The sequence below is a fragment of the Paraburkholderia pallida genome (assembly GCF_004524855.1).
GTDB classification, from domain to species: domain Bacteria; phylum Pseudomonadota; class Gammaproteobacteria; order Burkholderiales; family Burkholderiaceae; genus Paraburkholderia; species Paraburkholderia oxyphila.
This window is the reverse complement of record NZ_CP038149.1, coordinates 1,382,914-1,498,256: the sequence shown is the minus strand read 5'-3', so window position 1 is coordinate 1,498,256 and position 115,343 is coordinate 1,382,914. Positions and strand designations below refer to the sequence as shown.

Below are 115,343 nucleotides of genomic sequence, written 5' to 3'. Positions count from 1 at the left end.
CCTGTGTCCCGCTCCTGGAGCGGCCGGGCCGGTTTTTCTGCGCCTGCGACTTTTGATAATCCGCGACGCTTAGGTGTTTTCACTGAATTGCAGTCCTTTCTTTATTTTCGGCGAAGTGACGCTATATAATGACCATATATAAATCAACGTTTCATGTATGGAACAAATGCGCGGCATCGCAGAGAATCGAGGAGCTGCCTGTCACATCGAGCCGAAGCGGGAGAAGGAGCGCAGCATGACCGGAAGTCCGACGTGGTGTGCTTCGTGACCGGACAACTGCTGCCGGTGAACGGCGGCTTTGTGATGAATTGACTTCGTCAAACAGACAATCCATTCGCAATTATTCAAGGAGAAAACGATGGCCGATGCCGATATCGAGTGCAAGTCGTGGGACCGTCCCGCCGACGCGAGCTTTGACGACTGGATGACGAGCCGCGTGGCGCGCTATGAAACGCGCCGCTACGACTGGGACGCGCTGAAGTTCCAGGCCGACTACGACCCGAAATACCGTCGCGCGCAGATGCGCTACGTGGGCACGGGCGGCACCGGCGTCGCGAAGGACACGAACACTGTGCCCGCGGGCGGCTTCACGTTCTCGACCATGGTGATTCCGGCCGGCAACATCGGCCCGAGCCACATCCATATGGACGTCGAAGAAATCTTCTTCGTGCTGCGCGGCAAGATGAAGGTGATCTGCGAGAAGGACGGCGAGACGTGGGAAGCGGTGCTCGGCGAGCGCGACCTGATCTCGGTGCCGCCCGGCGTGTACCGCACGGAAATCAACGTCGGCGAGGAAGACGCGCTGATGTGCGTGATGCTTGGCTCGCCCAAGCCAGTCACGCCGACATACCCGCCGGATTCGCCGCTCGCGAAGATCAAGCGCGAAGCGAAGTAAAGCAACGTAGTCCCACCCACGACGCTGCAATGGAATTGAAGTCATGAACGAAGCGATTGACACCGCCGCCTCATCAGCCGCCGCGCTCGAAACGCGTCTCGCGCGCTTTGCGCTGCGCGAGGCCCGGGCCGGCGAGGCGTGCGTGAGCTATCGCGAGGCAGCCGGCGAGAGCGGTAAAGAGGCACGGCCGCTCGTGCTGCTGCATGGCATTGGCTCTGGCGCGGCTTCGTGGGTGCAGCAGTTCGAAGCGCTCGGCGAGGCGTTGGAAAAATCGCGCCGCGTGCTCGCGTGGGACGCGCCCGGTTACGGCGCTTCCACGCCGGTCGCGAGCGCGTCGCCCGTTGCCGCCGACTATGCGCGCGTGCTGGCCGGCTGGCTCGACGCGCTCGGCATCGAGCGCTGCGTGCTGGTGGGCCATTCGCTTGGCGCGATCATCGCGGGTGCGTTCGCTGCCGCCTATCCGGCGCGCGTGAGCGGCTTGCTGCTGATTTCGCCCGCCGGAGGCTACGGCGCCGCCGACGCCGCCGTGCGCGAAGAAAAGCGCAACGCGCGCCTCGCGATGCTGGCCGAACTCGGCCCGCAGGGCCTGGCGGAAAAGCGCAGCGCGAACATGCTCTCGCCGTATGCGGACGCCGATTCGCGCGCCTGGGTGCGCTGGAACATGTCGCGCGTCGTGCCGCACGGCTATGCACAGGCCACGCATCTGCTCGCGAACGCCGACCTCGCCGCCGACCTCGCGCGCTGCGCTGGCAAGGTGCCGATGGCTATCGCGGTGGGCGCAGAAGACACGATCACGACGCCTGCGGCATGCGAGCGGCTTGCGCACATCGCGCAGGCGCCGTTTCAGACCGTGCCGCGCGCGGGGCACGCAGGCTACATCGAACAGCCCGACGCATACAACGCGCTGATCGATGCTTTCTGTTCTGCATATTAAGTACTACGGAACTTAAGGAATGACACCCGACATCGCTAGCGCGTCTCCAGACGTCGATGCAGGCCGCAACTCAGGCCGCAACTCCGGCCGCAAACGGCTGCCCACGCAGCCGGCAAGAAATCGCCTTACATGAAGGCATTGGGGATCAAATGATTGAACTCGACTTGAGCGGCCAGGTTGCGGTGGTGACGGGCGGATCGTCCGGCATCGGCCTCGCCAGCGCCGAACTCTTCTTGCGCGCGGGCGCCTCGGTCGCGATCTGCGGCCGCGACAACGACCGCCTCGCACGCGCGGAGCGCGAATTGCGCGAGCGCCATCCGCAGGCGCAACTGCTTGCCGCGCGCTGCGACGTGCTCGACGCCAGCGACGTGGCCGCCTTCGCGGGCGCAGTCGAACAGCGCTTCGGCCGCGCCGACATGCTCGTGAACAACGCGGGCCAGGGCCGCGTCTCGACCTTCGCCAATACCACCGACGAAGCCTGGCGCGAGGAACTGGATCTCAAGTATTTCAGCATCATCCGTCCGACACGCGCGTTCCTGCCGATGCTGCGCCACGCGGCACAGCAGGGCAACGGCACCGGCAATGCCGCGATCGTCTGCGTGAACTCGCTGCTCGCGCTGCAGCCCGAGCCGCACATGGTGGCGACCTCGTCGGCGCGCGCGGGTGTGCTCAGCCTCATCAAGTCGCTCGCGGTGGAGCTCGCGCCCGAGCACATTCGCGTGAACTCGATCCTGATCGGCATCGTGGAGTCGGGCCAATGGCGCCGCCGCTACGAGAACGACGGCGAGGCGCAGGCCGCCGGCCAGAGCTGGGAAAACTGGACGCGCGAGCTCGCCCGCAAGAAACACATTCCGCTCGGCCGCTTCGGCCGCCCCGAAGAAGCCGCACAGGCACTGTTTTATCTGGCCACGTCCCTGTCGTCCTATACGACGGGCAGTCATATCGATGTATCTGGAGGCGTTGCACGTCATGTCTAATCAAACCACCGTCGGCGAACTGATCGCCGCCTTCCTCGAACAATGCGGAGTCCAAACCGCTTTCGGCGTGATCTCGATTCATAACATGCCGATCCTCGACGCCATCGGCCGGCGCGGCAACATCCGCTATGTGGGCGCGCGCGGCGAAGCGGGCGCGGTCAACATGGCGGACGGCCTCGCACGCGTCTCGGGCGGTCTCGGCGTGGCGTTCACGAGCACGGGCACGGCGGCGGGCAACGCAGCGGGCGCGATGGTCGAAGCCCTCACGGCCGGCACGGCGCTCCTGCACATCACCGGCCAGATCGAAACCGAATACCTCGATCAGGACCTCGCCTATATTCACGAGGCGCCCGATCAGCTGTCGATGCTCCAGTCGATCTCGAAGGCCGCATTCCGCGTGCGCTCGGTCGAGACGGCGCTGCCGACGATCCGCGAAGCGGTGCGCGTGGCGCAAACCGCGCCGAGCGGCCCGGTGAGCGTGGAGATTCCCATCGACATTCAGGCCGCGCTGACCGACTGGCCCGCCGACCTGAGCGCGCCGCATCTGACGACCCTCACGCACGACGAAGCGCGCGTGGAGCAGCTCGCGAACGAACTCGCGAAAGCCAAGCGCCCGCTGCTGTGGCTCGGCGGCGGCACGCGCCACGCGCGCGCTGCCGTGGAGCGCCTCGTCGCGCTCGGCTTTGGCGTGGTGACGAGCGTGCAGGGCCGTGGCGTGCTGCCGGAAGATCATCCGGCCACGCTGGGCGCGTTCAACGTGAGCCCCTCGGTCGAGCGTTTCTACAAGACCTGCGACGCGATGCTCGTGGTGGGCTCGCGCCTGCGCGGCAATGAAACGCTCAAGTACAAGCTGGGTCTGCCGCAGCCGCTCTATCGCGTCGATGCCGACGCGCTCGCCGACAACCGCGGCTACCGCAACGCGCTGTTCGTGCATGGTGATTCGGCGCGCGTGCTCGACGCACTCGCCACGCGCCTCGAAAGCCGCATCAAGGTCGATCCGCAATTCGCCGCCGATCTGGCCGAGGCGCGCGAGATCGCCGTGTCGGAAACGGCGAAGGGGCTCGGCCCGTACCGCCGCCTCGTGGAAGCGCTGCAACATGCGGTGGGCCGCGATTACAACTGGGTGCGCGACGTCACGATCTCGAACAGCACGTGGGGCAACCGCCTGCTGAAGATCTTCTCGCCGCGCGCGGGCGTGCATGCGCTCGGCGGCGGCATCGGCCAGGGCATGCAGATGGCGATTGGCGCGGCGCTCGCGAACGCCGCCGCGAAGACCGTGTGCCTCGTGGGCGACGGCGGCCTGATGGTCAACGTGGGCGAGCTCGCGACGGCCGTGCAGGAGAAGGCCAACGTCATGATCGTGCTGATGAACGACCAGTGCTACGGCGTGATCCGCAACATTCAGGACGCGCAGTACGGCGGCCGCCGCATGTTCGTGGATCTGCATCAGCCGGAGTTCTCGCAGTTCTGCGCGAGTCTCGGCCTCAAGCACTACCGCCTCTCGTCGCTCGACGACGCGGACGCCGTGATCGGCGAGGGCATCGCGTTCGACGGCCCGGTGCTGCTCGAAGTGGACATGAAGTCCGTGGGCAGCTTCGAGACCGCGTTCGCGGGCCCGCCGGTGCGCAAAGAGGAACCCCAACATGCCTAACCCCCAGGCTCACCACCAGGCGAACGCCATGCCCCACGCACCTATCGACATCGCCATGATCGGCTTCGGCGCGATCGGGCAGACCGTGTATCGCGCGGTCGCGGCGGACCCGCTCGTGCACGTCTCGCACGTGATCGTGCCCGAGCAGCACGCCGCTGCCGTGCGTGGGCAGGTGGACGGCGCGGTGGAGGTGGTCTCGTCGGTGCACGCGCTTTCAACGAAGCCGCAATTCGCGCTCGAATGCGCGGGCCACGCGGCGCTCATCGATCACGTCGTGCCGCTGCTGCAACGCGGCACCGATTGCGCGGTGGCCTCGATCGGCGCGCTCTCCGACGTCGATCTGCTCGAGCGCCTCTCGCTCGCCGCCGACGCAGGCGACGCCACGGTCACGCTGCTCTCCGGCGCGATTGGCGGGATCGACGCGCTTTCGGCGGCGAAGCTCGGCGGCCTCGACGAAGTGCTGTACACGGGCCGCAAGCCGCCGCTCGGCTGGCTCGATACGCCGGCGGAAAAGGTCTGCGATCTGCGCACGCTCACGAAGGAGCAGGTGATCTTCGAAGGCAGCGCGCGCGAAGCGGCGCGGCTCTTTCCGAAGAACGCGAACGTGGCGGCCACCATCGCGCTGGCGGGCCTCGGCCTCGACCAGACGAAGGTGCGCCTGATTGCCGATCCGGCCGTCGAGCGCAACGTGCACCGCATCGTGGCGCGCGGCGCGTTCGGCGAGATGTCGCTGGAGATGTGCGGCAAGCCGCTGCCCGACAACCCGAAGACCTCGGCGCTCACCGCGTACAGCGCGATTCGCGCGCTGCGCAACCGGGCCGCGCGCTGCGTGATCTGACGAAGCGATTTTGAAGCGATCACCGGCGACGCGCGTGCATATACACCGCATCGCCGGCACTGAAACAAAGAGACCTCTGAAATGACTCCATTCGATACCAGCCTCATTCCGAACGGCGATATTCTGATCGGCGGGGAATGGCGCCAGGGACGCGCCGCGCCCTTCGCGAGCATCTATCCCGCCGACCAGTCGGTGAACATGGAGGTCTCGACGGCGAGCGCCGAAGACGCCAGCGAGGCGGTCGAGAAGGCGCACGCCGCGTGGAAGCACGGTGAGTGGGCCGGCATGAAGCCGCATCTGCGCGCGCTCGTGCTGTACCGCATTGCCGAGCTCATCATGCAGCGCCACGAAGCGCTCGCCCAGCTGCAGCGGCGCGACAACGGCAAGCCCATCGGCGAGACGCGCGTGCTGGTGGCGAGCGCCGCCAACACGTTCCGCTACTTCGCGGCCTGCCTCGAAACGCTCGATGACGAACTCACGCCCTCGCGCGGCGACTACCTGACGATGAGCGTGCATGAGCCGATTGGTGTGATCGCGGCCATTACGCCGTGGAATTCGCCGATCGCCTCGGACGCGCAGAAGCTCGCACCCGCGCTCGCGGGCGGCAATGCGGTCGTGCTCAAGCCCGCCGAAGTCACGCCGCTCGTCTCGCTCGCGCTTGCGCGCATCTGCGAGGAAGCGGGCGTGCCCAAGGGCATCCTGAGCGTGTTGCCGGGCAAGGGCTCGGTGATTGGCGACGTGCTGGTGCGCCACCCGCTCGTGAAGAAGGTCTCGTTCACGGGCGGCACCGAAGTGGGCCGCGGCATTGCCCGCATCGCGGCGGAAAAACTCATGCCCGTGTCGCTCGAACTGGGCGGCAAGTCGCCGACCATCGTGTTCGAGGACGCGGATCTCGATCACGCCGTGAACGGCGTGCTGTACGGCATCTTCAGCTCGTCGGGCGAGGCCTGCATCGCCGGGTCGCGGTTGTTCGTGCAGCGCTCGATCTACGACGCGTTCATGAAACGCCTCGTGGAAGGCGCACGCAAGCTGCGCGTGGGCGACCCGTCGCGGCCCGAGACGCAGATGGGGCCGCTCATCACGGCGAAGCATCGCGAGTCGGTGGAGCGCTACGTGGCGATCGGTCTGGAAGAGGGCGGGCGCCTCTTGTGCGGCGGCGAGCGTCCCGTGGGCGACGATCGCGAAAACGGCTTCTTCTATCAGCCGACCATTCTGGAAGGACTCCAGAACAGTGCGCGCATCTGCCAGGAAGAGATCTTCGGTCCGGTGCTGGTGGCCATGCCCTTCGACGACGAAGCCGCGCTCATCGAGGAAGCCAACGACAGCGTGTTCGGCCTTGCGGCCGGCATCTGGACACGCGACTACAAGCGCGCGTGGCGCGTGGCCCGCAAGCTCGAAGCGGGCACGGTCTGGATCAATACGTACAAGCTGTTCTCGATCTCCACGCCGTTCTCGGGCTGGAAGGAGAGCGGCATGGGCCGCGAGAAAGGGCGGCTTGGCATTCGCGAATACATGCAGCAGAAGAGCCTCTACTGGGGCTTGAACGACGCGCCGCTGCCCTGGGCCAACGCCTGAGCGCGCGCAACGGAGCAATGAACATGACGATTCTTGGCATCGAACAGATTACCTACGGCGTGACCGACCTCGAAACCTGCCGGCGTTTCTTCGACGACTGGGGTTTGACGGAGACGTCGCACGACGAAACGCGTGCGCGTTTCGAAACGCTCAACGGCTGCACCGTGCTCGTGGCCGATGCGAACGACGCCACGCTGCCCGCCGCCTTCGAAGCAGGCCCGACGCTGCGCGAAGTGACGTGGGGCGTAGCCACGCGCGAAGAACTCGACGCATTGCGCGAGCGCCTGAAGGGCCAGCCGGGCTATTACAGCGAGCCGGAAGCGGTGGGTTGCTTCGACCCCGCAGGCATGGCGATTCGCGTGGAAGTCACGCGCCGGCGCGAGATCGACGTGAAGGGCTCGCCGTCGAACGTATGGGGCCAGACGCTGCGTGTGGATACGCCGTCGCCGATCTATGAGCGCGCGCGACCGGTGGAAGTGGGTCACGTGGTGTTCTTCACGAACTGCCTCGCGGAGCAGGAGCAGTTCTATCACGAGCTGCTCGGCTTCGAGACATCGGACCGCTATCCGGACCGCGGCGCCTTCATGCGCTGCGCGCCGCACGGCGGCCACCACGACCTGTTCCTGCTCGCGCTGCCCGACGGCAAGAAGGGCCTCAATCACGTGGCATTCACGGTGCGCGACATCCACGAGGTGTTCGGCGGCGGCCTGCATATCAGCCGTTGCGGCTGGACCACGCAGCTGGGCCCTGGCCGGCATCCGGTTTCGTCGGCGTACTTCTGGTACTTCAAGAACCCGGCGGGCGCGCTGATCGAGTATTACGCCGACGAAGACGTGCTCACGCCGGAATGGCAGCCGCGTGATTTCGAGCCGGGCCCGACCGTGTTTGCGGAGTGGGCGGTTGATGGCGGCCTCGACGGCAACACGCGCCGCCAGAAGAATGCGGAAGCGCCGCAGGGCAAGTTCATGACGGAGCGAGCAAAGCGGTGAGCCCTTGAATAGCGCTTTGAACAGGTCGACACTCCTTTGCCAATGATCGTCCGACCGGTCGGTTCAGGCGCGTGCGTACGCGCCTCGCAACGAATTGCATTGCAGAACTGAAATTCCAATTCCACACTTGAAACGGATTGCGACGATTCAGCGCTCAAGTCCACCGGAATCCGGCGCTGAATGGACATCATTTGCTGTGGCTTGTTTTTTGCTTCAGTCGAAGACCGTCCTTGGCAACCTGCTTTCCGGCACGCAGACCTTGAGAATGAACGGGCTTGCCACCTTGCCCGAAGGACGAAACGCTCCTTTTCAAACGTAAGGTAAGGCAATGACTGGTTACAGCAAACGCAACGAAGCCCGGCGCGACGACGAACAGCATGTCGCGCGCAAAAGAGCCACGGTAGACGTCGATCCATTAGCCAAGCGCCCCGGCTCGAACGGCGCGCAGCGCAACGGCGCGAATTGGGCATGGGCGAGAAGCGGCGCGCATTACGACTGGATGGATCACGCGTCGCCGTTCGTGAGCCGCGATTGACGCTGTTCCGGATCGATGGCGTGTGCGTGTTGCCCCCAGTTGACGATCGCCTCGCGCGTTGCACACTCACGTCATCGCCTGGTCGGCTGAGCACCGCTCGTCGTCGCAATGTCGATGGCGACGGTCCGGCCACATGACGACAATGCTGTTAGCGGCAAGCGGCCCCATGCAATTGCGAACCACCGATGCGAGTGATCGTGCGCTGTCCAGCGACGCGATCCGGGAGCGGATCGATCGCGTTGGCGGACTCTATTCAACCATTACCGATTCATAGCCGACGTGACTCCTATCCCCATCCAGTCCATCCTGGTCGCGAATCGCTCGGAAATCTCGATTCGCGTGATGCGCGCCGCCGCGGAGCTGAACATCCGCACCGTGGCGATCTATTCGAAAGAAGACCGCCTCGCACTGCATCGCTTCAAGGCCGATGAGAGCTACCTGATTGGCGAAGGCAAGAAGCCGCTCGCCGCGTATCTCGACATCGACGACATTCTGCGCGTCGCACGGCAGGCGAAGGTCGACGCGATCCATCCCGGTTACGGATTCCTCTCCGAGAATCCCGATTTCGCGCAGGCCGTCATCGATGCCGGGATCCGCTGGATCGGCCCCACGCCCGAGGTGATGCGTACGCTCGGCAACAAGGTGGCCGCGCGCAACGCCGCGATCGCCGCGGGCGTGCCGGTGATGCCCGCGACCGCGCCGTTGCCCGACGATCTCGACGCGTGCCGGCGCCTCGCGGCGGAGGTCGGCTATCCGCTGATGCTCAAGGCGAGCTGGGGGGGCGGCGGACGCGGGATGCGCGTGCTCGAGAGCGAGCGCGACCTCGAGGCGTCGCTCGCCGCGGCGCGGCGCGAGGCGCTGGCCGCGTTCGGCAACGACGAGGTGTATGTCGAGAAACTCGTGCGCAACGCGCGGCACGTCGAGGTGCAGGTGCTCGGCGATCTGCATGGCACGGTCGTGCATCTGTACGAGCGCGACTGCACGGTGCAGCGTCGCAATCAGAAGGTGGTCGAACGCGCGCCCGCGCCGTACCTCGATCACGACGGCCGCCAGGCGCTGTGCGAATCGGCGCTGCGCCTGATGCGCGCGGTCGGTTATACGCATGCGGGCACCGTCGAATTCCTGATGGATGCCGACACCGGAAAGTTCTATTTCATTGAGGTGAACCCGCGCATCCAGGTCGAGCACACGGTGACCGAGATGATCACCGGCATCGACATCGTGAAGGCGCAGATCCGTATCACCGAAGGCGGCCAGATCGGCCTCGCAGATGACGTGAACGACGCCAGCGGCGCGCTCGCGCAGCGTGCCGCTGGCGTGCCGTCGCAGCAGGCGATCCCGCTGAACGGTCATGCGCTGCAATGCCGGATCACGACGGAGGATCCGGAGAACGATTTCCTGCCCGATTACGGACGGCTCAGCGCGTACCGCAGCGCGGCGGGCTTCGGGGTGCGGCTCGATGCGGGCACCGCCTATGGCGGTGCGGTCATCACGCCGTACTACGACTCCCTGCTGGTCAAGGTGACGACGTGGGCGCCGACGGCAGCCGAGTCGATCCACCGGATGGATCGCGCACTGCGCGAGTTCCGGATTCGCGGCGTGGCGTCGAACCTGCAGTTTCTCGGCAACGTGATCAACCATCCGGCGTTTATCGCGGGCGAGGTCACGACCCGCTTCATCGACCGCACGCCCGAACTGCTCGCCATCGCGAAGCGCGGCGATCGCGCGACGAAGCTGCTGCGCTATCTCGGCGAGCTGAACGTGAACGGCAACGGCGAGATGAGCGGACGCACGCTGCCGGCGCTGCCCTTGCCGAAACCGGTGTTGCCGAAGATCGATACGTCGAAGGCCATTCCGGCCGGCACGCGCGATCGTCTGCGCGAGCTCGGGCCGCAGCAGTTCTCGCGCTGGATGCTCGAACAGAAGCAGGTGCTGTTGACCGACACGACGATGCGTGACGCGCACCAGTCGCTGTTCGCGACGCGCATGCGCACGGCCGACATGCTGCCGATCGCGCCGTTTTACGCCCGCGAGCTGTCGCAACTGTTCTCGCTCGAATGCTGGGGCGGCGCGACCTTCGACGTCGCGCTGCGCTTCCTGAAGGAAGATCCCTGGGAGCGGCTCGCCTTGCTGCGCGAACGCGTGCCGAACATCCTGTTCCAGATGTTGTTGCGCGGGTCGAATGCCGTGGGTTATACGAACTACGCGGACAATGTCGTGCGCTTTTTCGTGCAGCAGGCCGCGAGCGCAGGCGTCGACGTGTTCCGCGTATTCGATTCGCTGAACTGGGTTCGCAACATGCGGGTGGCGATCGATGCGGTCGGCGAGAGCGGCATGCTGTGCGAAGGCGCGATCTGCTACACCGGCGACCTGTTCGATGCATCGCGCCCGAAGTACGACCTCAAGTATTACGTCGCCATCGCGCGCGAGCTGCAGCAGGCCGGCGTGCACGTGCTCGGCATCAAGGACATGGCCGGCATCTGCCGGCCGCAGGCGGTTGCAACGCTCGTGAAGGCGCTTAAGGAGGAGACGGGCCTGCCCGTGCATTTCCACACGCACGACACGAGCGGCATTGCCGCGGCTTCGGTGCTCGCCGCGATCGACGCCGGATGCGACGCGGTCGATGGCGCGCTCGACGCGATGAGCGGCCTCACGTCCCAGCCGAACCTGTCGAGCGTCGCGGCGTCGCTGGCCGGCAGCGAGCGCGATCCGGGGCTCGATCCGGATCGCTTGCACGAAGCGTCGATGTACTGGGAGGGCGTGCGCCGCTACTACGCACCGTTCGAATCGGAGATCCGCGCCGGCACGGCCGACGTCTACCGTCACGAGATGCCCGGCGGCCAGTACACGAACTTGCGCGAGCAGGCCCGCTCGCTCGGCATCGATCATCGCTGGACCGAGGTGTCGCGCGCCTATGCGGACGTGAACCGGCTGTTTGGCGATATCGTCAAGGTGACGCCCACTTCGAAGGTGGTGGGCGACATGGCGCTGATGATGGTCGCGAACGATCTCAGCGTGGACGACGTGCGCAACCCGGCGAGAGACATTGCATTTCCGGAGTCGGTCGTGTCGCTGTTCAAGGGCGAGCTCGGTTTCCCGCCGGACGGCTTTCCTGCAGACCTGTCGCGCAAGGTGCTCAAGAGCGAGCCGCCGGCGCCGTATCGTCCCGGCGACCAGTTGCCCGCTGTCGATCTCGATGCCGCGCGCACGCAGGCCGAAGCCGAGTGCGAGCGGCCGCTCGACGACCGGCAACTGGCGTCGTACCTGATGTATCCGAAGCAGACCGTCGACTATTACGCGCACGTGCGCGCGTACAGCGATACGTCCGTCGTGCCGACGTCCGCGTTCCTGTACGGCCTGCAGCCCCAGGAGGAGGTGGCGATCGACATCTCGCCGGGCAAGACGCTGCTCATCTCGCTGCAGGGGCAGCATGCCGATGCGCAGGACGGCATGGTGAAAGTGCAATTCGAGCTGAACGGCCAGTCGCGCACGGCGCTCGTCGAGCCGAAGACGATCGTGCACGCGGGCAAGGAGCGCCACGGCCTGCAGCGTGCCGATCCGGCCAATCCCTTGCATGTTGCCGCGCCGATGCCGGGTTCCGTGGTGACGGTGGCGGTGCAGCCTGGTCAACGGGTGACGGCCGGCACGACGCTGATCGCACTCGAGGCGATGAAGATGGAAACGCACATTGCGGCGGAACGAGATTGCGAAATCGCCGCCGTGCATGTGAAGCCCGGTGACCGGGTGGCGGCCAAGGACCTGCTGATCGAGCTGAGGGGGGACGTGTAGGCAAGACGGGGGCCGATGGTTCACGTGCATCGGCGCGCCTCGTTATCCGCGTTTGGATAACGGCGCGCCCGATGCGTTACACGCATACACCCCATTCACCGCGTAAACGTATCCCCCAGCACCACGCCTTCACGCCGCGGATCCGTGCCGCCCTGCAGCACGTTCGCGCCGCTCACCGTCACCCGCATCACGGTATTCACGCCACTGACCTGCGCCGACGTCGACACCGCGTGCCCGAGCGCCTTCAGCCCGGTGATCAGTGGATCGTTCGCACCGTTGTTGCTGGTGTCGACGTTCGGATGCTCGCCGCCGACGGTCGTGACCGGGCCGTTGCTCGCGCCGAAATCGACGAGCCCGGCGGACTGCTGCGCATCGAGTCCCCAGTCGAGCGTGCCGACCAGCGTCTTCACGACGTACTGCGGAATCGTGCCGCCGCCGGGAGAGCCGGTGGCCATGACGAAGTCGCCCTTCGAGCCGTCCGCGGCGACCTTGAACACGAGCGTCGGCGCCATCGAGCTGCGCGGCCGCTTGCCCGGCTGCAAGCGGTTCGCGACGAGCGCGCCGGTGCTGTCGGTCGGGTTCGCGGAGAAGTCGGTCAGCTGGTTGTTCAGCAGGAAGCCGTGTGTCATGTGGAACGAACCCATGCTCGATTCGACGGTGGTCGTCGCGCTGACGACGTTGCCGCTGCCGTCGACGATCGTGAACTGGTTGGTGCCGTGCTCGATCAGCGTCTTGTCGACGCCGAGCGGCACCGCGCCGAGATCGCCGGGCTGCGCCGTGCCCATGCTCTTCGTGGTACTGATCAATGCCGCGCGCTGCTTCAGATATGGCTTGTTCAGCAGCGTGTCCCAGGTGCCGCCGGGAAGCGGGATGAAGTCCGTATCGGCCACGTACTTGTCGCGATCCGCGTAGGCGAGCCGTTCGGCCTCGCTGATCAGATGCACGCCGGCGACGGTCGGCTTGCCGCCTTCGAGATCGATCGCGGTTGGCCCGAGCGACTTCAGGTCGAAGTTCTCGAGGATGCCGAGCGCGGCTGCGACCGCGATGCCGCCCGACGACGGCGGCGGCATCCCGCACACCCAGTACGCGCCGCGATAGGTCGTGCACACGGGATCGCGCCGCTTCGCCTCGTAGCCGGCGAGGTCGGCGAGCGTCGTCTTGCCGGGCGTGATCGGCGAGCCGTCGGCGGCGGCGCTCGTCGCGATCTTCGCGACGATGTCCTGCGCGAGGGTGCCGGAGTACAGCGCGTTGGCGCCTTCGCTGGCCATCCGTGTGAGCGCGTCGGCGTAGGCGGGGTTCTTCAGCACGGTGCCGAGCGCCTTCGGCGTGCCGTCGGCGTTCAGGAAATACGCGGCGGCTTCGGCGTCGCGCTTCAGGCTGCTCGCATTCGATGAGATTGCGGCGGCGAGCCGGCCGCCGATCGGGAAGCCGTCGGTCGCGAGCGAGATCGCGTCGCCGAACAGGCCGCTCCACGGCAGCTTGCCGTGATCATGCTGCAGCGCCTCGATGAGCCGCGGGACGCCGATCGTGCCGATCGAGCGGCCACTCGCGCGTGCGCTCGGCACCGGCGCGGTCTGGTCGTTCGCGTCGTCGACATAGCGCAGGTAGTTTTCGGTTGCGGCGGCGGGCGCCGTCTCCCGGCCGTCATAGGCCTGCACGGTCTTGCTGGCCGCGTCGTAGTACAGCAGCACGCCGCCGGAGCCGAGGCCGGTTGCCTCCGGCACGGTCAGCCCGAGCACGGCCTGCACGGCGACGGCGGCATCGGCGGCGGTCCCGCCTTGCTTGAGCACCGCACAGCCGGCCTTGCTCGCATACGCGTTCGACGTTGCAACCATGTAGGTCTTCGCGTAGATCGGCTTCAGTCCGGTCCGGTAGCCGGATGCCGCCTCGGGCAGCGAAGGGTCGCCGGGCTGGTTCGAGCCCACGACGACAGTGGCGCCGCTGCTGTCGATCGCGAGGCAGGCCGAATCCTGCGACGCGCTGGGCGTGGAGGGGGCGGGGCTTTCGCTGTTGCCGCCGCATGCGGCCATCAGCGCGGCGGCGAGCAACGCCGACGCGTACGGCAGGATCGTCTTGTTGTTCATGGGTTCGGGACCGGATGTTGTTGTTCGAGGCCAGCGCGCATGTCGAGGCCTGTGAGACGCCGGTAAATACTTCCAGAAATGTTTTCAACAAGCAATCGGAAATATTTCTGATTCGTGACGATGCGATATGAATCAGAAGATATTCGTAAGAATGTGGCGCGCGAAAAGGATGCGCGCGCCATCGTGCGATATCAGGTGGGTCGCTGGAGGATGCATTGGCCCCGGAGCAGGCCGGAGCGCATGCCGAAATCGTGCGGGGCACCGAGGCGGGTTCGGGTGAACCTTCGGCGCTCGTGAGGGAGCGCACTTTCGCCGCGAGTGTGATCGAGCGGAGGGTAGCCGAGGCGCGGGAGGCGCGGCGACGCATGTGTGCGGATGGGGCGGGGGATCGAACCGCTACCTCAGTTAATCAGCATGCCTGATGAAATTCGGGCGATCCCCCGCGCGCGGATGACGCTTACTTCAGGCGCCCCGAGAGGAACTGCTGCAGCCGTTCGCTGCGCGGTGCATTGAGCACTTCCTTGGGGTCGCCTTGCTCTTCGATCTTGCCTTTGTGCAGGAAGACGACGTGATTCGACACGTTGCGCGCGAAGCCCATCTCGTGCGTGACGACGATCATCGTGCGGCCTTCTTCCGCGAGTGCCTGCATCACGCGCAGCACCTCGCCCACGAGCTCGGGGTCGAGCGCGGAGGTGGGCTCGTCGAACAGCATGACTTCGGGTTCCATGGCCAGCGCGCGGGCGATGGCCACGCGCTGCTGCTGGCCGCCGGACAGATGCGACGGGTACTTGTGCTCGACGCCGGTCGCGAGGCCCACCTTGGCCAGGTACTTGAGTGCGCGCTCTTCCGCTTCGCTGCGGCTCAACCCCAGCACGCTCACCGGCGCCTCGATGATGTTCTCGAGCACGGTCATGTGCGCCCACAGGTTGAAATGCTGGAACACCATCGAAAGGCGTGTGCGCATGGCCCGCAGCTGCTTCGGATCGCTCACGCGCAGCGAACCGCTGCGGTCGGGGCTCGTGCGAATCTCTTCGCCGTTGAGCGTGATGCGGCCCGAGCACGGCGATTCGAGGAAGTTAATGCAACGCAGGAACGTGCTCTTGCCCGAACCGCTGGACCCGATCAGGCTGATCACGTCACCGGCTTTCGCCTTGAGCGAGACGCCCTTCAAAACCTCGTTCTCGCCGAACTTCTTGTGCAAGTCGTCAACAATCAGCTTGTACATTCTCAATACACTCCATCAGCGCTAAACGGGTTTAGTGCCCTTGCGGTTTCAGGTAAGCCAGCATACGGGTTTCCATGCGGCGGAAGCCCCAGATCAGGGCAAAGACGATCGTCGCGTAGAGCGCGGCCGCAATGCCGTATGCCTGGAAAGTCATATAGGTGGCGGAGTTCGCGTCGCGCGCCACTTTCAGGATGTCGGGCACGGTCGCGGTGAACGCGAGCGTCGTCGCGTGCAGCATCAGGATGACCTCGTTGCTGTACGAGGGCAGCGCGCGGCGCAAGGCCGAGGGCAGGATGATGCGCGTGTAGAGCTTGTACTTCGACATGCCGTAGGCGAGGGCCGCTTCGATCTCGCCGTAGGCGGTCTCCTTGATGGCGCCCGCGAAGATCTCGGTGGCGTAGGCGCATTCGTTGAGCGTGAACGCGAGCAGCGTGCAATTCATCGCGCTACGGAAGAACTCGCCGAGCAGCGCGTGCGTATGCACATATTGCAGGCTGTAGATGCCGGTGTAGCAGAGCAGCAGCTGCACATAGAGCGGCGTGCCGCGAAACACGTAGGTGTAGAGCCAGACCGGGCGCGAAATCCACGGATTGCGCGAAGCGCGCGCAATCGCGAGCGGCACGGCAAGCCCGAAGCCCAGCACGATCGAGACCACCAGCAGCCAGAGCGTGATGACGAGGCCGCTATAGTTGAAGCCGTCGCTGTACAGGTAGTTTGGCCAGTATTGCTGAATGAGTTCGATCACAGCGCGGCCCTCCGCACACCGGTCGAATAACGCTTTTCGAGGCGGTGCAATGCCAGGTTGGAAACGGTGGTGATGGCGAGATAGATCGCGCCGGTCACGAGCGTGAAGAAAAAGAATGCCTGGGTGGCCTTGCCCGCGTCCTGCGCGGCCTTCACCACATCGGCGAGCCCGATGATCGAGACGAGCGCGGTCGCCTTCACGAGCACCTGCCAGTTATTGCCGATGCCCGGCAGCGCGAAACGCATCATCTGCGGGAACAGGATGCGCGTGAACACGCGCGTGGAGCTCATGCCATAGGCAAAGCCGGCCTCGATCTGGCCGCGCGGCACGGCGAGAAACGCGCCGCGGAAAGTCTCGGTGAAATACGCACCGTAGATGAACCCGAGCGTGATGACGCCGGCCACGAACGGATCGATGTCGATCTGGTCCATGCCGATCGCGTCGGTGAGGTGGTTCAGCCAGATCTGGATGCTGTAGAAGAGCAGCAGCATCAGCACGAGATCGGGGACCGCGCGGATCAGCGTCGTGTACAGCGTGCCGATGCGCGACACCACGCGGTTGGGCGAGAGCTTCGCGGCGGCGCCGGCGAGACCCAGCAGGAACGCCGCGGCGAGCGACAGCAGCGCGAGCTTGATGGTTTCCCATGTGCCGGCGAGGAGGAGAGGGCCGAAGCCTTGGAAGAGCATGGATGGACGTCCTTCAATGACGGGGCGCGTGCCGGGCAGCGGCGCGGCATGCGCACCCGTGTTGATGCAGATGAGGCGTGAGGGCCTAGCCGCCGTATACGTCGAAGTCGAAGTACTTCGACTCGATCTTCTTGTAGGTGCCGTCCTTGATCATGTCGGCGATCGTCTTGTCGATCTTCGCCTTGAGGTCGGCGTCGTCCTTGCGCAGGCCGATGGCGGCCGCGCCCGTGGGCAGCTCCGGACCGGCGAACGCGAAGCCGGCGCCGCGCGGCGTCTTCAGGAAGCCGAGGTCGGCTTGCACTTCGTCTTGCAGCGCGGCGTCCAGGCGGCCCGATTTCAGGTCCAGATAAACCTGGTCCTGGTTCTGGTAGGTGATGACGTTGACGCCCTTGGTCGCCCAGTTTTCCTTGGCGAAGGTTTCCTGGGTCGAGCCCTGCTCGACGCCCACCGACTTGCCCTTGAGCGACTCGACGGTCGGCTGCAGGGGCGAGCCCTTCTTCGCGACGAGGCGCGTGGGGGTGTTGTAGAGCTTCGCGGTGAAGGCGATCTGCTGCTCGCGTTGCGGCGTGACCGTGAGCGCGGAGAGCGCGCCGTCGAACTTCTTGGCCTTCAGGCCCGGGATCATGCCGTCGAAGTCCTGCTCGACCCACACGCACTTCGCGTTCAGGCGCTTGCAGATCTCGTTGCCGAGATCGATATCGAAACCGACGAGCTTGCCATCGGGTGCCTTCGACTCGAACGGCGCGTAGCTGGCGTCCGTGCCGAAACGGATCGTGGTCCAGTCTTTCGCGTAAGCGCCGCCGGCTGCAAGAGCGAGTGCGACACACAGGGCAAGTTTCTTCATGACGTCTCCGGAAGGGATTTTCTGCGTAGCAGTGAGTTGTCTATACAAATTACCGATTGCACGGGGTAGCCGGCAATCGGTGTTATTACCTGGGGTGGCGTGGCTGTTCCGTAGCCGAAAGGCCCCGTAATCTGGGCGTTAGGGAGCGATGGCGAGGGTATACACGGAGAATTTTTAACTTGTATAGACAACTCGTTTTGTGTAATCTGCCGCTACCTTGTCCAGACAACTTATTTCACTGCGATGATTACCCTGACTCCCGGCCATCTGACCCTCACACAACTGCGCCAGATCGCGCGTGCCAAGGACAGCAGCAGCATCCAGCTCCAGCTCGATCCGGCCAGCTTCGCGGCGATCGACGCGAGCGCGCGCACCGTGGCCGAGATCACGGCCAAGGGTGAGCCGGCCTACGGCATCAACACGGGCTTCGGGCGTCTCGCCAGCACGCATATTCCGATCGACCAGCTCGAGCTGCTGCAGCGCAACCTGGTGCTCTCGCACGCCGTGGGCGTGGGCGAGCCGATGTCGCGCCCGGTCGTGCGCCTCATGATGGCGCTGAAGCTCTCGAGCCTTGGCCGCGGCCACTCGGGGATCCGCCGCGAAGTGATGCAGACGCTCATCACGCTCTTCAATGCAGACGTTCTGCCCGTGATCCCGGTGAAGGGCTCGGTGGGCGCGTCGGGCGACCTCGCGCCGCTCTCGCACATGTCGGCGGTGCTGCTGGGCGTGGGCGACGTGTTCGCGAAGGGCGAGCGCATGAGCGCGGAAGAGGGCCTGCGTCTGGCCGGCCTCAAGCCGATCGCGCTGCAGGCGAAGGAAGGCCTGGCGCTCCTGAACGGCACGCAGGCTTCCGCGGCACTCGCGATCTATAACCTGTTCGCCATCGAAGACCTGTACCGCACGGCGCTCGTCTCCGGCGCGCTGTGCGTGGACGCGGCTGCCGGCTCGGTCAAGCCGTTCGACGCGCGCATCCATGAACTGCGCGGCCATCGCGGCCAGATCGAAGCGGCCTCGGCCTATCGCGATCTGCTCGAAGGCTCGTCGATCAACCTCTCGCACCGCGACTGCGGCAAGGTCCAGGACCCGTACTCGCTGCGCTGCCAGCCGCAGGTGATGGGCGCGTGCCTCGACCAGATGCGCCACGCCGCGCAAGTGCTGCTGATCGAAGCCAACGCGGTCTCGGACAACCCGCTGATCTTCCCGGACACGAAGGAAGTCATCTCGGGCGGCAACTTCCACGCGGAGCCGGTGGCGTTCGCGGCCGACAATCTCGCGCTGGCCGCCGCCGAAATCGGCGCGCTCGCCGAACGCCGCATCGCACTCCTGATCGACGCGACGCTCTCGGGCCTGCCGCCTTTCCTCGTGAAGGACGGCGGCGTGAACTCGGGCTTCATGATCGCGCATGTGACGGCAGCGGCGCTGGCCTCGGAGAACAAGACACTCGCGCATCCGGCTTCGGTCGACTCGCTGCCGACTTCGGCGAACCAGGAAGACCACGTGTCGATGGCGACCTTCGCCGCGCGCAAGCTCGGCGACATCGCCGAGAACACGGCCAACATCCTCGCGATCGAGCTGCTCGCCGCCGCCCAGGGCGTGGACCTGCGCGCACCGCACGCGACTAGCCCGGCGCTGCAAAAAGTGATGGAGTCGGTGCGCGGCGAAGTCCCGCACTACGATCTGGACCGCTACTTCGCCCCCGATATCGCAGCCATGACGCAGCTCGTGCAGAACGGCGCAATCGCGGCACACAGCCCGTTCGCGTTCGAATCCGAGCAATAACCCAAACAACCCGTCCGAGACCGTTATGAACCATCCCAACTTCACTGATCCCCGCCTCGACCCGTCCCGCACGATCCGCGCGCCGCGCGGCAGCGAGAAGGTGTGCAAGACCTGGCTGGCCGAAGCCGCCTACCGCATGATCCAGAATAATCTGGACCCGGAAGTGGCCGAGCATCCGCACGCGCTCGTCGTGTACGGCGGCATTGGCCGTGCCGCGCGCAACTGGGAGTGCTACGACCAGATCCTCGCCTCGCTGAAGGACCTGAACGAAGACGAAACGCTGCTGATCCAGTCGGGCAAGCCGGTGGGCGTGTTCCGCACCCACGCCGACGCGCCGCGCGTGCTGCTCGCGAACTCCAACCTCGTGCCGCACTGGGCCACGTGGGAGCACTTCCACGAGCTCGACCGCAAGGGCCTCATGATGTACGGCCAGATGACGGCGGGCAGCTGGATCTACATCGGCTCGCAGGGCATCGTGCAGGGCACCTACGAAACGTTCTTCTCGGTGGCGAACCAGCACTTCAAGGGCGACCCGAGCGGCCGCTGGATCCTCACGGGCGGTCTCGGCGGCATGGGCGGCGCACAGCCGCTGGCTGCGACGATGGCGGGCTTCTCGATGATCGCGGTGGAATGCGACGAGACGCGCATCGACTTCCGCCTGAAGACGCGCTACGTGGACCGCAAGGCCAAGACGCTGGACGAGGCGCTGGCCATCGTCGAGGAAGCGAAGAAGACCGGCAAGCCGGTTTCGGTGGGCCTGCTGGGCAACGCGGCGGACGTGTTCGCCGAATGCGTGGCGCGTGGCATCACGCCGGACTGCGTGACGGACCAGACGAGCGCGCACGACCCGATCAACGGCTACCTGCCGCAGGGCTGGACGGTCGAGCAGTGGCGCGAGGCGCAGAAGGTGGCGCCGGAAAGCATCGTGAAGGCGGCGAAGCAGTCGATGGCGCACCAGGTGCGCGCGATGCTCGCGCTGCAGGAACGCGGCGCGGCGACGCTCGACTACGGCAACAACATCCGCCAGATGGCGCTGGAAATGGGCGTGGAAAACGCGTTCGACTTCCCGGGCTTCGTGCCGGCGTACATCCGCCCGCTGTTCTGCGAGGGCAAGGGTCCGTTCCGCTGGGTGGCGCTCTCGGGCGATCCTGAGGACATCTACAAGACGGATGCGAAGGTCAAGGAGCTGATCCCCGACGATCCGCACCTGCACAACTGGCTCGATATGGCGCGCGAGCGCATTGCGTTCCAGGGTCTGCCGGCGCGGATCTGCTGGGTGGGCGTGAAGGATCGCTATCGTCTGGGCCAGGCGTTCAACGAGATGGTCAAGAACGGCGAGCTGAAGGCGCCGGTCGTGATCGGCCGCGACCACCTGGACACGGGTTCGGTGGCGAGCCCGAACCGCGAGACCGAATCGATGAAGGACGGCTCGGACGCCGTGAGCGACTGGCCGTTGCTCAACGCGCTGCTGAACACGGCAGGCGGGGCATCGTGGGTGTCGCTGCACCACGGCGGCGGCGTGGGCATGGGCTTCAGCCAGCACTCGGGCGTGGTGATCGTGGCCGACGGCACGCAGGCGGCGCATGAGCGTCTGGGCCGGGTGCTGCTGAACGATCCGGCGACGGGTGTGATGCGTCACGCGGATGCCGGCTACGAGCTCGCACAGCAGACGGCGCGTGAGGCTGGGCTGAAGCTGCCGATGCTGGGCAAGTAAGGGGTTTGCACGCGCCGCTGGCGGGGCGGTGCGTGCGGCACACGAGAAGGCGCCGTGCGGCTTGAGTGGCCGTGCGGCGCTTTTTTTGTTGGGTAGACAGCGTGGACTTCACGTTGTGCTTACATCATCTGACAGCCCTTGCCGAACCATGCGTTTTCCGCATGCTCCCCTCGACAATTAATCGTTTGTGATGCCTTCACCACCTCGGGATACTGCCTCCATCCCCAGACGTGGCGACAAATCGGCATCACACCATGCGATCAGATTACAACTTCATTAACGGGCAGTTTCTTGAAGCGGACGCGCAGCGCATCGCCGTCTACAACCCGGCGAACGCCGAGCTGATCGGCCACGTGAGCGCAGCAAGCGCCGACGACGCCATCCGCGCCGTCGAGGTCGCGAAAGACGCCCAGCGCGCCTGGCGCCGTCTGCCCGCCGCCGAGCGCGGCGCGATCCTGACCCGTTTCGCCGACGCCATCGACGCGCGCTCCCCGGTCATCGGCGCGGTCCTCGCCGCGGAGTCCGGCAAGAGCGTCGCCGACGCCACCTCCGAAGCCCACTACGCCGCCGAGATCCTGCGCTACCACGCGCAATGGGCGCGCCGTATCGAGGGCGAGGTGATCCCGAGCGACAGCGCCAACGAAAACCTGATTCTGATGCGCGAGCCCATCGGCGTGGCCGCGTGCCTGATTCCGTTCAATTTCCCGATCTACACGCTGCTGCGCAAGATTGCGCCGGCGCTCATTACGGGCAACACCGTCGTGGCGCGCCCGAGCAACAACACGCCCTGCTCGGCGTTCGAAGTGGCGCGCGCCGCCCAGGATGCCGACCTGCCGCCGGGCATCTTCAACGTGCTGGCGATGGACCATGACACGGCCGCTGTGCTGTGCACGCATCCGGCCGTGGGCATGATCACGCTCACGGGCAGCGTGGCGGCGGGCCGCAAGGTGCTCGACTACTGCAAGGAAAACATCGCGAAGCCTTCGCTCGAGTTGGGCGGCAAGACCCCGGCGATCATCGAGGCCGATGCCGATCTCGAAGCCGCGGCCACGGCGATCGTGCGCTCCAAGACGACCCATTGCGGCCAGCTCTGCACGGCCATCGAGCGCGTCTATGTGCAGGAGTCCGTGCATGCGCGCTTCGTTGCGCTGCTGCGCGAGAAGATGAGCGCCGTGACCTTCGGCGACCGCTCGGTCGACCCCGCTCGTATGGGGCCGCTCGTCAACGCGCAGGCACGCGCCGCGGTCCACGCGATGGTCGAGCGTGCCGTGGCCGAAGGCGCCGTGATCGAGACGGGTGGCTATCTGCCGGAAGGCGCGGGCCACTTCTATCCGCCCACGCTGCTGAGCCACTGCCGCCAGGACATGGAGATCGTGCAGGAAGAGATCTTCGGGCCGGTGCTGCCGGTGCTCGCCTACGACACGCTCGACGACGCCCTTCGCATGGCCAACGATCACCAGTTCGGGCTTTCCTCGGTGCTCTATACGGAGCGCTATCGCTCGGCCATGCTGGTCGCGAACGAGATCGAGGCGGGTGAACTTTACGTGAACCGCACGCCCGCCGACCCGTACCAGGGCTTTCACGCCGGCTGGAAGCGCTCGGGTCTCGGCGGCGACGACGGCAAGCACGGCATGCTCGAATTCACGCAGACGCGCCTCGTCGTCATGCCGTTTTGATGATTCGCCATACTGATTGAATGTGTTGTGAAGGGCGTTTGCTGCAACGAACGCCCGCCTGAATAAACGCAGACCGCCAACCAGGGCCCCGTACCGGGTGCCCAGGCCAGCGAGCCCGCGAAATGGAGACCGTCTTGCAGAAGTCCATCGCCAAGCCCACCGCGCCAGCAGGCTCGCCGCGCGCCGATATCTCATCGTTCGCACCCGCAACAGCGGGCTCGCCGCAGCGCTACGTTCAGTTGCTGCTGCTCGTGCTGGCTGCCGGCGGAATCTATCCGCTGCTCTATCTGCGTCAGGTCTATCAGACGACGATGCTCGATGTCCTGCACATCGACAACACGCAACTGGGCTACCTCTATTCGGTGCTCGGCATCGTCTTCTTCGTCTCCTATCTGCCGAGCGGCTGGCTCGCCGACCGCGTCGCGCCGCGCCTCCTGATCTGCTTCTCGCTGATCGGCACCGGCGCGCTGGGCCTCTGGTATTCGACGGCACCTTCGTTCCATGTGCTGCTCGTGATCTTCTGCTGCTGGGGCCTCACAACGGGCCTCACGTTCTGGGCTTCGGTGCTCAAGCGCGTGCGCATGATCGCGGCGCCGAACGAGCAGGGCCGTTTTTTCGGTTTGCTCGACGGAGGGCGCGGGCTCGTCGAGGCGCTGCTCGCGACCGCGGCGCTCGCGCTCTTCGCCGCCGCCACGAGTTCGGGGCGCGGCGAGGCGGTTGGACTGCGCCACGTGATTTATCTGTATTCCTTCACGTGTATCGCGCTTGGCGCGGTGATGACCTTCTTCAAGGACCCGAGGCCCACACGCGCCGCCGCCGGCCAGTCAGCCGATGCGACCGATGCCGCCGCTGCGGACGGCTCGCTCCGGCGCGATCTCAGGACGCTCGCTTCGATTCCGCAACTCTGGCTCATGGCGGCCGTCGTGTTTTGCGGCTATCAAATCTTCTGGGCCACCTACAGCTTCTCCGCGTATCTCCAGCAAGGCGAGCTGCATATGAGCGTGGTGGCGGCCGGCATGGTGACCACGGCGAAGCTCTGGATGCGGCCGATCGGCGGCATCGGCGGCGGCTTTCTCGGCGACCGCTTCTCGAACCTGCGCGTGCTGATCTGGGCGATGTTCCTTGCCGTCGCGGGGCTGGTGGGCCTGATCGTGCTGCCGGCGCTGCGCAACATGGCGCTGCTCGGCGCCGTCGTGCTGTTCATCGGCCTCATGACTTACGCGATTCGCGGCCTCTACTGGACGCTGCTCGATTACTGCGCGATCCCCATGCGTATCACGGGCCTCGCGATCGGCCTCGTGTCGCTGGTCGGCTATTCGTCGGACATTTTCCTGCCGCTCGTGAACGGCTACTTCACGGAGCACTACGCGGGCCTGCCCGGTTACCAGTTCTACTTCGCCTACATCGCGGCTATCGGTGCGCTCGGCGGCATTGCCGCGCTCGTGCTCAAGCGCATGTCTCATTCCCACACTGTCTGAATCTGCCCGAACCATGAAAGTCGTCGCCATGCAAACGCATGTCGTCGCGGTGCCTCCTCCGCACCTCGGCGGCATGTACTGGATCTTCGTCACGCTGCAGACCGATTGCGGCATCGAGGGTGTCGGTGAAATCTATGCCGCCACCTTCCATCCCGACGTGATGGTGCCCGCCATCGAGGACGTGTTCACGCGCTATCTGCTCGATCACGATCCGCACCACGTCGAGCGGCTGTTCCGCGAGACCTATTCGAGCGGCTTCACGCAGCGCCCCGACCTCACGATGATGGGCATCGTGAGCGGCCTCGAAATGGCATGCTGGGACATCGTCGGCAAGGCGGCGGGCAAGCCGGTGTACGAGCTGCTCGGCGGCATGGTGAACGAGCGTCTTCGTTCGTACACCTATCTCTATCCGAAGAACGCGAAGGGCGAATACGATTACGACGACCCCGATCTCGCCGCCGAATGCGCCGCGCAAAACGTGAAGCGGGGCTTCACTGCGGTCAAGTTCGATCCGGCGGGTCCGTACACGGCCTACTCGGGGCATCAACTCTCGCTCGAAGTGCTCGACCGTTGCGAAACGTTCTGCCGCAAGGTGCGCGAAGCCGTGGGCAACAAGGCCGACCTGCTGTTCGGCACGCACGGGCAAATGGTGCCTTCGTCGGCCATCCGGCTGGCGAAGCGCCTCGAAAAGTACGACCCGCTCTGGTTCGAGGAGCCGGTGCCGCCGGGCCAGGAAGAGGCCATCGCCAATGTCGCGCAGCACACGTCGATTCCGATTGCGACCGGCGAGCGCCTCACCACCAAGTACGAATTCCACAAGCTGCTGCAAGCGGGCGGGGCGTCGATCCTGCAAATGAACGTCGCGCGCGTGGGTGGCCTGCTCGAAGCCAAGAAGATCGCCACGCTTGCCGAAGTGCATTACGCCCAGATCGCGCCGCATCTCTACAACGGGCCCATTGGCGCGGCGGCGAGCATCCAGATCGCGGCCTGCACGCCGAACTTCCTGATTCAGGAAAGCATCGGCACGTGGGACGGCTTCCATGCGCAGATCCTCAAGAAGCCGATCCAGTGGGAAGACGGCTACATCATTCCGTCGAAGGCGCCGGGTCTGGGCGTCGAACTCGACATGGACGTCGTGCGCGCGCACTCGCCATACACCGGCGAGCGCCTGCATCTGCAGATGGCGAGCCAGCCGGCCGACGTGCGCGACACCTCGCCCGCACGCGGCTGAACCGTGGGAGCACAGAGATGAACTACGACTACATCATCGTCGGCGCCGGATCGGCGGGCTGCATTCTTGCCGAGCGGCTCTCGGCTTCGGGGCGCCATTCGGTGCTGCTGCTCGAGGCGGGCGGTTCCGACGATTCGTTCTGGTTCAAGATTCCCATCGGCTTCGCCAAGCTGTATTACAACGATAAGCACAACTGGATGTATTACAGCGAGCCGGAAGCCGAGCTGGCCGGACGCCAGATCTACGCGCCGCGCGGCAAGGTGCAGGGTGGCTCGGGCTCGATCAACGCGATGATCTATGTGCGCGGCGCGCAGCGCGATTTCGACGATTGGGCCGCGGCGGGCAATCCGGGCTGGTCTTACCAGGACGTGCTGCCGTATTTCCGCAAGCTCGAATCGCATCCGCTCGGCGACACGCGGTGGCACGGCGCAAACGGCCCGGTGCGCATCACGCCGATGAAGGACGGTGCGCATCCGATTTGCCAGACCTTCATCGAAGGCTGCACGCAGCTCGGCTACGAGCGCAACGATGACTTCAACGGCGAGCGCCTCGAAGGCGTGGGCATCTACGATGTCAACGCGCGCGACGGCCAGCGTGCGTCGAGCAGCTTCGCGTATCTGCATCGCGCGGGGCATCGCCCGAATCTCAAGATCGAGCTTCATGCGCGTACGTCGCGCGTGTTGTTCGATGTCGATGCGGAAACCGGTAACCGGCGCGCAACGGGCGTGGAGATCGTTCAGCAGGGTGCGAAGCGCACGTTTCATGCGAACCGCGAAGTGATCGTCGCCGCGGGCGCGGTCGATTCGCCCAAGCTGCTTCAGCTCTCAGGCGTGGGGCCGCGCGCGCTGCTCGCGAAGCATGGCATCGACGTGGTGCACGAGCTGCCGGCCGTGGGGCAGAACTTGCAGGACCACCTGTGCGTGAGCTTCTACTATCGCTCGCGCATGAAGACGCTCAACGACGCGTTCAGCAGTTGGACGAGCAAGCTCAAGTTCGGCCTGCAATACCTCGTCAAGCGCACGGGGCCGTTCTCGATGAGCGTGAATCAGTCGGGAGGCTTTTTCCGCACCAGTGCGAACGAAGCGCATCCGAACATGCAGGTGTATTTCAATCCGCTTTCGTATCGGATTCCTAAATCGAATCGCGCGCAGCTCACCCCGGAGCCGTATTCGGGTTTTCTCGTCTGCTTCAATCCGTGCCGGCCCACGAGCCGCGGCTCGATCGAGATTGCCTCGGCGAATCTGGAAGACGCGCCGAAGATCCGCGGCAACTATCTCTCGACGCAGAAAGACCGCGACGAGGCCATCGCGGGCAGCCGTCTCGTGCGCAAGCTGATGACGGCGCGGGCGCTGCAGGAAGTGACGGTGGAAGAGGTCACGCCGGCCGGCGACGTGACCGACGACGCCAGCATGCTCAAGTTTTTCCGCGAGCAGAGCGGTTCGATCTATCACCTGTGCGGCAGTTGCGCGATGGGACCCGATCCGCGCACGGCCGTGGTCGACGCACGTTTGCGCGTGCACGGCATCGAGGCGCTGCGCGTGGTGGATGCGTCCATTTTCCCGAACATCACGTCCGGCAATACGAACGCGGCCGCCATGATGGTCGCGGAAAAGGGCGCGGAGATGATCATCGAAGATGCGGAGCACGACATTGCCGCACGCAGCCTCGCGGCCAACGTTCAGCGCGCCGCGGCAATCTCATCCTGAAGCCACTGCCGGAACAGCTGGAGCGGCCTGGAGCCTTGCTGTTCGGGCCGCACCACGAACCAGTACGACTGGCGCCCGTCCACATGGACGTCGCGCACCGGCGCGAGCCGCCCTTCAGCCAGCTCACGCCCGATCATGTTGCGGTCGGCCATGGTCACGCCGAGCCCCTCTATCGCCGCGCGGATCGCATGGTCGAGCAGATCGAATTCATAGCCGCCCGACGTGTCCACATCTTCGATACGCGCGGCATCCAGCCAGTGCCGCCACGTGAGATAGCGCTGATTTTCGCCGGCTAGCACGTGCAGCAGCGTCTGCTTCGCGAGGTCGAGCGGGCCGTTCGCAAGCAGCGCGGGCGAGCAGACCGCAATGTGCGATTCGTGCATCAGCAGTGAGCTTTCGAGTCCCGCCCATTCGCCGTCGCCGAAGCGGATCGCGCAATCGAGCGCGGTGGAATCGGCGAGGCTGTCCTGCAAGTGGGTCGTGAGGCTCAATTCGAGCGTGGGATGGCGCGCGTGCAGCTTTGTCAGGCGCGGCACGAGCCAGCGGCTCGCAAAGGTGGGCGGCGCGTTCACGCGCAGTCGGTTCAGGTCGCTCTTCTGCTGGATCGTGCGCACGGTCAGCTCGATACGGTCGAACGATTGCTGCAAGGTGCGCAGGAGCGTGCGGCCGGCGTCGGTCAGTTCGAGCCGGTGGTGGTGGCGTTCGAGCAGGGTTTCGCCAAGCTGCTCCTCGAGCTGGCGCACCTGGCGGCTCACGGCGCTCTGTGTCACGTTCAGCTGCTCGGCGGCGCGGGTGAAGCTGCCGCTCGTGCCTGCCGCCTCGAATGCCTTCAGCGCGTTCAGCGCCGGCATTTTTCGCTTCAAGGTCGTCTCCTCGCGGGCCCGCGCCATCTCGAAATGACGGGGCGCCAAAACGACGGAGTATACCGGCGCGCGAGGCGCAGCGGCGCAACGGCGCAACGGCGGCTCGCTACTCAGCGCCGCGAGCGTGAGAGCGCCGCAAGGCCGAGCGTGACGGCAAGGGCGAAGACGTAGAGGCCACCGGGGCCGATGAACCGCATGAAGACCGACGCGATAGTCGGCCCGGCCGCGCCGCCCAGCGAGAAGACGAGCAGCAGCGTGGCGCTCGTCTGCACGCGGCGGGCTTGATCGACGTGGTCGTTCACGTCGGAGACGATCACGCCATAGAGCGTGAAGGTGAGCGCGACATAGAGAAAGAGCAGGGCGTCCACCACCCACGGCGCGCGCATCACGACCAGCGCGGCCGCCGCCAGCGCGGCGACGAGCGAGACCGCGCCGAGCGTCGCGCGCCGCCCGAGATGGTCGGACAGGCGGCCCACGGGCCACTGCGAGAGCAGCGCGCCGATCAGCACGATGCCCATGACACGCGAAATGTCGCTGGCCGGAAAGCCGATGCGCGCGAGATAGACCGGCGTGAGCGCATAGAACGCGCTGGAGAGCAGCCCCGCGCCGATGCAGGCGGGCACGCTTCGGGGTGCTACGCGGTGCAGCTCGCGCAGGCCGTCGAGCAGCAGCGTGGGGCGCTTGGGCGTGGCGAGCGGCGAGGCGCTCGTCATGGCGGCAATGGGCGGCGGCACCACCTGCTGCCAGTCGCCGATCAGCGCCACGGGTATCAGCCCAGCCACAAAGAGGCCATTCACGAGCCCATGCTCGAGGTTGCTGCCGGGCGCGCTCACGCCGAGCAGGAACTGGCCGATGCTCACCCCGAGATAGGTGAGCACGAGATAGAACGCGAACGCGCGCCCGCGCTGGCGGTTCGGCACGGCGCTGTTGACGCCGCTTTCGATCGACGTGAATACGCCGACCATGCTGAAGCCCGTCACGAGCCGCAGCACGGCCCAGATGTCGGGCGAGTCGAAGGAGAGGTAGCCGAGCGCCGCGAGGGCCGCGAGCGCGCCGAAGCCGATGAACGCGCGCTGCGGCCCGATGCGCGTCACGAGCGGGCCGAGGCCGAGCGCGCCCACGATGAAACCGACGTAATAGCACGACTGCACAAGGCCTACGCCAAGCGCAGTGTGCTGCGCGGCCAGCATGCGCAGCGAAATCAGCGTGGTGAGCAGGCTATTGCCGCAAACGAGAATCGTGTAGCCGCCCAGCAGGCCTATGAGCGCCCGCATGCGCCGCGCTTAGTGCGTCACGTCGGTGCGGCGCTCCACGAAGCGGCGCACGTAGTCGTCGGCGGGTCGATGCAGGATGTCGTCGGGCGTGCCGCACTGGATCAGGCGGCCGTCGCGCAAGATCGCGATCTGGTTGCCGATGCGCAGCGCTTCGTCGAGGTCGTGCGTGATGAACACGATCGTCTTCTTGAGCGTCTTCTGCAGTTCCAGCAACTGGTCCTGCATCTCCGCGCGGATGAGCGGATCGAGCGCGGAGAACGCCTCGTCCATCAGGATCACGTCGGTGTTCGCGGCCAGCGCGCGGGCGAGCCCCACGCGCTGGCGCATGCCGCCCGAGAGCTCGTCGGGGTAGTGATCGGCGTAGCCGTCGAGTCCCACCTTGGCGAGCCATTCGCGCGCGCTCGCATGCGCGGCGGCCTTCTTCTCGCCGCGCGTGACGAGTGCGTAGGCGGTGTTGTTGAGCACCGTCTGGTGCGGCAGCAGGCCGAAGCTCTGGAACACCATGCTCACGCCGTAGCGGCGCAGATGGCGCAGGCCGCCCTCGGAGAGCTTGAGCACGTCGTTGCCGTCGATCAGGATCTCGCCCATGGTGGGCTCGATCAGCCGGTTGAAGTGGCGCACGAGCGTGGATTTGCCCGAGCCCGAGAGCCCCATGATGACGAAGATCTGGCCCGAGCCGATCGACAGGCTCACGTCGTTCAGGCCGACGTTGCAGCGCGTCTTCTCGAGGACCTCGGCTTTGCTCGCGCCGCCGCGCAGCAGCTCGAGCGCGCGCTGGCCCGCGTCGCGCGCGCCGAAAATCTTGTAGACGTGTTTGACTTCGATGCCGCTCATGTTCGTTACCTCATTGCGTGTTCGGAGTGCGCCGTCTCGTGCGTTTCTTGCATGATGCCAGCGCTAATGCATTCGCGTCCGTTGTGGGTCCTGGGTGGCCGTTATTTGGCCGGCTGGCTGCTCAGGTCGCCGGTTCCGGCCGCATCGGCGTTGCTGCTTTCCTGATCGCGGGCGCGGCGAAACGGAATCCGCGAGGGCTGCTTCGACTTGCGTGTGAGGCCGCGCGTGCGGCGCCCCTGGCCGTAACCCTGGCTGATGCGGTCGATCACGATGGCGAGGATCACGATGGCGATGCCGGCCTGCGTGCCCTTGCCGACGTCGAGCGTCTGGATGCCCGCAAGCACGTCTTCGCCGAGGCCGCGCGAGCCGATCATCGAGGCGATCACCACCATCGAGAGCGCCATCATCGTGGTCTGGTTGATGCCGGCCATGATGCTCGGGCGGGCGAGCGGCAGCTGCACGCCGAACAGCAATTGCGTGCGCGTGGTGCCGAACGCGCGCGCCGCTTCGACGATCTCCGCGTCCACATGGCGAATGCCGAGATCGGTCAGGCGGATCAGCGGCGGCAGCGCGTAGACGACCGTTGCGAGAATCGCGGGCACCTTGCCGAGGCCGAACAGCATCAGCACCGGAATCAGGTAGACGAAGCTCGGCAGCGTCTGCATCACGTCGAGCACGGGCAGCAGCACGCGGCGCAGCGTGCTGCTCGAAGCCGCGAGGATGCCGATGGGCACGCCGAGGATCACCGAAATGAGCGTGGCGACCACCATCAGCGCGAAGGTCTGCATGAGCTTGTCCCACAGCCCGAAGCAGCCGATCAGCCAGAGCAGGGCCACGAACAGGAACGCCACGCCGATGCGGCGCGACGCGTGCCAGGCGAGCAGGCCCACGGCCGCGAGGATGACGAGCGGCGGCGTCGCGCGCAGCAGGCCTTCGAGCGGCACGAGCACGTAGCGCAGCATCAGGACGCTGAAGTTATGAAACGCGTCGCCGTGCTCCTGCACGAACGCGGTGACCTGATCGTTGACCCAGTCGGAAATCGACAGGTGAAGGAAGGGAGATCCCATGGTGAGCCTCATTCTGCGTATGACGGGGCGATGCCTTGCTGCATCGTTCGCTTCACGGTGCGGGCAAGCCGCTTACGAGCGCAAGCCCGCTTGCACGCGCGCCGCGACGTCCGGCGTAACCCATTGCTTCCAGATTTCGGGGTGCTGCTCGAAGAAGCTGTGCGCGACGGTAGAGGCGTCGAGCTTCTTGTCATGCATCTGTTGCACCAGTTGCTCGTCGAGCGAGAGCGGCAGACTCACCTTTTCGAAGAACGCCACGGCGCCGGGCTCGGTGTCGTAAAACGGCGTGGATACTGCGATCTTCAGGTGCGAGACCTTGAATGCCGAGGCGCACGGCGTGCCCTTCGGGTCGGTGATCGTGTTCCAGCAGGCGTCCGAATAGGGCGCGCCCTGCAACTGCACGAAGTGGTACTTCGCCATCAGGCCGGCGGGCTGCCAGTAGTAGAAGAGGATGGGCTTGCCGCGCTCGTAGGCCGAGGCGATCGCCGCGTCGAGTGCGCCGCCGGTGCCGGGGCGGAAATTCGTGTAGTCGTCGCCGAGCTTGTAGGCCTTGAGCAACTGGTTATTGAAGCGCTCGCAGTCCCAGCCGGCGGGGCAGTTGTAGAAGCGGCCCTTGCCGGGTTCTTCATCGTCGGCGAAGAGAGCCTTGTACTGCGCCAGTTGCGAGACGGAGCGCAATTGCGGCGCGAGGGGCTTGATGCCGCGCTTCGGGTCGCCGTTGATGACGTAATCGGGCACGTACCAGCCTTCCTTGTCGCCGCCGGGGATCAGCTCGCCCACCAGCTTCACGTTGCCGTCCTTGAGCGCGCGCGCGACGATCGGGCTGCGGCCCGTCCAGTGCTCGGCCCATACCTGCAGGTCATTGCTGGAGAGCGCGGTCTCGGTGGCGGCCGTGGCGCCGGGCACGACCTCGGTCTTGCAGCCGTAGCCTTTTTCTAACACCGTGCGGACCATTTCGGTCATCAGGGCGCCGCTTTCCCAGGTGATCTGCGCGAGCTTCACGGTCTTGCCGGACTCGCACCAGCCGGGCGCCGCAAAGCTGCTCGTGGCAGCGCCTGCCAGCGCAAGCGCGGCCGCAAGATGCACGCTGGAACGCGTGATACGTTTCATGTCGTCTCCTCCGTTCAGGAAGTCATGTATGTGCCTCTGCGCGGGAGCGCGGGCCATATTTTTGATCGATGCGAACAGAGTCTACCGGCCGCGTTTTGGCTTGCGAAGCCACGAATAGTCATCGAAGCATTACCTGATCTCATGGCAATGAATCCGCGTCATGCCCCCATGAGATTTCATAGCTTTTGGGCGCGTTTCGCGTGTGCTGCAATTCGTCTCGACGCGCAGGCCGCATCGACAAAGCATGCTGCGCTGCGGCACACAACGAAACTGGAGACGGAGTCAGCCATGAAAGCCTTGGAAGTTTATATCGGTGAGGGTTTTGCAGGACCAGGCGTAAACGCCGCTCACATCAACATCATGATCGGCCCGCGTAGTGGTCCGGTGGGGCAGGCGTTCACGAACAGTCTCTCGTCGCCTTCGCAGGGCCATGTGCCCTTCATGGTGGTGGCGCAGCCCAACGTGCCGGTCAAGCCCGCCACGCTCTACGTGAATAAAGCCGATATCCGCGGCGACCTGCACGGCAATGCCACCTGGGGCGCATCCCAGGCCGCTATCGCGAAGGCCGTGACCGAGGCGATGCTCGACGGCACGCTGCCGCCCGAGGCCGAGAACGAATGGTGCATCGTCACGGCGAACTGGGTGAACTGGTCGTGCGACGACCTCGACGCCGTCTACGAGAACAACTACACGGCCTGCAAGACCGCGATCCGCGCCGCAATGAACGGGCTCCCGAAGCTCGACGACGTCGCGAAGATCAAAGACCAGATCAGCAATCCGTTCTACACGCCCAAGGCCCGCGCGGCCTGAGCCACGACTACCGTTATCAGGTGACTACGATGCAATACGTGCAACTCGGCCGCTCGGGCCTGAAGGTGTCGCGCCTGTGCCTCGGCACGATGAACATGGGCACGCCCGACTGGAAGCCGTGGATCTACAACGAAGAGCAGAGCGAGCCGATCGTGCGCCGCGCGCTCGAAGCGGGCGTGAATTTCATCGACCTCGCGGATTTTTATTCGACCGGCGTGGGCGAGGAAGTGGTCGGGCGCATCGTGCGGCGCATCGCGAAGCGCGACGAGCTCGTGCTCACGACCAAGGTGGGCTATCCGATCGGCAATGGCGTCAATAACCAGGGCCATTCGCGCAAGCACATCATGGATGGCATCGACGGCTCGCTGCGCCGCCTGCAGACCGACTATGTCGACGTCTACATGCTCCACTACTTCGACGTGAATACGCCCGTCGAGGAAACCATGGACGCGCTCAACGACATCGTGCGCGCGGGCAAGGCGCGCTATATCGGCGTCTCGACCATGTTCACGTGGCAGTTCGCGAAGATCCTGCAGGCGTGCGAGCGCTATAACTTCGCACGCCCGATCAATATGCAGCTGCAATTGAACTGCGCATACCGCGAAGAAGAGCGCGAGATGATTCCGTTCTGCCAGGATCAGGGCATAGGCGTCTCGGTGTTCAGCCCGCTCGCGCGCGGCCTGCTCTCGGGCGACGCGAAGTCGGTGCGCAACCAGACCGACTTCTTCACCGTGCAGATGTACGACGACGAAGCTTCGCGCGAGATCGCGCGCTCGGTGGCCGAAGTCGCCGACGCACGCGGCGTCTCGTGCGCGCAGATCGCGCAGGCGTGGGTGCTGAACCGCCCGGGTGTGTCGTCGATGCTGGTGGGCGCCGATACGGTTGCGCAGTTCGACAGCGCGCTCGCGGCGCTCGATATGCAACTCGATGCCGATGAGCAGTACGAACTCGACCGCAACTACACGCCTTGCGATGTGATCAACGATTACGTGACGGCGCGCATTCCACGCGTGCCGCGCGCGGCGCGTCGTCTGGAGATCGCGGCATGATCGGCGGCCTCAAGGAAACGCGTCTGTGGCGCACATCGAGCTTCATCGACGGCGAATGGGTCGCGAGCGATGCGACCTACAGCGTGTTCGACCCGGCCAGCGGTGCGGCGCTGGCGGAAGTCGCGCGCGCCGGCGCGCGCGAAACGCTGCAGGCCGTGGCTGCCGCGACTCAGGCGTTTCCGGCGTGGCGCGACGCTACGGCCGCCGAGCGCGGCGCGAAAGTGCGCCGCTGGGGCGAACTGATGCTCGAGCATCGCGAGGACCTCGCGCGCATCATGACCGCGGAGCAAGGCAAGCCGTATGCGGAGGCGCTCGGCGAAGTGGCCTACGCGGCGAGCTTCCTTACGTGGTTTGCGGAAGAAGCGCGGCGCTCGTACGGCGACGTGATTCCCGCGCCGAAGAAGGGTTCGCGCATCGTCGTGACGAAGGAGCCGGTAGGCGTGGTCGGCGCGATCACGCCGTGGAACTTCCCGCTCGCGATGGTCACGCGCAAGGCGGGCCCGGCGCTGGCGGCGGGCTGCACGATGGTGCTCAAGCCATCCGAGGAAACACCGCTTAGCGCGCTCGCGCTGGCGGTGCTGGCCGAGGAGGCCGGTATCCCGCGCGGCGTGTTCAACGTGGTGTCCGGCGACGCACCGGCGATCGGCGACACGCTGATGGCGTCGAAGGCCGTGCGCAAGATTTCGTTCACGGGATCGACGCGCGTGGGCAAGCTCCTCATGCGCGCCGCCGCGGACAGCGTGAAGAAGGTCTCGCTCGAGCTGGGCGGTAACGCGCCGTTCATCGTGTTCGACGACGCCGATCTCGATGCCGCCGTGGAAGGTGCGATGGCCTCGAAGTTCCGCAACACCGGGCAGACCTGCGTGTGCGTGAACCGCTTCTACGTGCAGTCGGGCGTGCACGACGCATTCGTCGAGAAACTCGTGACCGCGGTGCGCAAGCTGCAGGTTGCGAACGGCATGGAGCCGGGCGCGACGCAAGGGCCACTCATCAACGGTCCGGCGCTGCGCAAGGTCGAGGCGCACGTGAGCGATGCGCGCGAGAAGGGGGGCGTCGTCGTGTGCGGCGGAAACCGGCATGCGCTTGGCGGGACGTTCTATGAGCCGACCGTCATCACGGGCGCGCACGGCGGCATGATGCTCGCGAACGAAGAGACCTTTGGCCCGGTGGCGGCGGTGTTCCGCTTCGACACCGAGGAAGAGGCGATCCAGGCGGCGAACGATACCGACTTCGGGCTTTCCGCGTATTTCTACGCGCGCGACATCGGCCGCGTATGGCGCGTTGCGGGCGCGCTGGAGAGCGGCATGGTCGGCATCAACGAAGGGATCATCTCGACGGAGGTTGCGCCGTTCGGTGGCGTGAAGGAGTCGGGCCTCGGGCGTGAAGGTTCGAAGTACGGACTCGATGAGTACCTCGAAACGAAGTACATGATGATGGGCGGGCTGGGGTGATCCTGCATGGCATCGATCCCCCGTGGAGCTCGATGCCATTTACTCCAATCCCATTTCCTGATGGAGCGCCGAAAGTTCATCCAGTGCCGCACGACGGTCGGCATCGACGCGATGCTTGTAAGCGAGTACGTCATCGTAGCGGATGCGCCGGTGCGTATTCACCTTCCGGTAGGGGATTTCACCCTTGTCGAGTAGCTGGATCAAATACGGGCGCGAAACATTGAGAACGTCCGCCGCTTCCTGTGACGTCAGTTCCGCATGGATCGGAATGAGCGATACCGCATTGCCTTGTCCGATCTCCGCGAGCGCCTCGACCATCAGCCGCACGAACGACGTTGGCAGCGTGACGGTGCGAGTCTCGCCCCTGTCGTCCTTGAAGTCGAACTGCTGAGTTTCGGCACGGCTCGACAGCACGACCGACAGATCCCGGCCCGACGCGCGGGCGAGTTCGGCCTCCTGCTCGGACGGCAGCGGTGTAGGGTGCATCGTGGTGTTCATAAGGGACTCCTGGCTCAATACCGCGATTCTAAATCGAAATAATCGAAATCGCAATAATCGAAACGTCGAGCCGGGCGGGATGCGTCAAGCGAGGCGCGTCATTGCGTGGGCGCGGTGAGCGCAGGGCGGCCTGTCGCGCCAGCGGCACCCACCGCATGATGCTCGACCAGCCAGCTGCTGAAATTGCGCACGCGCAGCGTCTCCTGCACTTCGGGCCGCACGTCGAGCCAATAGCCTGCGGGCCCATCCACTTCGATTGCGCTGAGCTGCACGAGCGTGCCGTTCGCGAGTTCCTGCTCGATCATGTGCCGGTCCGCGACGGCAATGCCGAGTCCGGCCACCGTCGCATGAATGACCTGATCGAGCGTGCTGAACTCCATCTCGCCGCGCGGCGCCATTTCCACGTCGAGCTTCGCGGCTTCGAGCCACGCTTCCCACACGAGCAGCCGGCGGTCGATATCGAGGATATAGAGCCAGGGGTGCTGCGCGAGGATGGCGCGCAACGCGTCCGGGTCCGCGGGCGGTGCCGCGAAGTCGCGCGCCGAGCCCACGAGCACGTGCCGCTCGCGCATGAGCAGCGTGCTCTGTCCGCCAGGCAGCGGTTCCATGCCGAAACGGATCTGGCAATCCTCGTTGCGTTCGCTGCCGTGCAGCGGCCCGTATTCGTTCGTGATGGAAAGGCGCAGGTCGGGATGGCGCGCCTGAAAGTCTCGCAGGCGCGGCGTGAGCCAGCGCGTGGCGAGCGTGGGCGCGGCGTTCAGGGTCAGGAGGCTGTTCGACGGATCGGCGCGGATCGTGTCGAGCGTATGGGCGATGCTGTCGAACGCGGCTTGCAGCGTGGGCAGCAGGCGCTTGCCCGCGGCAGTGATTTCCAGCCGGTGATGATGCCGCATGAAGAGCGGCGTGCCGAGATAGTCTTCGAGCAGGCGAATCTGCCGGCTGATCGCGCCTTGCGTGACGTGCAGATTCTGCGCCGCCTTCGTGAAGCTGAGGGTGCGGCTGGCTTCTTCGAATGAGCGCAGTGCCGAAAGAGAGGGAAGGCGGCGCATGCTGCAACCTCGTGATGCGAAAAAGGCGCCGGCCTGCGCCGGCGCCAGATCATACAAAAATGCGCGTACGCCAATGGGCGTACGACCGTGAGTTAGAACACGTGCGTGATGCCCACGCGGCTGATGACCTGGTTCTGCGTGCTGGACGGGTTGAAGCCCGTGATCTGCGCGTTTTCAGCCGATCCGGCAGCATGCTGATACGAACCCATTGCGTAGACCGACGTGCGCTTCGAGAGTGCGTATTGCGTGATCAGGTTGAACTGATGATACTTCGGCGATTCGTCGGTTGCGTGGTCGAGACCGTCCGTGAAGGTATAGCCCGCGCCCACCGTGAAGGCCGGCGTGATCGCATAGGTGCCGGAGACTTCATAGTTCTGGAAGTGCAGGTCGTGGCTGCCGGTGCCGGACGAGAAGTCCACGTTCGTGTAGTTGAACATCATCTTCAGGCTGCCGAGCGCGTACGATGCGCCGGCCGACAAGATGCCCTGATAACGCGCGTTGGCGAGCGCATTGCCGTAGACGGCGTTCACGAAGCTGCCGCCGCTGCCATAGCCGGCCACCGCCGTGATCGGATCGTTCACGCGCAGGTAGCCCACGCCGGCGCTGAACGAGCCGAGCGTGTAGGCCGCCGCCGCGCTGTACGAGGCGTTGTTCGAGAACTGGCCGGCCTGGCCGCCGAACGAGTAGTGGCCTTCGAACTGCAAGCCGGCGAACACCGGGCTCACGTACTTGACGGCGTTATTGACCGAGAACCCGTTGTCCATGTTGTCCATGTCGTTCGGGTGTGCGAAGTACCAGCCGCCATAGTTGCCGTTGAGCGAGTACGGCTCGATCAGGTCGACGGTGGCGTCCCACTGCTTGCCGAACGTGATCTGGCCATACTGCTCCGACTTGAAGCCCACGTAGGCGTTGCGCGAGAAGCCGGCGCCGCCGCCGCCCGTTGCGGCGTTGAAGCCGTCTTCGAGGCGGAAGATCGCCGAAAGGCCGCCGCCCAAATCTTCGCTGCCGCGCAGGCCCCAGCGGCTGCCGGCCGGCACGCCGCTTTGCATCTGGAACAGGTGGCCGCCTGTGCCCGGCACGAGATTGCCGTTCGCGCCGTTGACCACGTTATTGGCGTAGTCGATACCGAGGTCGACGATACCGTACAGCGTGACGCTGCTTTGCGCATGGGCGCCCGCCGCGGCGAGCGCGAGCGGCAGCGCCGCGAGAAGTTTCTTCTTCACTCAGAGTCTCCTTTGGTGGGAGCCGCAAGGTGCGGCTCCGCTTTCTGGTTTGCCGGCTTGTAAGCCTGGGATGCCTGCTGATTTCACCGCCGCGTGGCCATCGGATCTGGCGCTTGATTGGGCGGCTGATGTTGCGCGTTACGCGCCAAGCGACTTCTGTACCTTCGTCGCGACCTCTGCCGGCACCCACGCCTTCCACATCTCCGGGTGCTCCTTGAGGAACTTGAGCGCTTCGGCCTGGGCATCGACCTTATGCTCGGTCATGTCGAGAATCGTCGTGTTCAGGAAGTCGATGGGGAAGCTCACCTTCGAGAAGAACGCCATCACGTCGGGCTCGGCCTGGTAGAAGGGCGTGGAAACGCCGATCTTCAGATGCGAGACCAGGTAGGACGACGCGCACGGCTGCGTGCTGTTGGGGTCGCGCAGCGTCTTCCAGCAGGCCTCGTTGAACGGCGGCATCTTGAGTTGAACGAACTTGTACTTCGCCATCAGCGCGGCCGGTTCCCAGTAGTAGGTGAGAATCGGCTTGCCGCGCGCATACGCCGACGAGATGGCCGCGTCGAGCGCCGCGCCCGTGCCGGGGCGAAAATTCGTATAGGTGTCGTCGAGCTTGAGCAGCTTCAAAAGGCGCGTGTTCACGCGCTCGCAGTCCCAGCCCGAGGGGCAGTTCAGGAAGCGGCCACGGTCCGGTTCCTCGTCGTCCGTGAAGAGCGCCTTGTATTTGGGCAGGTCGCTCACCGACTGGAGGTCGGGCGCGCTCGCCTTGATGCCGCGCTTCGCGTCGCCGTGCACGACGTAGTCGGGCACATACCAGCCTTCCTTGGTGCCGCCCGGCAGCGTGTCGCCCACCAGCGTCACCGTGCCCGCTTTCACTGCGCCCGCGATGATCTCCGAGCGGCCAGTCCATTGCTCGGACCACACCTGCAGGTCGTTGCGCGAAAGCGCCGTTTCCGTGGCCGCCGTGCTGCCGGGAACCGTATCGGTCTGGCAGCCATAGCCGTTCTTGACGATATAGCGCAGCACTTCGCTCGTGAAGTTGCCGCTTTCCCAGGTGATGCCCGCGAAGCGCACCGGCTTGCCCTGGCTGCACCAGGTGCCGGCCGCATGCGCCGGCAGCGCGGCCAGGGCGAGCGGGGCGGCGATACAGGCCGCGCGAATCAGGGAGGTAATCACTTTCATTGCATGTCTCCTTGTAATTGGAATGCTTTGGAATACTTGTCAATGCATCGCTGAGTTTCAGCGCTATCCCGTTGCCGGGACGAAGGCGCCTGCGCGTGATTCGATGTGCGCGGCGCTTCGGATTGCTTCGGTTTGCCTGCGTGCGCCTCAGTCGTAGCGGCTGTCGTTTGCGCGCGTGGCGGCCAGTACGGCTTCATTCAGTTCGATGCCGAGCCCGGGCGCCGTGCCCAGTTCGATCCAGCCCTGCGCGTCGGGCTCGATGGCGCGCGTGAGCGGGAAGTCGCGCCGCTCGGGCGTCCACTCGGGCGGGTCGTAGGGAAACTCGACGAAGGGCGCGTGCGCGGCACCCGCTACCACATGCAGGTTCGCAGCGAGGCCGATGCCATTGCCCCACGTATGCGGCGTGAACACCTTGCCGTGCGCCTCGATCTGCGCGGCGAGACGCCGTGCGCCTTCCATGCCGAGCGTGCAGACGACGTCGGGCTGGTAGACGTCGAAGCAGTCGTGTGCGAGCAACGTCGCGAATTCGTGCGGTTCGCGCGTCATCTCGCCGCCCGCGATGCGCACATCGGTTTGCTTGCGCAGCCACGCGTGACCTGTGTAGTCGCCGCGATGCAGCGGCTCCTCGATCCAGTACACGCGGTAGCGCTCGATCTGGCGAATGACCGCGAGCGCTTGCTCGGCAAGCCAGGGGGACTGGGTGTCCCAGGGCATGCGCCAGCCCTGATTGCAGTCCACCATCAGTTCGATGTGCTCGCCCGCTGCTTCGCGCACGGCGGCGAGCGCGGCGAGATCGTCGGCGAGACTCGCGCGGCCGAAGCGCACCTTGAGCGCCGGAAAGCCGCGCGCGACCGCGTGCTCGGCCCAGCGCCCCATGCCGTCGAGCGAGCGGTGCACGCCCGAGGACGCATACGCGCGCACCCGGCTCGAGCGCGCGCCCGCCATCTGCCAGCACGGCTGGCCGAGAATCTTGCCGGCCAGGTCCCAGAGCGCGACGTCGAGCGGCCACAGGCGGCCCGCATGGAAGCTGAGGTTGTCGAGCACGGCGGAGTGTCGGGCGAGATCGAGCGGATCGGTGCCGATGAAGAGATCGCGGTAGTCGTCGAAGCCGTACATGGCGTCGCCGGAGCCGATGCCGATGCGGCCTTCGGTGTCCTCGACGCGCACGATCGTCGCGGGAAAGGCGCGGCGCGGCCGGCTGTCCCACGAGGCCGGAAAGGGCGGGTCGAGCGGCAAACGGTGCTGGCGGACCGTGATGCGGGCGATGCGATTTGTCATGGCTTCTAAGTCGCCGTCCTTGCGCACAAAAGCGAGTGGCGCGGGCGGCGATTGTCTCCTTGGCCGTTCGAGGCGTTACGGCATCCTAGAGGGTCAATTAGTGGCACTCAATGAAGTCAATTGAAGTAAATGACAGCATTCAATTCCGCGAATTGGGCGCGATAATTGATGCCGCTGCCGTGCAGGCGCACGGCACGCGTCGACCCTCGGGAAAACACCATGAACGGCTGGATGCCCACCTCGCCCGCGCTGCCCCGCAACGAGCCGAAATACCGCGCGATCGCGTACGCGTACGCGCAGGCCATCGACGGCGGACAGATGCTGCCCGGCGAGAAACTGCCTGCGCACCGGCTGCTGGCGAAAAAGCTCAATGTGACGACGGGCACCGTCAGCCGCGCCTATGCGGAGCTGGAGCGCTGCGGCCTGGTGGTGGCGCGCGTGGGCGACGGCACCTACGTGGCGGAGCCGGACGCGGACGGTGCGCGCTTGCCCGCGCGTACACGCCAGGCGCCCGAACAGTCGGCACCGTTGGCAATAGGCGTTGCCCCGCCGCCGGGCGCCCCGCCTGCAAGCGCAGCAGCGGGCCGCACGTTCGATCTCGGCCAGAACGTGCCGATGCCGACCGACGAAGCGTCGCTGCTCACGCAGACGCTGCGCGAGCTGGCCGCCGACGAGCGCCTTGCCGGCGAGCTGTTGCTCTATCAGCCCGAGGGCGGGCGCCGCTCGCACCGTGAGGCGGGCGCGCGCTGGCTGGCGCGCATGGGCTGCGCGGTGCCGGCGGAGCGGGTGCTCGTGACCCAGGGCGCGCAGCATGGGCTCGCGTGCGTGTTGCGCGCGGTGCTGCGCCCCGGCGACACGATCTTTGCCGAGGCGCTGAGCTATCCCGGCATCGTCGCGCTCGCGCGGCAGTTGCGGCTCAATCTCGTGGGCATCGAAATCGACGAGGAGGGCATCGTGCCCTCCGCGCTCGAACGCGCATGCACACTGCTTGCGCCGCGCGCGCTCTTTTGCGTGCCGACGCTCCACAACCCGACCACGGCGACGCTCTCCGAAGCTCGGCGCGTAGCCATCGCCGAGATTGCCGTGCGCCACAATCTCGTCGTGATCGAAGACCTCGTGCCCGCCGCGCTGCTCGATGCGCCGCCCACGCCGCTGGCCGCGCGGCTGCCGGAGCACGGCATCGTCATCAGCAGTCTGTCGAAGGCGCTCGCGCCGGGCCTGCGCATCGGCTACGTGCAGGCGCCGCAGGATTGGGTGGGGAAGATTCTGGCCGTGATCCGCAGCGATTGCTGGATGACTTCGCCGCTGTGCGCCGAGATTGCGACGCGCTGGATCATCAATGGCGATGTGGACCGGCTGGTCGCGCAGCAGCGCGCGCAAGTGGACGTGCGCCATGCGATTGCCGCCGAGGTGCTGGCGGACTGGAGCTGGCGCACGGATCCCGCGAGCCCGCATCTCTGGCTGCCGCTCGCCGAGCCGTGGCGCGCAGCCGAATTCGCCGCGGCGCTGCGCCAGGCGGGTGTGCACCTGAAGACGGCGGATAGCTTCGTGATCGGGCGCGGCTCCGCTCCGCACGCAGTGCGGCTCAGCCTTGGCGGCGCGCGCAGCCATGAGGCTTTGCGCGACGCGCTGGAGCGGCTTGCCCGAACCTTGCGCAATGGGCCGGAGGGGCCTTATTCGGCTTGAGATCGGTCTGGGTGCTCAGACCGTTGCGCTCTCCGCGGCCTCATGCTGCGCAGCCTTGAGCGTGTCGATGTCTACCGGCACGCGCCGCGCAACGGCGCACATCAGCTCATAGCCAATCGTGCCGGCCGCCTCCGCGACCTCATCGACCTTCACGTTCTCGCCCCAGAGCTCCACCTTCGAGCCGATGCCCGCATCCGGGCAGGGCGTGAGATCGACGGTCAGCATGTCCATCGAGACGCGTCCGACCACGCGCGTGCGGATGCCATCGACGACGATGGGCGTGCCCGTCGGCGCGTGACGCGGGTAGCCATCCGCATAGCCGCACGCCACCACCCCAATGCGCATGGGCCGCTCGGCCTCGTAAGTGCGCCCATAGCCGACCGTTTCCTGCGGCGCCAGCGTCTGCACGCCGATGATCCGGCTCGCGAGCGTCATCGCCGCGCGCAGCCCGATGCCTTCGATATGCCGCGCCGCGCCCGTGGGCGACGCGCCGTAGAGAATCGTGCCGGGACGCACCCAGTCGCGATGCGCGTTCGGATGCCAGAGCACCGCCGCCGAGTTCGACAGCGAGCGTTCGCCGGGAATGCCCTGGGTGGCGGCGTCGAAGCGGTCGAGCTGCCAGTCGATGGCGCCGTCGTCGGCGTTCGCGAAGTGCGTCATGAGGCCGATCGTGCCGATCGTGGGCGTCGCGCGGGCGCGCTCCCAGGCGGCGCGAAACACGTCGGGCCGATAGCCGAGGCGGTTCATGCCCGAGTTCATCTTCAGATTGATATCGATTGGCTGTTGCGTGCGCGCTGCCGCGAGCAGCGCGAGCTGTTCGTCGTCATGCACGGACACGGTCAGCCGATGCGCGACGGCGGTGGCGACGTCGGTGGAATCGAAGACGCCTTCGAGCAGCAGGATGGGCTTGGTCCAGCCGAGTTGGCGCACGCGCACGGCCTCGTCGAGATCGAGCAGCGCGATGCCGTCCGCGCCGGCCAGCGCCGGGTAGATGCGCTCGATGCCGTGACCATAGGCATTGGCCTTGACGACGGCCCAGACGCGCGCGCCCGAGGCGCTTTGCTGCGCGGTTTGCAGATTGTGGCGGACGGCTTCGGGATGGATGCGGACGGAAATCGGGCGCGGCATGAGCAATCCTGCTGGCGAGGGTTAGTGACGCTGACTAGTGGTTTTTGCAATCGTATTGATTTTCGCCCAGTTATTTTTAATGTATTTTTCTGGGAATTTGGGTTTATCCACTGTCAGGGCGCCGCTAGCCCTCGCGCACCCGGCGCGCCGGGTGCGCCGGTCAGGCTGCGGCGATCACGTCGATGCGCAGCGCCTCGCCGCCCGCCGCGATCTCGAGCAGGCGGTCGACGTTCGGGTGCGCGCCGGGGCGGTTGCGCGCGTCGACGGTGTGCTCGGCGAACACGGCGAGGCCGTGCCCGGCCGCCTTGGCGTCGAGCGTGCCGAAGGCCTGCTTCAGATAGTGATAGACCGCGAGCGAGCCTTGCTTGCCCGGCTTGTTCTCGATGGTCGCCACCACCGCGCCCTGGCCGTTCACGAGATCGATGCGCTCGATGCCGTCGATGGCGGGCAGTTGCGCGAGATTGTCCTTGAATGCGTTACCTGGCTGGATCACTGAAAACACTCCGTTGGTTCGATGAAATGCGTGGGGCCCGTATCTTAGCCGATGGAGTCAGCCGATCGCTTTGACCTCATTGCCCGGGGCCATGACTTCGGTTGAGCGCATCGAGGATCGCGTAGGCCGCGCTCACGCGCGCCTCGGTCGGATACGCCTTGTTGGCGAGAATCACGACGCCGATGCGCTGCGCCGGGATGAACGCCGCGTAAGTCGAAAAGCCGTTGGTCGAGCCGGTCTTGTTCAGGAGCGCCTCGGTCTGCGGCGGCAGCGGCGGCGTGAGCGCCTGCGCCGGCATGCCCTTGAGGATGGCGTCGGGGCTGTTGCCGCTTTGGAGCGTTTGCAGCGCGGCCGGCCACGGATATTGCTCCCAGACCAGGTCCTGCGTGAAGACGCCCGCCGTGTAATAGCCGGTGTGCGCGCAGGCGACGGCGCGTTGCCACGGCGCGTCGAGCGGCGCGACACCCATGTTGGCGTCGAGATAGCGCACGATATCGCCCGAGGTCGTGCGCAGGCCGTAGGCCTCGTCGGCCAGTTCGCCGCGCTGCATGCGCGTGGGCGTGTCGTGCTTGTCATAGCCCTGGGCGTAGTCCGGCATGCTGGACGCGGGCACATCGAGCCACGAGTGCGTCATGCCGAAGGCGGGCAAGAGCTGCTTCTGCACGGCATCGCGGAACGGCTCGCCGAGGCTTTGCGCGGCGGCGCGCCCAAGCAAGCCGATGCCGAGATTCGAATACACGCGCTGCGTGCCGATCGGGCTCGATGGCTGCCAGTTGCGGAACCAGGCCATCAATTGCGCGTCGTTCGTGAGGTTGTCCGGCACGAACAGCGGCAGGCCGGACGTATGCGTGCCGAGATTGAGCACGCTCACGTGGTCGAACTGGCTGCCGCGCAGCGCGCTCACGTACTGGCTCGCGGGCGCGGAAAACGAGAGCTTGCCGCTCGTCTGCGCATAGCAGGCGAGCGTGGCCGTTAGCGTCTTGGTGAACGAGCCGACTTCGAACAGCGTCCGGTTGTCGACCTTCGCGCCGGTGGCCTTCGACGCCACGCCGTAGTTGTAGAAGGCGTGCTTGCCGTCCACGGTAATCCCCACCGCCACGCCCGGGATGCCGTATTTCGCCTGCAGCGGGGCGATGGCGGCATCCACGGTTTCTTTCACGCTGGGTTGCGCCGCGCTCGCGGCGGTGGCGGCACACGCCAGAGCCATCAGAAGGAGTTTTATCTTGATTTTCACGTCGTTGGACATGGTCGGATTTCCGGATGCGTTTCGTGGAGGGCGCAGGTGCGCCAAAAGTGCCGAACTGGCGGGGCATGCATAAGCAAAAGCGTGCCGTGCGCCGAGGATTGTGGTGCGTTGCCGGGCCCACGACAAGCGACGATAATTTGGCTCTGACAAAAGCGAAACTTATAGGTCTTTCATGCGCCCCCATTTACCCCTGCACGCGCTCCGAGCCTTCGAGGCGTCGGCGCGTCATCTGAGCTTCACGCGCGCGGGCCTCGAATTGAAGGTCACGCAGGCCGCAGTCAGCCAGCAGGTGCGCATGCTCGAAGAATGGCTTGGCGTGCCGCTGTTCCGGCGCCTGCCGCGCGGGCTCGGCATGACCGACGAAGCGCGTGCGCTGCTGCCGGTCCTCAGCGACGCGTTTGGCCGCATCGAGACCGTGCTCAAGCAGTTCGAAGGCGGCCGCCTGCGTGAGGTCTTGACGGTGGGCGTGGTGGGCACCTTCGCGATCGGCTGGCTGATGCCGCGGCTCAAGTCGTTTCGCGAGGCGCATCCGTTCGTGGAGCTGCGCCTGCTCACGAACAACAATCTCGTCGACCTCGCGGGCGAAGGACTCGATTTCGCGATCCGCTTCGGCGACGGCAAGTGGCCCGCCACCGAAAACACGCGGCTGCTCGATGCGCCGCTGGCCGTGCTGTGCACGCCCGAGATCGCGCGGCGGCTCGCCGTGCCTGGCGATCTGGCGAAGGAGACCTTGTTGCGCTCCTATCGCACCGACGAATGGCTGCGCTGGTTCGATGCGGCCGGGCTCGAACCGTGGACGGTGAGCGGGCCGATCTTCGATTCGTCGCGGCTGATGGCCGAGGCCGCCATGCAGGGTGCGGGCGTGGCGCTCGCGCCCGCGCGCATGTTCGCGCGCGAGTTGCAGGCGGGGCTGCTTGCGCGTCCGTTCGATGTCGAGGTGCCTACCGGCAGTTATTGGCTCACATGGCTGCAGTCGCGAGCGATGTCGCCGGCCATGCGGTTATTTCATGAGTGGATCGTGGGGGAGGCGGGGGTGGCAGGATGAGGGATTGCGCGATTTAAAGGCACGTTTTCCACACTGCCTCACAACACATTCAACATCGCCAGCGCCGTCTCTTGCAAATGCGGGAGCACGCGCTTGACCGCCGCCTCGGCCTCTTCGTTGCCCATCGACATATTGGTGCTGAGCGCGGCCACCACCTCGCCGCTGCGATTGCGCATCGGCACCGCCACCCCACGCACGCCCACCTGCAACTGCTGCTCGATGAGCGCATAGCCATCCGCGCGCGCTCGCACGATCTTCTCGCGCAGTCGCGTGGCGCTCGTGATCGTATGTGGCGTGAATGGTGCGAGCTGGACCGTATCGAGCCACGCCGAAACCGCTTGCTGATCCTCCTGATACGCAAGCAGCACCACGCCGGGCGAGATCAGCGGCGCGGGCACGCGCGCGCCCAGCACGAAACCCGTGGTCATCACGCGCGAGACGCCATTGCGCGCAATCACCACGAGGTCCCAGCCGTCGAGCACGCTCACATAGGCTGACTCGTTGAGCGTCGCGCTCAATTGCTGCAGATACGGCTGCACGCTACGCGGCAGGCGCGCCGAATCGAAATACGACCAGCCCACGCGCAGCACGCGCGGGGTCAGCCCAAAGAGGCGCCCATCGGTGTACACATAGCCGAGCGATTCGAGCGTCAGCAAATAGCGCCGCGCGGCGGTGCGCGAGAGCCCGGTGCGTTCGGCCGCCTGGGTCGCGGTCATGCGCGCGTGCTGATTGTCGAAGGCCTCGAGAATCGCGAGGCCTTTTTCGAGTCCGGCGATCCAGTCGCGTTTGGCGAGTGTTGTGGTTTTCATCAGTCGATAACGCCAAAGCCGGGCATGCGCCCGGCCTCGATTGCAAACCGTTGAACGATCGGGCGCTTACTGCGCCTGTGCAGGCTTCATGCGCGCGGCCACGATCAACGAGATCAGGCAGCCGATGGCGAGATACGCGGCCACCAGATGCCACGAGCCGGCACCGACGCCCACCAGCGCCACGGCGATGAACGGCGTAAAGCCCCCGCCCACGACGCTCGCGAACTGATAGCCCACGCCCGCGCCGCTGTAGCGGTACTCGGCGCCGAACAGCTCGGTGAAGAGCGGCTGCTGCACGCTCACCACCATATCGTGCGCAATATTGGCGAGCGCCACCGAGAAGACCACGATCCACACGGTCGAGCGCGCTTCGAGTGCGAGGAAGAACGGCACCGCGCTTGCGAGGCCGATCAGCGCGCCGATCAGATAGATGCGGCGCAGGCCGAGACGGTCGGCGAGCCATGCGAAGCAGGGGATCGTCACGCAGGAGAGCGCGCCGACAAAGAGGCCGATGCCGAGAAACAGATCGCGCGAGAGGCCGAGGTTGGCGGTCGAATAGCTGAGCGCGAAGGCGGTGACGATGTACATCGTGAAGAGCTCGGCCAGACGCAGCGCGACGATATAGAGAAACGCTTTCGGATGACGCGTGAGCGCTTCGAGCACCGGCATCTTGAGCTTGCGATGGCCGTGCTCGACCTTCTCCACGAACTCGCGCGACTCGTCCATGTTCGAGCGCACCCACAGGCCCACGAGCACGAGCACCACGCTGAAGACGAAGGGCAGGCGCCAGCCCCACGAGCGGAACGCCGCCTCGCCGAGCAGGTGGCTCAGGAGCGCAACGATGCCTGTCGCCAGCACGAGGCCCACGCCGTAGCCCACTTGCACGCCGCTGCTGTAGAACGCTTTCTTGCCGGCCGGCGCGCTTTCCACGGCCATCAGCGCCGCGCCGCCCCATTCGCCGCCCACGGCGAAGCCCTGGGTCGCGCGGAACAGCACGAGCAGCACGGGCGCCCACCAGCCGATCGAGGCGAAGGTGGGCAGGAAGCCGATCGCAACGGTGGAGAGACCCATCATCATGACGGTGAGCACGAGCATGCGCTTGCGCCCGAGGCGGTCGCCGTAGTGGCCGAACACCACGCCGCCGAGCGGCCGGAACAGGAAGCCCACGCCGAAGGTGGCGAAGGCCGCGAGCGTGCCCATGTTGCGGCTGATGTTCGGGAAAAATTCCGCGTTGAAGACGAGGGCGGCGACAATGCCATAGAGCAGAAAGTCGTACCAGTCGACGACGGCGCCAACGAAGCTGCCGAGCGCGGCCTTCCTCGCCTGGCTGCGCGAGCGGCTGGCGCTGGCCGGTTCGGCCGCGCGCGTGGTGTCGAGGGTGGGGGTCATGAGGTGTCTCCTTGCGCTGGTCTCATGCAAAGCCGCTTGCCTGGTGTGCCGCGACGGTGAAACGGAGCATAGGACCGTGTGCGCGCCGGGGCAATGCGCTGGGCGCACGCGCTGCGCGATAATCGCCCACAATGGTGCGATTATCGAACGTTTTGCGGGTTAGCACCAAGGCCGGCGAGGGGCGTTGCCAGACCTCCGCCTTGGGCGTTATGTACGATTTGGTTAAAATTGGCTCGCAGCCTTCTCCGTCCGTCTCAGGAGCTTTCCGCATGTCGTCCAACTCCCGTTCCGCCGCGCCGGATCCAGCCAATCCGCTCGGCATGGCCGGTCTCGAGTTCGTCGAATTCGCAGCGCCCGAGCCCGCGGCGCTCGAGGCGCAGCTCGCTCAAATGGGTTTCAAGGCCATCGCGCGCCATGTGAGCAAGAACGTCACGCTCTATCGTCAGGGCCAGATGAATTTCCTCGTCAATGCCGAGCCCGACTCGTTCGCCGCGCGCTACGCCGAGGAATACGGCATGGGCATTTGCGCGATCGGCGTGCGGGTGGAGAATGCGCGGCGCGCCTTCGAGCACGCGCTGCGGTTGGGCGCGTGGGCCTTCGAAGGCGAGCGCGTGGGCACCGGCGAGCTCAGGATTCCGGCCATTCAGGGCATCGGCGATTCGCACATTTATTTCGTCGACCGCTGGCGCGGGCGGGGCGGCCAGCGCGGCGGCGTGGGCGACATCTCGATCTTCGATATCGACTTTCGGCCCATCGACGTCGCCACGGCGCAGGCTGATCTAGAGCACGCCGGCACCGGCCTCGAGCGCGTCGATCACCTCACGCAGACGGTGGGCGCGGGGCGCATCGGCGAATGGCTCGACTTCTATCGCGACCTGCTGCATTTCCGCGAGATCCACGAGATCAATGCGAACTGGCACGTGGCGCAGGAATCGCGCGTGATGGTGTCGCCCGATGGCGAGATCCGCATTCCCGTCTACGAGGAGGGCACGCACCGCACCGAGCTCATGCACGACTATCTGCCCGATCACCCGGGCGAGGGCGTGCAGCACATCGCGCTCGCGACCGACGACATCGTGCCGTGCATCGACGCGTTGAAGGCCAATGGCGTGGAATTTGTCGAGCCGCCCGCCGCCTATTACGATTCGGTCGACGCGCGCCTGCCGGGCCATGGCGTCGACCTGGACGCGCTGCGCCAGCGCCATGTGCTGATCGACGGCGAGATTGGCGCGGATGGCGTGCCGCGCCTGTTTTTCCAGACCTTCGTGAAGCGCCGCCCCGGCGAGATCTTCTTCGAAGTGGTGCAGCGCAGCGGCCACCATGGCTTCGGCGAGGGCAATCTCGACGTGCTCGCGAAGGCGCGCGCCGTGAAGGGCTGAAGCAGCGCGCGCCAATCAGACCGTGACCACGATCTTGCCGACCTGGTCGCCCGCTTCCATGTGGCGATGCGCGTCGGCGATGCGCTCGAACGGGAACGTGCGATCGATCGCGGGCTTCAGCGCACCCGAGGCGAGGCCCTCGGTAATGAAGCGCTTGGCGCGTTCGAGGCGCGCGGCATCCTTCGTGATTTCGAAGAGCTCGTAGCCGCGCACGGTGAGGTGGCGGGCGAGCAGATCCATCACGGGCACGCTCAAGTCGCGCGTGTCGAGCGCGCCGTACTGGAAGAAGATTCCTTGCTGCGCGAGCGCGCGCAACTGATGCGCCGCTTCGGGGCCGCCCACCGGGTCGAACGCAATGCGCGCGCCCTTGCCGCCGGTTGCCTCGAGCACCTGCTTCGTCAGCTCCGGACCGCCGCCCGCGATCACGTGTTTCGCGCCCGCCTGCAACAGGGCCTCGCGCTTCTTCTCGCTGCGCGTGAGCGCGATCGGCAGGGCACCCACGCTGTTGGCGATCTGGATCGCGGCGAGCCCCACACTGCTCGACGCCGCGCCCACCAGCACCGCCTCGCCTTGTTTCAGTCCACCCAGCTCGATCAGCGCGCCCCATGCGGTCGTGTACATCATCCACGTGGCGGCCGCCTGCTCGAACGACAGGCCGGCAGGGTTCTTCACCACGGCATGCGCAGGGGCGTTCACCCGCTCGCCATACATGCCGTAGTCGAGGAACGAGAAGGCGGGCACGACGCTCACCGCATCGCCCACCGCGAAGCCGCTCACACCGCTGCCCACGGCCTCGACCACACCCGAGCCCTCATAGCCGACGATGGCCGGAAACCGCGGCGCATACGTGTATGCGCCGCTGCGGTACATCACCTCGGCGCGATTCAGGCCGATGGCCTTGACGCGGATCTGCACTTCGCCGGCTTTGGGCACCGGCACTTCGATATCGTCGATCTGCAGGACTTCGGGGCCGCCGATGCGATGAAAACGAACGACTCTGGACATATCGGACTCCTTGTGAAGTCGATCGGCGCGAGCGATGCAGATCCGCCGCAGCGCCGACCGATCAAATAAATGGCTTTGAACGAGCACTACTGTAGGCCGCCGCGCGCCGCGAATAAACGCTCGGCGCGATTACTCATTGTTATTCGATCAATAACAATGAACGGACTTTGTTGCGGAAAGTTGCAACGCGAGCGGATTCAGGCCGGATAACGCCGTCCCACGAACTCCGAGATCCAGTCGACGAACGCGCGCACCTTGCCCGGCAGATGGTCGCGATTCGGGTACATGACGGAGATCGGCTTGGGCGCGCCGGCGACGCCGGGCAGCACCTCCACGAGCTGGCCCGCGTCGATATGCGGCTGCAGCGCCGGGCGCAGCGCGTGCACGAGGCCGAAGCCCGCGAGCGCGCACGCGAGCAGGGCCTCGGAATTGTCGGTGAGCACGCTGCTGTCGAGCTTGAGCGTCACGATCTCGCCGGCGGCGCGGAAACCCCAGTCGATGACGCGCCGATTGCGGCCGGTGAGGAAGTTCACGGCCTTGTGCGCGCGCAGGTCGTCGAGCGTGCGCGGCACGCCATGGCGCGCGAGATACGCGGGCGATCCGCAGGTCACCATCGGCACCATGCCGATCTTGCGGGCGACCATGCTGGAGTCCTTGAGCTCGCCAATGCGCACGACGCAGTCGATACCTTCGCTGATCAAGTCGACGGGCTGGTCGCTCGCGCCAACGACGAGCTCGATCTGCGGATAGCGCTGCTGGAACTCGGGCAGCGCGGGGATGATCACGGACTTGGCGAACGCCGTGGCCAGGTTCAGGCGCAGGCGGCCCTTCGGCTGCGCGCGCGGCTCCGAGAACTGAGCGAACGAGGCGAACGTGTCGTTCACGTTGGCGAGCAACTGGACGCAGCGCCGATAGAACGCCTCACCCTCGGCGGTGGCGCTCACGCGCCGCGTGCTGCGATTGAGCAGGCGGATGCCGAGCTCCTGTTCGAGCTGCTGCACGGCCTTGGTGACGGCGGGGCGATGCAGCTGAAGCGCCTCGGCGGCTTGCGTGAAGCTGCCGCGCTCGACGATGTTCACGTAGATCTGCATGGTTTGCAGACGATCCATAGGCGCTCCTCGGCGGGTCGATCGATTGCGCCGCTTTGCATGTGCGCTCGCGCACCGATGGGCGGCGACACGCCGCTTATGCTGCGAGCGGGGCTTCCTCTGATGCAGGGTCGAACAATGATAAGCGCTGAGAGCATCTCGGAGACGTTGCGCCGCGCGATGCGTAACGAGAGGCTTGGGCACATCGTGCTCACGTGCGCTGCCGCAGGCCTGCTGGCGGCGACAGCGATGGCGAGCGCGAGCGGCGCGACGAATGCGCCTGCGCATGAAACGGCGCCGGTTGCCACCGATCGTGCGGCGCATGCTCAGTCGCACATTCAGGCCAGCGCACCTGACGACCGTCCTCCGGTCTGGACGGCGAGCGCGCCGGGACATCCCACCTTGCTGCTGCTGCCGACCCTCCACGGGCTCGCGAGCGACGACCCGCGCGTGGACGCTGCATTGGCGGCGCTGGCGCAGCGCGTGCAGGCGATCGTGCTCGAGGCGCATACGCAGCCCACGCCCGAAGACGCGCAAACGATCAGGCGCATCGGCTTTTATCCCGCGAGCGACAATCTCTCGAACCACATGCATTCGATGACGGCCGAATCGCTGGCGCGCTGCGCACGCGAGAGCGGCGCCGATATCCATGTGTTCTTCCAGACCAAGCCGTGGCTCGCGGGATTCTCCGTGGAGGCCGTGCGCCTGCATCAATGGCACTGGCAGCGCAAGGCCGGGGCGACGCGGCTGCATTTCGTGAAGTCGAGCGCGCCGCTCGTGTTTCGCGGCATCGACGAACGTTTGGAGACGATCGCGCGGCGCGGGATGATTCCGCTGATCTATCTGGAAACGATGGAGCAGGCCATGCGGCTCTTCGACGACATGCCCTCGGACGATCAGGAGGCCTTCCTGCAAGGCGTATGTGCCGGGCTGCATGGCCAATCACCGGGTGAGGTCTCCTACGAGGCCTTGCAGACGGCGTGGGCCGCCGGCGATGTGGCAACGCTCGAGCGGCTTGCCATGATGCGCTTTCCCGGCGAGAGCGCGGCCCACTACGACTTCAGTCAGTATCTGTTCGTGCGCGGCACCGAGATTTTTTCGGCGACCATGGCGAAGGACGGCTATTTCTACGGGAAGGGGCCGATCCTCGTGGCGGTGGGCGCGGGGCACTTCTTTGGCCCGCAGTCGCTGTTGCAGCGCTTGCACGAGGCGGGCTATACGATCACGCCGCCTGCGCAGCCTCTCGTGCCGGTCCTGCCGACGGAGCAGCACGAAGTTGCAGCGCGTTGACGATGTGCGCGGCACAGGGCGCGCGACGGCGCTTGCCGCTCGAATGCCGGAGGAGCGTCAGGCGCATCCTCCGGCGAGTGCCATCATCCGTTGGGATGCTATAAAGCGGTTTTGTCAGCGGCGCCGAAGCCCGGCGCCGCTGACAATTGATGCAGGCTCATCCGTCGACGGGCTGGTACGTTGCGCACACCGGCTCGGCGCATTGCGTTTGCAGCGTTTGCAATTGGACCGTGCCGCTCAGCGCACGATCGAGCACCCAGGCGACTGCGCGCACATTCGGCTCCTGCAGGATACCTGAGTGGCTGCCGGACACTTCGGAGACCACAACACCTTTACTCGCGACTCGCATCCAGACGGGCAGCGGGTCTGCGCGCCCGTGCTGCAGACTGTCTGCCCGAAGAAAGTGAATCGGCCCCGCGCTATAGGCTCTCGGCTGATAGTTCATCATCGCAACGCGCATCGACTCGCGCACGCGCACCAACAAAGGGGGGAGGCCCACGGTGTCCGCGGCTGGGCGGCGTGCGAGGTGGCCAAAACGCATCCGGATCCGGTCCATGACAGCCGAAAGCTTTCGGGAGATATGGCGCATCCCTTCGATACGCGACATGCTGCGCAGCGCGTGCCACTGCCTGACCACGTACTGGCAATGGAATTGCAGCCAATGTTGCAACGGCAGATACCGCTCGTTCACGTAGGTGTCGAGCAGGCACAACAGCTCGATGGCCTCGCCTGCGCGGCTCAGCTGCTGGGCGACTTCGAAGGCAACCATGCCGCCGAACGAATAGCCGATGATCGAGTAGGGCCCTTCGGCCTGAATGCTGCGGATCTGCGCAATGTAAGAGGCCGCCATCTCTTCTACGCTGGATTGCGGGGGCAGCTCTCCGCCCAGCCCCTGGGCATGCAATCCGTAGAACGGCCGGGCGCATTGCAGGCGGCCGATCAGCCTCGAGCTTTCCATGACCGTGCCGGTGATGGAATGCACCACGAAGACGGGATGGCCCGTTCCTGGCCGTATCTGCACGATGGCCTGCGAAGCGTCCGTTGCCGTGTCGTTACGCAGCCAGTCGGCGAGGCGGCGAATGGTCGGGGCGGCAAGGAGTGTCGCAAGAGAGATCGTACGGCCTGTCCCCGCCTCGATTTCCGCGACAAGTCCAGCGCCAAGCAGTGAATCGCCGCCGAGTTCAAAGAAGTTGGCGTCCGGGTCGATTGGGCTGAGGTCAAACAGTCTTTCCCAAAGCACCTGCAAATAGCGCTCGAGGTCCTCGGTGGACTCGCCTGCCGGTTCGTGGGCGCGTTTGCTGGAGAGCGCCGGATGATGGCGAATGCTTTCCAGGCACGCCGGGTTGCGCAAAGCGGCCGTGTTGCCGACCGGCAGATCATTCAAGGCGCTGCGCACCGCGGCCTCCGAGAGCTTGCCGCTGTGCGTAACAGGCAATTCGTCGACTTGCACGATGACATCCGGCACATGAGCAAGCGACCCGCGACGCGCCAGGTCCTGGCGAATGCGTGCCTTGAGCGATCCCGTCAATGTCAGTTCGCGTTCAAGCACCAGCAGCAGTACGACACGCTGCTCGGCCGCCCGCGCCGAGGGGCCGCAATCAGCAGCTGAACTCGCATCGTGCGATCCGTTGACGACAGGCATGCGTTGCTCGACGACCATTGCCTCGTGAATACCCGGAATATCGCTGATGATCCGATAGATGTCGCCGGGACCGACCTTGATGCCACGAACGTTGAGCACGCCATCTGAACGGCCGTGCAGACGTGCGCCGCCTTGTGAGGAAAATTCGATGCGATCGCCGTGGGTCCATACGCCGTGGTTCGCAGCGAAATAGGCCGCATGAAAACGCGAGCCGTCCGGGTCGTTGAAAAATCCCAACGGGCGCGACGGAAAGGGATTGCGGCAGACCAGTTCGCCGACGAGATCAGTCGGTGCGCTGTCGTGCCATGCGCAAACATCCAATGCCAGTGATGTGCATTGAGCCTCTCCGGAATAGACCGGCAGATTCGGATTGCCCAGCACGAAGCAGCCGAGGATATCCGTGCCGCCGGAAATGGATTGCACGGACAGCGGCTTGACGTTTTGCCGGACCCATTCGTACTGAGCGTCGAACAGCGTCGCACCGGTCGACATCAACGCACGCAGCGCTCGCAGATCGAATTGCTGGCCCGGTACGAGCTTCGCTTCGCTGCACATTTTCAGGTAAGCGGGGCTGGTGCCGAAGACCGTCACCTTTTGATCGGCAACCAGGCGCCATAACGTATCGACATTAGCGATCGGACCGTCGTACGTGACGATTTCCACGCCCGACGCGAGGGCGGACAACTGCCAGTTCCACATCATCCACGAGCAGGACGTATGGAAGTAGAGCTTGTCGCCGTCGCGAAAGTCGCTATGCAGGCGATGCTCTTTCAGATGCTCGATCAGCGTCCCACCGGCGCCGTGCACAATGCACTTCGGCTTGCCGGTGGTTCCCGACGAAAACATGATGAAAAGCTGGTGATTGAACGGGAAGCGCCGCCAGACGAAATCCGCCGCATCGGCGGACGCGACGAGCTCGCGCAACGACAGTAAGGGCTGCTTCACGTCGCTGGACAACTGCCCGTCGTCGAGGCTCACGATGGCCTTCAGCGAGTCCAGGCTTGAAGCGAGCTCAGCCACCTTTGCCGGGACGGGCGTGCCCCGATCGAATGGCAAGGGCGCCGTGTGCGCGATCAGCAGCGTGGGCGACAGCTGCCCGAAGCGGTCGAGCAGGGCATCGACGCCCATATCCGGGGCGGCGGTCGAGAGGGTCGCGCCCAGCGCCGCGACCGCGAGCGCGGCAATGACGGCGTTCTCGTCGTTGCGCAAGACGGCGGCCACGCGATCGCCTGCGCGCAAGCCCTGTCGTTCCAGGGCGAGGGCGACCTGCGCCACGCGCGCGCGCAATTCAGTGCGCGTCATGCGGACCTCGCGCCCGTCCGCGTGACAGGCGGTCAATGCGTACGCGTTGACGGACGCCGGGATTTCGCGCAGCAGGTTGTCGGCGTAATTCAGCTCGAGGTTCGGGAAGAATGTGGCCGACTCGCACTCGTTGCCGATGCATACGGGTTCTGGATTTCCAGCGAGGTCGAGACCCTCGCACCAGTCGATGAAGAAGCGCCAGAATGTCCGGTACTGCGTGACCGAGAGTGCATGGAGCGTTGGGTAGTCGGGCAGCGGAACGCCGCTGTGCGTCTGTAGAGCGGCGGCAAACGCGGTCATTTGTGAGGCCGCAACGCGCTCTGGCGATGGACGGTAGATCGGCTCCAGGTCGATCGATCGATGCCCGGCATTGATGTCGAAATCCAGATTCCTCATGTCACCCCCCGGTAGACAATGGTTCGCAGGCTTTCTAGAGCCTTGCAGTGTGATTTCATGTGGGCCGGAGCATGAATGTCCGGGCACGCATGAGCAAGCACTGCATAAGTTAGCGCGATGCCAGTTGTTGTCTGTGGGATAGCAAACTCATGGAGCGCATGCTCCACCGGTGCCCGGAACGCCTGGTGTGCGTTTTTTGAATTGCGATTCCTCAGTTTTGGTGTGGGTCTTTGTGAGGGTGGCCTTAACTTGTTTTCGCGGCCCGCCGCGAAAACAAGTTAAGGCCAACGCCCCAAAACCTGAAACAAATCGACCCTAAAGCAAATCGCTCCTAAAGCAACCGCTTAAAACCGCTCTCGCAATCCCACGCTCACAATCGCCTGCGACTGCGCCGCCGCCGAGTGCCCATTGCCCTTATCAGCAAACGATGCCGTAGCTGCCACCGGATTCCCGAGCGCATCGAGCGTCATCCCCGAAGCGTGCTGATACCCCGCAAGCAAATACACCGTCGAGCGCTTCGAGAGATCATACTGCGCGCCCACCGAAACATTGTGATACTGCGCTTCACTATCCAGCCCATCGACATGGCTGCCACGCGTGTAGTTATATCCTGCAAACAGATGCGTCCTGGGCCGCACATTCCACGTGCCAAAGACACCCGCGATATTAAACGTCGCGGTGCCCGAATAAAGCGAGTCCGCGCCAGCCTTATACTGCACGTTGCTGTAATTCACGCCCACCAGCGCCGCGCCGAAGTCCCAGGTCGCCCCCGCAGCCACGATCTGCTGCGACTGCGCGCTCGCATAACCTTCATTGATCGACGAATTGAAGGTGCCGTCGTAAGTGCCTTGCCACTTGCCATAGGTCGGGTCGTTGGGCCCGCTCTTGCTGTTATCCGAGTGCTCATAACCCACGCCCAGATGCAACGGCCCATTCGCATAGCCCGCGCCCACGCTCCACGTGTTCTGGTCCTTGAGGCTGCCCGGCTGGCCGCCGAAGCCGTACAGCGCCCCGAACGTGAAGCCCGCGTAGTTCGCGCTCGTATACTTGATCGAGTTGTTCACGCGCGTGGTCTGGTCGAGATCGTCGATGTCGCCCGGATGCGCGCCGAAGCCGCCGATCGCGCTGACCGGCGCGACTGGCCCGACGAAGTCGTCGAGCGAGGTGTACTGGCGGCCCATCGTGAGCGAGCCGTACTGCTGGTCGGCGAGGCCCGCGAACGCCTGGCGGCCGAACAGGCGGCCGCCCTGGCCCGAGGTGCCGTTGGTGACGTCGAAGCCGTCTTCGAGCAGGAAGATCGCCGAGAGCCCGTTGCCGAGGTCTTCCTTGCCCTTGAGCCCCCAGCGGCTGCCCGAGAGGTTGCCGCTCGTCACGGCCACATTGGAATGGCCTTGATAGGCGCCGACGCTGCCAGTGCGCTCGTTGCTGCGGTAAGTGATGCCCGCGTCGACGATGCCATAGAGCGTGACGGAGCCCTGCGCCGCCGCTGCGCCCGCGAGAGAGAGCAGAACCGGTGCAGAGATCAGGTGTTTTTTCATCATGTGTTGTCTCGATGAGTCGTGCTTGTGATGGACCGCCGCTTTGAGCGGTCTCTTGTTATGCGCGCGCGCCGGCACGCCTCGCGAACGAGGCGGCCAGCGGCAGGCGCTTGGGAAAAACGCGGGTTGAAGCGTGCGTGCGCTACGGCATCAGCGCTTGAGCGACGCGCCCGGCGGCAGTTCGGGCGTGGTGAGGGTCACGGTCTTGCGCACCTTGGCAACGTCGTCGGCGCTGACCGGCGCGCCGGTGTTGCCCCAGCTCGTGCGCACGAAGGTGGCCACGTCGGCGACTTGCTGGTCTGTGAGGCGCCAGCCGAACGGCGGCATGGTGAACGTCGAGGGCGCGCTCTTCGTGCCATCGAGCGCGGCCCCCGTGAGCAGCACGTGGATCAGCGAAGTGGCGTCCTTGCCCTGCGCGACCGGGTTGCCGCCAAGGGCCGGGAACACGCGCGTGTAGCCGCGGCCGTCGCTGCGGTGGCAGGCCATGCAGTTGTTCACATAGACCGCCGCGCCGCGCGCGCTCGCATCGCCGCTTTGCAGCTTGCTGGCGGCGGTGGGATCGTAGGCATAGGGCGTTTCCTTCGGGTCGTCCGGCGGCAGCGTCTTCAGATAGCGCGCCATTGCGAGCAGGTCCGCATCGGTCATGTACTGCGTGCTGTGCTGGACCACGTCGGTCATGCCGCCGAAAGCCGCCGTATGGAGATTGCGGCCCGACTTGAGGAACTGGACGATCTCCTCCTCGCTCCACGCGCCGATGCCGGTGCGCGGGTTGCCGCGCAGGCTCGATGGCACCCAGCCGTCGATCGCGCCGCCGCCCGCGAGGAAGTCGTCGCCTTCGAGATCGGTCAGCGCAAGCTCCTGCATCGTGCGCGCGCGCGGCGTGTGGCACGCGCCGCAATGGCCGAGGCCCTGCACGAGATACGCGCCGCGCGCGACGATCGCGTCGTTGTAGTGCGCCCCGCCAGAGGGCGCTCCGTCGAACGCCTGCACCTTGGGCGCGAACAACGTGCGCCAGATGCCGAGCGGCCAGCGCATCGAGAGCGGCCAGGGAATGTCCACCGCGCGGTTCTGTTGCGCGACGGGCGCGACGCCTTGCCTGAAGTACGCGTAGAGCGCCTTCATGTCGTCATCGGAAAGGCGCGCGTACGATGGGTAGGGCATCGCGGGGTAGAGCGTCTCGCCGTTCGGGCGCACGCCCTCGCGCACCGCTTTCGCGAAATCGTCGTAGCTCCACTTGCCGATGCCGGAGTTCGCGTCGGGTGTGATGTTGGTCGAGTAGATCGCGCCGATGGGCGTGTCGAACTTCAGCCCGCCCGCGAAGGGCTTGCCGCCCTGCGTGGTATGGCAGGCGATGCAGTCGCCGGCGCGCGCGAGATATTCGCCGTGCGCGACGAGCGTTGCGTTTGCGCTGTTGCTGACGCTGTTGACCGCGCTGGCTGCGCGGGCCGCGAGCGGCACAAAGGCCGCCGCGAGCGCAGCGCAGGCGGCCAGTGCGGCGGCCGCCTTCGGAGCGTTCCTGAAGCGCCGCAGAACGCCGCGTGCGCCACTACATGCGCTTTTCCGTTCGATGGGCGTGGGGACAACGTTCTTCTTCTTCATGAGATTTGTCACACGCTCACCAGGGGGCCGGGGTTCTTCAGATACTGATTGCGAATGGCCTTCGCGGACCAGTAAGCGAGGGCGGCAACGAGCCCCGTCGGGTTGTAGCCGATGCCCTGCGGGAAAGCGGAGGCGCCCATCACGAACACGTTGTGCACGTCCCAGCTCTGCAGATAGCGGTTGATCGCGCTCGTCTTCGGGTCCGTGCCCATGATCGCGCCGCCCACGAGGTGGGTCGTCTGATAACGGCGCGAATCGAAGTGCTCGCCGAACTCGCGCGTGTAGACGTTGAGCGCCTTCGGGCCCATCGCCTCGGCAATCTTCTTCATCTGGCCCGTCACGTACTGCGCCATCTTGATGTCGTTGTCCTTCCAGTCGAAGGTCATGCGCAAGAGCGGCTGGCCGTACGAATCGCGGTAGGTCGGGTCGAGGTCGAGGTAGACGTCGCGATACGACATGTTGCTGCCGTGCGCGTCCATCGAAATGGTGTGCGCGTAGTGGTCCTTCACGGCCTTCTTCCACGCGCTGCCCCAGTTGGGCGTGCCCGGCGGCGTGGCGATGCCGCTGATCGGCTTCACGCCCGCCTGGTTCACCCACAGCGGCGAGCCGCCCACGAAGCCAAGCGGCCCGTGGTCGAAGTTGTCGGCGTTGAAGTCGTCCACGGCCACGCCGTTGCCGCCCGCGCCCACGAACGGATTCGTCCACGTGTCGGTGTCGAAGAACGCCGTGATGGTCGAGAGATTCTGGTACGCGAAGTTGCGGCCCACCACGCCCTCGCCCGAGACCGGGTCGTACGGCTTGCCAATGCCCGAGAGCAGCATCAGATGGACGTTGTGATACTGGAACGCCGAGACGATCACGAGATCGGCGGGCTGGAACACCTCCTGACCCGACGGATCGACATAGGTGACGCCGGTGGCGCGCTTTTTCGTGTCGTCGAGCTCGACGCGCAGCACGTGACACTTCGCGCGCAGCTCGAAGTGCTTTTCCTGCTTGAGCGCGGGCAGGATGTTCAGGTTCGGCGAGGCCTTCGAGTACATGTAGCACGCGTAGCCGCTGCAGTAGCCGCAAAAGTTGCACGGCCCCATCTGCACGCCATACGGATTCGTGTAGGGTCCCGAAGTATTGGCCGAAGGCAGGCGGTACGGATGCAGCCCGATCGACTGTGCCGCATCGAAGAAGCGCTGCGCCGAATACGTATTCAGTTGCGCTGGCAACGGAAAGTTGTCGCTGCGCGGGGCTTCGAACACGTTGCCGTCGCCCACCACGTTGCCGTTCACCTTGTAGGCCTGGCCCGAGGTGCCGAACACCTTTTCCGCGAAGTCGAAGTGCGGCTCCAACTCGTCGTAGCTCACGCCGTAGTCCTGGATCGTCATGCCCTCGGGAATGAACTTCTTGCCGTAGCGCTCTTCGTAGTGGCTCTTCAGGCGCAGTTCTTCCGGCGTGATGCGAAAGTGCACGCCCGACCAGTGCAGGCCCGCGCCGCCCACGCCTTCGCCGGGCAGGAACGCCGCGAGCTGGCGGTAGGGCAGCGCCGTGTCGTTCACGCCATGGCGGATCGACACGGTGGTCTTCGAGAGATCGAGAAAGAGCTTCTTGCGGATGTTGTACGTGAGCTCGTCGATGGTGTTGGGGTACGCGCCGTCCGGATAGGTGTCGCGATACTCGCCGCGCTCGAGCGCCACGACGCTCAGGCCCGCTTCGGTCAGCTCCTTCGAGAGGATCGCGCCGGTCCAGCCGAAGCCGACGACCACGGCATCGACATGAGGTTTCTTGACTGCCATTACGCGCGCTCCCCGCTGATCGAAACCGGACCGTACGGGTAGGCCTTGCCGTTCTGGTTCACGAAGTCCATGAAATCGGCGCGCGCGCCGGGAAAGCCGATCATCTTCCACGCGGCCAGGTTCTTGTTGCCGCCGTGGATGGGATCGCAGAAGTAGCCTTCGCGCGTGTTCTGCAGCAGCTGACCGAAGAATGCCGAGGCCGGCACGCCGTCGAGCTCGACCTTGCCGGCTTCGAGCGCGCCGAGCACGGCGTCGCGCGTGCTGGCGTCGAGCGCGTCGAAAGGCTTGCCGTAGGCCTTGGTGCAGTAGGCGTTCACCGCAGCAATGCCGAGCCGGTAGATATCGCGAGGCACCAGCTTCAACTGGTAGCCGAGCTCGGGCACGCCCTGCTGGAACGGCCCCTGCATGTACCAGAGCGCGCCGTGCGCGTAGGGCGTGTCCATCTGGCGGTCGATGAACTCGGGCACGCCCGCTTCGAGCGCGCCGGGGCCTTCGGAGTCGGCCGGGATCAGACGGTCGACGGCCGCGTGCAGGAAGGCCCATTCGCGGGCGTCGAAGAAGCGGGGCTTGTAGGCCGCCTGCGCCTGGGGCGCGGAGGCTGATTCAGGCTGGCCGCCTTGCTGCGCGGTGCCGGACGAGGGCTGCGAACCGCGCTCGCAGCCTGCCAGCGCCCCTGCGGGTACGAGCACCGCCGCCGTGCGCAGAAAGCCCCGGCGTGACGTGAGAGGAGTGTCGGACATTGTTGGTTTCTATATCAATTCGGCGCGGTTTGACTCGGCCGCGGCCGTTTGCGGGGACTGGCTCCCATCTAGCCTAGGTCGCATTCGGCCCCTATGGTAAATGGAACCGGTTCCATGTTTTAAGCGCAATTTTACAATAATCCATTGCATTCGGCAGGGGATAGGGCGAGGCAGTGGGTTGTGGTAATGCCGACTTGGCTTGCCTGGGTGGTGGTGCGTGGCCTGGCCGCACTGTTAAGGAGCGCTAGCGAGGCTCGATTGAAGCACGAGTTCCCTTCTTGTCCTGCTAGGGATTTTCAATGTGAGGCCACCGTCCGCTTGTTCTCATCAGGAAAATCGTTCGCCAAAATCGGGCTTCATGGCGTACCGGTCAGCACATGTGCAACAGGCAGGTACTTGGTCACAATACTGAGCATGAGGGCGGCCTCAGCCTTCGACACCGGGGGGAACGGTGAGATGTAAGAAGTGCCGTTGCGGCGCTCATGCGCTTTCGTGATAAAGGCGAATTCTTGAGAGCTCACGCCCAGCGAGGTCGACACGCGCTGGATGGCCAGGTTACGGCCTGCTTCTTTGGTGCGTACCTCGTAGAACTCCAGAACAGCTTGGACCACCTGAAAGTAGCCTTCATAAGCCAAGGTAAATACCTGCAGGTGCCGCTCGGGTTCTAGTGCCTCGGCAGTGGCCTTATAGTCCGCTGCGTTGCGCAGGAAGCCTGCGATAGCCGCGGGTGTTGGAGCAACGACATCGAAGGCTTTCGTCTTGATAAGGTTTTCGTATTCAGCAGGGCGCGGCATCACAGTACCTTTAAGGTTGGCCCCAGAGCAATCTGGGCCACGACGGGGTCAGACTGTATTAGAGCAGCCCATTCGGTCGGCTCGTACAACGAGAAGCTGACGGGGCGCAGCAGACCTTGCTCTGCCTTGTGCAGAGCTTCAGATAGTTCGAGGAGAGGGGCACTCCCGATGACAATCAAGTCAATGTCACTGCGCCCACCGTCGGTGCCCTTGGCCACGGAGCCAAACACGAACGCTGAACGGATCTGGCCGGCAAAAGGTTCGAGAGCCTCTTTCAGCGGCTCGACGACGGCAAATGACTTGCGCGCGATACTCACTAATTCGGGATAAAGAACGAATTCAGTATTCGCGCGAATGCTTCGTTGTCGGCCTCGTCGGGCGTCTTCACGAAGTACCCCGGCTTCGACCAGACGGTCTATCTGCTTTTGAGCACTTCCGCGTCCACTGCTCGCCAACCGCAACAATTCCTGAAGCGTAAAACTGTGGTCGGGTTGCAGCAGCGTGGCACCCAGTACGCGTTGCAAACCAGGGGTGAAGAGGAAGTCGGCAAGGCTCACAGTAAATCCTCAAAATAGGGATGATTGTCCTCATTTTAAGGACTAATGGATGAATCCTCAATACAGGGATGTTCATCCCTATTTTGAGGATATTGGCAGGCCCAACCCCGCACGTCGGAGATACCCACCCCTCCAAACAAACCCTAACAAATAACCCAAGTTGTTTGACAACTAAGCGTAACGGATGCTACTGTGCCGGGTATCGACAACCCTCTATCCCAGCACGAGGCCTCATGAACGTGTCCCCGATCGTCGAGAGCGAATTCGCCTCGACCGTGATGGCGGTGCCCCCTCTGGCACGCCGCCCCGACTTCTCGCTCGACGTCGAAGCCAACCGCAAGCTCGTCCGCCACATGGAAGCGGGCGGCCTGCGCACGCTGCTGTACGGCGGCAACGCGAACCTCTATCACGTCGCCGTGAGCGAGTTCCGCGAGCTGCTCGACATGCTGGACGAGGTGAGCGCGCCCGAAACGCGCGTGATCCCGGCCATCGGCCCGGACTACGGCAAGATGCTCGACCAGGCGCGCATCCTCGGGCAGACGAAGTACCAGACGGCCATGGTGCTGCCGCTCGCCGGCTTCACCACGCCCGAGGGCGTGGAGGCGGGCCTCACGCGCATCGCCGATGCGGCCGGCATTCCGCTCACGCTCTATATCAAGAGCGAGAACTATGTCGACGTGGACACGCTCGCGCGCCTGATCGATCGCGGCACGCTGATTGCGGTGAAGTACGCCATCGTGCGCGAGGACCCGTCGAACGATCCGTATCTGCGCCGCCTGCTGCAGAGTGTGCGCGCCTCGCAGGTGGTCTCGGGCATGGGCGAGCGTCCGGCGCTCGTGCACGTGCGCGACTTCGGCCTGGCCGCATGGACCACCGGCTCGGGCTGCATCGCCTCGCACGCCGTGATGGCGCTGCTCAGGGCTGCCAAGGAAGGCCGCGCGGAAGAAGCGCAACGGCTCTACGATGCATTCATGCCGCTCGAGACGCTGCGCGACGACATTTCGCTGATCCGCGTGCTGCATGACGCCGTCACGCTTTCGGGCATCGCCGACATGGGGCCGATCCTGCCGCTGCTCTCGCAGTCGCCGGCCGAGGCGCTGCCCGCCATCGGCGCGGCTGCGCAGGCGCTGCTGGCGTTCGAGCAGTCGCTGACGGGTTCGGCGCAGGCGGCGCACGCGTAAGCGTGCTTGCTCGAGCCACGAAGTAGCACGCGAAAATTGCATATGAGCGGAGCGAACATGCAAATCACTGGAGCAATGCTGCTGGGCGCGCAGGCGGTGCGCGGCCAGGCGGGCGAGATGCGCGCGTTCGCGCCCGCGCTCGGCAAGGACATCGAACCGCCGTTCGGTCTAGGCGATCAAGCCGATGTCGCGCGTGCCTGCGAACTCGCGGCGCAGGCTTTCGACGCGTTCCGCGCCGCGCCGCACGAACAGCGCGCGCAACTGCTGGAGGCCATCGCCGAGCGCATTCTCGGCATCGGCGATGAACTGATCGAGCGCGCGCATCTGGAGTCGGCGCTGCCCAAGGCGCGTCTCGAAGGCGAGCGCGGCCGCACGGTTGGCCAGTTGCGCCTGTTCGCGTCGCTGGTGCGCGACGGCCGCTGGTGCGGGGCCGTGCTCGACTCGGCGCTGCCCGAGCGCAAGCCGCTGCCGCGTTCGGACCTGCGCGCGCAGCGCATCGGCGTGGGCCCCGTGGCCGTGTTCGGCGCGAGCAACTTCCCGCTGGCGTTCTCGGTGGCGGGCGGCGACACGGCTTCGGCGCTTGCCGCGGGCTGCCCCGTCGTCGTAAAGGCGCACCTCGCGCATCCGGGCACCTCGGAGCTGGTGGGGCGCGCGATCCAGCAGGCGGTCGCCGACGTCGGCTTGCCCGAAGGCGTGTTCTCACTGATCTTCGGCGGCGGCAACGAGACGGGGGAGGCACTCGTCGCGCATCCGGCCATCAAGGCGGTGGGCTTCACGGGCTCGCGTCGCGGCGGCCTCGCGCTCGCGCACATCGCGGCGCAGCGCGCGGAACCCATCCCCGTCTACGCCGAAATGAGCAGCATCAACCCGATGTTCGTGCTGCCGGCGGCGCTCGCCGCGCGCGGCGAGTCGATCGCGCAGGGCTTCGTCGACTCGCTCACGCTGGGCGTAGGCCAGTTCTGCACGAACCCGGGTCTGGTGCTCGCCATCGACGGTCCCGGGCTCGACCGCTTCGTGACGGCCGTGAGCGCTGCGCTTGGCCAGAAGCCGGCGCAGACCATGCTGACGGCGGGCATCGCCAAGGCTTATGACGATGCGGTGGCGGCGCGCAAGACAACCGAGGGCGTCGAGCAACTGGCCGCTGGCACGTCGAGCGACGCCCAGTGCGCCGCGCAGCCGCTGCTCTTCAAGACGAGCGCCACGGCGTTCCTCGCGCAGCACGCGTTGTCGGACGAGATCTTCGGGCCGGCCTCGCTCGTGTTGACGTGCCGCGACGAAGCCGAGCTCGCGCGCGTGGCGGAGCACCTCGAAGGCCAGCTCACGGCCACGCTGCAGATCGACCGCGACGACTACGCGATGGCCGCGCGCCTGTTGCCGGTGCTGGAGCGCAAGGCGGGCCGCATTCTCGCGAACGGCTTCCCCACGGGCGTCGAAGTCTCGTACGCGATGGTCCACGGCGGCCCGTTCCCGGCCACCTCGGACGCGCGCACGACCTCGGTGGGCGCGATGGCGATCGAGCGTTTCCTGCGCCCGGTCTGCTATCAGGATCTGCCGGCGGAACTGCTGCCGTCTGCCGTCCAGGACGACAACCCGCTGGGGCTGTGGCGTCTGCGCGACGGCGAGCTGGTGCGCAAGTAAGCGGCCATACGCGCGGTGAAACGGCGCAAAGACGCTCGCAGCGGGGCTGCGGGCGCCTTTGCGGCAGGCCTCCCAACAAACGTCCGACAAAGGGCTCACAAAGTCCCTGACGTTGCTTGACAACTTGATGTGTGGTTCGGCATCCTTTGACCGCGGCTCAATGGCCAGAACCAGCGAAGACCCGCAGCAGAACTAGAACGGCCGCGCAGAACAAATTCCATAAACAGATGTGAGGAGACAGACGCGATGTTCGATGGACGCTTGAAGGCCAGGGTGCTGGCCGTATGTGTGGCGGCCGCGGCCGTGTTCGGCGCGGGCGTGGCGAAGGCCGATCCGGTTTCCCTGAACATAGTCGACGTGGCCGGCAACCTGCAGCTCACGCAGAAGGCCTTCGAAGCCTTCAAGGCGCAGAACCCGAATCTCGTCTCCAACATCACCTACACCAACGCGCCGGCGCCGCAGCTGCCTGGCAAGATCAAGGCGATGCAGGCCGCAGGCCGCGCCGATATCGATCTCGTCCTCACCGGCACCGACGCGCTCGCTGCCGGCATCGAGCAGAACCTCTGGATGAAGCTGCTGCCGGATCAATCGGCGGCGTTGCCGGGCGTGCTCGACAAGTACGCGCCGGGCCCGCGCAAGATGCAGGACCTCGCGCAGGGCTACGGCCTCGAAGTGTCGTATATGCCGGCCGGTCCGCTGATCGAGTACAACCCCGCGAAGGTGGCCAAGCCGCCGCATACGCCGCAGGAGCTGCTCGCCTGGTGCAAGGCGAACCCCGGCAAGCTGATCTATGCGCGACCGGCCAACTCGGGCCCGGGCCGCACGTTCCTGATGGGCCTGCCGTACCTGCTCGGCGACAAGAATCCGCAAGACCCCATCAACGGCTGGGACAAGACCTGGGCGTTCCTGAAAGAGCTCAATGCGTGCGTGCCGTACTACCCGGGCGGCACCTCGGCGGTCATGAAGGAACTGGGCGAGGGCTCGCGCGACATGACGGTGACCGTGACGGGCTGGGACATCAACCCGCGCGCGCTCGGCATCGTGCCGGCCGAGTTCAAGGTTCAAGCGTTCGACAACATGACCTGGGTGAACGATGCCCACTATATGGTCATCCCGAAGGGCGTCTCGAAGGACAAGCTCGCCGTGCTGCTCAAGCTGATGAACTTCATGCTCGAGCCGCAGCAACAGGCCATGACCTATGACGACGGCTATTTCTATCCGGGCCCGGCCGTGAAGGGCGTGACGCTCTCGATGGCGCCGAAGCAGAGCCAGGACGTGATCGCCAAATATGGCCGCCCCGAATACGCGAAGTGGCTCACGCAGTATCCGCACGTCCAGCCGCTTTCGGCGCAGGCGATGGTTGCGGCGTTCCAGAAATGGGACCGCGAAATCGGCGCGCAGAAGTCGCAGTAGTGGGTGACGAGTCAGCGACGCCCGGGCGGCGCCTTTGCGTGTGACCTCGCACGGGTGCCGCCCGTTGCCTATGCTCAGGTAAGTGGACCTCGCGTTTCAGGAACGTGTCATGAAGCATTCATTCGATCGTCTGCGTCTGGACTCGGTGTGCCGCAGTTTCACCAACGCGGAAGGGACACCGCTCGCGGCGCTGCGCAATCTCGATCTGGAGATTCGCCGCGGCGAATTCATTGCGCTGCTCGGGCCCTCGGGCTGCGGGAAATCGACGGCGCTCAACTGCATTGCGGGCCTGCAGCCGCTCACGAGCGGCAGCATCTGGCTCGACGATTTGCGTATCGACGTGCTGCCGCCCGAGAAGCGCGGCTTCGGCATGGTGTTCCAGAACTATGCGCTGTTCCCGCACATGAGCGTGCTGGAGAACGTGGGCTTCGGCCTGAAGATGCAGGGCGTGCCGCGCGACGAGGCGAAGCGCCGTGCGCGCGAGGCGCTGCAACTGGTGCAGCTCGTCGGCCATGAAGGCAAGCTGCCGGGTCAGCTTTCGGGCGGCCAGCAGCAGCGCGTGGCGATCGCGCGCGCCATCGTGATCGAGCCGCCGCTCGTGCTGATGGACGAACCGCTTTCGAACCTCGACACCAAGCTGCGCATCGAGATGCGCGCGGAAATCCGCCGCATTCATGGGCAGCTCGAACGCGCCACGATCTACGTGACGCACGACCAGGACGAGGCGCTGTCGATGGCCGACCGCATCGTCGTGATGAAAGAGGGCGTCGTGCAACAGGTCGCCACTCCTAAGGAAATCTACAGCCGGCCCGCGAATCTGCACGTGGCGCGCTTCATGGGCTATCGCAACGTCTTGCCGTTCGCCGTGACCGGCGAGCGCGGCGAGCACATCGCGCTGTCCGCGTCGGGCATCACGCTCACGGGCGTGCCGATGGACGACGCCATCGTGCAGGCCGGCAGCAACGCGATTTCCGTGGCGATGCGCCCCGAAGACTTCGAACGTGCCGACGCGGGCGATCCTAACGCCTTCGACGTCGAAGTCGAGCTCGTGGAATATGGCGGCCGCGATTCGCTGCTGCTCGCGAACGCGCCGTTCGGCAAGCTGTGGGCCCGCGTGGCGGGCGAGTTCGAAGCGGGCGAGCGCGCCACGCTGCGCGTCGCGCCTTCACGCGTGCTGGCCTACGCGGAGCGCGCATCATGAGCACATTTGCCTCGTCGCTGAGCAAGCAGCCGCGCGACGCGCGCGGCTGGCTGATTGCGCCCGCGCTCGGCTTCGTCATCGCGATGTTCCTCTACCCGTTCGCCTACGGGCTCATGCTGTCGTTCAAGCCGATGAACGGCGGCGGCATGTTCGCGAACTATCTGCAGTTCATCCACGACCTCTCGCTGTGGCCAACGGTGTTCGTCACGCTCAAGCTGGCGGTGCCCGCGACGGTCATCAACGTCGGGCTCTCGCTGCCGGTGGCGTTCGCGCTGCGCCGCAAGTCGCCGTATCAGAAGCTCGTGACGACGCTGCTCGTGATTCCCGTCACGCTCGGCACCGTGCTGATCGCCGATGGCATGCTCAGCTACTTCGGCCCCAACGGCTGGTTCCCGCAGGCGCTGCACGCACTGCATCTCTACACGAACGAAGAGATTCGCCTCACGCACAACTACTGGGGCGTGCTGATCTCGCTGATCGTCTCGGGCTTTCCGTTTGCCTTCCTGCTGACGCTTTCGTACGTCACCGGCATCGACCCGACGCTCGCGCGCGCGGCCGCCACGCTCGGCGCGGGGCCGTGGCAGCAGTTCCGGCAGATCTATCTGCCGCTGCTCGCGCCCGGCCTCACGATGGCCGCGTGCCTCTCGTTCGTGCAGGCGTATTCGGTGTTTCCGTCGGCGGTGCTGCTCGGCGCGCCGGCGGGCCCCACGCGTGTGATCTCCATCGCGGCATCGGAAGCCGCGTTCGAGAGCTATGACTACTCGCTCGCCTCGACCATTGCCATCGTGATGGGCTTCGTGCAGTTGATCGTGGTGGCCGCGATGCTGGGCGCGAAGCGCTACTTCTACTCGGGCCCGGTGAGTGGAGGGAAAGGCTGATGAGCACGCATCAACACCACCCGGCGGGACTCCCCGCAGGCGCGCCGGTGAGCGAAGAGCGTCCGGCGCCCGCACCCGCCGCCAGGGCGCCGCAGACGAAGCCGGCTTCGCGCCTGCCCGACGTGCTCTGGAAAGTGCTCGTGTGGGGCGGCATGGCGTTCTTCCTGCTCAACGTGCTGCTGCTGATCGCGACGGTGGGCGTGAACTCCATCGCCACGCGCTGGTTCGGCACGCCGCTGCCGCAAGGCTTCACGCTGCACTGGTATGCGCAGGCGTGGCGCGACTTCCAACTCGGCAGCGTGCTGTGGGTGACGTTCGAAGTGGTGGGCGCGGTCGTGCTGCTGTCCATCGTGCTCGGCGTGCCCGCCGCCTATGCGCTCGCGCGGGCGCAGTTTCCGGGCAAGCGCATCGCCATGCTCGTGTTTCTGCTGCCGCTGATGGTGCCGCCCGTCACATACGGCATTCCGATGGCCACCGCGATGTACCACTTCGGCCTCGCCGGGACGCTGCCCGGCGTGATCCTCGCGAACCTCGTGCCCGCGCTGCCGTTCGTGATTCTCGTGATGACGCCGTTCATCGAGCAGATCGATCCGAACCTGGAGTCGGCTGCGCGCATCTTTGGCGCGAACACGCTGCGCTATTTCCGTTACGTATTGCTGCCGCTCCTCGTGCCGGGGATGCTGGCGGCGGGGCTGCTCGTGCTCGTGCGCACGATCGGCATGTTCGAACTCACGTTTTTTACCGCTGGACCCGACACGCAAACTCTCGTCGTCGCGCTGTATTACGCAGTGTTCTCGACGGGCGTGCGCGCGCCGCAGTCCATCGACGCCATGGCGATGATCTACATGGCGATCACGCTCGCATGGGTGCTGGTCGCGCTGCAGTTCGTCAGCCCGACGCAACTCGTGTCGCGCGTGAAGGAATCGCGCTAGCGGCTTGATTGATAGACGCGCTGAAACCCATGCGCGGAAACACCTGGAGCAAGGCAAGATGAGCAACAAGCGAAAGACCCCCGAAGAACTGCGCAGCCACCGCTGGTATGGCGTGAACGACCTGCGCTCGTTCGGCCATCGCTCGCGCACCGCGCAGATGGGCTACAGCCGCGAGGAGTATGCGGGCAAGCCGGTGATCGCGATCCTCAACACGTGGAGCGAGATCAACCCGTGCCATACGCACTTCAAGCAGCGTGTGGAGGAGGTCAAGCGCGGCATCTGGCAGGCGGGCGGCTTCCCCATCGAGCTACCGGTGCAGACGCTCTCCGAGCCGTTCCAGAAGCCCACTACGATGCTCTACCGCAACTTCCTCGCGATGGAAGCCGAAGAGACGCTGCGCTCGTATCCGGCCGACGGCGTCGTGCTGATGGGCGGCTGCGACAAGACCACGCCCGCGCTCCTGATGGGCGCGATCTCGATGGACCTGCCGACGATCTTCCTGCCCGCGGGCCCGATGCTCAACGGCAACTGGAACGGCGTGACGCTCGGCTCGGGCTCGGACACGTGGAAGTACTGGGCCGACCTGCGCGCGGGCAAGATCACCGAAGAAGACTGGAAGGGCGTGGAAGGCGGCATCGCACGCTCGCCGGGCCACTGCATGACGATGGGCACGGCCTCGACGATGACGAGCGCGGCCGAAGCGCTCGGCTTCACGCTGCCGGGCTTCGCGTCGATTCCTGCGCCGGATTCGCGCCACGCGCAGATGTCGGCGAAGACGGGCATGCGCATCGTCGAGATGGTGTGGGAGGACCTCAAGCCCTCGGACATCATCACGCGCAAGGCGGTCGACAACGCCGTCACCACCTGCCTCGCGCTCTCGGGCTCGACCAACGCCATCGTGCACATGATCGCGCTCGCGCGCCGTGCGGGCGTCGAACTCACGCTCGCGCAGTACGACGAGATCGCGCGCCGCACGCCGGTGCTCGCGAACATCCGCCCGACCGGCAAGTACCTGATGGAGGACTTCTATTACGCGGGCGGCCTGCGCGCGATGCTCAAGGAGCTTGGCGACCTGATCGACGGCACGCAGATGACCGTGAACGGCAAGACGCTGGGCGAGAACATCGCCGACGCGGAGATCTATAGCGACGAAGTGATCTATCGCCGCGCGAAGCCGCTGATGCCCGATACGGGCCTCGCCGTGCTGCGCGGCAATCTCGCGCCCGATGGCGCGGTCATCAAGCCCGGCGCCGCCGAGAAGCGCCTGCACGTGCATACGGGCAAGGCCGTGGTGTTCAAGGACTATAACGACATGGCCGCGCGCATCGACAGCGAAGAGCTCGATTGCGACGAGAACAGTGTGATCGTGCTGCAGCACGCGGGCCCGATTGGTGCCCCGGGCATGCCCGAATGGGGCCAGCTGCCGATTCCGCAAAAGATCCTCAAGAAGGGCGTGCGCGACATGCTGCGCATTTCGGATGCGCGCATGAGCGGCACGAGCTACGGTGCGTGCGTGCTGCACGTGGCGCCTGAGTCGTTCATTGGCGGACCGCTCGCGCTGGTGCAAGACGGCGACATGATCGAGCTGAACGTGCCGGAGCGCCGCCTGAACGTGCTGATCTCCGACGAAGAGATGGCGCGCCGCAAGGCCGCGTGGGTGGCGCCCGAGCCGCGCTTCACGCGTGGTTATGGCGCGATGTACCAGATGCACGTGATGCAGGCCGACAAGGGCTGCGAGTTCGATTTCCTGCAACGCGACGGTGTTGCAGGATCGTGCAGCGGCGGCGGCGAGCCCGAGATTCACTAAGCGATTCACTGCGGGATCCACCACCGGTCGCGGAGGAGACAGGATCCGGCATTGAAGGCGAGGGCGCGTTGCGGTTCACGACTGCGGCGCGCCCCGCGCGGCTCGACAGGGGAATCTCCGTATCAAGCATCAAGAGTAGTAGAAAACAAGCAAGACATCACAACGACTATATGCAGGAGTACAGATGAAGAAGACCATTCTCGCTTCCACGCTTGGACTCGCCGCACTGGGCGCGCACGCCCAGAGCAGCGTTACGCTGTATGGCATCGTCGATACGGGCATCGGCTATCAGAGCAGCTCGGCCGCGCTCGGCAGCAACTCGGGCGGCCACTCGGTCGTCAAGATGGCTCAGGGCATCTGGGCCGGCTCGCGCTTCGGCCTGAAGGGCGCGGAAGACCTGGGCGGCGGCACGCGCGCGATCTTCCAGCTCGAAGAAGGCTTCAACTCGGCCAATGGCGCGCAATCGACCACGAACCTGATGTTCAGCCGCGCGGCTTACGTCGGCGTTGCAAACCAGCAATACGGCACGATCACGATGGGCCGCCAGTATGCGCCGTACTACTCGCTGCTCGCGCCGTACAGCCCGACCACGTGGCTCACCGGCGCCTATGGCGCGCATCCGGGCGATCTCGACTCGATGGACACGATCTACCGCATCAACAATGCGGTGGTCTATACCTCGCCGAATATCGCGGGCTTCACCGTGAGCGGCATGTACGCGCTCGGCGGCGTGCCGGGCAGCGTCGGTGCTGGGCAGACATGGAGTGTCGCGGCGAACTATATTCGCGGCCCGGTCGGCCTCGCCGTGGGCTTCGAGCGCCTGAACAACTCGACGAGCGGCGGCGGCACGTGGGGGGCAAATTCCACGGCGAACAGCAATGGCGAGCCGGGCGTGTCGGGCATCACCAACGGCTTCCAGACCGCGCAGGCGCAACAGCGCCTCGCCGTGACGGGCGGCTATGCATTCAATTCGCAGTGGGACATTTCGGCATCCTACTCGAACGTGCAATACGTTGCGGGAACCGGATCGAAGTTCTTCGACACGCAGATCTGGAACACGGGCGGCGTCGTCCTGCACTACAAGCCGCTGACCGCGCTCGACCTCGCGGCGGGATACAGTTATACGCGCGCGACCAAGGCGAACGGCATCACCAGCGCGGCCTCGTATCAGCAGTTCAACCTCTCGCAGTACTACACGCTCTCGAAGCGCACCGGCCTGTACTTCGTCGAGGCATACCAGCGCGCGGGCGGCCAGACGCTCGGCACGAACGGCGCGGGCGACATCATCAATGCGACCGCCGACATCGGCGACGGCCAGAACAGCGCGCCGTCCTCGTCGCGCAGCCAGTTCGCGGGTGCGATCGGCATCGTCCACCGCTTCTGATTCTCACGCTTTCACACTCCGATGCAGTCTTTGCGGCGGCGCCATTGCGGCGCCGCCGTTCTTTTTTGTGCGTATGCACCGTTGTGCGCGGGAGGGGGTAGACGGCGGCGCCAGGTGCGTTCGGCAAGGCTGCGCTATCATGCACTCCGGTTTTCAAAATAAAACCGGACGAACGCGGGTGGACAGCTCGCGCGTGGATCGCCGCCCAATCACGCTCCAGACCTTTTCAATGTTCGACTTCCACCTTTCCGGGGGTGTCCTGCTCCCGCACATGCAGGCGCTCGACGTGCTGCAACTCTGCGGCATTGCCATTGCGCTCGTGCTCGGCGGCATGGTGAAGGGGGTGACCGGCATTGGCGTGCCGCTCGTCGCCATGCCGATCCTCACGCACTTCCTGCCCGTGAAGCAGGCCGTCCTGCTGCTCTCGATGCCGATCATCCTCGGCAACATTCCGCAGGCGCTCGAAGGCGGCGAGCTGTGGAAGACGGTCAAGCACATTGCCGCGCCGCTGATCGGCACCGTGATCGGCAATATCGTGGGCGTGGCCGTGCTGATCCGGCTCGAGCCGCATCACGCGCTGGCCGCTTCGGGTGTCACGCTGATCGTGGCTGCCGCGCTGATGCTCGCGTCGCCGCGGCTCAAGCTGGCTCCGGGGCTCGTCAGGCCGGTGGGCTTCGCGCTCGGTTTTGGCGCGGCGCTCATGGAGAGCATTGCCTCGGTGCCCGGGCCGCTGCTCGCGATGTATTTGATCGCGACGGGCGCAACGGGCCGCGTGTTCACGAAGCAGATCGCGATCATCCTGGTGGTGTCGGTGGTTACGCTCGTCACCACGTTCAGCGGCGGCGCGCACGCGAGCGGCGCCGACCTCGCGATCTCGGCGGCGGCGAGCCTGCCGTCCATCGCAGGGATGTTCCTTATCCGGCCGTTGCGCGACAAGCTGCACCCGCTGGCGTTCCGGATGATCGTGCTCGTGTGCGTGCTGGCGGCGGCGGTGCAGATGATTATTAAATCGGGCGTGCTGTAACGCGGTAGGCGTGGAAGCGAAAAAAGCGCCCGTGTGGGCGCTTTTTTGTATGCGTCGCGAAGAAGTTTCGCAAAGTGCACAGGCAAGAACGGCTGTCACGCCTTTTTGCCGCGTTTCTCCACCGGCGTGAAATCGATGCTCGCGAAACTGCCGCCCTGATAGCGCTGCGCCACCGCATCGAGCGGATTCTCTTTCGCGAGAATCTCAGCCGCATAGTCTTCGGCATTCTGCTGCGGCTTGAAACCGAGGCGTCCGGCATCGTCATTCGCACCGCTTTGCACCCAATAGCTGCGCGTATTGTTCGACACGCCCCACACGACCGCGAAGCCGATCGACTCCACGTTGATCACGCGATCGACGAGATGGAACAGATCCTCGTGGCCGAACCAGGTGCTCAGATGACGAAACTCAGTGGGCTTCGGCAGGCAACTGCCGATACGCACGTTCACAGTCTCGATGCCGTGCTTGTCCCAGTAGAGCCGCGCGAGCGATTCGCCCCACGCCTTGCTGAGTCCATAGAAGCCGTCGGGGCGAAACGCGCAATCGAGCGTGAGCTTGTCTTCCACCGGATACATGCCGATCGCGTGATTCGAGCTTGCGAACAGGATGCGCCTGGTGCCATGTCGGCGCGCGCCTTCGTAGATCTCGACGAGCCCGCGCAGGTTGTTCTCGATGATCTCGGGCAGCGGACGCTCGACGCTCGTGCCGGCCATATGGATCAGCACGTCGACGCCTTCGAGCAGACGGTCGACCACTGCGGGGTCGCGCAGATCGCCATGCATGACATCTTCGCCGGCAACGAGCGGTTCGAGCGGCTTCGAACCGGCTGCGGAGCGCAGGTCCACGCCGCGTTCGAGCAGGCCCTTGCGCAACACGGTGCCGAGCTGGCCGGCCGCGCCGGACAATGCAACTTTCTTCACAGTGGGGTTACCTCACATAAAAACGCCGAAAGCCGGCGCCCGAGTTTTCACTGGGCGCCGGCCGATGAACGGGTCAGGCTTTCACGTTTTGCGCCGGCCGGAGCACGGCGCCAACCGCCTGGCTCTGTTCGTTGTCCTTGTGCTGATTCGAGATCAGCCGCCAGGCCACGATCGCGCCAATCATGTCGAACAGCATGAGGCACACGAACAAGGGGTTATAGCCGATCGTGCTTGCCAGTGCGCCGACGATGAGCGAGAACACCGTCGCGCCGAGATAGCCGAACATGCCCGAGAGGCCTGTGGCCGTGGCGACTTCGTGCTGGCCGAAGACGTCGGAGGCGAGCGTGAACAGGGCGCCCGAAATAGTCTGGTGCGCGAAGGTGCCGACACAGAACAGCGCGATAGCGGCATAGGGGCTCGCGACGAGGCCCACGCAGGCCGGACCCACCATCAGCAGCGCGCCGGTCGTGATGACGAGCTTGCGCGACGTGATGAGCGAGCAGCCGAACCAGCGTATGAACAGCGGCGCAAGGTAGCCGCCGACGAGGCAGCCGAGGTCGGCCGCAAGAAACGGCATCCACGCGAACAGCGCGATCTCCTTCAGGTTCATGTGGCGCACGGTGACCATGTAGAGCGGAATCCACGCGCCGAAGGTCTGCCATGCCGGCTCGGCGAGCATGCGCGGGATGCCGATGCCCCAGAAGCGGCGCTGCTTGAGCACTTCCTTCCACGACGGGCGCTTGCCCGCGGTGCTTTGTTGCGACGCGTCCTGGCCTGCGCGGATGTACTCGGCCTCCTCCTGCGAGAGCATCGCGTGTTCGGCCGGCGTGCGGAAAAACACGAGCCACAGGGCCACCCAGATCAGCGCGACGCCGCCGGTCAGCACGAACGCGAATTGCCAGTTGTACTTAAGAATGCACCAGACCACGAGCGGCGGGGCGATCATGGCGCCAATCGACGTGCCGGTGTTCAGCCAGCCCGTGGCGACCGAGCGCTCCTTGGCCGGAAACCACTGGCTGATGGCCTTCATGCCGGCCGGGAAGATCGCGGCTTCGCTCATGCCGAGCAGGCCGCGGAAGAACGCGAGCGCGGGCCAGCTCGAGGCGAGGCCGTGCAGCATGTTGGCGATGGCCCAGCCGAACGCGAAGATGGCGAAGCCGATCTTCACGCCCACGGAGTCGAGCACGAAGCCGGCGATCGGCTGCGCGATTGCATAGCAGGCCTGGAAGGCGGTGACCACGTACGAGTACTGCTGCGTGGACATGTGGAGCGTTTCAGTGAGCGTGGGCGCGGCCACGGAAAGCGAACTGCGCGCGAGATAGTTGAAAATCGTGCCGATCATGATCAGGCCGATGATCCACCACCGAAGTCCCTTGATAGTCTTTCGTTGCACTGCTCGTCTCCTGTGCGCCCATCATTCGCCAGCCGGCGCTTTGTCTGGCCGGGACGGATCCGTATCGGGCCCGTCATGTAAGACATCATTCTATTTGCGCGAAAGTTGTAAAGCAAATATTGTCGCGATGGGGATTTCCCTGGCCTATTGCGTATCGCCCAGACGCGGGCCTTTCCTCAAGCCTTGATGGACGGGGCTGCGCAAGGCCTGGCGTATTCGCGTCAGCTGGGCGGGTTGGGTTGTCGGATGACTGGTCCGCGACCGGGAGCAAGCGAGATGTACCGGGCTGGTTGACAATTCTCTTGTTGTATTACAACAATGCCGGCATAGCGCTCGACAAACATCGAGCCGCCCGCCTGCGCGGCCCCGCGCACCCCAAAAAATGGACGAGACACGATGAATTCACCCGCCATTGCCGTCAGCGAACAAGCCTTCGAACAACTGCGCCATGTTTCCACCGCGACGCTGACCACCCAGCTCTTCAAGCACGGGCTGCGCAACGTCTTCGTGCAGGGCGTGAAGCCGCTCGCGGCCCCGGCGCCGGGCGCCCCCAATCTCGTCGGCCCGGCCTTCACGATGCGCAACATCCCGGCACGCGAGGACCTCGATCAACTGAGCGCGTTCCAGAACCCCGAGCATCCGCAGCGCAAGGGTGTCGAGACCGTGCCGGCCGGCGCCGTCCTCGTGCAGGACTGCCGCGGCGTGACCGACGCTGCGTCGATGGGCTCGATCCTCGCCACGCGCCTGCGTGTGCGCGGCGTGGCGGGCATGGTGTCGGACGGCCCCGTGCGCGACAGCGCGACGATTGCCGCGCTGGGCCTGCCGGTCTTCTGCGCGGGCGCCTCGGCGCCGCTCAATTTGTGCCGGCACCACACGGTCGATCTGAACGTGCCCATCGGTTGCGGCGGCGTGGCCGTGTATCCGGGCGACATCATCGTCGGCGACGCCGACGGCGTGGTCGTGATCCCGCGCCATCTGGCAGAAACGGTGGCGCAGGGGGCGTGGGAGCAGGAGGAACTCGAGCGCTTCATCACCGAGCGGATCGAGGCGGGCGCGGCGCTGCCCGGCACTTATCCGCCGAACGAGGCGACGCTCGCCGCCTACGCCGAATGGAAGAAAGCGCGCGGTTGAGCGCGTAGCTGAACGCACAGCGAGCCGCTAGGCCGCGCCGAAATTTTTCTCTTTATCCGATACGAAATGGCGAAGTTTCAGGATCAGGACGTCATCGAAATCGTGCGCGGCGGCTCGCGTCTGCTGGTTGCGCCGCAAGCCGGCGGGCGACTGCTCTCGTGGCATCTGCACGGCGCGCCGATCATCCACTGGCCCGACGCGGCCGACTGGAGCGAGCCCGCGCTCGTGCGCGGCGGCAACCCGCTGCTGTTTCCTTTCATCGCACGCCATCGCGTGGACGGCCGCATCGGCTTATGGCGCGACGCGCAGGGCGTGGTGCGCGAAGTGCCCATGCATGGTTTCGCGCGCGAGTTGCCGTTCGTGGCGCAAGTCGATCCGCAAGGCGACGGTGTGCGCATGACGTTGACCGATAGCGAGGCGACGCGCACGGGCTATCCATTCCGTTTCCGTTTCGAAGCCGTTTATCGACTCGTGGACGAAGCGACGCTCGACGTCGAGCTGATCACGACGAATACGGCAGCGGCCAACGCAGCCGATGCGTTCGGGGCCCGCCTGCCGTATTACGCGGGTCATCATTTCTATTTCGCCCTGCCGCATACGCAGCGCGGCGAGGCGACCCTCGCGCTGCCGCGCAACGTGTACCGGCATCAACTGGCGGACGGCACAACGAGCGCGCCGGAGGCGGGCGCCGCGCGCTACAGATTCGACGACCCGCGGATCGTCGACCGGTTTCACTGTCTCGAAGGCGAGCCGGCGGGGCCGGTTCGCATCGAAATGCCCACGCTGCGGCGCGCTGTCGAAATCGATCTGCGCCGTCCCGGCTCGGTGCCGTGGTATGCCGTGACCTCGTGGACGCTCGCGCCCGACTCGGACTTCTATTGCGTGGAGCCCTGGCTCGGCCTGCCCAATGCGATTCACAACGGCTTGGGCCTGCGCTGGCTGGAGCCGGGTCAAACGGAGACGGCGTCGTTGCGCATCGGCGTGAGCGTGCTCGATTGAGGGGTGGTTTCGAACAGCGATCCGAGCCGGCTCGAACGCACGGCGAGCCGCGCGGCAGGGCTGCTGCGCTCAACGTATGCGCCGTATGACTTACAATCTGTGACATACCTGACAACTCACCGCGTAGCACCTGACCATGGCTGAGCAGAAAGCGCCGAACATGCCGGCGCGGATTTACAGCGACATCCTGAACCGCATCATCGAAGGCGAATACAAGGAAGGGGAGCGGCTGCCGACCGAGCACATGCTCGCGGAACGCTTCGCGACCTCGCGTCCCACCGTGCGCGAAGCGCTCGCGCAATTGCGTGCGGATGGCATCATCGCCACGCGCCACGGCTCGGGAACGACGGTCATGCGCCGGCCCGACCCGGACGTGCGCCGCTTCGCGCCGCTCGAAACGTTGTCGGACATTCGGCGCTGCTACGAATACCGCGTGGTCGTCGAATCGGGCGCGGCGGCGCTCGCCGCGCAGAAGGCCGACGACGACGACATCGCAGCGATTCGCCGTGAATGGGACAACCTCCAGACCATCGTCGAAACCTCGGGCATTGGCGCGAAAGACGACTTCGCGTTTCATATGGCTGTCGCCCGCGCTTCGAAAAATCAGTTCTTCATCACCGCGCTCTCGGGCATCCAGGAGCAGATGGTGTTCAGCATGAATCTGTCGCGCAATCTCTCGCTCGTGAAGTCCATCGAACGGCAGCGCATCGTGCAGCAGGAACACCTCGAAGTGCTGGAAGCCATCCAGGCACGCGACGTGCCGCGCGCCTCGCAGGCCATGCGCGACCATCTCGAACATGCGGTGAACCGCATGTTCGGCTCCTGATGCACTGAAGGCGGGCCGGACCGGCGGCGCGGCAGGGTTCGCGCCGCGCACAACGATCCTGTCGCCCGGCTTGCGCATCGAACGATTTTTGCGGCGAATTTCCGAAGGGAAACACCATGGGTTCGATCCGGCGGCGCGGCCCGGCGCCTTCGCGTTTGCTCAGAGCCAGACTGCTCACCACCCTGACCGGGATGCTGGCGACCGCGTTGCTGGCCGCTCCGGCTTGCGCGCGTCATGGTCCCGGAGCGGACTCGCGCACGGTCGAGGCCATCGCCGCTGGCCGCATGCCGATCGACACCGCGCAGGGCCACGGCGAGTTCGCGCTCGACATCAGCGCGGACTGGAGCGTGCCGCAGCCGGAGATCGTGCGCGCGGTGATCGTGCTGCACGGCCGCTTGCGCAACGCCGACGACTACTACCGCACGGCGCAGCGCGCACGCGCATTGGCCGAAGCGGCGGGCGTGGATCCCGCCGGTACCTTGCTGATTGCCCCGCAGTTCCTTTCGACCGCCGACACGCGGACCCACGCTGCGCCGCCCGATCTCCTGAGCTGGGAAGGCAACGCGTGGATGGGCGGGGCCGATGCCGCAACGGGCGCGCCGGTGAGCGCCTATGCGGTGCTCGATGCGATCGCGCGCCGCCTTGCCGACAAGCAGCGTTTCCCTAATCTGAAGACGATCGTGTTTGCGGGCCACTCGGGCGGAGCACAGGTGCTGCAACGCTATGCGATCGCATCGGAAACACCGGAGTCGCTTGCGCAAGCGGGCATCGCCGTGCGTTTCGTGGTGGCGAGCCCGTCAACGTATGCCTATTTCGATGCGCTGCGGCCCGGTGCCGATGGTGCGCCTGCCCGCTTCGACGCGGCACGCTGCCCCGGCTTCGATACCTGGAAATACGGCATGGAGGCGCGCCCCGGCTTCATGCTCGGGCACACGCCCGCGCAGCTCGAAGCGCGCTATGCACAGCGGCGCATCGTCTATCTCGTGGGCGGCGCGGACGACAATCCCGCCTCGGTTTCACTCGACAAATCGTGCGCGGGTGAGGCGCAAGGGCCGCAGCGCCTCGCGCGGGCGCAAGGATTCTTTCGCTACATGCAAACGCGTCACTCGGCGGAGCTGAATCAGGAGTTTCACATCGTGCCCGGCGTGGGCCATGACGGCGCGCGCATGCTGACTTCGCCCTGTGCGGTGAAGACGATGTTCGATGTGGGAAGCTGCAGCGGCTAAGCGAAGCGAAGTCGCAAAAAGAAAAAGCGGGCTCCGCTACACGCGGATCCCGCTTTCTGGCAGACCGAGGCGCCCGTCCGGGCGCCCGGTCGACAACGCCGAAGGGCGTTGGCCTGGCTTGTTACGCTGCTTGCTTCGCGCCACGCGCGGCTTGAGCGGCAGCCTTCGACGCAGCCTTGGTGACCGCTTCGAAGTTGCTTTCGGCCATTTCGGCAGCTTGCTTGGCGGCCTTGTTCACCGACTCGTAGGCGCCTTGAGCAGCCGTGATTGCCGACTTGAATGCCGCGACGGCCGTTTCCGAGCCAGCGGGTGCGTTCTTCGCTGCGCTGTCGATCAGCGATTGCACGGCTTGCTGCTGCTGCTCGAACTGGCTTTGTGCGGCTTGCGTGAAATCCGTGTTCGCGGCCGAGACGATCGCGTAGACGTTGCGGCCATAGGCCAGTGCCTTCTCGGCGGCCGGCTGGGCAAAGCCTGCCTGCAGGGCGAAGAAGCCTTGCGGATCCTTTGCCGACAGCGTGCGCTGGGCATGTTCCTGGCCTTCGGCGATGGCGGCGCGGGCCGTTTCGATGTTCAGCTCGGCCAGCTTGACGGCGCCTTCGAACGCCTTGTTCGTGAGACCGAAGAGCGCTTCGAGACCGGCTTTCTGGGTTGCGGCGAATTGTTCGGGGGTAGGCAGAGTCATGTCGTCGTTCCTGATGGTGGACCGTTACGCGTCGGTTCCGTTACGAAAAAAAGAAAACTTTCTGTCGATCACCGGTTCGCGTATTGGTGCGATGCAGCAATCGACTTCATGATATCTCAAAAGAAAGACGTGTCAAGAGAATTTTTGTGCGCTGCATCAATTCAGTAAGCGCTTGATTCGCATCGGGAAATTGAGATGGAGCGAAGGCTTCCTGAAAGCATCTTGCGGTGCACCGGATTTCCTATGCAAAACGCATGAATCGCGCGCGCCGGGTTCGAGCTTTTTTCACGCCTGCGTGCTTCTCCGGCCGCTTTCTGCGTCGCGCGAGGCGAGGGCGCATAATGCGCGGATCGCCGTGCGGGCACCGTCTGGCGTCATGCTGGCGGCATACCGAGGCATGCGCGTTCCCCGCGGTCTGCGCAGTTCTTGTTGCGCAAGGGAATAAATCTGCCGCGCGGCGCGTTATCCCAAACTGAAACGTTATTGCACGCTCACGTGAAAACTCCCCTTTCCGTTAAACCCGGTTTCGAGACGATGGCCGCCGCGCAGAAGTACACACGTGTCGCAGTGCTATTGCATTGGGCGATCGCCTTGCTGATCCTCGCCAACGTCGCGCTCGGCCTGACTGCCGCGTTGTTGCCCGACGGCACGCTTTCCGACGAGTCGATCCGTTTCGTCATCGACACGCACAAATCTATCGGCATTACCGTGCTGGGCCTCGCGATCCTGCGCGTGCTATGGCGCCTCACGCACCGGCCGCCGCCGCTGCCCGCCGAGTTTCCTTCATGGGAGCGCACGGCGGCGCACGCCGCGCACATTGCGCTGTATGTCCTCATCTTCGCGATGCCGCTCTCCGGCTGGCTGCACGACTCGGCCTGGGTGGCCGCCGCTTCGCATCCGATGTATCTGTTCGGCCTGTTTCAGTGGCCGCGCATCGGCTTCATCATGAATCTCGACCCCGCAACCAAGAACCAGTTGCACGATCAATTCGGCGCGCTGCACACGGCGTGCAGCTACGCGCTGTACGGCGTGCTTGCGCTGCACGTCGCGGGCGCGCTGAAGCATCAATGGGTCGATCGTCATTCGGTGCTGCGCCGGATGATGCCGTGAACAAAGAAAAAGGATTGTCTTGAACGACTCGCTCGATCAGGTGCTCGCACGCACGTCGCCGCGCCTCACGCCGGTGCGAACACCGCTTGCCAGCATTGCGATCCATCTGGGTGTCATGGTGCTCTGGGGGATCTTGTTTGCGCGCGCATTCTTTCTGCAAGGCGTGGTGGCGTGGTCGACCGGCATTGCCTATGTGATTTACGACACGGTGCTGCTCGTATTCGTCGCCTGGCAGGCGCGCGTGCTGCTGCGTCCTGCCGGTCCGGCGGCTTCGACGGCTGCTTCGGCGTTGCCCGCCACGCAGCCGACGCTCGGCGTAATCGTCGCCGCGCACAACGAAGCGGCTGTGTTGCCGATCACGCTCGACGCGCTGTTTGCGCAGACACGCGTCCCGCAGCAGATCGTGATCGCCGACGACGGCTCGAGCGACGGCACCGCAGCGCTGCTCGCAGGGCGTTACGGACTATCCGATCCGGGCGAAGGGCGCCTGAGCCTGCCTTCGCCCGACTATCCGAACCTGCGCTGGCTGAGGCTGCCGCACGGCGGCAAGGCGCGCGCCTTGAATGCGGCGCTCGGCATGATGGCAACCGACGCGGTGATGACGGTCGATGCCGACACGCTGCTCGAACCCAACGCCTGTGCCGCAATGGCCGAAGCGTTTGGCCGCGAACCCGCGCTCGTGGCGGCGGCGGGACTGCTCACGCCGGTTTGCGGCACCTCGCCGAGCGGGCGCTTTTTTCAGTGGTTCCAGACTTACGAATACATTCGCAATTTCATTTCGCGTTTTGCCTGGATGCGCGCGGACAGTCTGCTGCTCGTCTCCGGTGCGTTCGCCGCCTTCCGGCGCGAAGCGGTGATGCAGGTGGGCGGCTTCGATCCGCATTGTCTTGTAGAGGATTACGAATTGATTCACCGTCTGCGGCGTCATTCGGCGCGCGAAGCGCTCGGCTGGGATGTGCGCGTGATCGGCGCCGCCCGCGCGCGCACCGACGCGCCGGGCACGCTCGCGAGTTTCCTGCGGCAGCGCCGCCGCTGGTTCGCGGGCTTTTTGCAGACTCAGTACTGGTATCGCGACATGACCGGCAATCGCCGCTACGGCAAGCTCGGGCTCATGATGCTGCCGGTGAAGGCGTTCGACACCGTGCAGCCGATATACGGCCTCACGGCGTTCGCGCTGTTGCTCGGCTTCCTCTTCGACGGGCGCTTCACGATCGTGCTGCCGGTGCTCGCAGTGATCGTCGGGAAGATCGCGATCGACCTCGCGTTCCATTTGTTTTCGGTGCACCTGTACCGGCGCTGGAGCGGGGACCGCACGAGTTCCAGCTTCGGCATGGCGTTGCTCGCGGCAATCTTCGAGCCGTTCTCGTTTCAGCTGATGCGTCACGCCGGCGCCGCACTCGGCTGGCTGCACTTCCTGCTCGGGCGTCGCAAGTGGGGCGTGCAGCAGCGCACCGGCCTTGGCGCAACCCAGGGGCGCGGGGCGGCGGTCCAGTCGCGCTGAATGGCGTTGCTGCTGCCCGCATGGGCGGCGATAGCCGGTGAATCATCAGATCTAATGCCGGATTGATCGGATCCATGCAGGACCATCGGTGCACCGCAGATGCACTATGATGAGGCAAGCGGCAGTTCGGCGGCGCTTGTCGCCCGCGCGCAACGCAGTGGTGCATGGCGCCTTGCACCATTACGGCGCGCAATGCGCGGTCTGCGGATGGCATACCCCTTGCTTTTTTGCTCGTACCGCAGCGCGCCGCGCATGACGAGAAGCTCATGCGAGCAGGAAGCGTCGCTGCATCCACGCGCGAGAACGAGCCGATGCAAGTCCATGACGAAATGCGCGACGAGGGCGCGGTGCGCCCGCACTACGAACGTTTCCAGCACTGGCTGGAGCGGCAGACCGGCGAGACCATGGCGCGCAAGCGTGCCGAAGCGGACCTGCTGTTCAGACGTGTCGGCATCACCTTCGCAGTCAACGGAGACCTGTCGGGAACCGAGCGGCTGATTCCCTTCGATCTGATTCCCCGGATCATTCCCGCCGACGAGTGGGCGCTGCTCGAGCGCGGCTTGCGCCAGCGCGTGCAGGCGCTGAACCTCTTTCTTCACGACGTCTATCACGAGCGCAATATCGTGCGCGCGGGCGTGATTCCTGCCGAGCAGGTCTACACCAACGCACAGTATCGGCCGGAGATGCAGGGCATCGATCTGCCGCTGGGCGTCTATGCGCATATCGCGGGGATCGACATCGTGCGCGATGGCCGCGACGGCGCGTTCTACGTGCTGGAAGACAATCTGCGCGTGCCGTCCGGCGTCTCGTACATGCTGGAAAACCGCAAGATGATGATGCGGCTCTTTCCCGACCTGTTCGTCCAGCACAAGGTGGCGCCGGTCGCGCATTACCCCGACTTGCTGCTCGAGACGCTGCGCTCGTGCGCGCCCGATGGCGTGGACGATCCCGTCGTCGTGCTGCTCACGCCCGGCATGTACAACTCCGCGTATTTCGAGCATACGTTTCTGGCCCAGGAAATGGGTGTCGAGCTTGTCGAGGGCAGCGATCTGTTCGTAGAGGATAACTATGTATTCATGCGAACGACGAAAGGGCCGCGGCGCGTGGACGTCATCTATCGCCGCCTGGACGACGACTTCCTCGACCCGCTCGCGTTTCGCGCGGACTCCGCGCTGGGCGTGCCGGGGCTGCTCACGGCGTATCGCGCCGGTCGCGTCGTGCTGGCGAACGCGATGGGAACGGGGGTCGCCGACGACAAGTCGATCTATCCCTACGTGCCGGACATGATCGCGTTCTACCTGGGAGAAAAGCCCATTCTCAACAACGTGCCGACCTGGCAATGCCGGCGGCCCGAAGACCTAGCCTGGACGCTCGATCGCCTGCCCGAGCTCGTCGTGAAAGAAGTGCACGGGGCGGGCGGCTACGGCATGCTGGTCGGCCCGGCATCGACACGCGAGGAAATCGAGGCGTTTCGCGCGAGGCTGCTGGCCCGTCCAGCCAATTACATCGCGCAGCCCACGCTGTCGCTTTCCGCTTGCCCAACCTTCGTGGAAGCCGGCGTCGCGCCGCGCCATATCGATCTGCGTCCATTCGTGCTGTCGGGCAAGAAGATCCAGCTTGCGGCGGGCGGGCTCACGCGCGTCGCGCTCAACGAAGGATCGCTGGTCGTGAATTCGTCGCAGGGCGGCGGAACGAAAGATACCTGGGTGCTCGAATGAGCGCATCCTGGACAACCAAGAAAGCTGGAATCGAAGAGGAGCGACCATGCTGAGCCGTACCGCCGATCACCTGTTCTGGATGGCCCGCTATATGGAGCGCGCCGAGAATACCGCGCGCATGCTCGACATCAACTTGAAGGCGCTGCTGCTGCCCGGCAACGCCGACGACGAGGCGCGCACCCATCGCGCGGTGCTGCGCATCTCCGAGCTCGATGCGGCCTTCGACACGCGCCACGACAAGACAACGCGCAGCAACGTACTGCACTTTCTCGTGGCGGACCCGACCAATCCGTCCAGCATCTATTCATGTCTTCAGGCGGCACGCGAGAATGCGCGCGCGGTGCGTGGCACGCTCACCACGGAGTGGTGGGAGACCGTCAACGACACGTGGCTGCAATTCGCCGGGCATCTGCGCGGGGACGAACTCAATACGAACCCGGAGGCGCTGTTCGAGTGGGTGAAATTCCGCTCGCATCTTTCTCGCGGTGTGCGGGTGGGCACCGCACTGCAGGACGACGCACTGTACTTCACGCAGCTCGGGACCTTCCTCGAACGGGCGGACAACACGGCGCGCATTCTGGACGTGCGCTTCGTGGAGGTCGACCGGCCGGATTCACGCTCTGCCGCGCGACAGCTCGAGGATTTTTACTACTGGACCTCGATCCTGAGCTCGGTGTCCGCGCTCGAGATCTACCGCAAGGTGTATCGCGACGTGGTGACGCCCGCGCGCGTGGTCGAGCTGCTGATTCTCAACCAGCAGATGCCGCGATCGCTGCTCGCCTCGATGGAGGGCGTCTGTGCGAATCTCGCGTTGCTGCGCACCGATGCGTCGCGCGAGGTCGAGCGCGCGGCCGGCAAGCTGCGCGCAGAACTCCTTTACTCGGACCTCCGGCAGATATTTTCGGTGGGCGTGCATACCTTCCTCACGCAGTTCCTTGCGCGCGTCTACGAGCTCGGCAATCAGGTGGCCCGCACCTATCTGATGCTGCCAGTCGGCTAGCGTGAACATGCATAGTTCGATATCCAGATCGTTTCGTTGAAGGACATTCGCCATGCAGCTCGCAATTCGCCACGACACCGTGTACCGCTACGCAGCGCCGGTGCATTACTCGATCCAGCAACTGCGCCTCGCGCCGCTCACGACATCTGCGCAGATCGTCAAACATTGGCATGTGGATGCGCCCGGCAAGATCGAAACGAGCCGCGACGCGTACGGCAATGCGCTGATGACGCTGGTGATATCGCGCCAGCACAAGGAGATCCGCTTGCGCGTGCGCGGCGAAGTGGAAACCATCCCGCTCGCCGACGGGCGCTTGCCCGAGGGCGAGGGGCCGATCCCCACGCATCACTTCACCCTGGCCACGCGCCTCACGGAGGCGGACGAAGCGCTCACGGAATTCGCGCATAGCCTCGCGCCGCTCGACGACGCGGCCGCGATTCTCGACGCCGCGGCGCGCATCACACAGCGCGTGCAGTACGAGTCCGGCGTGACCGACGTGGCGCACACGGCCGCCGACGTGTTCGCGCTGGGCCGCGGTGTTTGCCAGGATCACGCGCATGTGATGCTGGCATTGTGCCGCGCGCGCGGCGTGCCGGCGCGTTATGTGAGCGGCTACTTCGATCCCGGCGATGTGCCGGAGATGGCGAGTCACGCGTGGGTCGACGTCTGGCTCGACAACGGCTGGGTCACCGTGGACGTGACCCACGCCTGTTTCGCAAGCGAAAAATATTGCCGGATCGCGGTGGGCCGCGATTACGAGGCGGCCGCACCGGTGCGTGGGCGGCGCATTGGCGGCGCGAGCGAAACGCTCGACGTCAGCGTAAAGGTCAGTGCGCAAGGCGCCCAGCAATAGTTTTCCCGCTATCACAACGGGAACCGTACCGGTTTCGCATGCGCACCGCAGGCGTCGCGCATGCGAGAATTGGTGCTTCACGACCCGAGGCGAAGGACGATCATGACCTACTGCGTGGCGATGGCGGTGGAGGAGGGACTCGTTTTCCTATCGGATACGCGCACCAATGCGGGCGTCGATCACATCAGCACATCGCGCAAGATGGCGGTGTTCGAGGAGCCCGGCGAGCGCGTGCTGGTGCTGCTCGTGGCCGGCAATCTCGCGATCACCCAGGCCACGCTCCAGGAGCTCACGGAGCAGCAGGATCCCGGCCGGCCCACGCTCTGGAACGCACCGAGCATGGTGGAGGCCGCGCGTATCGTGGGCGAGGCGGTGCGGGAAGTGCATCGGCGCGATGCCGAGGCGCTCAAGCGTTTCAACGTCGAATTCAACTGCAGCTTCATTCTGGGCGGCCAGTTGCGCGGGCAGCCCATGCGCCTCTTCCAGATCTACGCGGCCGGCAATTTCATCGAGACATCGAGCGTCAATCCCTACTTTCAGATTGGCGAATCGAAATATGGCAAGCCGATCATCGACCGCGTGCTCACGCCGCACACGCCGCTCGGCGAGGCCGCGAAATGCGCGCTCATCTCGATGGATTCGACGCTGCGCTCCAACCTGTCGGTGGGCCTGCCGCTCGACCTGATCGTGTATGAGCGCGACACGCTGCGCGTGACGCGCTATGCGTCGCTCGACCATTCGAACGATTATTTCCAGATGCTGCACTCGACATGGGGCGAACGCTTGCGTCAGGTGTTCGGCGAGATTCCCGATCCGCTCTGGACCGACAACGGCAACGCGCCGCGCCATGAGCGCGCGGATTTCCCGGCGGCGCCTCATGCGCCGCACGCAAGCCCGAGCGACGAGCCGCGGCCCACGCAGACGCTCGCGCAAGGGCCTCAACCGACGATACCGCCGCGCAACGCCTGAGCGCGGTATCCTCCTGCGAGGCGCGCATGGCGCGTTTCTCGACCCCAGGAGACAGGCCGATGAAGCATGACGATCCGAAGGCAGCAAACGAGGACAACGAGCGCGAACTCGATGCACACGGCGGCCCCAATCATGACGGTCCGCACGATCCTGCACGCCGCCGCGTACTGGGCGGGCTCGCAGCGGTTGGCGTGGGGCTCGCGCTCGGCGGCTGCGAGTCGCCCGGGCAAGCGGTGGGCGCGACACCGCGTAGCGCCGGCGATACGCGCCTCGATGCGGCGCTGCGCGACCAGGTGCGCCACATCGTCGTGATCTATGCGGAGAACCGCAGCTTCGTCAACCTCTACGGCAATTTCCCCGGTGTGCAGACGCCGCTCTCCGGTGTGCCCGCCCAGCGCTACACGCAACTCGACCGCGACGGCAAGACCCCGCTCGCGCAATTGCCGAAGATCTGGGGCGGCCTGGTCCCGCAAGCGCAGGAGCTCGACGGCAAGCGCTACATGATCGGCGAGCAGGCCATCACCGGCCTTGAGAACCGGCCGTTTCGCATCGTAGACACGCAGGGCCATCCGTTGCCGAACGGAATCATCACGCGCGATCTCATCCATCGCTTCTACCAGAACCAGATGCAGATCAACGCGGGCCGCAACGACCAGTTCGCCGCGTGGGGCGATTCGGGCGGCCTCGTGATGGGCTATTACGAGAACTCCGCCGATACGCTGCGGCTCTGGCAGCTCGCGCAGCAATACACGCTTTGCGACAATTTCTTCATGGCGGCATTCGGCGGCTCCTGGCTGAACCACATCTATCTGATTGCCGCGCAGGCGCTGTTCTATCCCGACATTCAGTCGAGCCCCGCGAAGCATCTTGTCTCCGTGGTCGAAGGCGACGACCCGCTTGGCACGCGCTTGAAGCCCGCGCCCAACAGCCCGCCTTCGGCGCTCGGCGGCCCGCCGAAGTTCGTGAACGACGGCCTCTTCACGCCCGACGGCTATGCGGTCAACACGATGGCGCCGCCGTATCAGCCGAGCAGCGTGCGGCCCGCCGAGGACGGCAATCCCGCGTGGGCCGATCCTGCCAATCCGCGCGTGATGCCGCCGCAAACCTACGCGACGATCGGCGACCGGCTCTCGGCTAAGGGCGTCGACTGGGCCTGGTATAGCGGCGCCTGGCAGTACGCGCTCGACCACCTCGACACGGGTGCCGTGCCCGACTTCCAGTATCACCATCAGCCGTTCAATTACTTCGCCAACTACGCGCCGGGCACGGCGGCGCGCGCGCGGCATCTGCGCGATGCGGGCCTCGGCGACGATCCGGCCACCAACCGCCTGCTCGCCGACATCGACGCGGGACGCCTGCCCGCCGTCACGTTCTACAAGCCGCAAGGCAACCTGAACATGCACGCGGGCTACGCCGACGTGGCGTCGGGCGACCGCCACATCGCCGCCGTGATCGAGCATCTGCAGCGCAGCCCGCACTGGGCGAACACCGTGATCGTGATGACGCACGACGAGAACGGCGGCTGGTGGGACCCGGTCGCGCCGCCGCAGGGCGACCGCTGGGGGCCGGGCTCGCGCATTCCGGCGCTCGTGATCGCGCCGTTCGCGAAGAGGGGCTACGTGGATCACACGTTCTACGACACGAACTCGATCCTGCGCTTCATCAGCCGCGTGCACGGACTCGCGCCGCTCGACGGCGTGGCGTCCCGCGACCGCGCCATCGCTTCACGCGGGCAAACGCCGCCGGGCGATCTGGTGGGGGCGCTCGATCTGGCGTGATGGCGCATCGATGGCGGTGCGGGTGCGAGCGGTTCAGAAGCGAAACGCGTGCGCCGCCATCGCATGCCCCAAGTCGATGACAGGTTGCTCATTGGAAACGCAGTTGCCGCTTCTGTGACGGAATCGATGAACTATCCGTCCGATCAATGAGTTGGCGCGATCCCCAGGCGGTTATCAACAGAGTTGTCCAGAAAATCTGTGGACAACTTTTTCGCGCAAAATTTGTGCATCCGACGTGGCTTTCGCGCACTTGCTGTTTCCGATCATAGACTTAGCGTGAATGTCCCAAGGTTGCCCACAAGGCTCTCAACAAAAACTGTGGACAAGCCCAGCGCCGCGTTTCGTATCCGCTGCGAATCTGCTGCATTCGGAAACGGCGTGCACAATCCGATACGCATCAGATACTTGCCACACTCGTCCCAAGGTTACGCACAGGCATCTCAACAAAATCTGTGGATAGCGCACCCACATGCTGACCTGCCTTGCAAGCACCTTGCGCGACGCTCGGCTTGCGCCCGATAATCGGCTCGATACGCCCTGATCGCGACGCCTCGCGCGTTGCGGCTTCTCCTCCCCATCAGCGTTGCGCCGTGCTCAAGAACTCGCGCCTTGTCGGTCTTCTGCGTATCCCCGGCTTTTTGCCGCTTGCCGGCGCCACCCTGATGCTGGGCGTGGCGATGTCGTTCACCGCGCCGTATCTGTCCTTGTTCGGCGTCGAACGTGCCGGCATGACGCCCTTGCGGCTCGGCGTGTTCATGACCGCGATCGCGGCGAGCGGCGTGATCGCCAGCACAGCGGCCGGGCGCTGGAGCGACGCCACCGGCAAGCATCGCCCGCTGTTGCTCGCCTCGCTCTGTGCGGCCACACTCGGCTATCTGTGCTTATGCATTGTGCGCGACTACCGCTTGCTGCTCGCGGTGGGCATCGCGTTCATTGGCGCGGGCGGCTGCGCGCTCTCGCTCGTGTTCTCGTTCAGCCGCGCGGCATTGCCGGCCGCCGACGACGCCGAGCGCACCTTCGCGAGCGCCACGTTGCGCACGATTCTTTCGGCGGCATGGGTGTTTGGGCCGGCGGTCGGCGCGCTGGTGCTCGCGGCGACCGGCTTCTATGGGCTCTTCCTGTTCGCAGCGGCGAGCTTCGCGGCCTGCGGGACGATCGTCTGGCGCATGCGCGAGCCGCGCCTCGACGAGCACGCCACCCAGCATCTGATGACGCGGCCCACGGCAGGGGAGGTTGCGCAGGAGCTTGCCGAGGAGGCGATAGCGCCTTACGAGGGCCAGCCGCTCACCCAGGCCGAAGTGCAGCCCGCAGTGAAGCAGCGCGTGCACGTGAGCGCGCCCGACGTCTCGCAGAGCGACATCATGCGCGCGGTGGTTGCGCTCACGCTCATCGGCCTGGCCGCCAACGCGACAATGATCGTGCTGCCGCTCTATATCGTGCACGGCCTGCAGGGCACGCGCATCGACGTCTCGATCATGCTGGGTCTCGGCGCCTTCATGGAGATTCCGATGATGCTCGCGCTCGGCGCGAAGGCGTCGCGCCTGAACAAGCTGCACTGGCTCGCCGCCTGTGCCGTTGTGCACGCACTGTATTTCGTGTCGATGTCGGCAGCGCCCGGCGTGCACGCGCTCATTCCGATGCAGATCCTCAACGCCTTCGTGGTGGCCGTCACGTCGTGCCTGGGCATGACCTACGTGCAGGATCTGATGCCCGAATCGCCCGGGCGCGCCACGGCGCTGTTCTTCAACTCCGCGCGGCTCGGCTCGATCCTTTCCGGCGTGCTATCGGGCTTGCTCGTGCAGGCGTTGGGGTATCGCGGCACGTTCCTGTTCTGCGCCGTGCTCGCGCTCTGCGCGCTTGTACTGTTCGCGGTTCCAGGCGAGGTGTATCCGCAGATGGCGCACGCCGCGCGCCGCTATGTCAAGGCGCGGCGCGCCAGGCGCGAGTAGCAATGGAAGTGCAGGCGATTTGATCAGTCATCCAGATCAATTTGGAAGGGCGAACGCACGCGCGGAATCGAAGCGCTCAGTGCATGTACGTGACGCGGCGCGCGCGGTGGCTCAACCGCAGTCCCGCGTCGAGCAGCGCGATGGCGAACCAGCGCGCGGTCTTGAGCATACCGCTCACGCTCGGCATCGGCAGCCAGTCGTTGAGCAGTTGCACGGCGGCCTCGCTGCGCGTCGACTGCAGCAGCGCGATCACCTGCAACAGCGAGCCTTCGTCCTTCGCCAGTTCGGACGCGCAGCGGCAGCGCGTGTCGAGCGGGCGGCACGAGGCGCGGCACAGGGTGGTCATCAGCAACGCGAACTGGTCGATGCCGTCAGCGGCCAGCCCAGCCTCGGCGAGCACGCCGCGCCAGCTCTCGGACCTGGCCGAGGCGTCGCAGCGCGGACGCAGCCACGTGCGTACCGCGCGCAGCACGGTTTGCTCGGCGCTGTCCGGATGCTGGACGAAGGTCTCGTCGATCAGCGTGTCATTTCTCGCGAATGGGGCGGTTGGGTTCATGAAGCCTCCTGTCGTGTCGGGCGGCGAGGCCTCTATGGTGCTGCAAATCCGATTCAAATGCAAATGATTCTCATTTGCGAAATAAGTCGATATCGGATCAGGACCATCCAGCGTGCTGGCGGCGGCACCGCGATCCCATGGCGTGCAAGAAAGGACTCTTCCAGGCAAGCCGCTTAATTGGGGGGCGGAAAGGGGCTAAAGTGCCGGTCATGCGTGTACCAGCGCCGCTGGCGCACCGTGAGAGTTCGCCCCGGCCTGCATAGCGCCGGGGCTTTTTTTTGCACCGCGCAAACGCGCACGGGGCGGGGCTGGCGCGGTTCGAGGGGCCATACCTCGATGCATAAGTCATTGAACTGAAAGAAACAAGTAAGGTATTATTCGGGCCGCGCGGCGCGACGTCATGTCGCTCCTGGGCCCGTCCTGGCGGTTGCGAGAGGCACTTTCGTGATCAAAAAAGATGTCTGCCGAGCAATTTGTTGTATTTCGCCTTAGTACAGTTTCGAATAAAAACAATGACTTGCATCAATTTTCGATTCGACCCGTGTTGTTGCGCTGCAAAAGTTCCGTATACCGATTACCCTCGTTAACCCTTGAACGTGTGTTGCATTTCGCCTCGTAGCTGACGAATTCATTACAGCCTGTCTGGTCCGAATTTCACCCCACGTCAATCTTTCAAGTTGCTTGCGTATCAGTCCGTGCGCTGACGAAGCCATTCGCTCCGCATTTTTGAGGTCCCGTTGAAATGCAATCCGTTCCATTCCTGAGTCTGGCGATCTGGATTCCCATCCTGTTCGGCGTGGCAGTGCTGCGCGTCGGGTCGGATCGTCATCCGCAGCGCGTACGCTGGCTGTCGTTGGTCGGCGCCGTCGTTGGCCTGCTGTTGACCTTGCCGCTGATCACTGGTTTTGACAACCACGTTGCCGGCATGCAGTTCGTCGAATTCCGCAACTGGCTGCCCGACTTCGGCGTGGCCTGGCGTCTCGGGATCGATGGCATTTCGATGTGGCTCGTCGTGCTCACCGCGTTCACCACGCTCGTGATCGTGATCGCCTCGTGGACTTCGATCACGGTGCGCGTCGCCCAGTACTTCGGCGCGTTCCTGATTCTCTCGGGCCTGATGGTCGGCACCTTCGCGGCAACCGACGGCATGCTCTTCTTCGTGTTCTTCGAAGCGACGCTGATTCCGCTGTACCTCTTGATCGGCACGTGGGGCCACGCACGCCGCAGTTACGCCGCGGTCAAGTTCTTCTTCTTCTCGCTGGCCGGCTCGCTGCTGATGCTGCTGTCGATGCTGTATCTCTACAGCGAATCGCACACCTTCGACATGTCGGTCTGGCACAACGCCTCGCTCGGCTTCGTTCCGCAGATCCTCGTCTTCATCGGCTTCTTCGCGGCCTTCGCGGTCAAGGTGCCGATGTGGCCGTTCCACACCTGGCTGCCCGACGTCCACCTCGAGGCGCCCACCGGCGCGACCGTGCTGATGGCGATGCTCAAGCTCGGCGGCTACGGCTTCCTGCGCTTCACGCTGCCGATCACGCCTGACGCCGCGCACTTCTTCGCACCGGTCATCATCACGCTCTCGCTCGTGGCCGTGGTGTACTCGAGCCTGCTCGCGCTTGCGCAGACCGACATGACCAAGCTGCTCGCGTACTCGACGGTTGCCCACATGGGCCTCGTGACGCTGGGCCTGTTCCTCTTCAACCAGATCGGCACCGAAGGCGCGATCGTGCAGATGATCTCGTACGGTTTCGTTTCGGGCGCGTTGCTGCTCTCCGTCGGCGTGCTGTTCGACCGCACCAAGACGCGCACGATCTCGGCCTATGGCGGCGTCGTCAACGTGATGCCGCGCTACGCCACCTTCATGATGCTGTTCTGCATGGCCAACGTGGGCCTGCCGGGCACCTCGGGCTTCGTGGGCGAGTTCATGGTCATCATGGGCGCCGTTCGCGTGAACTTCTGGGTCGGCGCGATTGCCGCGACGACCGTCATTCTGAGCGCTGCGTACACCCTGTGGATGTACAAGCGCGTGATCTTTGGCGCTGTGGCGAACAAGAGCGTTGCGAAGCTGGCCGATCTCGGCCGCCGCGAAACGCTGATCTTCGCTTCGCTCGCAGCGCTGGTGCTGGCCGTGGGCCTCTATCCGAAGCCCATGACCGACGCGATCGAGCTCTCGGCGGCGAACCTCGTCACCCAGGCCGGCCGCACCAAGCAACCCGTCGAAGATGCCGCGCAAACGGAATCCGTGCGCGCGGCGGGTGCGGACGCTCGCACCGCTCAGCGCTCGCCGACGTAAAGGCAGTGATAGCTCAGTAAGGAATGACGGCGCACCTGCGCGCCGCCCCGCCGTGAGGCGGCGCGGCGCGCGAGTGCGTCCAGCAGTTTTCGAATTTTGAGATTCGAAAGAAGCCGCGGCGGATCGATGTCAAGTGCGAAGTAGGGCACGGCGTGCGTGTGTTCCCGAGGCGCGACAAACCTCGCGAACACATGCGACAAAGTGTCTCGATTCCGTTTTGACAAAGGTCATTTTCTGCATTCATTGATTGTCTTCGATCAAAGCGGCTGTATGATTCGGGCGCGCTTCCTTTGGCCGATGTCAGGGGATGTGTCCGGAACTATTCAATGAATGAATTTCAGGCAAACGTGATGAAAAGAACGACCTTGCAAAGGTTACTGCTTCCCGTCAGTGCCGGATTGGCCATGTGTCTTTCCGGATGCAACTTGGAAGTCCTCGACCCCAAAGGCAGCGTGGGCATGGCGGAGAAGTCGCTGATCGCGACCTCCACCTGGGCCATGCTGATTGTGGTGATCCCTGTGATCTTCCTGACGCTGTGGTTCGCGTACCGCTACCGCGCCTCGAACCGCAACGCCACCTACGCGCCGAAGTGGTCGCACTCGACGGCCATCGAAATCGTCGTCTGGACGGTCCCGACGCTGATCATTCTGTTCCTCGGCGTGCTCACGTGGAAAACCACGCACGAGCTCGATCCCTACAAGCCGATTGAATCGAACGTCAAGCCGATCAACGTCGAAGTGGTCGCGCTGGACTGGAAGTGGCTCTTCATCTATCCGGACCTCGGCATTGCCACGGTGAACCAGCTGGCTGTGCCGGTCGGCACGCCGGTGAACTTCAGCATCACGTCCGACTCGGTGATGAACTCGTTCTTCATCCCGCAGCTGGGCACCCAGGTCTACGCGATGGCCGGCATGCAGACGCGCCTGCACCTGATCGCGGACGAAGCGGGCAATTACGCCGGTCTCTCGGCGAACTTCAGCGGCAAGGGCTTCTCGGACATGAAGTTCCGCACGATCGCAACGAACCAGCAAGACTTCGACGCATGGGTCCAGAAGGTCAAGGCGTCCTCGACGTCGCTTTCGATGGATCAATACGCGACGGTTGCGAAGCCGAGCGAGAAGGCTCCGGTTGAGTACTTCTCGACGGTCGACCCGAAGCTCTTCAACAACATCATTGCGAAGTACAACAACGGCCATGTCACGAACTTCAGTGACCCGTCGTGCGTGACCAAGGGGTAAACCAGGCATGTTCGGAAAACTTACACTGGATGCCATTCCGTATCACGAGCCGATTATTCTCGGCACGATGGTCGGCATGGCGCTCATCGGGGCATTCGTGCTCGGTGGCATCACTTACCTCGGTAAGTGGAAATATCTGTGGACGGAGTGGCTGACGAGCGTCGACCACAAGCGTCTGGGCGTGATGTACATCGTGCTCGCCCTCATCATGCTCGTGCGCGGCTTTGCCGACGCCATCATGATGCGTACCCAGCTCGCGCTCGCGTACAACGCGCCGGGCTACCTCCCGCCGCACCACTACGACCAGATCTTCACGGCGCACGGCGTGATCATGATTTTCTTCATGGCGATGGCCTTCATGGTCGGCCTGATGAACATCGTGGTGCCGCTGCAGATCGGCGCACGCGACGTCGCGTTCCCGTTCCTGAACTCGCTGTCGTTCTGGATGACCGCGGTCGGCGCAATCCTGCTGATGATCTCGCTCGTCGTGGGTGAGTTCGCGATGACCGGCTGGCTCGCGTATCCGCCGCTTTCGGAGCTTGCCTATAGTCCAGGGGTAGGGGTGGATTACTACCTGTGGGCGCTGCAGATCTCCGGTGTCGGCACGCTGCTGACCGGCGTGAACTTCTTCGTCACCATCATCAAGATGCGTGCCCCTGGCATGACGCTGATGAAGATGCCGGTGTTCACGTGGACGGCGCTGTGCACGAACGTGCTGATCATGGCCGCGTTCCCGGTCCTGACCGTCACGCTCGCGCTGCTCGGCCTCGACCGCTACCTGGGCATGCACTTCTTCACGAACGATGGCGGCGGTAACGCCATGCTGTACCTGAACCTGATCTGGGCCTGGGGTCACCCCGAGGTGTACATCCTGATCCTGCCGGCGTTCGGTATCTTCTCGGAAGTCGTTGCAACGTATGCCAAGAAGCCGCTGTTCGGCTACAAGGCCATGGTCTACGCGACCTGCGCGATCATGGTGCTGGCGTTCGTCGTGTGGCTGCACCACTTCTTCACGATGGGCTCGGGCGCCGATGTGAACGCGTTCTTCGGTATCGCGACGATGGTCATCTCGATCCCGACCGGCGTGAAGATCTTCAACTGGCTGTTCACGATCTACCGCGGCCGCCTCGAGTTCAACTCGGCGGTGCTGTGGACGCTCGGCTTCATGGTCACCTTCACCATCGGCGGCATGACCGGCGTGATGATGGCGATCCCGGGCGCGGACTTCGTGCTGCACAACTCGCTGTTCCTGATTGCTCACTTCCACAACGTGATCATCGGCGGCGTGCTGTTCGGCTATCTCGCCGGCATGAACTACTGGTTCCCGAAGGCGTTCGGCTTCAAGCTCAACGAGAAGCTCGGCAAGCGTGCATTCTGGTTCTGGCTCACGGGCTTCTATGTCGCGTTCACGCCGCTGTACGTGCTCGGCTTCATGGGCGCAACCCGCCGTCTGAACCACTACGACAACCCGGCATGGCATCCGTGGATGATCATCGCCTGGTTTGGCGCCGTGCTCGTGCTGATCGGTATCGTGCACCAGTTCGCACAGCTGTATGTTTCGATCCGCGACCGCAACCTGCCGGAAAACCGCGACCTGACGGGCGATCCGTGGGGCGGCCGTACGCTGGAGTGGGCAATGTCGTCGCCGCCGCCGTCGTATAACTTCGCAGTCATCCCGCACGTGAGCGAGCTCGACGAATTCGCGCACCTGAAGGAAACCGGCCGCGAGACCACGGACGTCGCGAACACGAAGTACACCGACATCCACATGCCCTCGAATACGAGCGCCGGTCTCTTCATCGGCATGTTCAGCCTCGTGCTGGGCTTCGCAGGCATCTGGCACATCTGGTGGCTCGCCATCGTTGGCTTCGTCGGCATTCTCGCGACGGCCATCGGCTACAGCTTCCAGAAGAACGAGGGCTACTACATCCCGGCCGCCAAGGTCCGGGCTGACGAAGAACTGCGCAACCGCGCACTGGTCAAGGCATTCGCTGACAAGCAACGCCGTGGCAAGGTTGAAGAAGCACTGGAGGCCAACTGATGTTGACGAATACAAGTGCGGCCGCACTCGCGGAGCACGATCACCACGATCACCCGCCGTCACACTCGGTGTTCGGCTTCTGGCTGTACCTGATGACGGACTGTATTCTGTTCGGCTCGCTGTTCGCAGTGTTCGCCGTGATGCAGAACCAGTTCGCAGGCGGCCCGACCGGCAAGGACCTGTTCGACATTCCGGGCGTCGCGATGGAAACGGCAGTGCTGCTGCTGTCGTCCATCACGTACGGCTTCGCGATGATCGGCGCGTACAAGAAGCGCACCGGCCAGGTGCTGTTCTGGCTGGCTGTCACGTTCCTGCTGGGCGCGACCTTCCTGTATTTCGAACTGCATGAATTCGCGCACCTGATCGAAGAAGGCGCGGGCCCGCAGCGCAGCGCGTTCCTCTCGTCGTTCTTCACGCTGGTGGCCACCCACGGTCTGCACGTGACGATGGGCATGATCTGGATGATCGTCCTGATGGTGCAGACGCTGAAGGCGCCGGAAATCGGCGAGCGCGAAATCCGTCGCCTGTCGTGCCTGAGCCTTTTCTGGCACTTTCTGGACATCGTCTGGATCTGCGTGTTCTCCTTTGTCTATCTTGCGAGCGTGATCTAAATGAGTGCTCATTCCATCCACGAAGAAGAAAGCCACGGCAGCCTCGGCGGCTATCTGGCAGGTTTCGTCCTGGCAGTGGTGCTCACGGCCGCTTCGTTCTGGCTCGTGCTGCATGGCGGCTTCTCGCGCGAAACCGCGCTGCTCGGCCTGGCCGCGCTGGCTGTCGTGCAGATCCTCGTGCACCTCGTGTTTTTCCTGCACATGAACACGTCGTCGAGCCAGCGCTGGAACGTGACCGCGTTCACCTATACGGTGCTGACGGTGGCGATCATCGTCGGCGGCACGCTGTGGGTCATGCATAACGTCGGCATGAACATGATGTCGCGTTAATCGCTGGTCTGTTTTGCTTCCTGTGCCTGGCACCGGAAGCAACGCCAGGCAAACGCCGCCAGGGCTTCGGCCCGGCGGCGTTTTTCATTTTGGGCGCGGGATTTCGCTTCGGAAACGCAGCAGTCGGGTGGGCTTTCCGATCGTGGAACGAGTGCGTGGCCGTTTCTCTTTGGAAAGTGAGCGGCGACCGCGCCGTTGCCCCACGGTTGCCGCTCAGTCGCTGAAGCGCTGCCGCACGAGTTGCGCGACCGCCTTGCCGAGCTTGTGGTGCTGATCGGCTTCGTAGTGCACGCCGTCGGTGGGGCTGACTCTTACGATTTCCCCGGCGTCGAGAAACGCCGAGCCGTGTTTCACCGCCACGCGTTCGTAGAGCGGTGCGAGCAAACGCGATTTGGCCGCGCCGCCCGTGAAGATCTCGCCGAGAAAGCCCACTTCCTCGATCGGCGCCGGCGCCATCAACAGCACATGCGGCGTCGAGCCGCCCGGGCCCGCGCGGCAGGCTACGAGTGTTTCGAGCAGCACGTCGACCGAATTGGCGATGTCGGCGGGCGTGACGGAGAAACGCGCCTTGAGGTCGTTGGTGCCGAGCATGAGCACGACGACGTCCCCAGGCAATTGACTCTCCAGGCACGGACGCAGATACGCGAGGCCGTTCTTGTGATGGCCCTCGATCGGGTCGTCGTGAACCGTCGTGCGCGCGGGCAGACCTTCCTCGATCACGTGCCACTCGCTGCCGAGCGCCGCGGCCAGCACGCCGGGCCAGCGGTCGGCGGGGCCAAAGCGCTCGCGCACGCCGGGCAGGTTGAGTGGCTTGGTGCCGTGGGTGTTGGAATCGCCGTAACAGAGCAGGGTGCGTGACGACATGACTGTCTCTCCGGTAATGGCACTACGCTAAACGTGAGATTACTAGACGACTGGTCTATTCGGCCGGTAACATGGCAACCCATGAACGCAGCGCCAGCCGTCGAAGTGCGGCAACACATCCTCGATACCGCCATGCCCATCCTGCTGGGCAAAGGCTTTTCGGCAGTCGGTCTCAACGAGATCCTGGCGGCCGCCGGCGTCCCCAAGGGGTCGTTCTATCACTATTTCGGCTCGAAGGAGGCGTTCGGCGAAGCCTTGCTGACGTCGTATTTCACCGAGTACGTAGAGCGCCTCGAAGCGCTGTTCGGGCGCCAGACGGAGACACCGGCCGTGCGGCTCATGGGCTACTTCGAGGAGTGGCGCACGCTGCACTGCGCGGACGGCCCCGATGGCAAGTGTCTCGCGGTGAAGCTGGGCGCGGAGGTGAGCGACCTCTCGGAGCCCATGCGCGTGGTCCTGCGCCGCGGCACCGACGAGATCGTCGCGCGCATCGCCGCTTGCATCGAGGAAGGCCGGGCCGATGGATCGCTCGCGGGCGTGGGCGATGGCGCCGTGACGGCGGCGGTACTCTACCAACTCTGGCTGGGTGCAACGCTGATGGAAAAAATCCGTCGCGACCGCGGCCCGCTCGACGCTGCGATGGCGACCACGCGGCAAATGTTGAACCTGCCGTCCGGCGATTGATCGAACGCGAAGCCAGGCCACGCAGCAACAGGCATGCAGCAGGAATGCAGTGAATCGGCGCCCTTGAGCGGGCGCCATCCAGAAGGGCCGGTTGATGCGGCCCGTGAATAGACGACCGGTCTAATAGCGCGCATGCACTATGCCGTGCCGACCGGTTTCGCGGGGCGCGCGAGCGCCCGGACATCACCGAAAAGAGGAATGCCGATGAAGGTACTGATCGTTTTGACTTCGCACGAAGACCTCGGCAACACGGGCAAGAAGACCGGCTTCTGGCTGGAGGAATTCGCTGCGCCTTACTACGCATTGCGCGACGCGGGTGCGCAGATCACGCTGGCTTCGCCCAAGGGCGGCCAGCCTCCGCTCGATCCGAAGAGCAGCGATCCCTCGGCCCAGACCGATGCGACGCGCCGCTTCAATGCCGATGCCGCGGCACGCGCAGAACTTTCCGATACGAAACGTCTCGCCGACGTTGACGCGAGCGTGTTCGACGCCGTGTTCTATCCCGGTGGCCACGGCCCGCTGTGGGATCTCGCGGAAGATCCGGTCTCGATCGCGCTGATCGAGAAGACGATTGCGGCGGGCAAGCCGGTCGCGGCCGTGTGCCATGCACCGGGCGTGCTGCGTCACGTGAAGGGCGAGGACGGCCGGCCGCTGGTGGCGGGCAAGGCCGTCACCGGCTTTTCGAACAGCGAAGAAGCCGCCGTGCAACTGACCGACGTGGTGCCGTTCCTCGTCGAGGACATGCTGAAGGAAAGCGGCGGCAAGTACACGAAAGCCGCCGATTGGGCGCCGCACGTCGCGACCGACGGGCTGCTCATCACAGGGCAGAACCCGGCTTCGTCGGAGCCTGTAGCCGAGGCGCTGCTCGCGGCGCTGCGCAGCAAGTGAGCCTGGACGGGCTGCCGTCCGCGATCGACTGCCGGCGCGGCCCGTTGAGTCTCGAATCGTTCGACCGGACGCTCGGCGCGCGTGTCGCGTCCGGTTGCTTCGTTTAGCCGGTTCTCCAGTTTTGAGCCGGTGGTCCTGGGGTGAAGGCAGCGAGGCAATCGCTGCTTTCACCCGCTCCCGATCTTCATTTCTTGTCGGCAACGCCAGGTGCGGCGCGCCTGGTGGCTTGCGTCCATCCGTATCCACCACGAGACCAGAGTCAGCCACTCGAGCGGCCGCTCTGGTCGACACAGGAGAGCAGTAGATGTCTGCATTGTTCGAACCGTTCAAGCTCAAGGGCGTGTCCCTGCGCAACCGCATCGCCGTCCCGCCGATGTGCCAATACATGGCCGTCGACGGCATGGTCAACGACTGGCATCACGTCCATTACACGCAAATCGCGCGTGGCGGCGCTGGCCTCGTGATCGTCGAAGCCACGGCGGTGTCGCCGGAAGGCCGCATCACGCCGGGCTGCACGGGCATCTGGAACGACGAGCAGGCCAGGGCCTTTGCGCCGACGGTCGCAGCGATCAAGGCGGCCGGCGCGGTGCCGGGCATCCAGATCGCGCACGCGGGCCGCAAGGCGAGCGCGAACCGCCCGTGGGAGGGCGACGACCATATCGCCGAAGGCGACGCGCGCGGCTGGCAGACGATCGCGCCGTCCGCGTTCGAGTTCGGCGCGCATCTGCCGAAAGTCCCGCGGGCGATGACGCTGGACGACATCGCGCGCGTGCGCGAGGATTTCGTCGCGGCGGCGAAGCGTGCGCTCGATGCCGGTTTCGAATGGCTCGAGCTGCACTTTGCGCATGGCTATCTGGGCCAGAGTTTCTTTTCGGAACATTCGAATCAGCGCACCGATGCCTATGGCGGCAACCTCGAAAACCGCAGCCGTTTCCTTCTGGAAACGCTGGCTGCCGTGCGCAAGGTCTGGCCGGCACACCTGCCGTTGACCGCGCGCTTCGGCGTGATCGAATACGATGGCCGCGACGAGCAGACGCTTGCCGAGTCGATCGAACTGGCCAAGGGCTTCAAGCGTGAAGGGCTGGACATGCTGAGCGTGAGCGTGGGTTTCACCACGCCGACCGCACAGATTCCCTGGGCGCCGGCCTTCCTCGCGCCGATTGCGCAGAAGGTGCGCCGCGCCGCGGGGCTGCCGGTGTCGTCGGCATGGGGTATCGGCACGCCGGAACTGGCGGAACGTTCTGTGGCCTCGGAGCAACTGGATCTCGTGATGGTCGGCCGCGCGCATCTCGCGAATCCGCATTGGCCGTACTTCGCCGCACAGGCGTTGAAGGTCGAGCGCGCCGCATGGGCGCTGCCCATACCTTACGCGCATTGGCTCGAGCGCTATAAGGCGGGTTGAGCAGGGCGATGGGCAATATTGCCCATCGGCAATTTTGTTGACGATAAGGACATATCGATGAGCATCTATCTCTTTGCGAGCATCACGCCGAAGCCCGAACACGTTGCCGAACTGGCGGCGGAACTGCGTCACATGGTGGAGCAGACGCGCAAGGAAGCGGGCAATCGCCGTTATGATCTGCTGCGTCGCGCGGACGGCGCGCCGGGTTTTTACCTCTACGAAACCTACGTGGACGAAGCGGCGGTGCAAGCGCATCGCGAGAGTGCGCATTACGTGGCGTTTCGCAGCAAGATTGGCGACTGGCTGGCCGAACCGGTCGACGTCAAGGTGCTGATGGGCGTGGACATCGCGGAGTAGGCCGCGAGCGCGTCAAGCGTGAAAGTCGGAAGCGTTTGATGCGGGGGCCGGGTGGTGGTACTCCCGGCCCCTCATACACCCTGGTACAGTGGCAATGGGCTCAACTCGCGAAGTCCAGCACCACGCGGCCTTCGATTGCGCCGCGCTCCATGCGAGCGAAAATGTCGTTGATGTTTTCCAGCTTGTCGGTGCTGACGGTTGCCTTGACCTTGCCTTCCTGCGCGAACATCAGCGACTCCTCGAGATCGAGCCGCGTGCCGACGATTGAGCCGCGTACGGTCACGCCGCTCAGCACCATGTCGAAGATCGGCAACGGAAAGTCGCCGGGCGGAAGGCCGTTGAGCGACACCGTGCCGCCACGCCGCACCATGCCGAGCGCCTGTGAAAACGCAATCGGCGAGACGGCGGTGACGAGCACGCCGTGCGCACCGCCGATTTCCTTCTTCAGATACGCAGCGGGATCGGTTGTTTTCGCGTTGACCGTCACGGTTGCGCCCAGCCGTTTCGCGAGCTCGAGTTTCGTATCGTCAACGTCGACTGCGGCGACGTTGAGGCCCATCGCGCGTGCGTATTGCACCGCCATGTGTCCGAGCCCGCCCACACCGGAAATGACCACCCAGTTGCCCGGCCGCGTGTCGGTCACCTTCAGGCCCTTGTAGACGGTGACACCCGCGCAAAGCACCGGCGCAACATCGATGAAACTCACGTCCTTTGGCAATCGACCCACGTAGTTCGCGTCGGCCTTCGCATACTGCGCGAAGCCGCCGTTGACCGAGTACCCCGTGTTCTTTTGCTGCTCACAAAGGGTTTCCCAACCGCCGAGGCAATGTTCACAATGGCCGCACGCCGAGTAGAGCCACGGGATGCCCACGCGGTCGCCTTCCTTCACGTGCTTGACGCCGCTGCCTGTGCCAACGACGTAACCGACGCCTTCGTGCCCCGGAATGAACGGGGGCTGCGGCTTGACGGGCCAGTCGCCGTGTGCGGCGTGCAGGTCAGTGTGGCACACGCCGCAAGCTTCGATCTTGACCAGCAGTTCGCCGGGGCCTGGCGTGGGGATCTCCACTTCTTCGATCGCAAGGGGTTGGCCAAAAGCGCGAACCACTGCGGCCTGCATCGTCTTGCTCATAGCTGGGCTCCTGTTTGCAAGGCGAAGCGTGACGCCGGAGCGTGTGCTGGCGCGACGCCTCTTGCACCAGTGTGCCGAAAAGCGGCTTACCTTGCGTTGAGCTTGCACAGACAACGTTTCTGTAATGTTTTCCAACGAGCGCAATTTGAATTGCAGTGCGAAATAAATGGGTGTTTCGCCGGTTGGCGATTCGAGTACCTTTGCACGTCGGGTGCTCAGTTGATTACAATCGAGCGGCCCTCCGGATCGACTTATCCAAATGCAAATCGAAGACCTCTTCCAGCTTGCTCATGAACTGCATATTGGCGGCGACCTCGTGCGTGCGCGCGAGACTTATAGCCTCATTGTGGACCTCGATCCGTCGCATGCCGTCGCGATATTCCGGCTCGCCGCAGTCGACATCCAGGAGGGGCGCTTTCAGGACGCCATTGCGCGCCTGACCCGCGCGCTCGAGCTCGAGCCCGGTACTCGACGCTATCGCGAGGCGCTGGGGCAAGCGTACGCGTTCGAGCAACGGCATGAAGAGTCCGCGTCGATTTATTGCAGCTTGCTCGCCGAGGACGCCGACGACCCCGATCTCTGGTTCGGGCTCGGCAGCGCGCTCCAGGCGCAGGGAGCGCTGCGAGAAGCGGCATCGGCATGGGAGAGGGTCGCACAGCGCGATCCGCATAGGGCCGACGCGCTCAACAATCTGGGCAACTGCTTCAGGTTGCTCGACGAGCCGGCGCACGCCGAGTCCGCCTACGAGCGCGCACTGGCGGCGCAGCCTGGCAATGCGGACGCGCTCACGAACCTCGGCACGCTGCTCCGGTCGCAAAGCCGGCACGCAGAAGCGAAAGTATCGCTGCGCGAAGCCGTGGCGGCAGCGCCCGAGTCGCTGGCCGCGCTCGTGAATCTCGGCGCGATGTTGATCGAGTACGGGAATCCGCAGGAGGCCGCGGACGTGCTCGCGCGTGCGGTGGCGATCGCGCCGGCCTTCGCGCCCGCGGTCTTCAATTACGGCAACGCGCTGCATGCGCTAGGCCATGGCCGCGAGGCGCAGGCGCAGTATCGGCGCGTGCTCGAGATCGAGCCCGGCCATGCCGAAGCGGCGAACAATCTCGGCAACGTGTGTCGCGAGCTGGGCGAGCACAAGGCGGCAATGGATGCGTTCGAAACGGCCATTCAGACGCGGCCCGATTTCGTCGATGCCTATAACAATGCGGCCAACCTGTTGCGCGCGCTCGGCCGCCAGGACGCAGCGTGCGCGTTGCTGCGCAAGGCATTGGCGCTCGCGCCCACGCATTCGGCCACGCTCAACAACCTCGGCAACGTGCTCAAGGACCGCGGCGAGCTGGACGAGGGCATCGCGTGCCTGCGTCAGGCGCTGGCGAGCGATCCCGGCAACCTCACCGCGCATAGCAATTTGCTCTACGCCCTGTCGTTCCAGTCGTCCGATGCCGCGGCGATTCTTGCCGAGGCGCGCCGCTGGGCCGCGCAGCATGAGAGGCCGCTGCGCGCGTCTCGCGTCGTGCATGCTCCGGTACGTGCTTCAGGCCGGCGCTTGAAGATTGGTTATGTATCGGCAGATTTTCGTGAGCATTGCCAGGCATTTTTTATGATGCCGCTATTGTCGAACCATGACAGGACGCGCTTCGAGATTCACGCGTATTCGAGCGTAGTGCGTCCCGACGCCGTCACGGCGCGCCTCGCTTCGCACGTGGACGTGTGGCACGACGTGCGCCAGCTCGGCGATGCCGCGCTGGCCGAAAAGATCCGCGCGGACGGCATCGATATTCTCGTCGATCTCGCGATGCACATGGCCGATGGCCGGCCCTTGCTGTTCGCGCGTCAGGCCGCGCCGGTGCAGGTCGCATGGCTCGCCTATCCGGGCACGACCGGCCTCGACGCCATGCACTACCGCCTGACTGATCCGCATCTCGACCCACCCTCGCATGACAGTCAGTACAGCGAACGTTCGATTCGCCTGCCGGACACGTTCTGGTGCTATGACCCGCTCGCGGTGGAGCCAGCCGTCAACGCGCTGCCGGCGGAGAGCGCAGGATATGTGACGCTAGGCAGTCTGAACAACCCGTGCAAGCTGACCGACGCCACGCTCGATCTCTGGGCGGCAGTCTTCGCGGCGCTGCCCAATGCGCGGCTGCTGCTGATGGCGCCACAAGGCGAGGCACGCGAGCGTCTTGCGGCACGGCTGGCGCGCTACGGCATCGATTCCGCGCGTGTGCGTTTCGCGGCGTTCCAGCCGCGCGATACCTATTTGCGCACGTACCACGAGATCGATCTCGCGCTGGACACGCTGCCGTACAACGGTCACACCACGAGTCTGGACGCAATGTGGATGGGCGTGCCGGTGATCACACGCGTGGGTGCGACCTGCGCGGGGCGCGCCGGCTTGTCTCAGTTGGCGAATCTCGGGCTCGACGAGCTCGCCGCGTTTTCCGACGACGCATTCGTGCGCACCGTTGTCGAACTTTCAAGCGATCTGCCGCGACTCGCCGGTCTGCGCGCTTCATTGCGCGCACGCATGGAGGCGTCGCCGCTCATGGACGGCGCACGTTTCGCGAGGGGCATGGAGGCTGCTTACGAAACGATGTGGCGCGAGCGGAGTGGAGCGTCGACCGACGTGCCAGAAAGTGCGCCATGAAACAGGGGCGGAGCGGCTGGCCGGATGGACTAGCCCGTTCGGCCAACTTGCAAACCGGCGCTGCGGCCCGGGCTGAGGCACGCCGTGCACACGTCCGGCGTGCTGTATAAATATACAGTAGAATCTCAACCCAGACGGCCCCACCAGGGCTGAGAGATGCCGGGCAGCGCCGCCCGGCCCCCCGCGTTTCATCCAGCCGGAATGCCAGCGCAAGTGAGCGATAACCGATCCATCCGTATCCGCGGTGCCCGCCAGCACAACCTCAAGAATCTCGACCTCGACCTGCACACCGGCCAAATGACGGTCGTGACGGGGCCGTCAGGCTCGGGCAAGTCCAGCCTCGTGTTCGACACCCTTTACGCGGAAGGGCAGCGCCGTTACGTCGAAACCTTCAGCGCCTACGCGCGCCAGTTTCTCGACCGCATGGACCGGCCGCAGGTCGATCGCGTCGATGGCGTGCCGCCCGCCATCGCCATCGACCAGACCAACCCGGTGCGCAGTTCGCGCTCCACGGTCGGCACGATGACGGAGCTGAACGACCATCTGAAGCTCCTCTACGCGCGCGCCGCGAACCTGTTCGACCGCGTGACCGCGCAGCCGGTGCGCCACGACACGCCCGAGACGATCTACGCGGAATTAAGCGCACGCACGGCCGCGGGCGACCCGCGCCTCGTCGTGACGTTCCCGGTCGAGTTGCCCGAGACAACCACCGAAGAGGAAGTCGCACAGTGGCTCTCCGCTAGCGGCTACACGCGCGTGCAGGCCGAGCGCGAAGTGAAGACCGCCGACGGCACGCGCAAGGTGCTCGACGTGGTGGCCGACCGCTTCCGTCTGCAGAACGCCGAGAAGAGCCGCGTGATCGAGGCGATCGAAGCGTCGCTCCGGCGCGGCGCGGGACGTGTGAACATTTATGTCGTATCGGAAACCGAAGGCGCCGCCGATGTTTCCGATGCGAAACCCGAGCCGCAGATCTGGCGCTTTTCCACTGGCCTCCATTGCCCGGACAGCGATCTGCGCTATGCGGACCCGCAGCCGGCCCTGTTCTCGTTCAACTCGGCCTACGGCGCGTGCGAGGTGTGCCGCGGTTTCGGCCGCGTGATCGGCGTCGACTGGGGGCTCGTGATTCCCGACGCGCGCAAGACGCTGCGCGGCGGCGCGATCAAGCCGCTGCAAACGCCCGCGTGGAAGGAGTGTCAGGACGACCTGATGCGCTACGCCGCCAAGGCCGGCATTCCGCGCGACACCGCGTGGTCGGAATTGACCCAGGAGCAGCGCGACTGGGTGCTGAACGGCACCCCGGACTGGAAGGGCAACTGGCAAGCGCAGTGGTACGGCGTCAAGCGATTCTTCCAGTATCTGGAGTCGAAGGCGTACAAGATGCACATTCGCGTGCTGCTCTCGAAGTACCGCAGCTACACGCCGTGCGAAACGTGCGGCGGCGCACGCCTTAAAACAGAGGCGCTGCAGTGGCGTCTTGGCACGCAGGAAAACGCGGAAGAGGTGCTCGCGCCCGAGGCGCGATTCATGCCGCACGGTGTGGACTGGTCGCGCGCGCAGCTCGAAACATTGCCTGGCCTCACGCTGCACGACGTCATGCTGCTGCCGATCGAGCGCATCCGCCGCTTTTTTGACGGTCTCTCGTTTTCGTCAGCACTGCTTGACGACGCGCTCAAGCTGCTGCTCGCCGAAGTGCGCACGCGGCTGAAGTACCTATGCGACGTCGGGCTCGGTTATCTCACGCTCGACCGCCAGAGCCGCACGCTCTCGGGCGGCGAGGTGCAGCGCATCAACCTCACCACGGCGCTCGGCACGTCGCTCACGAAGACGCTGTTCGTGCTCGACGAGCCGAGTATCGGTCTGCATCCGCGCGACCTGAACCGCATCGTCGAAGCGATGCAGCGCCTGCGCGACGCGGGCAATACGCTCGTGGTCGTCGAGCACGATCCCTCGGTGATGCTGGCCGCCGACCGTCTGATTGACATGGGACCGGGTCCCGGTGAGCGTGGCGGCACGATCGTCTATGACGGCACGCCTGACGACATTCGCTCGTCCGGCACCTTGACGGGCGAGTATCTGGGCGGCCACCGCGCCGTCGCCGACGCTTCGCACTGGGCGCGCCGCGCCGTCGACGCGAGCACGCCACGCCTCGTGCTAGAAGGCGCGAGCGAGCACAATCTGCGCGACGTGACGGTGGAGATTCCCCTGCAGCGCCTCGTGTGCGTGACGGGCGTGTCGGGCTCCGGTAAATCGACGCTCGTGCAGGACGTGCTGTATCCGGCCCTCGCGCGTCACCTCGGCAAGGCCACCGAAGCGCCAGGCGTCTATCGCAACCTGAGCGGCGCGGAGCAGATCAGCGACGCCGTGTTCGTCGACCAGTCGCCGATCGGCAAGACCGCGCGCTCGAATCCGGCCAGCTACGTGGGCGCGTTCGACGAGATCCGCAAGCTGTTCGCCAAGGCGCCGCTCGCAAAGCAGCGCGGCTACTCGGCGGGCATGTTCAGCTTCAACTCGGGCGAGGGGCGTTGCCCGACCTGCGGCGGCTCGGGTTTCGAGCACATCGAAATGCAGTTCCTGAGCGACGTCTATCTGCGTTGCCCGGACTGCGACGGCAGCCGCTATCGTCCGGAAGTGCTCGAAGTGAAGATCGAGCGCGGCGGCCGCACGCTCTCGGTCGCGGACGTGCTGGACCTCACCGTCAGCGAGGCGGCGCAGTGCTTCCGTGAGGATGCCGAAGTATTGCGCGTGATCCAGCCGATCGTCGACGTGGGTCTCGAATACGTGAAGCTCGGCCAGCCCGTTCCGACGCTGTCGGGTGGCGAGGCGCAGCGCCTGAAGCTGGCGGGCTATCTCGCCGAAACGGCGCAGGCAAAAGGCAAGGAGAGCGCAGCCGGCGGACGTCTTTTCATGTTCGACGAGCCGACCACGGGGCTGCATTTCGACGACATCGCCAAGCTGATGCGCGCGTTCGGCAAGCTCCTCGCGGGCGGCCATTCGCTGCTCGTGATCGAGCACAATCTCGACGTGATCCGCGCCGCGGACTGGTTGATCGACCTCGGCCCGGAAGGCGGCGACGCGGGCGGCGAGGTGGTGTGCGTGGGCACGCCGGACGACGCGATCGCCTGCCCGCGCTCGCATACGGGCGCGGCGCTCGAGCGTTATGAAGCCGCGCTCGGCAACGGTGTCGGCACGCTCGTGGCGGAGGAAGAGGGTGTGGCGCTGCAGACGGCGGTGCGCGCGGCGCAGGCGCGCCGCGAGATTCAGGGCGAAGACGTGGTGCGCATCGTGAACGCCCGCGAGCACAATCTCAAGGCGCTCGACGTCGACATTCCGCACGGCCGCTTCAATGTGATTACTGGTGTCTCGGGCTCGGGCAAATCCACGCTCGCGTTCGACATTTTGTTCCATGAGGGTCAGCGCCGTTACCTCGAATCGCTGAATGCCTACGCGCGTTCCATTGTGCAGCCCGCGGGACGGCCGGAAGTCGATGCCGTCTACGGCATTCCGCCCACCGTCGCGATCGAGCAGCGTCTCTCGCGAGGCGGGCGCAAGAGCACGGTGGCGACCACGTCCGAGGTCTGGCACTTCCTGCGGCTTCTTTACGTGAAGCTCGGCGTGCAGCATTGCGTGCACGACGGCACGCCGGTGACGTCGCAGAGCGCCGATGCGATCGTCGCGCAACTGCTGCGCGAGCACCGCGGCCAGCACGTGGGCCTGCTCGCGCCGCTCGTCGTGAATCGCAAGGGCGTTTATACCGATCTCGCGAAATGGGCGAAGGCGCGCGGCAATACGCATTTGCGTGTGGATGGCGAATTCGTGCCTGTCGCGCCGTGGCCGAAGCTCGACCGGTTCCGCGAGCACACGATCGAATTGCCGGTGGGCGATCTCGTGATCGAGCCGGAAAACGAGGCGCAATTGCGCCAGATGCTTGCCGCGACGCTCGAGGCCGGCAAGGGCGTCGTGCATCTGCTCGCGCCGCTCGATGGCCTCGGTCATGCACTCGGCAACGGCAACTCGACGGCGCGCATCGGCGAAGTCAAGGTGCTCTCGACGCGGCGCGCCTGCCCCGTGTGCGGCACGAGCTATCCCGAGCTCGATCCGCGCATGTTCTCGTATAACAGCAAGCACGGCTGGTGCACGACGTGCGTGGGCACCGGCCTCGCGCTCACGCGCGAGCAGCGCGCGGCCTATGACGACACCGTCGTTGGCGCCGACGATCGCGGCCGTGAGCAGACCTTGCCGTCCGAGGAGCTGGAGCCGGACGGCATGGTCGACGAGCCGTGTCCTGATTGTCATGGCACACGCCTGAATCCCGAGGCGCGCGCGGTGACGTTCGATGAGCATCCGATCGTCGACGTCGCGCAGTGGACCGTGGCCGAAACGCGCCAATGGATCGAGTCGCTAGAGCTGAATGGACGCGACGCGCAGATCGCGCGCGACGTGGTGAGCGAAATCCGCAGCCGTTTGCAGTTCCTCGAAGAAGTCGGGCTCGGCTATCTGAGCCTCGATCGCGCCGCGCCGAGTCTCTCGGGCGGCGAGGCGCAGCGGATTCGTCTCGCGGCGCAGCTTGGCAGCAATCTGCAGGGCGTGTGCTATGTGCTCGACGAGCCGACCATCGGCCTGCATCCGCGCGACAACCAGATTCTGCTCGACGCGCTGCGCAGTCTCGGCGAGAAGGGCAATACGCTCGTCGTGGTCGAGCATGACGAAGACACGATCCGCCGCGCGGATCACATCATCGACATCGGGCCGAGCGCCGGCAAGCGCGGTGGGCGCGTGGTCGCGCAGGGCAAGGTCGCCGATCTCGCGGCGCAGCCCGACTCCGTGACGGGCCGCTATCTCGCGCATCCGATCGTGCATCCGCTGCAGCCGCGTCGCGAAGTGAAGCCGGCGCGCGCGGGGCGCGAGGCGGTTCCCGAGCAGTGGCTCACCGTGCATGGCGGCAAGCTGCACAACCTGCGCGACGTGACGGCGCAGATTCCGCTCGGCCGCCTCGTGGCAATCACGGGCGTGAGCGGCTCCGGCAAGTCGACGCTCGCGCGCGACGTGCTGCTCTCGAACCTGCTCGACGCGGTGGGGCGTTCGGTGCTGTCCTCGCCGGCGGAGCGCCGCGCGCGCAAGGCCGCGAAGGAGAGCGCACCTAGCGCGGCCGAGCGCCGTTCGAGCGTGCTCGCGCGCACGAGCAAGAAGCCGAAGCCTGAGGTTTCGCATACGTGGCAAGGCTGCGACTCGATTAGCGGATGGGAAACCATCGACCGCGTGCTCGAAGTCGACCAGACGCCGATCGGAAAAACGCCGCGCTCGTGTCCCGCCACCTATATCGGCGTGTGGGACGCAATTCGCCGCCTGTTTGCCGATACGCTCGAGGCGCGCGCGCGTGGCTATAGCGCGTCGCGTTTCTCGTTCAATACCGGCGATGGCCGCTGCCCGGCTTGCGAAGGCCAGGGCGTGCGCACGATCGGCATGAGCTTCCTCCCCGATGTGAAAGTGCCGTGCGATGTCTGCCACGGTCAGCGTTTCAATCCGGAAACTTTGGCTGTGACATGGCGTGGCCGCAACATCGGCGAAGTGCTGACGATGGAGATCGACGAGGCCGTGGAATTCTTCGGCCCGATCACGAGCATTGCGCATCCGTTGCAGCTCATGAAGGACGTCGGGCTCGGCTACCTCACGCTCGGGCAGCCGTCGCCCACGCTCTCGGGGGGCGAGGCGCAGCGCATCAAGCTCGTCACGGAGCTCTCCAAGGTGCGCGACGACATCACGCGGCGCGGCCAGAAGGCGCCGCACACGCTCTACGTGCTCGACGAGCCCACCGTGGGCCTGCATATGGCGGACGTGGCGCGCCTGATTCGCGTGCTGCATCGTCTCGCCGATGCAGGGCATAGCGTGGTTGTGATCGAGCACGACCTCGACGTGATCGCGGAAGCGGACTGGATCATCGATCTCGGTCCCGAGGGTGGCGTGGGCGGCGGCACGATCGTTGGCGCCGCGAATCCGGAAGGGCTCGTGAAGGTGGCGGCGAGTCACACGGGCGCGGCGCTTGCGCCCGTGCTCGCGCGCACGGCGAGCGAAGTGCCGCCCTTGCCGTCTTCTCCGGCAAGCGATGAAGCAGCCGCTGCAGCAAACGAAACCGCTCCCGACGGCGCGCGTGCCGCGAAGCGGCGAGCCACCGCCTCGTAAACCGATGCTGCCGGACGCCTGCGAGCGCCCCGAACGGGCCTCGCAGGCGTCAAACCGCTTGATCTGGGCGGCTCGCGCAAGGTATGATGGGTTCCGCTTGCAGCAAGTCGCCGCGCACCTTTAGCGGCCATTCTGGCGAGCGGAGCAGCGGACCTCAGATCCCCTCCGAACCGGCCACGGGTTCCATACCCGGGTCACCTCATCAGTGCAGCAGGGCTTCGCGGCATTTTGCGAAGCCTTTGTCTTTTCAGGGCAGACGAATCGATATCGATCAACGCCTTGCCTTAGCGATGCGAGAGGAATTAACCGATGTTCGACCTCGACAGTGAGGCGCGCGAACGGCTCATCCTGTGGATTAGACGCCGCATGGAGGAGTACGGCATTACGCTCGAAGATCTAGAATTATTCATTGCCGAAAGTGAACGGCAGCCGATGTACCGCGATGCATATGGCAATACCTGGAATGGGGAAGGCGACATGCCGTCCTGGTTGCTGCGCTACAAGCATGCGGGGCAGGACATAGAGCATTTCCGCTGCTAGCCGGCGGGTTTGGCGCTTTAGTCATTTCGGCAATATTTCAGTGCCGTTTTAAAAATACCTTTCGGTGGATATTGCCCATTTAATCAATGGCGCTTCGCATCCGCCTGTTCCGGTTTGGCCATAAGCCGAT

At 65.2% G+C, this 115,343-nt stretch carries 91 protein-coding genes (1 of these 91 running past the window's edge); 55 read left to right on the top strand and 36 right to left on the bottom strand.

From position 1 onward, the window contains the following. Nucleotides 1–358: 358 nt before the first annotated feature. The 9 genes from E1956_RS21825 (at nt 359) to E1956_RS21785 (ending at nt 12,183) form a co-directional block, all read left to right on the top strand. Nucleotides 359–895 carry a cupin domain-containing protein gene (locus E1956_RS21825; RefSeq protein ID WP_134752837.1) on the top strand — a complete coding sequence of 179 codons (537 nt, stop codon included), beginning with the start codon at nt 359–361 and terminating at the stop codon, nt 893–895. A gap of 43 nt (nt 896–938) precedes the next feature. Further along, nucleotides 939–1,829 (top strand): alpha/beta fold hydrolase, encoded by an 891-nt coding sequence (locus E1956_RS21820; protein WP_134752835.1) that lies wholly within the window; start codon nt 939–941, stop codon nt 1,827–1,829. A gap of 149 nt (nt 1,830–1,978) precedes the next feature. Then, a complete protein-coding gene (locus E1956_RS21815) occupies nt 1,979–2,806 on the top strand; it encodes an SDR family oxidoreductase (RefSeq protein WP_134752833.1) in 828 nt (275 codons plus the stop codon). Next, entirely contained in the window at nt 2,799–4,457 is a 1,659-nt protein-coding gene (locus E1956_RS21810) for a thiamine pyrophosphate-binding protein (protein ID WP_134752831.1), read from the top strand. Before E1956_RS21815 ends, E1956_RS21810 begins: the two co-directional genes overlap by 8 nt. After that, entirely contained in the window at nt 4,450–5,295 is an 846-nt protein-coding gene (locus E1956_RS21805) for an aspartate dehydrogenase (RefSeq protein WP_418789265.1), read from the top strand. Before E1956_RS21810 ends, E1956_RS21805 begins: the two co-directional genes overlap by 8 nt. Nucleotides 5,296–5,376: 81 nt before the next feature. Beyond that, on the top strand, nt 5,377–6,870 hold the full coding sequence (locus E1956_RS21800; RefSeq protein ID WP_134752827.1) for an aldehyde dehydrogenase: 1,494 nt from the start codon (nt 5,377–5,379) through the stop codon (nt 6,868–6,870). Between the two features lie 23 nt (nt 6,871–6,893). Then, on the top strand, nt 6,894–7,859 hold the full coding sequence (locus E1956_RS21795) for a VOC family protein (RefSeq protein ID WP_134752825.1): 966 nt from the start codon (nt 6,894–6,896) through the stop codon (nt 7,857–7,859). A 328-nt stretch (nt 7,860–8,187) separates the two neighbouring features. Beyond that, complete coding sequence (locus E1956_RS21790) at nt 8,188–8,394, top strand: hypothetical protein (protein ID WP_134752823.1); 207 nt, start codon at nt 8,188–8,190, stop codon at nt 8,392–8,394. Nucleotides 8,395–8,673: 279 nt separating this feature from the next. Then, nucleotides 8,674–12,183 carry a pyruvate carboxylase gene (locus tag E1956_RS21785; protein ID WP_134752821.1) on the top strand — a complete coding sequence of 1,170 codons (3,510 nt, stop codon included), beginning with the start codon at nt 8,674–8,676 and terminating at the stop codon, nt 12,181–12,183. A gap of 95 nt (nt 12,184–12,278) precedes the next feature. On the opposite strand, the gene E1956_RS21780 is transcribed toward E1956_RS21785, so the two are convergent. The 5 genes from E1956_RS21780 to E1956_RS21760 form a co-directional block, all read right to left on the bottom strand. Then, nucleotides 12,279–14,267 carry a gamma-glutamyltransferase family protein gene (locus E1956_RS21780; protein WP_134752819.1) on the bottom strand — a complete coding sequence of 663 codons (1,989 nt, stop codon included), beginning with the start codon at nt 14,265–14,267 and terminating at the stop codon, nt 12,279–12,281. A gap of 457 nt (nt 14,268–14,724) precedes the next feature. Continuing rightward, nucleotides 14,725–15,492, bottom strand: a complete 768-nt coding sequence (locus tag E1956_RS21775; protein ID WP_028220435.1) for an ABC transporter ATP-binding protein — start codon at nt 15,490–15,492, stop codon at nt 14,725–14,727. 31 nt (nt 15,493–15,523) lie between these two features. Beyond that, nucleotides 15,524–16,237, bottom strand: coding sequence for an ABC transporter permease (locus E1956_RS21770; RefSeq protein ID WP_133195821.1), 714 nt, complete (start codon nt 16,235–16,237; stop codon nt 15,524–15,526). Then, entirely contained in the window at nt 16,234–16,923 is a 690-nt protein-coding gene (locus E1956_RS21765) for an ABC transporter permease (RefSeq protein ID WP_134752817.1), read from the bottom strand. The genes E1956_RS21770 and E1956_RS21765 overlap by 4 nt, the downstream gene beginning before the upstream one ends. Before the next feature lie 85 nt (nt 16,924–17,008). Then, on the bottom strand, nt 17,009–17,767 hold the full coding sequence (locus E1956_RS21760) for an ABC transporter substrate-binding protein (protein WP_134752815.1): 759 nt from the start codon (nt 17,765–17,767) through the stop codon (nt 17,009–17,011). Between the two features lie 243 nt (nt 17,768–18,010). On the opposite strand from E1956_RS21760, the gene hutH reads away from it, so the two are divergent. The 6 genes from hutH to E1956_RS21730 all read left to right on the top strand — a co-directional run bounded on the left by hutH (nt 18,011) and on the right by E1956_RS21730 (nt 27,351). Continuing rightward, nucleotides 18,011–19,546 carry a histidine ammonia-lyase gene (gene hutH, locus E1956_RS21755; protein ID WP_134752813.1) on the top strand — a complete coding sequence of 512 codons (1,536 nt, stop codon included), beginning with the start codon at nt 18,011–18,013 and terminating at the stop codon, nt 19,544–19,546. 25 nt (nt 19,547–19,571) lie between these two features. Further along, nucleotides 19,572–21,260 carry a urocanate hydratase gene (hutU, locus tag E1956_RS21750; RefSeq protein ID WP_134752811.1) on the top strand — a complete coding sequence of 563 codons (1,689 nt, stop codon included), beginning with the start codon at nt 19,572–19,574 and terminating at the stop codon, nt 21,258–21,260. 254 nt (nt 21,261–21,514) lie between these two features. Continuing rightward, complete coding sequence (aldA, locus tag E1956_RS21745) at nt 21,515–22,936, top strand: aldehyde dehydrogenase (RefSeq protein WP_134752809.1); 1,422 nt, start codon at nt 21,515–21,517, stop codon at nt 22,934–22,936. Nucleotides 22,937–23,070: 134 nt separating this feature from the next. Beyond that, nucleotides 23,071–24,414, top strand: coding sequence for an MFS transporter (locus tag E1956_RS21740; protein ID WP_418789264.1), 1,344 nt, complete (start codon nt 23,071–23,073; stop codon nt 24,412–24,414). 13 nt (nt 24,415–24,427) lie between these two features. After that, nucleotides 24,428–25,645, top strand: coding sequence for a mandelate racemase/muconate lactonizing enzyme family protein (locus tag E1956_RS21735; RefSeq protein WP_134752805.1), 1,218 nt, complete (start codon nt 24,428–24,430; stop codon nt 25,643–25,645). A gap of 17 nt (nt 25,646–25,662) precedes the next feature. After that, entirely contained in the window at nt 25,663–27,351 is a 1,689-nt protein-coding gene (locus tag E1956_RS21730; RefSeq protein WP_134752803.1) for a GMC family oxidoreductase, read from the top strand. Here E1956_RS21730 and E1956_RS21725 read toward each other — a convergent pair. From E1956_RS21725 to E1956_RS21705, 5 genes are all read right to left on the bottom strand, one after another. After that, entirely contained in the window at nt 27,324–28,202 is an 879-nt protein-coding gene (locus E1956_RS21725; protein WP_134754720.1) for a LysR substrate-binding domain-containing protein, read from the bottom strand. The two genes, E1956_RS21730 and E1956_RS21725, sit on opposite strands and share 28 nt — an antisense overlap. A gap of 122 nt (nt 28,203–28,324) precedes the next feature. Continuing rightward, entirely contained in the window at nt 28,325–29,488 is a 1,164-nt protein-coding gene (locus tag E1956_RS21720) for an MFS transporter (RefSeq protein WP_134752801.1), read from the bottom strand. A gap of 9 nt (nt 29,489–29,497) precedes the next feature. Then, nucleotides 29,498–30,322 (bottom strand): quaternary amine ABC transporter ATP-binding protein, encoded by an 825-nt coding sequence (locus tag E1956_RS21715; RefSeq protein ID WP_134752799.1) that lies wholly within the window; start codon nt 30,320–30,322, stop codon nt 29,498–29,500. Nucleotides 30,323–30,423: 101 nt separating this feature from the next. Further along, nucleotides 30,424–31,389 carry an ABC transporter permease gene (locus E1956_RS21710; protein WP_134752797.1) on the bottom strand — a complete coding sequence of 322 codons (966 nt, stop codon included), beginning with the start codon at nt 31,387–31,389 and terminating at the stop codon, nt 30,424–30,426. Nucleotides 31,390–31,461: 72 nt separating this feature from the next. After that, nucleotides 31,462–32,499, bottom strand: a complete 1,038-nt coding sequence (locus E1956_RS21705; RefSeq protein WP_134752795.1) for an ABC transporter substrate-binding protein — start codon at nt 32,497–32,499, stop codon at nt 31,462–31,464. 288 nt (nt 32,500–32,787) lie between these two features. Here E1956_RS21705 and fae point away from each other — a divergent pair, with 288 nt between their 5' ends. From fae to E1956_RS21690, 3 genes are read left to right on the top strand one after another with little or no spacing between them, the layout of a single operon-like run. After that, nucleotides 32,788–33,309: a formaldehyde-activating enzyme gene (fae, locus tag E1956_RS21700; protein WP_028222231.1), complete on the top strand. Its 522-nt coding sequence runs from the start codon at nt 32,788–32,790 to the stop codon at nt 33,307–33,309. A gap of 29 nt (nt 33,310–33,338) precedes the next feature. Beyond that, the gene (locus E1956_RS21695; RefSeq protein ID WP_134752793.1) at nt 33,339–34,358 is read left to right on the top strand and encodes an aldo/keto reductase; all 1,020 of its coding nucleotides are present in this window, start codon (nt 33,339–33,341) and stop codon (nt 34,356–34,358) included. After that, nucleotides 34,355–35,809: an NAD-dependent succinate-semialdehyde dehydrogenase gene (locus E1956_RS21690; protein WP_134752791.1), complete on the top strand. Its 1,455-nt coding sequence runs from the start codon at nt 34,355–34,357 to the stop codon at nt 35,807–35,809. The genes E1956_RS21695 and E1956_RS21690 overlap by 4 nt, the downstream gene beginning before the upstream one ends. A gap of 39 nt (nt 35,810–35,848) precedes the next feature. Here E1956_RS21690 and E1956_RS21685 read toward each other — a convergent pair whose 3' ends face one another. The 5 genes from E1956_RS21685 to E1956_RS21665 all read right to left on the bottom strand — a co-directional run bounded on the left by E1956_RS21685 (nt 35,849) and on the right by E1956_RS21665 (nt 41,036). Next, nucleotides 35,849–36,307, bottom strand: coding sequence for a helix-turn-helix domain-containing protein (locus E1956_RS21685; RefSeq protein ID WP_134752789.1), 459 nt, complete (start codon nt 36,305–36,307; stop codon nt 35,849–35,851). A gap of 98 nt (nt 36,308–36,405) precedes the next feature. After that, nucleotides 36,406–37,356: a LysR substrate-binding domain-containing protein gene (locus E1956_RS21680; RefSeq protein ID WP_134752787.1), complete on the bottom strand. Its 951-nt coding sequence runs from the start codon at nt 37,354–37,356 to the stop codon at nt 36,406–36,408. Nucleotides 37,357–37,448: 92 nt separating this feature from the next. Beyond that, a complete protein-coding gene (locus tag E1956_RS21675) occupies nt 37,449–38,579 on the bottom strand; it encodes a porin (protein ID WP_134752785.1) in 1,131 nt (376 codons plus the stop codon). Nucleotides 38,580–38,717: 138 nt separating this feature from the next. Then, entirely contained in the window at nt 38,718–39,758 is a 1,041-nt protein-coding gene (locus E1956_RS21670) for an ABC transporter substrate-binding protein (protein WP_134752783.1), read from the bottom strand. A 147-nt stretch (nt 39,759–39,905) separates the two neighbouring features. Then, on the bottom strand, nt 39,906–41,036 hold the full coding sequence (locus tag E1956_RS21665; protein WP_134752781.1) for a mandelate racemase/muconate lactonizing enzyme family protein: 1,131 nt from the start codon (nt 41,034–41,036) through the stop codon (nt 39,906–39,908). A gap of 219 nt (nt 41,037–41,255) precedes the next feature. Between E1956_RS21665 and E1956_RS21660 the strand changes: the two genes are divergently transcribed. Then, a complete protein-coding gene (locus E1956_RS21660; RefSeq protein WP_134752779.1) occupies nt 41,256–42,722 on the top strand; it encodes an aminotransferase-like domain-containing protein in 1,467 nt (488 codons plus the stop codon). Nucleotides 42,723–42,737: 15 nt separating this feature from the next. Here E1956_RS21660 and alr read toward each other — a convergent pair whose 3' ends face one another. The 3 genes from alr to ampC all read right to left on the bottom strand — a co-directional run bounded on the left by alr (nt 42,738) and on the right by ampC (nt 45,589). Continuing rightward, the gene (alr, locus tag E1956_RS21655) at nt 42,738–43,850 is read right to left on the bottom strand and encodes an alanine racemase (RefSeq protein WP_134752777.1); all 1,113 of its coding nucleotides are present in this window, start codon (nt 43,848–43,850) and stop codon (nt 42,738–42,740) included. 160 nt (nt 43,851–44,010) lie between these two features. Next, complete coding sequence (locus E1956_RS21650) at nt 44,011–44,343, bottom strand: DUF2322 family protein (protein WP_134752775.1); 333 nt, start codon at nt 44,341–44,343, stop codon at nt 44,011–44,013. Nucleotides 44,344–44,419: 76 nt separating this feature from the next. Continuing rightward, nucleotides 44,420–45,589 (bottom strand): class C beta-lactamase, encoded by a 1,170-nt coding sequence (ampC, locus tag E1956_RS21645; RefSeq protein WP_197732846.1) that lies wholly within the window; start codon nt 45,587–45,589, stop codon nt 44,420–44,422. A gap of 172 nt (nt 45,590–45,761) precedes the next feature. Here ampC and E1956_RS21640 point away from each other — a divergent pair, with 172 nt between their 5' ends. Then, complete coding sequence (locus tag E1956_RS21640; protein WP_134752773.1) at nt 45,762–46,634, top strand: LysR family transcriptional regulator; 873 nt, start codon at nt 45,762–45,764, stop codon at nt 46,632–46,634. 38 nt (nt 46,635–46,672) lie between these two features. On the opposite strand, the gene E1956_RS21635 is transcribed toward E1956_RS21640, so the two are convergent. Continuing rightward, on the bottom strand, nt 46,673–47,443 hold the full coding sequence (locus E1956_RS21635; RefSeq protein WP_134752771.1) for an IclR family transcriptional regulator domain-containing protein: 771 nt from the start codon (nt 47,441–47,443) through the stop codon (nt 46,673–46,675). 66 nt (nt 47,444–47,509) lie between these two features. Next, nucleotides 47,510–48,832, bottom strand: coding sequence for a shikimate transporter (shiA, locus tag E1956_RS21630; RefSeq protein ID WP_134752769.1), 1,323 nt, complete (start codon nt 48,830–48,832; stop codon nt 47,510–47,512). Nucleotides 48,833–49,101: 269 nt separating this feature from the next. On the opposite strand from shiA, the gene E1956_RS21625 reads away from it, so the two are divergent. Then, nucleotides 49,102–50,211 (top strand): 4-hydroxyphenylpyruvate dioxygenase family protein, encoded by a 1,110-nt coding sequence (locus tag E1956_RS21625; RefSeq protein WP_134752767.1) that lies wholly within the window; start codon nt 49,102–49,104, stop codon nt 50,209–50,211. A gap of 15 nt (nt 50,212–50,226) precedes the next feature. Here the strand turns inward: E1956_RS21625 and E1956_RS21620 are convergent, their stop codons facing one another. After that, on the bottom strand, nt 50,227–51,216 hold the full coding sequence (locus E1956_RS21620) for a zinc-dependent alcohol dehydrogenase family protein (protein WP_134752765.1): 990 nt from the start codon (nt 51,214–51,216) through the stop codon (nt 50,227–50,229). A 197-nt stretch (nt 51,217–51,413) separates the two neighbouring features. After that, nucleotides 51,414–52,325 carry a LysR family transcriptional regulator gene (locus E1956_RS21615; protein WP_134752763.1) on the bottom strand — a complete coding sequence of 304 codons (912 nt, stop codon included), beginning with the start codon at nt 52,323–52,325 and terminating at the stop codon, nt 51,414–51,416. A gap of 117 nt (nt 52,326–52,442) precedes the next feature. Between E1956_RS21615 and E1956_RS21610 the strand changes: the two genes are divergently transcribed. Further along, nucleotides 52,443–53,594, top strand: a complete 1,152-nt coding sequence (locus E1956_RS21610) for a TraB/GumN family protein (protein WP_167760087.1) — start codon at nt 52,443–52,445, stop codon at nt 53,592–53,594. A 157-nt stretch (nt 53,595–53,751) separates the two neighbouring features. Here E1956_RS21610 and E1956_RS21605 read toward each other — a convergent pair whose 3' ends face one another. The 7 genes from E1956_RS21605 to E1956_RS21575 form a co-directional block, all read right to left on the bottom strand. Beyond that, nucleotides 53,752–56,934: an acetoacetate--CoA ligase gene (locus tag E1956_RS21605; RefSeq protein WP_134754716.1), complete on the bottom strand. Its 3,183-nt coding sequence runs from the start codon at nt 56,932–56,934 to the stop codon at nt 53,752–53,754. A 344-nt stretch (nt 56,935–57,278) separates the two neighbouring features. Beyond that, nucleotides 57,279–58,472, bottom strand: a complete 1,194-nt coding sequence (locus E1956_RS21600) for a porin (RefSeq protein ID WP_134754714.1) — start codon at nt 58,470–58,472, stop codon at nt 57,279–57,281. Between the two features lie 150 nt (nt 58,473–58,622). Next, on the bottom strand, nt 58,623–60,071 hold the full coding sequence (locus E1956_RS21595) for a cytochrome c (RefSeq protein ID WP_134752759.1): 1,449 nt from the start codon (nt 60,069–60,071) through the stop codon (nt 58,623–58,625). Between the two features lie 8 nt (nt 60,072–60,079). Beyond that, entirely contained in the window at nt 60,080–61,855 is a 1,776-nt protein-coding gene (locus E1956_RS21590) for a GMC family oxidoreductase (protein WP_134752757.1), read from the bottom strand. Then, nucleotides 61,855–62,595, bottom strand: coding sequence for a gluconate 2-dehydrogenase subunit 3 family protein (locus E1956_RS21585; protein ID WP_134752755.1), 741 nt, complete (start codon nt 62,593–62,595; stop codon nt 61,855–61,857). The genes E1956_RS21590 and E1956_RS21585 overlap by 1 nt, the downstream gene beginning before the upstream one ends. A gap of 356 nt (nt 62,596–62,951) precedes the next feature. Further along, nucleotides 62,952–63,389, bottom strand: a complete 438-nt coding sequence (locus E1956_RS21580; RefSeq protein ID WP_134752753.1) for a hypothetical protein — start codon at nt 63,387–63,389, stop codon at nt 62,952–62,954. Continuing rightward, nucleotides 63,389–63,946: a nucleotidyltransferase domain-containing protein gene (locus E1956_RS21575; RefSeq protein WP_134752751.1), complete on the bottom strand. Its 558-nt coding sequence runs from the start codon at nt 63,944–63,946 to the stop codon at nt 63,389–63,391. The genes E1956_RS21580 and E1956_RS21575 overlap by 1 nt, the downstream gene beginning before the upstream one ends. Before the next feature lie 233 nt (nt 63,947–64,179). Here E1956_RS21575 and E1956_RS21570 point away from each other — a divergent pair, with 233 nt between their 5' ends. The 9 genes from E1956_RS21570 to E1956_RS21530 all read left to right on the top strand — a co-directional run bounded on the left by E1956_RS21570 (nt 64,180) and on the right by E1956_RS21530 (nt 75,404). Continuing rightward, nucleotides 64,180–65,127, top strand: coding sequence for a dihydrodipicolinate synthase family protein (locus tag E1956_RS21570; protein WP_134752749.1), 948 nt, complete (start codon nt 64,180–64,182; stop codon nt 65,125–65,127). Between the two features lie 57 nt (nt 65,128–65,184). Then, nucleotides 65,185–66,765, top strand: a complete 1,581-nt coding sequence (locus E1956_RS21565; RefSeq protein WP_134752747.1) for an aldehyde dehydrogenase (NADP(+)) — start codon at nt 65,185–65,187, stop codon at nt 66,763–66,765. 246 nt (nt 66,766–67,011) lie between these two features. Further along, nucleotides 67,012–68,178: an ABC transporter substrate-binding protein gene (locus E1956_RS21560; RefSeq protein WP_028218835.1), complete on the top strand. Its 1,167-nt coding sequence runs from the start codon at nt 67,012–67,014 to the stop codon at nt 68,176–68,178. A 109-nt stretch (nt 68,179–68,287) separates the two neighbouring features. Further along, nucleotides 68,288–69,379, top strand: coding sequence for an ABC transporter ATP-binding protein (locus tag E1956_RS21555; protein ID WP_134752745.1), 1,092 nt, complete (start codon nt 68,288–68,290; stop codon nt 69,377–69,379). Beyond that, nucleotides 69,376–70,257, top strand: coding sequence for an ABC transporter permease (locus E1956_RS21550; RefSeq protein ID WP_134752743.1), 882 nt, complete (start codon nt 69,376–69,378; stop codon nt 70,255–70,257). Before E1956_RS21555 ends, E1956_RS21550 begins: the two co-directional genes overlap by 4 nt. Beyond that, a complete protein-coding gene (locus E1956_RS21545; protein ID WP_335929952.1) occupies nt 70,257–71,189 on the top strand; it encodes an ABC transporter permease in 933 nt (310 codons plus the stop codon). The genes E1956_RS21550 and E1956_RS21545 overlap by 1 nt, the downstream gene beginning before the upstream one ends. Nucleotides 71,190–71,247: 58 nt before the next feature. Then, nucleotides 71,248–72,996, top strand: a complete 1,749-nt coding sequence (gene araD / locus E1956_RS21540) for an L-arabinonate dehydratase (RefSeq protein ID WP_134752741.1) — start codon at nt 71,248–71,250, stop codon at nt 72,994–72,996. A 184-nt stretch (nt 72,997–73,180) separates the two neighbouring features. Further along, entirely contained in the window at nt 73,181–74,380 is a 1,200-nt protein-coding gene (locus tag E1956_RS21535) for a porin (protein ID WP_134752739.1), read from the top strand. A gap of 229 nt (nt 74,381–74,609) precedes the next feature. Beyond that, nucleotides 74,610–75,404: a sulfite exporter TauE/SafE family protein gene (locus tag E1956_RS21530; protein ID WP_134754712.1), complete on the top strand. Its 795-nt coding sequence runs from the start codon at nt 74,610–74,612 to the stop codon at nt 75,402–75,404. Between the two features lie 95 nt (nt 75,405–75,499). Here E1956_RS21530 and E1956_RS21525 read toward each other — a convergent pair whose 3' ends face one another. Together E1956_RS21525 and E1956_RS21520 are read right to left on the bottom strand one after the other, a co-directional pair. Next, complete coding sequence (locus E1956_RS21525) at nt 75,500–76,324, bottom strand: NAD-dependent epimerase/dehydratase family protein (protein ID WP_134752737.1); 825 nt, start codon at nt 76,322–76,324, stop codon at nt 75,500–75,502. Between the two features lie 73 nt (nt 76,325–76,397). After that, on the bottom strand, nt 76,398–77,717 hold the full coding sequence (locus E1956_RS21520; RefSeq protein WP_134752735.1) for an MFS transporter: 1,320 nt from the start codon (nt 77,715–77,717) through the stop codon (nt 76,398–76,400). A 396-nt stretch (nt 77,718–78,113) separates the two neighbouring features. Here E1956_RS21520 and E1956_RS21515 point away from each other — a divergent pair, with 396 nt between their 5' ends. From E1956_RS21515 to E1956_RS21500, 4 genes are all read left to right on the top strand, one after another. Further along, nucleotides 78,114–78,848, top strand: coding sequence for a ribonuclease activity regulator RraA (locus E1956_RS21515; protein WP_134752733.1), 735 nt, complete (start codon nt 78,114–78,116; stop codon nt 78,846–78,848). 66 nt (nt 78,849–78,914) lie between these two features. Then, the gene (locus tag E1956_RS21510; protein WP_134752731.1) at nt 78,915–79,847 is read left to right on the top strand and encodes an aldose epimerase family protein; all 933 of its coding nucleotides are present in this window, start codon (nt 78,915–78,917) and stop codon (nt 79,845–79,847) included. A 136-nt stretch (nt 79,848–79,983) separates the two neighbouring features. Next, on the top strand, nt 79,984–80,673 hold the full coding sequence (locus E1956_RS21505) for a FadR/GntR family transcriptional regulator (protein ID WP_134752729.1): 690 nt from the start codon (nt 79,984–79,986) through the stop codon (nt 80,671–80,673). A 116-nt stretch (nt 80,674–80,789) separates the two neighbouring features. Continuing rightward, nucleotides 80,790–81,899, top strand: coding sequence for an alpha/beta hydrolase (locus E1956_RS21500; RefSeq protein ID WP_232071499.1), 1,110 nt, complete (start codon nt 80,790–80,792; stop codon nt 81,897–81,899). Between the two features lie 121 nt (nt 81,900–82,020). On the opposite strand, the gene phaP is transcribed toward E1956_RS21500, so the two are convergent. Further along, nucleotides 82,021–82,581: a TIGR01841 family phasin gene (phaP, locus tag E1956_RS21495; RefSeq protein ID WP_134752726.1), complete on the bottom strand. Its 561-nt coding sequence runs from the start codon at nt 82,579–82,581 to the stop codon at nt 82,021–82,023. Between the two features lie 534 nt (nt 82,582–83,115). On the opposite strand from phaP, the gene E1956_RS21490 reads away from it, so the two are divergent. The 8 genes from E1956_RS21490 (at nt 83,116) to E1956_RS21455 (ending at nt 93,459) form a co-directional block, all read left to right on the top strand. Continuing rightward, on the top strand, nt 83,116–83,691 hold the full coding sequence (locus E1956_RS21490; RefSeq protein ID WP_134754708.1) for a cytochrome b: 576 nt from the start codon (nt 83,116–83,118) through the stop codon (nt 83,689–83,691). A gap of 19 nt (nt 83,692–83,710) precedes the next feature. Further along, the gene (locus E1956_RS21485) at nt 83,711–85,192 is read left to right on the top strand and encodes a glycosyltransferase family 2 protein (RefSeq protein ID WP_134752724.1); all 1,482 of its coding nucleotides are present in this window, start codon (nt 83,711–83,713) and stop codon (nt 85,190–85,192) included. Nucleotides 85,193–85,503: 311 nt separating this feature from the next. Next, on the top strand, nt 85,504–86,910 hold the full coding sequence (locus tag E1956_RS21480; protein WP_134754706.1) for a circularly permuted type 2 ATP-grasp protein: 1,407 nt from the start codon (nt 85,504–85,506) through the stop codon (nt 86,908–86,910). Nucleotides 86,911–86,956: 46 nt separating this feature from the next. Further along, a complete protein-coding gene (locus E1956_RS21475; protein ID WP_134752722.1) occupies nt 86,957–87,910 on the top strand; it encodes an alpha-E domain-containing protein in 954 nt (317 codons plus the stop codon). Between the two features lie 52 nt (nt 87,911–87,962). Further along, on the top strand, nt 87,963–88,763 hold the full coding sequence (locus E1956_RS21470) for a transglutaminase family protein (protein WP_134752720.1): 801 nt from the start codon (nt 87,963–87,965) through the stop codon (nt 88,761–88,763). 102 nt (nt 88,764–88,865) lie between these two features. Next, nucleotides 88,866–89,732, top strand: coding sequence for a proteasome-type protease (locus tag E1956_RS21465; RefSeq protein WP_134752718.1), 867 nt, complete (start codon nt 88,866–88,868; stop codon nt 89,730–89,732). A gap of 59 nt (nt 89,733–89,791) precedes the next feature. Next, entirely contained in the window at nt 89,792–91,510 is a 1,719-nt protein-coding gene (locus E1956_RS21460) for an acid phosphatase (protein ID WP_134752716.1), read from the top strand. 590 nt (nt 91,511–92,100) lie between these two features. Then, entirely contained in the window at nt 92,101–93,459 is a 1,359-nt protein-coding gene (locus tag E1956_RS21455) for a sugar efflux transporter (RefSeq protein ID WP_134752714.1), read from the top strand. A 76-nt stretch (nt 93,460–93,535) separates the two neighbouring features. Here the strand turns inward: E1956_RS21455 and E1956_RS21450 are convergent, their stop codons facing one another. Further along, nucleotides 93,536–94,015: a hypothetical protein gene (locus E1956_RS21450; protein WP_134752712.1), complete on the bottom strand. Its 480-nt coding sequence runs from the start codon at nt 94,013–94,015 to the stop codon at nt 93,536–93,538. Between the two features lie 742 nt (nt 94,016–94,757). Here E1956_RS21450 and E1956_RS21445 point away from each other — a divergent pair. The 5 genes from E1956_RS21445 (at nt 94,758) to cyoD (ending at nt 100,528) form a co-directional block, all read left to right on the top strand. Further along, a complete protein-coding gene (locus tag E1956_RS21445; RefSeq protein WP_134752710.1) occupies nt 94,758–96,308 on the top strand; it encodes an NADH-quinone oxidoreductase subunit M in 1,551 nt (516 codons plus the stop codon). Nucleotides 96,309–96,658: 350 nt separating this feature from the next. Continuing rightward, entirely contained in the window at nt 96,659–97,546 is an 888-nt protein-coding gene (gene cyoA, locus E1956_RS21440) for a ubiquinol oxidase subunit II (protein ID WP_134752708.1), read from the top strand. 7 nt (nt 97,547–97,553) lie between these two features. Beyond that, nucleotides 97,554–99,587: a cytochrome o ubiquinol oxidase subunit I gene (gene cyoB, locus E1956_RS21435; protein ID WP_134752706.1), complete on the top strand. Its 2,034-nt coding sequence runs from the start codon at nt 97,554–97,556 to the stop codon at nt 99,585–99,587. Continuing rightward, nucleotides 99,587–100,198, top strand: a complete 612-nt coding sequence (cyoC, locus tag E1956_RS21430) for a cytochrome o ubiquinol oxidase subunit III (protein WP_028218810.1) — start codon at nt 99,587–99,589, stop codon at nt 100,196–100,198. Before cyoB ends, cyoC begins: the two co-directional genes overlap by 1 nt. Then, on the top strand, nt 100,199–100,528 hold the full coding sequence (cyoD, locus tag E1956_RS21425) for a cytochrome o ubiquinol oxidase subunit IV (RefSeq protein ID WP_028218809.1): 330 nt from the start codon (nt 100,199–100,201) through the stop codon (nt 100,526–100,528). Nucleotides 100,529–100,741: 213 nt separating this feature from the next. On the opposite strand, the gene E1956_RS21420 is transcribed toward cyoD, so the two are convergent. Further along, on the bottom strand, nt 100,742–101,392 hold the full coding sequence (locus E1956_RS21420) for an SGNH/GDSL hydrolase family protein (RefSeq protein ID WP_134752704.1): 651 nt from the start codon (nt 101,390–101,392) through the stop codon (nt 100,742–100,744). An 81-nt stretch (nt 101,393–101,473) separates the two neighbouring features. On the opposite strand from E1956_RS21420, the gene E1956_RS21415 reads away from it, so the two are divergent. The 4 genes from E1956_RS21415 to E1956_RS21400 all read left to right on the top strand — a co-directional run bounded on the left by E1956_RS21415 (nt 101,474) and on the right by E1956_RS21400 (nt 104,723). Next, the gene (locus tag E1956_RS21415) at nt 101,474–102,076 is read left to right on the top strand and encodes a TetR/AcrR family transcriptional regulator (protein ID WP_134752702.1); all 603 of its coding nucleotides are present in this window, start codon (nt 101,474–101,476) and stop codon (nt 102,074–102,076) included. Between the two features lie 204 nt (nt 102,077–102,280). Continuing rightward, a complete protein-coding gene (locus tag E1956_RS21410; protein ID WP_134752700.1) occupies nt 102,281–102,964 on the top strand; it encodes a type 1 glutamine amidotransferase domain-containing protein in 684 nt (227 codons plus the stop codon). Nucleotides 102,965–103,268: 304 nt separating this feature from the next. Next, on the top strand, nt 103,269–104,366 hold the full coding sequence (locus E1956_RS21405) for an NADH:flavin oxidoreductase/NADH oxidase (RefSeq protein ID WP_134752698.1): 1,098 nt from the start codon (nt 103,269–103,271) through the stop codon (nt 104,364–104,366). A gap of 57 nt (nt 104,367–104,423) precedes the next feature. Beyond that, a complete protein-coding gene (locus E1956_RS21400; protein ID WP_134752696.1) occupies nt 104,424–104,723 on the top strand; it encodes a putative quinol monooxygenase in 300 nt (99 codons plus the stop codon). A 100-nt stretch (nt 104,724–104,823) separates the two neighbouring features. On the opposite strand, the gene adhP is transcribed toward E1956_RS21400, so the two are convergent. Further along, nucleotides 104,824–105,852: an alcohol dehydrogenase AdhP gene (gene adhP / locus E1956_RS21395; protein ID WP_134752694.1), complete on the bottom strand. Its 1,029-nt coding sequence runs from the start codon at nt 105,850–105,852 to the stop codon at nt 104,824–104,826. 259 nt (nt 105,853–106,111) lie between these two features. Between adhP and E1956_RS21390 the strand changes: the two genes are divergently transcribed. From E1956_RS21390 to E1956_RS21380, 3 genes are all read left to right on the top strand, one after another. After that, nucleotides 106,112–108,496 carry a tetratricopeptide repeat protein gene (locus E1956_RS21390; protein WP_134752692.1) on the top strand — a complete coding sequence of 795 codons (2,385 nt, stop codon included), beginning with the start codon at nt 106,112–106,114 and terminating at the stop codon, nt 108,494–108,496. Between the two features lie 213 nt (nt 108,497–108,709). Continuing rightward, nucleotides 108,710–114,673 carry an excinuclease ABC subunit UvrA gene (gene uvrA / locus E1956_RS21385; protein ID WP_134752690.1) on the top strand — a complete coding sequence of 1,988 codons (5,964 nt, stop codon included), beginning with the start codon at nt 108,710–108,712 and terminating at the stop codon, nt 114,671–114,673. A gap of 309 nt (nt 114,674–114,982) precedes the next feature. Next, entirely contained in the window at nt 114,983–115,213 is a 231-nt protein-coding gene (locus tag E1956_RS21380; RefSeq protein WP_028218802.1) for an H-NS family nucleoid-associated regulatory protein, read from the top strand. A gap of 83 nt (nt 115,214–115,296) precedes the next feature. On the opposite strand, the gene E1956_RS47400 is transcribed toward E1956_RS21380, so the two are convergent. Then, nucleotides 115,297–115,343 carry the 3' end of a hypothetical protein gene (locus E1956_RS47400; RefSeq protein WP_256377775.1) on the bottom strand. It continues 76 nt past the right edge of the window, so only the last 47 of its 123 coding nucleotides appear in the window; its start codon lies beyond the right edge, outside the window; its stop codon occupies nt 115,297–115,299.

What these genes read in the sequence shown, in the direction of transcription:
- E1956_RS21405 (WP_134752698.1), top strand. Translation starts at nt 103,269, where the DNA reads ATGTCTGCATTGTTCGAACCGTTCAAGCTCAAGGGCGTGTCCCTGCGC.
- E1956_RS21690 (WP_134752791.1), top strand. Translation starts at nt 34,355, where the DNA reads ATGATCGGCGGCCTCAAGGAAACGCGTCTGTGGCGCACATCGAGCTTC.
- E1956_RS21530 (WP_134754712.1), top strand. Translation starts at nt 74,610, where the DNA reads ATGTTCGACTTCCACCTTTCCGGGGGTGTCCTGCTCCCGCACATGCAG.
- E1956_RS21410 (WP_134752700.1), top strand. Translation starts at nt 102,281, where the DNA reads ATGAAGGTACTGATCGTTTTGACTTCGCACGAAGACCTCGGCAACACG.
- E1956_RS21380 (WP_028218802.1), top strand. Translation starts at nt 114,983, where the DNA reads ATGTTCGACCTCGACAGTGAGGCGCGCGAACGGCTCATCCTGTGGATT.
- E1956_RS21805 (WP_418789265.1), top strand. Translation starts at nt 4,450, where the DNA reads ATGCCTAACCCCCAGGCTCACCACCAGGCGAACGCCATGCCCCACGCA.
- E1956_RS21550 (WP_134752743.1), top strand. Translation starts at nt 69,376, where the DNA reads ATGAGCACATTTGCCTCGTCGCTGAGCAAGCAGCCGCGCGACGCGCGC.
- E1956_RS21815 (WP_134752833.1), top strand. Translation starts at nt 1,979, where the DNA reads ATGATTGAACTCGACTTGAGCGGCCAGGTTGCGGTGGTGACGGGCGGA.
- E1956_RS21660 (WP_134752779.1), top strand. Translation starts at nt 41,256, where the DNA reads ATGAACGGCTGGATGCCCACCTCGCCCGCGCTGCCCCGCAACGAGCCG.
- cyoC (WP_028218810.1), top strand. Translation starts at nt 99,587, where the DNA reads ATGTTGACGAATACAAGTGCGGCCGCACTCGCGGAGCACGATCACCAC.
- E1956_RS21515 (WP_134752733.1), top strand. Translation starts at nt 78,114, where the DNA reads ATGAATTCACCCGCCATTGCCGTCAGCGAACAAGCCTTCGAACAACTG.
- E1956_RS21605 (WP_134754716.1), bottom strand. Translation starts at nt 56,934, where the DNA reads ATGAGGAATCTGGATTTCGACATCAATGCCGGGCATCGATCGATCGAC.
- E1956_RS21685 (WP_134752789.1), bottom strand. Translation starts at nt 36,307, where the DNA reads ATGAACACCACGATGCACCCTACACCGCTGCCGTCCGAGCAGGAGGCC.
- E1956_RS21670 (WP_134752783.1), bottom strand. Translation starts at nt 39,758, where the DNA reads ATGAAAGTGATTACCTCCCTGATTCGCGCGGCCTGTATCGCCGCCCCG.
- E1956_RS21800 (WP_134752827.1), top strand. Translation starts at nt 5,377, where the DNA reads ATGACTCCATTCGATACCAGCCTCATTCCGAACGGCGATATTCTGATC.
- E1956_RS21795 (WP_134752825.1), top strand. Translation starts at nt 6,894, where the DNA reads ATGACGATTCTTGGCATCGAACAGATTACCTACGGCGTGACCGACCTC.
- E1956_RS21760 (WP_134752815.1), bottom strand. Translation starts at nt 17,767, where the DNA reads ATGAAGAAACTTGCCCTGTGTGTCGCACTCGCTCTTGCAGCCGGCGGC.
- E1956_RS21705 (WP_134752795.1), bottom strand. Translation starts at nt 32,499, where the DNA reads ATGAAACGTATCACGCGTTCCAGCGTGCATCTTGCGGCCGCGCTTGCG.
- E1956_RS21615 (WP_134752763.1), bottom strand. Translation starts at nt 52,325, where the DNA reads ATGGATCGTCTGCAAACCATGCAGATCTACGTGAACATCGTCGAGCGC.
- E1956_RS21450 (WP_134752712.1), bottom strand. Translation starts at nt 94,015, where the DNA reads ATGAACCCAACCGCCCCATTCGCGAGAAATGACACGCTGATCGACGAG.
- E1956_RS21390 (WP_134752692.1), top strand. Translation starts at nt 106,112, where the DNA reads ATGCAAATCGAAGACCTCTTCCAGCTTGCTCATGAACTGCATATTGGC.
- E1956_RS21490 (WP_134754708.1), top strand. Translation starts at nt 83,116, where the DNA reads ATGGCCGCCGCGCAGAAGTACACACGTGTCGCAGTGCTATTGCATTGG.
- cyoD (WP_028218809.1), top strand. Translation starts at nt 100,199, where the DNA reads ATGAGTGCTCATTCCATCCACGAAGAAGAAAGCCACGGCAGCCTCGGC.
- E1956_RS21535 (WP_134752739.1), top strand. Translation starts at nt 73,181, where the DNA reads ATGAAGAAGACCATTCTCGCTTCCACGCTTGGACTCGCCGCACTGGGC.
- E1956_RS21465 (WP_134752718.1), top strand. Translation starts at nt 88,866, where the DNA reads ATGACCTACTGCGTGGCGATGGCGGTGGAGGAGGGACTCGTTTTCCTA.
- E1956_RS21610 (WP_167760087.1), top strand. Translation starts at nt 52,443, where the DNA reads ATGATAAGCGCTGAGAGCATCTCGGAGACGTTGCGCCGCGCGATGCGT.
- alr (WP_134752777.1), bottom strand. Translation starts at nt 43,850, where the DNA reads ATGCCGCGCCCGATTTCCGTCCGCATCCATCCCGAAGCCGTCCGCCAC.
- fae (WP_028222231.1), top strand. Translation starts at nt 32,788, where the DNA reads ATGAAAGCCTTGGAAGTTTATATCGGTGAGGGTTTTGCAGGACCAGGC.
- E1956_RS21790 (WP_134752823.1), top strand. Translation starts at nt 8,188, where the DNA reads ATGACTGGTTACAGCAAACGCAACGAAGCCCGGCGCGACGACGAACAG.
- hutU (WP_134752811.1), top strand. Translation starts at nt 19,572, where the DNA reads ATGAACCATCCCAACTTCACTGATCCCCGCCTCGACCCGTCCCGCACG.
- E1956_RS21665 (WP_134752781.1), bottom strand. Translation starts at nt 41,036, where the DNA reads ATGACAAATCGCATCGCCCGCATCACGGTCCGCCAGCACCGTTTGCCG.
- E1956_RS21460 (WP_134752716.1), top strand. Translation starts at nt 89,792, where the DNA reads ATGAAGCATGACGATCCGAAGGCAGCAAACGAGGACAACGAGCGCGAA.
- E1956_RS21445 (WP_134752710.1), top strand. Translation starts at nt 94,758, where the DNA reads ATGCAATCCGTTCCATTCCTGAGTCTGGCGATCTGGATTCCCATCCTG.
- E1956_RS21470 (WP_134752720.1), top strand. Translation starts at nt 87,963, where the DNA reads ATGCAGCTCGCAATTCGCCACGACACCGTGTACCGCTACGCAGCGCCG.
- E1956_RS21590 (WP_134752757.1), bottom strand. Translation starts at nt 61,855, where the DNA reads ATGGCAGTCAAGAAACCTCATGTCGATGCCGTGGTCGTCGGCTTCGGC.
- E1956_RS21620 (WP_134752765.1), bottom strand. Translation starts at nt 51,216, where the DNA reads ATGTCCAGAGTCGTTCGTTTTCATCGCATCGGCGGCCCCGAAGTCCTG.
- E1956_RS21735 (WP_134752805.1), top strand. Translation starts at nt 24,428, where the DNA reads ATGAAAGTCGTCGCCATGCAAACGCATGTCGTCGCGGTGCCTCCTCCG.
- E1956_RS21775 (WP_028220435.1), bottom strand. Translation starts at nt 15,492, where the DNA reads ATGTACAAGCTGATTGTTGACGACTTGCACAAGAAGTTCGGCGAGAAC.
- E1956_RS21570 (WP_134752749.1), top strand. Translation starts at nt 64,180, where the DNA reads ATGAACGTGTCCCCGATCGTCGAGAGCGAATTCGCCTCGACCGTGATG.
- E1956_RS21820 (WP_134752835.1), top strand. Translation starts at nt 939, where the DNA reads ATGAACGAAGCGATTGACACCGCCGCCTCATCAGCCGCCGCGCTCGAA.
- E1956_RS21825 (WP_134752837.1), top strand. Translation starts at nt 359, where the DNA reads ATGGCCGATGCCGATATCGAGTGCAAGTCGTGGGACCGTCCCGCCGAC.
- E1956_RS21765 (WP_134752817.1), bottom strand. Translation starts at nt 16,923, where the DNA reads ATGCTCTTCCAAGGCTTCGGCCCTCTCCTCCTCGCCGGCACATGGGAA.
- E1956_RS21640 (WP_134752773.1), top strand. Translation starts at nt 45,762, where the DNA reads ATGCGCCCCCATTTACCCCTGCACGCGCTCCGAGCCTTCGAGGCGTCG.
- E1956_RS21505 (WP_134752729.1), top strand. Translation starts at nt 79,984, where the DNA reads ATGGCTGAGCAGAAAGCGCCGAACATGCCGGCGCGGATTTACAGCGAC.
- adhP (WP_134752694.1), bottom strand. Translation starts at nt 105,852, where the DNA reads ATGAGCAAGACGATGCAGGCCGCAGTGGTTCGCGCTTTTGGCCAACCC.
- E1956_RS21720 (WP_134752801.1), bottom strand. Translation starts at nt 29,488, where the DNA reads ATGCGGGCGCTCATAGGCCTGCTGGGCGGCTACACGATTCTCGTTTGC.
- E1956_RS21480 (WP_134754706.1), top strand. Translation starts at nt 85,504, where the DNA reads ATGCAAGTCCATGACGAAATGCGCGACGAGGGCGCGGTGCGCCCGCAC.
- E1956_RS21625 (WP_134752767.1), top strand. Translation starts at nt 49,102, where the DNA reads ATGTCGTCCAACTCCCGTTCCGCCGCGCCGGATCCAGCCAATCCGCTC.
- E1956_RS21635 (WP_134752771.1), bottom strand. Translation starts at nt 47,443, where the DNA reads ATGAAAACCACAACACTCGCCAAACGCGACTGGATCGCCGGACTCGAA.
- E1956_RS21730 (WP_134752803.1), top strand. Translation starts at nt 25,663, where the DNA reads ATGAACTACGACTACATCATCGTCGGCGCCGGATCGGCGGGCTGCATT.
- araD (WP_134752741.1), top strand. Translation starts at nt 71,248, where the DNA reads ATGAGCAACAAGCGAAAGACCCCCGAAGAACTGCGCAGCCACCGCTGG.
- E1956_RS21500 (WP_232071499.1), top strand. Translation starts at nt 80,790, where the DNA reads ATGGGTTCGATCCGGCGGCGCGGCCCGGCGCCTTCGCGTTTGCTCAGA.
- E1956_RS21580 (WP_134752753.1), bottom strand. Translation starts at nt 63,389, where the DNA reads ATGCCGCGCCCTGCTGAATACGAAAACCTTATCAAGACGAAAGCCTTC.
- cyoB (WP_134752706.1), top strand. Translation starts at nt 97,554, where the DNA reads ATGTTCGGAAAACTTACACTGGATGCCATTCCGTATCACGAGCCGATT.
- E1956_RS21565 (WP_134752747.1), top strand. Translation starts at nt 65,185, where the DNA reads ATGCAAATCACTGGAGCAATGCTGCTGGGCGCGCAGGCGGTGCGCGGC.
- aldA (WP_134752809.1), top strand. Translation starts at nt 21,515, where the DNA reads ATGCGATCAGATTACAACTTCATTAACGGGCAGTTTCTTGAAGCGGAC.
- E1956_RS21600 (WP_134754714.1), bottom strand. Translation starts at nt 58,472, where the DNA reads ATGAAAAAACACCTGATCTCTGCACCGGTTCTGCTCTCTCTCGCGGGC.
- E1956_RS21555 (WP_134752745.1), top strand. Translation starts at nt 68,288, where the DNA reads ATGAAGCATTCATTCGATCGTCTGCGTCTGGACTCGGTGTGCCGCAGT.
- E1956_RS21780 (WP_134752819.1), bottom strand. Translation starts at nt 14,267, where the DNA reads ATGAACAACAAGACGATCCTGCCGTACGCGTCGGCGTTGCTCGCCGCC.
- E1956_RS21585 (WP_134752755.1), bottom strand. Translation starts at nt 62,595, where the DNA reads ATGTCCGACACTCCTCTCACGTCACGCCGGGGCTTTCTGCGCACGGCG.
- E1956_RS21810 (WP_134752831.1), top strand. Translation starts at nt 2,799, where the DNA reads ATGTCTAATCAAACCACCGTCGGCGAACTGATCGCCGCCTTCCTCGAA.
- E1956_RS21510 (WP_134752731.1), top strand. Translation starts at nt 78,915, where the DNA reads ATGGCGAAGTTTCAGGATCAGGACGTCATCGAAATCGTGCGCGGCGGC.
- E1956_RS21695 (WP_134752793.1), top strand. Translation starts at nt 33,339, where the DNA reads ATGCAATACGTGCAACTCGGCCGCTCGGGCCTGAAGGTGTCGCGCCTG.
- cyoA (WP_134752708.1), top strand. Translation starts at nt 96,659, where the DNA reads ATGAAAAGAACGACCTTGCAAAGGTTACTGCTTCCCGTCAGTGCCGGA.
- shiA (WP_134752769.1), bottom strand. Translation starts at nt 48,832, where the DNA reads ATGACCCCCACCCTCGACACCACGCGCGCGGCCGAACCGGCCAGCGCC.
- E1956_RS21420 (WP_134752704.1), bottom strand. Translation starts at nt 101,392, where the DNA reads ATGTCGTCACGCACCCTGCTCTGTTACGGCGATTCCAACACCCACGGC.
- E1956_RS21595 (WP_134752759.1), bottom strand. Translation starts at nt 60,071, where the DNA reads ATGAAGAAGAAGAACGTTGTCCCCACGCCCATCGAACGGAAAAGCGCA.
- E1956_RS21560 (WP_028218835.1), top strand. Translation starts at nt 67,012, where the DNA reads ATGTTCGATGGACGCTTGAAGGCCAGGGTGCTGGCCGTATGTGTGGCG.
- E1956_RS21545 (WP_335929952.1), top strand. Translation starts at nt 70,257, where the DNA reads ATGAGCACGCATCAACACCACCCGGCGGGACTCCCCGCAGGCGCGCCG.
- E1956_RS21400 (WP_134752696.1), top strand. Translation starts at nt 104,424, where the DNA reads ATGAGCATCTATCTCTTTGCGAGCATCACGCCGAAGCCCGAACACGTT.
- E1956_RS21415 (WP_134752702.1), top strand. Translation starts at nt 101,474, where the DNA reads ATGAACGCAGCGCCAGCCGTCGAAGTGCGGCAACACATCCTCGATACC.
- E1956_RS21710 (WP_134752797.1), bottom strand. Translation starts at nt 31,389, where the DNA reads ATGGGATCTCCCTTCCTTCACCTGTCGATTTCCGACTGGGTCAACGAT.
- hutH (WP_134752813.1), top strand. Translation starts at nt 18,011, where the DNA reads ATGATTACCCTGACTCCCGGCCATCTGACCCTCACACAACTGCGCCAG.
- E1956_RS21715 (WP_134752799.1), bottom strand. Translation starts at nt 30,322, where the DNA reads ATGAGCGGCATCGAAGTCAAACACGTCTACAAGATTTTCGGCGCGCGC.
- phaP (WP_134752726.1), bottom strand. Translation starts at nt 82,581, where the DNA reads ATGACTCTGCCTACCCCCGAACAATTCGCCGCAACCCAGAAAGCCGGT.
- ampC (WP_197732846.1), bottom strand. Translation starts at nt 45,589, where the DNA reads ATGTCCAACGACGTGAAAATCAAGATAAAACTCCTTCTGATGGCTCTG.
- E1956_RS21475 (WP_134752722.1), top strand. Translation starts at nt 86,957, where the DNA reads ATGCTGAGCCGTACCGCCGATCACCTGTTCTGGATGGCCCGCTATATG.
- E1956_RS21680 (WP_134752787.1), bottom strand. Translation starts at nt 37,356, where the DNA reads ATGCGCCGCCTTCCCTCTCTTTCGGCACTGCGCTCATTCGAAGAAGCC.
- E1956_RS21725 (WP_134754720.1), bottom strand. Translation starts at nt 28,202, where the DNA reads ATGCCGGCGCTGAACGCGCTGAAGGCATTCGAGGCGGCAGGCACGAGC.